Below are 115,343 nucleotides of genomic sequence, written 5' to 3'. Positions count from 1 at the left end.
TATTGCAGGCCGCGCCGCTCCTGGATGGCCAGCACCACCGACTCCAGCACCGTGAGCCCGGCAAAGAGCGTATTGATCTGGAAGGTGCGCGTCATGCCGCGCTTGACACGCTCATGCTGGGGCAGCGCGGTGATGTCCTCGCCGCCGAACCAGACCTTGCCGCTGCTGGGCGCAAAGCCGCCGGTCAACAGGTTGATGAAGGTGGTCTTGCCGGCGCCATTGGGGCCGATCAGTGCATGGCGTGCGCCGGGTGCAAAGCTGAGCGACACGTCGCTGTTGGCCACGAAGCTGCCCCAGCGCTTGCTCAGGCCCTCCGTGCGCAGGGTGGTATCGCCTGGATGCGAATGCGTGCTCATGCGCGGTCTCCCTTGAAGAACTTGTCGCGCAGCACGGCCAGGCCACCGAGCAGACCGCCGCGCGCAAACAGGACGATGACGATCAGCAGCAGGCCGATCCAGAATTGCCAGTAAGCCGGATTGAGCCCGGAGAGCGTGTCCTGCGCCAGCATGTAGACCAGCGCCCCGACCAGCCCGCCATACAGGCGGCCGGTACCGCCCAGCACCAGGATGATGAGCAGTTCCGCCGAGCGCGGGAAGCCCAGTACGTCCAGTCCGACGAACTGCGTGGTCTGGGCCAGCAGCGCACCGGCCACACCGGCTACGGCAGCGGCGATGGTGAAGATCACCACCAGGCGCCGGTTGACGTCCGCGCCGATGGCCGGCATGCGCCGCCCGCCCTCGCGGATGCCGCGCAGGCCCAGGCCGAAGGGCGAATTGACCAGGCGACGCAATACCACGAACAGCAGCAGCAGCACCGCAAAACTGTAGCCATAGGCCACGCGGCCATTGAGGTCGAATTCGAAGACCCCGAAGATCTTGCCCATCGCCATGCCCGACAAACCATCGACGCCGCCCGTGATGAAGGCTGCCTTGTTGGCCGCCTCGAACAGCATCAGGCCGATGCCCAGTGTGACCATCAGGCGCGTCAGGTCGGCGCCGCGCACCACCAGGAAGCTCACCAGGAATCCGGCGATGGCCGCCACCACGGCCGCCAGCATCAGGCCCGTGATGGGCTCGCCCCAGCCATGCACTGCCAGCAGGCCGGCGGTATAGGCACCCAGGCCGAAGAAGGCGGCATGGCCCAGCGAGACGATGCCGGCATAGCCGAGGATGAGATCGAGCGACAGCGCGAACAGGCCCACGATCATGATCTGGCTGATCAGCACCAGGTAATCGGGGAAGACGAAATAGGCCGCCACCGGCAACAGCCAGAAAACGATTTCCAGCGGTGTCCAGCGGTCGTTGGGCAAATGCAGGGCAGGCTTCATGGCGGGCTTTCCGGTGCGGGCTGCGGGTAAGGAAGTGGAGTTCACGATACTCATCCGCGCCTCCGCATCAGCCCGGCCGGGAACAGGATCAGCAGCACCACCATCAGCCCATAGATGACGAAGGCGCCGATCTCGGGCACGTAGTATTTGCCGGCCACGTCGAACACGCCCAGGATCACCGCCGCCAGCAGCGGCCCCTTGATGGTGCCGGCGCCGCCCACGGCCACCACCAGCAGGAAGTAGACCATGTACTTGACCGGGAAGGTCGGGTCCAGCCCCAGCACGTCGATGCCCAAGCCGCCGCCCAGACCCGCCAGCCCCGAGCCGAGCGCGAAGGTCAGACTGAAGACGCGGCTGACGTTGATGCCCAGCCCGGCAGCAGCGACCTGGTTATCCACCGAGGCCCGGATCTGCGCGCCGAAGCGGGTGCGTTCGATCAACAGGCCCAGCGCCACCGTGACCACGATCACCACACCGATCAGGAAGACGCGATAGGCCCCCACCTCCAGCCCCAGCAGCCAGACCTGGCCGCGCAGCCAGTCCGGCAGCACCACTGGCTGCTGGGTCGGCCCCCACTGCCAGGTGGCCGCAGCCACCGACATGAAGGTCAGGCCGATGGAAAACAGCACCTGGTCAAGATGGCTGGCCTTGTAGAGACGGCGATAGAGGGAGCGTTCGAGCACCAGCCCGACCAGCGCGGCGGCGATGAAGGCCAATGGCAGCGTCGCCAGGAAGGGAACACCGATACCGTTGAGCAGCGTCACGCAGACATAGCCGCCCAGCATGGCAAAGGCACCGTGTGCCAGGTTGATGAAGTTCATCATGCCCATGGTCACCGACAGGCCCACGCTGATGAGGAACAACAGGCTGCCGTAGGCAATGCCGTCGAAGAGCACACCGAGGAAGTTGCCTAGCATGGCGCACCTCCGCGGCGACAAGTGCTGGGCGCGGCCGCACGCGGCGCGCAGTCATGATGCGGATGCATGATGCGATGTGTCTCCTCTTCTGGCCTGCGGCTCTCTTTTTGGTGGCCGCTTGGTAATGGGATAAATTATTTTTCTATTGTGCTGCGCCTGCCTCAGTTCATGCTTGATCAATTTTCACGAAGACCGTGGCGATCTTCATGGATGGCGCAACGCCGTGTGCGCGTCACGCCATCCCGGTTGCATCACACGCGCTCGATCACCATCGCGATACCCTGCCCCACGCCGATGCACATGGTGCACAGCGCATAGCGGCCACCCGTGCGCTCCAGCTGGTAGGTAGCCGTGGTCACCAGACGGGCACCGCTCATGCCCAGCGGATGGCCCAGGGCAATGGCACCACCATTGGGGTTCACGCGTGCATCGTCATCGGCCACACCCAGTTCGCGCAGCACGGCCAGGCCTTGCGAGGCGAAGGCTTCGTTGAGTTCGATCACGTCCATCTGATCGATGCTCATGCCCAGTTGCGCCAGCACCTTCTTGCTGGCCGGGGCCGGGCCCATGCCCATGATGCGCGGGGCGACGCCGGCCGTGGCCATGCCCAGGATGCGGGCGCGCGGCTTGAGCTGGTACTTCTCGGCCGCTTCGGCACTGGCCAGCAGCAGCGCGCAGGCACCATCGTTGACGCCCGAGGCATTGCCGGCGGTAACGCTACCATCGGGCCTGACCACACCCTTCAGGCGGGCCAGCGCTTCCATGCTGGTAGCGCGCGGATGTTCATCCTGGCTCACGGTGACGGGATCGCCCTTCTTCTGCGGGATCACCACCGGCACGATTTCCTGCGCCAGGGTGCCATTGGCTTGCGCGGCGGCGGCCTTGGCCTGGCTGCGCACGGCGAACTGGTCCTGGTCTTCGCGGCTGACCTTGAAATCGACGGCGACGTTTTCGGCGGTCTCGGGCATGGCGTCCACGCCATACTTCTGCTTCATCAGGGCATTGACGAAACGCCAGCCGATGGTGGTGTCCTGGATCGCGGCCTGGCGCGAGAAGGCGCTGTCGGCCTTGCCCATCACGAAAGGCGCGCGGGTCATCGATTCGACGCCACCGGCAATCATCAACTGGGTCTCGCCGGACTTGATGGCGCGCGCGGCCGTGCCCAGCGCATCCATGCCGGAACCGCACAGGCGGTTGATGGTGCTGCCCGGCACTTCCTGCGGCAGGCCGGCCAGCAGCAGCGACATGCGTGCCACGTTGCGGTTGTCTTCACCGGCCTGGTTGGCGCAGCCGAAGATCACATCATCGACAGCCTTCCAGTCCACCTGCGGATTGCGCTCCATGAGCGCGCGCAGCGGCACGGCGCCCAGGTCGTCGGCGCGCACGTCCTTGAGCGCGCCGCTGTAGCGGCCGATGGGGGTGCGGATGGCGTCACAGATAAATACGTCTTTCATGCATTCCTCGCAGCGATAAGAGTGACGGATCAGGCGGCCGGGCGCAGCGGCGCGCCGGTCAGTTCCTGCAATTGCGCGAAGGACAGGCCTTCGACGATCTCACGTACCTGCAGGCCTTGCGGGGTCACGTCGATGACGGCCAGGTCGGTGTAGATGCGGTTGACGCAGCCGATGCCGGTCAGCGGATAGGAGCAGGCCTCCACCAGCTTGCTCTCGCCGGTCTTGGTCTGGTGATCCATCATCACGAACACCTGCTTGGCACCGATGGCCAGGTCCATCGCACCGCCCACGGCGGGGATGGCGTCGGGCGCACCGGTATGCCAGTTGGCCAGGTCGCCCTTGGCCGACACCTGGAAGGCGCCCAGCACGCAGATGTCGAGATGGCCGCCGCGCATCATGGCGAAGGAGTCGGCGTGGTGGAAGTAGGAGCCGCCGGTCAGCAGGGTGACCGGCTGCTTGCCGGCGTTGATGAGGTCTTCGTCTTCCTCGCCGGGGGCCGGGGCCGGGCCCATGCCGAGCACACCGTTTTCGCTGTGCAGGAAGATTTCCTTGTCGGCCGGCAGGTAGTTGGCGACCTTGGTGGGCAGGCCGATGCCCAGGTTCACGTAGGCGCCCTCGGGAATGTCCTGGGCCACGCGGGCGGCGATCTCTTCACGGGTAAAGCGCTTCATTGCTGTGCCTCCTTGGTTTGCACGATCCGCTGCACGAAGATGCCGGGCGTGATGATGTTTTCCGGATCGAGCTGGCCCAGCTCCACCACTTCGCTCACCTGGGCGATGGTGACCTTGGCGGCCATGGCCATGATGGGGCCGAAGTTGCGCGCGGTCTTGCGATATACCAGGTTGCCCCAGCGGTCGCCACGCAGCGCCTTGATGAGCGCGAAGTCGGCGTGGATGGGCGACTCCAGCACGTAGTGCTTGCCATCGATGAGCCGGGTTTCCTTGCCTTCGGCCAGCATGGTGCCGTAACCGGTCGGGCTGAAGAAACCGCCGATGCCGGCGCCGGCGGCGCGGATGCGCTCGGCCAGGTTGCCCTGCGGGGTCAGTTCCAGTTCGATCTCGCCGGCGCGGTAGAGCGCATCGAAGACGTGGGAATCGGTCTGGCGCGGGAAGGAACAGATGATCTTCCTGACGCGCTTGGTCTTGAGCAATGCGGCCAGGCCCGTATCGCCGTTGCCGGCATTGTTGTTGACGATGGTCAGGTCGCGTGCGCCCTGGGCGATCAGCGCATCGATCAGGGCCGAGGGCATGCCGGCATTGCCGAAGCCACCGATCATGATGGTGGCACCATCATGGATGTCGGCCACCGCCTGCTCCAGGGAGTCAGAAATTTTATTGATCACGTTGCTCTCACTTTAGATGCGGCGCCTGCAACTGCGCCTGCTGGATGCCTCGCTGCACTTCTCTTTGCCGTGCGGCCAGGCGGCTTGGGACTCGTCTCTGCCGGTGTGGACGGGCATGTCGGCGGTTTCAGGGGGCGTCAGCGGGGTGACGTTTTCCGCACCAACATGTTCGATCACCGAACTAATGTTTGATTTTCGCACAAAAAGAGTTTAGCGATCCGGCTTGACGGCCGTCAAGAAAAAACCGCAGGATGTGTTCGCTTGCCGCACAAAACGCTAAAATTCTGACGTCGCCTGACATTGCCCACGCCGACCTCCTCCATCAGATCAGAGAGCCCACCAGAGCCCATGCCCATCGCACCTGCTGCCAAAACCCGCAAGACTGCCGCCAAGAGCGCCACCGCTGCCAAGGAGGCCAAGCTGCCGAAGGCTGCAGCCACGGCCAGCCGCCGCCGCAAGGCCAAGGACGCCGACGAGGCGGGCAGCGCACCCCAGGCCGAACGCGAGCTGACCATTGCCGAAGAGATCGATGCCCTCACCGATCCCAGCTTCATGACCTCGCTGGCGCGCGGGCTGGCGGTGATCCGCGCCTTCAGCGATTCGCGCCGCAGCCTGACCATCGCCCAGATCAGCCAGAAGACGGGCATTCCGCGCGCAGCCGTACGGCGCTGCCTGCACACCTTGAAGCAACTGGGCTATGCCGATTCGGACGTCAACAATTTCTCGCTGCGCCCCAAGATCCTCACGCTGGGCTACTCCTATTTGTCGTCCACCCCGTTGACCGTTTCTGCACAGCCCTACCTGAACAACATCAGCCGCACCCTGGGCGAGTCCTGCTCGCTGGCGGTGCTGGATGACAATGAAGTGCTCTACGTTGCGCGCTCGGCCACTTCGCGCGTGATGTCGGTGGCGCTCAATACTGGCAGCCGCCTGCCGGCCTATTGCACCTCGCTGGGCCGGGCCATGCTGGCACATCTGCCGGACGACCAGCTGAAGGCCTACTTCGAGAAGGTCAAGCTGCGCGCACTGACCGACAAGACTGTGGTCTCGCAAAAACGCCTGCGCGACATCCTGGCTGGCGTGCGCGAGCAGGGTTACGCCGTCATCGATGAAGAACTCGAAGTGGGCCTGCGCTCCATCGCCGTCCCTGTGCGCGGCGCCTCCGGCAACGTGCTGGCGGCATTGAACGTGGGCGCACAGGCCGCACGCGTCTCGGTGGCACAGATGGAAGAAGAGATCCTGCCGGTGCTCTTGCGCGGCGCGCAGGAATTGTCGGTGCTGCTACCCTGAAAAAACAGGTCCGCGCTCCTCCTTCAGGACGAGCGCGGACCGAAGACAAAAACAGACCCTGTCTTTGCCGTGCTGCGGATGTCGGCGCACCCATCTGGTGTCCAGGTGCGCCATCCTCCTCAAGACTGCCAGTCGTTCATTACCCCGTCAGATCAGAAGGTGTGACGGATGCCCGACATCACGCCAAACTGGTTCTTGCCCGCACCCACGGTACCACCGGCATCGATGGCCACCGCCGAGGTGCCGCCATTCTTGATGTAGCCCACCGAGGTGTAGAGCGCCGTGCGCTTGGACAGGTTGTAGGTCAGGCGCGCCACCGACAGGGTGACGTCGTTGGGGCTGTTCTTCACATCCAAGCGCGAGACTTGCGCATCCAGTACCAGGGCGGTGGTCAGCGGATAGCTGAAGCCCAGGTAGTAGAGATCGGAATCGGTATTGGCAGTGGCCGCGCGGGTGCGGCGATCCACCACGCCGGCGCCGATCTTGACGTCACCGATCATGTAGTAGCCGTTGAGGGTGACGCGCTGGTCGCTGTTGTCGCTGCTGGTCAGGCCACCGGAAGCGCCGGTATTGCCATAGAGGATGTCATAGGACGAGGTGAACCCCCAGCCCTGGCCGTCATACCCCAGCAGCGCGGTGACCTGGCGGCAGGCCTTGCTGTTGCCCGCCACTTCGCCAGGACAGTTGGTCGCAGCAGGACCACCGGTGGAGGAGGCGTCGCGGCCAAAGCTGTAGGTGGCCCCCAGCGTGAAGCCGCTGAAGCTGCCAAGGTAGCCGATGGCGTTGTCGCTGCGGGCATTGGGCAGATACGTATCGATGCTGCCGATGGCGAAGATGTTGGGGCCCAGCACGTCCGTCTTGAGCTGCGAGATGTAGGTCATGTTGAGCTGGCGACCCAGCATGAGCTGGCCCCACCCGCCCTTCAATCCCACATACGACTGGCGGCCGAAGAGGCGGCCTCCCTGCCCCAGGGCGCCGGTGTCGGGCGCGAAGCCGTTTTCCAGCACGAACATCGCCTGCAGGCCGCCGCCCAGGTCTTCCGTGCCACGGAAGCCGATACGCGACGGGAACGTGCCCGTCAGCGATGGCATCTTGAAGACCGAATTGCCGGCCGCGTTGGCATTGGTGGTGTAGACCACGCCGGTATCGATGATCCCGTAGATGGTCACCGAACTCTGCGCCATGGCCGAACCGGCCATGCCTGTGTACATCGCACATGCGGCGGCGGCCAGGGCCACTGCGCGCAAGGTGTTTTTTGTTGTCATTGCCATCTCCTCCTGATTTCATTGAATGTGAATGGCCGGTTCACTGCCGGCGCTCGCCCTCCTCCAGGCGCACGCCAGCGATTCGCCGCTCTCCGGCCGGGAGACTTCCGGTGTGGCCAGTCCCCTCTGGGTGTACTGCGACTGCCTGTTGCGAATTCCTGCGGCCGCATGGCGGTTTCTCGAAGCGCGGGCGCAAAATGCCCCCTGCCCCATGGTCAGCGCCATCGGCATGCGTACTGCGGTGACACCTTCGGTGTCATCTTCAAAAAAGCGAGTTGGTCGGCGCCGCCAGGCGGGCACCGCAGAAAGAAGCGTCTCGTTGCTTATTATTTATAACTTTTATTAGCCGTTCGGCTACCGCACATCGGTTTGTTTACCGAACGGATGGTGCGATACTATTGTCCGCACCGAAGCTTTGTCAACAAGGCGAGCCAAGGAAGGGAATTCGATGCGTCGTCCGTCTGCAACAGTCGGACCGGCGATGAGACCATCAGGGCGGCGACAGAACCGCAGGCTCATCGCCGCTCACCCCAATCACAAAGGAGACAAGACAATGAGATTCAAGAAGATCGCAATGCTGGCCATCATGGCCGCCTCCGGCACCTTGCTGAGTGCGCTTGCGCACGGTCAGGAAACCATCAAGGTCGGCCTGATCGCCGCGTTCTCCGGCCCCTTCGCCGACTATGGCAAGCAGATGGAAGGCGGCATCAAGGCTTACATGGCGCAGCATGGCGACCAGGTTGCCGGCAAGAAGGTGCAGATCATCATCAAGGACACCACCGGCCCCGCGCCCGAGATCGCCAAGCGCCTGGCGCAGGAACTGGTGGTGCGCGACAAGGTGGATTTCCTGGCCGGCTTCGGCCTGACGCCCGAAGCGCTGGCCGTGGCCCCCATTGCGGAACAGGCCAAAAAGCCCATGATCATCATGAACGCCGCCAGCTCCGTCATCACCACCAAGTCCAGCTACATCGCACGCTTTTCGATGACGCTGCCGCAGGTCTCGGGCCCCATGGCAACCTGGGCGCTGAAGAACGGCATCAAGCGCGTAGTCACGCTGGTGGCCGATTACGGGCCGGGCATCGATGCCGAGACCGCGTTCAAGACCAACCTGCTGGGCGGTGGCGGCCAGGTGGTCGAATCGATCCGGGTGCCGCTGCGCAATCCTGAATTCGCCCCCTACATCCAGCGCATCAAGGATGCCAAACCGGAGGCGGTCTTCATCTTCGTGCCGGCCGGCGAGCAAAGCATTGCCTTCATGAAAGGCTACCGTGAACGCGGCCTGGCTGAGGCCGGCATCAAGGTCATCGCCACCGGCGACCTGACGGACGATCACGTGATGCCTGCCATGGGCGACTCCACGCTGGGCGTGATCACCACCTTCCACTATTCGGCCGCGCATGACTCGCCGGAGAACAAGGCCTTCCTGAAAAGCTTTGCGGCGGCCAATCCCGGTGCGGGCCGCCCCAATTTCATGGCCGTGGCCGCCTATGACGGCATGAACGCCATCTACGAAGTCAGCAGAAAACTCAACGGCAAGATCGATGGCGACCGCGCCATGGCCATCCTCAAGACCATGAAATTCGTCAGCCCGCGCGGCCCCATCGCCATCGACCCGGCCACGCGCGACATCGTGCAGACCGTGTACGTGCGCAAGGTCGAGAAGATCGGCAACGAAGCCTACAACGTCGAGTTCGACAAGTTCGAGAACATGAAGGACACCGGCAAGTAGTCCCCCCGCCGATACTCCACGGAAACGCCGGTGATGCAGTGCACACCGGCGTTTTTGTTTGCGCGGTCAACAGCCACGCAGGCTGGCGCGACGCTGGTCATCGCAGCGTCATCATTGCGACGCGGCGCAGCAATTTGAGCAGTGGCCGACGCCGCTATTTTTGTTCGTTAATCGCCCGCTTTTACGTTGTTCGCACAGAACGAAATGCCGATGGGGCTTGCGTTTACCTCGACTTTACTTATACTGAATAAACGTTATAACTTATAACTAATTCAAACGCCCAGCGCGACATACAGAGACATTCAGAGACAGCATGAACCAGCACAGCGACCTCCTCGATATCCAAGTTCACGGCGCCATCGCAGAGATCGCGCTCAACCGCGCCGCCAAACGCAACGCCCTCAATGATCCGCTGGTGCGGGCCATCCGCGACTGTTTCGAGGATCTCCCCGAGGGCGTGAAGGTGGCCATCATCCACGGCATCGGCGAACACTTCTGCGCCGGCCTGGACTTGTCCGAACTGCGCGAGCGCGACACCACCGAGTCCCTGCATCACTCGCGCATGTGGCATGCGGCCTTCGAGCAGATCGCCTTCGGCCGCGTGCCGGTGATTGCCGTGCTGCATGGCGCGGTGATCGGCGGTGGCCTGGAACTGGCCTCGGCCGCGCATATCCGGGTGGCCGAACCAAGCGCCTTCTATGGCTTGCCGGAAGGCCAGCGCGGGCTCTTCGTCGGCGGTGGCGGTTCGGTACGGATCTCGCGCCTGATCGGCGTGGCGCGCATGGCCGACATGATGCTGACCGGGCGCGTGTTGAATGCCGAAGAAGGCCACCAGGCCGGTATCTCGCAATACAGCGTGGCCGCCGGCGGCGGACTGGACAAGGCGCGCGAACTGGCCGAGCGCATCGCCCGCAATGCGCCCATGACCAACTACGGCATCATGCACGTGCTGCCGCGCATCCATGACCAGTCGATCCAGGACGGCCTGATGACCGAATCGCTCATGGCGGCCGTGGCCGGCAGCGATCCCGATACCAAGGGTCGCCTGGCGGCCTTCCTCGATCACAAGCAGAACAAGGTCAAGCCGACCTGAAGCAACATCAGCAGGCCAGCAAGTCAGTAATACAGAGAAGTACACAACAACACGCCAGCCCGGCTACGGCCGGACCGGCAACACAACAGAGACATGTATGAACACTCCACCTCGCTATCGCAGCGTCAGGTTCGGCATCGGCGGCGTCGACGTCGTGCCGGGCGCTGACGGCATCTCCATCGTCAAGACCCGCCAGCCGCTGGAAGCCTATCCGGCGCGCCTGACCGACAAGCTGATCCACTGGGCAACGGTCGATCCCGAGCGCACCTACATGGCGCGCCGGGACAAGGAAGGTCAGTGGCGCCGCATCAGCTATGGCCAGGCGCTGCAAAGCGCACGCCGCATCGGCCAGGCACTGTTGCAGCGCGGACTCTCGGCGGAGCGTCCGTTGTTGATCCTGTCCGAGAACGACCTCGAACACGCCATGCTGGTGCTGGGCTGCCACTATGCGGGCGTGCCCTACGCCCCCGTGTCGTCGGCCTATTCGCTGCTGTCCAAGGATTACGCCAAGCTGCGCCATGCGGTGCAGCTGCTCACGCCCGGACTGATCTTCGCCGCGCATGGCGAGAAGTTCGCGGCTGCCGTCAATGCGGTCGCGCCCGATATCGAATTCGTGGTCACCGAGGCACCGCCCGCCGGGCGCGAGTGTACGCTCTATGCCGAGCTGGAAGCCACCCGCGCCGGCGATGAAGTCGAACGCGCCTATGCCGCCACCGGTCCGGACACCATCGTCAAGTTCCTCTTCACCTCGGGCTCGACCAAGATGCCCAAGGCAGTCATCAATACCCAGCGCATGATGTGCAGCAATCTGCAGATGATCGTGCAGACCTTCCCCTTCCTGGGCGAAGAGCCGCCCATCCTGATCGACTGGCTGCCCTGGAACCACACCTTCGGCGCCAACCACAACGTGGGCATCGTGATCTACAACGGCGGCACCATGTACATCGACGAGGGCAAACCCACGCCGCAAGGACTGGCCACCACCCTGGCCAACCTGCATGAGATTGCGCCGACCGTATATTTCAACGTACCGGTAGGCTGGGAAGGCATCGCCCATGCGCTGGAGAAGGACCAGGCGCTGCGCGCGAAATTCTATAGCCGCCTGCGCATGCAGTTCTACGCCGGCGCCGCGCTGGCCCAGCCGGTCTGGGACAAGTTGCATGCCACCGCCGAGGCCACCTGTGGCGAACGCATCGTGATGTCCTGCGGACTGGGCATGACCGAGACCTCGCCTTCGGCGCTGTTCGTGGTGGACCACCAGGTGCAGGCCGGGCAGATCGGCATTCCCACGCCCGGCATGGAAATCAAGCTGGTACCCAATGGCGACAAGATCGAGATCCGCTATCGCGGCCCCAACGTCACGCCCGGCTACTGGCGTGCTCCGGAGCAGACCGCCGAGGCCTTCGATGAAGAAGGCTACTTCCGTTCCGGCGACGCCGTACGCTGGCTGGACCCGGCCCATCCGGATCGCGGCTTCATATTCGATGGCCGGGTGGCCGAGGATTTCAAACTCTATACCGGCACCTGGGTCAGCGTGGGCCCCTTGCGCGCCCTGATTGCGCACGAAGGCGCCCCCTATCTGCAGGATGCCGTCATCACCGGCCAGGACCGCAACGAAGTCGGCATGCTGATCGTTCCCAACATCGAGCGCTGCCGCCAGCTGGCACGCCTGCCCGCCGATGCCTCGCGCGCCGACGTGCTCAATGCAGCCCCGGTGCGGGACTTCTTCCAGGGTGTACTGGACCGCCTGCAAGCCCATGCCACCGGCAGTTCCAATCGCGTCACCCGGGCACTGGTGCTGATCGACCCGCCCTCCTTTGACCGCGGCGAAATCACCGACAAGGGTTCCATCAACCAGCGCTCCGTGCTGACACACCGCGCGGCCCTGGTGGAGATGCTTTACGCAGGCACCGATCCGGCCGTGCTGACCGCGCAGGCCGCGCTCTCTCCCGCTCACTGAGGAAGCAACAGACATGGCACACGCAGCGTTCTATTCCAGCTTCAAGGACATCTGGCTCGTCGGCGGCGTACGCACGCCCATGGTGGATTACTGCACCAGCTTCAGCCAGCTCTCGCCCACCGACATGGGCATCAAGGTGGCGCGCGAAGTGCTGGCGCGCACCGGCATTGCCGCCACCGACATCGGTTCAGTCGTCGCCGGCAACATGGCGCCCGGCGACGCCTACCAGTACATGCTGCCGCGTCACATCGGCCTGTATGCGGGGGTGCCGATCAGCACGCCGGCCATCATGGTCCAGCGCATCTGCGGCACCGGTTTCGAACTGATCCGCCAGGCCGGTGACCAGATCGAACGCGGCTATACCGAAACCGCGCTGATCGTCGGCAGCGAATCGATGACGCGCAATCCCATCGCCGCCTTCGGCCATCGCAGCGGGTTCAAGCTTGGCGCGCCGGTCGAATTCCAGGACTACATGTGGGAAGCGCTGGTCGATCCGGCCCCCGGCATCACCATGCCGCAGACGGCCGAGAACCTGGCGAAGAAATATGGCATCACCCGCGCCGAGGTCGACGAGTATGCGGCCTATTCCTTCGAGCGCGCCCTGAAGGCACAGGCGGCCGGTTTCCATGCTGGCGAGATCGTGCCGGTGGTCAACGAGACCTTCCAGCTGGATGGCTACAACGATCGCCACATCAAGCTGCAGGGCAAGATCAGCGAAGCCGCCGCCGATACCCATCCGCGTCCGTCGCCCGTAGAAGTGCTGGCCAGGCTGCGCGCGCTCTATCCGGATGGCGTACAGACCGGTGGCAACAGCTCGGCCCTGGTGGATGCGGCGGCGGCCACCATCGTGGCCTCGGGGGATTACGTGCGCCGCCATGACAGAGAGCCGCTGGCGCGCGTGGTCGCTGCCGCAGTCGCTGGCGTACCGCCCGAGATCATGGGCATCGGCCCGGTACCGGCCATCCGCACGCTGCTGGAACGCAATGGCCTCACGGTAGCCGACATCGGCTGCTTCGAAATCAACGAGGCGCAAGGCGCGCAGATCGTGGCCGTTGAACGTGAGCTGGGCATCGACCGCGAGCGCCTCAACGTCAACGGCGGCGCCATTGCCCTGGGCCACCCGCTGGCCGCGACCGGCGTGCGCCTGTCGATCACCGCCGCACGCGAGATGAACCGCCGCGGCGCGCGCTACTGCGTGGCCTCGGCCTGCATCGGCGGTGGTCAGGGCATTGCCCTGCTGCTGGAAAACCCCTCGGCCTCCCACTGAACCGTTCATTCGAGAAGGACATTCTTCATGCAACTGCAAGGACAAGCCGCCCTGGTGACGGGCGGCGCCTCCGGACTCGGTGCTGAGACCGTGCGCCAGCTGGTGCAGGCCGGCGCCCGCGTCTCCATCCTGGACGTCAACATGGAAGCGGCCCGGGCCTTGGCCGAAGAACTGCGCTGCCATGCCGTGCGCTGCGACATCACCGACAGCGCTTCGGTGCAGGCTGCCCTCGATGCCGCGCAAGAAGCCAACGGCGTGCCGCGCATCCTCATCAACTGCGCCGGCATCGGTGGCGCAAAACGCATGGTGGGCAAGGATGGCAGCCCGATGCCGCTGGAGGATTTCAGCCGCATCGTCAACGTCAACCTGATCGGCACCTTCAACGTGATCCGCCTGGCCGCTGCCCGCATGGCGGCCGCCGAAGCGCTGGCCGAGGGCGAGCGCGGCGTCATCGTTGCTACCGCCTCGGTAGCGGCCTTCGATGGCCAGGTCGGACAGGCCGGCTATGCTGCCTCCAAGGGCGGCATCACCGCCATGACCCTGCCGCTGGCGCGCGACCTGGCGCAATACGGCATCCGCGTGGTGACCATCGCGCCGGGCCTGTTCCTGACGCCCTTGCTCTACAAGCTGCCGGAAGAGGTGCAGCAATCGCTGGCCGCGTCCATCCCCTTCCCCAAGCGCCTGGGCAAAGCAGAGGAATATGCGCAGCTAGCCCTGCACATCGCCACCAACCTCTCGCTCAATGGCGAAGTGATCCGTCTCGATGGCGCATTGCGCCTGGCGCCACGTTAAGGATTGAGGAGCAGGCATGAGCAAGACCATCATTCATCCGGTGCGCGTGGAATTCGGCGATTGCGATCCGGCCGGCATCGTCTATTTCCCCAATTTCTTCCGCTGGTATGACGCGGCTTCGCGCAATTTCTTCCATGAATGCGGCGTGCCGCCCTGGCGCGAGACCGAAAAGACGCGCGGCATCATCGGCACGCCGGTGGTGGACATCAGTTCGCGCTTCGTGCGTCCCGCTACCTATGGCGACCGCATCGGAGTGCATTCCACCATCGTGGAATGGAATGACAAGACCTTCGTGATGAAACACGAGATCAAGCGCGATGGCGAACTGCTGTGCGAAGGGCGCGACGTGCGCGTCTTCGCCATCCGTCATCCGGATGATCCGAACCGCATCAAGGCGATCCCCATTCCGGCGGATATCAGGGAGATGTGCAGCTGAGGCCATCCGGCGCAGATCTGGCAGCAAACGAGAGGCGGCAGCAAGCCGCCTCCGCAATAAATCGATCAGTCGATCAATACAAAGGAGACGGAGATGAAAACGAAACTGGCAATCAAGGCAGGCGTGCTGGCAGCGATGCTGGCCTGTGCAGGCATGGCGCATGCCGAACTGACCATCGGTGTGGTGATGTCGCTGACCGGTCCCGGTTCGGGCCTGGGCATTCCGGCCAAGAACGGCTTTGCGCTGTGGCCCGAGACCATCGCCGGCGAGAAGGTCAAGATGATCATCCTCGACGACGCCACCGATCCCACCCAGGCCAGCAAGAATGCCCGCCGCCTGGTGGCCGAGGACAAGGTGGATCTGATCATCGGTTCGGCCGCCGTGCCGCCCACGCTGGCCGTGGCCGACGTGGCGCTGGAAGCGCAGACGGTGCAGCTGGCCATCTCGCCTATCGAGACTGCTGAAGGAAAAGACGCCTGGACCTTCCGTCTGCCGCAATCGACCGCCGTCATGGCCGGTGGCGTGGTGGACCAGATGAAGAAAATGGGCGTAAAAACCATCGGCTTCCTGGGCTACTCCGACTCCTATGGCGAGAACTGGCTCAAGGAAGTGCAACGCCTGGCCACCGCGGCCGGCATGAAGATGGGCACGGTGGAACGCTTCTCGCGCGCCGACACCAGCGTCACCGCGCAAGCCCTGCGCGTGGTCAGCTCCAATCCGGATGCGGTGCTGGTGGTGGCTTCCGGCAGCGGCGCGGCCATGCCGCACAAGGCCCTGATCGAACGCGGCTACAAGGGCAAGATCTTCCAGACCCACAGCGCCGCCTCGCGCGACCTGATCCGCCTGGGCGGCAAGGACGTGGAAGGTGCCTACGTCATCTCGGGACCGGCCGTGGTGCCGGAAGCCCTGCCGGACAGCAATCCTTCCAAGAAGCTGGCGATGGATTTCGTCACGCGCTACGAGAAGCAGTTTGGTGCGGGCACGCGCAACCTCTTCGCGGCTCACACCTACGATGCGCAACTGGTGCTGCAAAAAGTGGTGCCGATGGCGCTGAAGAAAGCCAAACCCGGCACGCCTGCCTTCCGTACGGCCTTGAAGGAAGCGCTGGAAACCGCCGGTCCGATCCAGATCTCGCAGGGCACGCTGAACTACTCGCCCAAGGATCACTTCGGCCTGGGTGACGATGCGCGCATCATGCTGACCATCCAGAACGGCAACTGGAAGGCCGTCAATCCGTAAGCGCTACCGTTCTTCCTGCGCGGCGGCGCAGGCACTCCACCCTGCGCCGCCGATTTCCTGCTTGATGTCTTTCGCTTCGTCGCCGATCCATGGACTCCTCCATCGCCGCCATCCTGACCCTGGATGGCCTGACCAACGGCATCGTCTATGGCCTGATCGCCATTGCACTGGTGCTGGTCTTTACGGTCACCCGCATCCTCTTCATTCCGCAGGGGGAATTCGTCGCCTATGGCGCGCTCACCCTGGCCATGCTGCAACAAGGCCAGCGTCCCGGCCCGCTGTGGCTGCTGCTGGTGCTGGCCGTGTGTGCGGCCGGCATGCAGGCCGCCTCGCTGCTGCGCGCCGGCCAGGCCGCGCTGTTGCCGCGTGCGCTGCTGGGTACGCTGGGCATACCCGTCGCCATTGCCGCACTGGTCTGGTGGGCCGCGCCCCAGCAGTTCGCATTGCCGGTGCAGGTGCTGCTGACGCTACTGCTCATTACCGCAATCGGGCCGCTGATGTATCAGGTGGTCTATGAATCGATGGCCGATGCCAGCGTGCTGCAACTGCTGATCGTCTCGGTCGGTATCCACCTGGCCATGACCGGACTGGGGCTGGTGTTCTTCGGCGCCGAGGGCTTCCGTACGCCAGCCTTCTGGGATGAGCGCTGGAGCCTGGCTTCATTGACGCTCAGTGCCCAGACCGTGGTGGTGGTGGTGGCCGCAGCCGCGCTGCTGGTGGCGCTGTGGCTGTTCTCCGGACGCACGCTGTATGGCAAGGCGCTGCGCGCTACGGCGGTGAACCGCCTGGGGGCGCGGCTGATGGGAATCTCCACGACGCTGGCTGGCAAATTGTCCTTTGCCGTCGCAGCGTTTATCGGTGCTCTGTCGGGCGTCTTGATCGGTCCGATGAGCACCATTTTTTATGACTCGGGTTTCCTGATCGGCCTGAAGGGTTTCGTCGCCGCCACCATCGGCGCGCTGGCAAGCTTCCCCGCAGCCGCAGGAGGCGCGCTGCTGGTGGGCCTGCTGGAATCCTTCAGTTCCTTCTGGGCCAGCGACTTCAAGGAGGTGATCGTATTTCTGGCGCTGCTGCCGATTCTGCTCTGGCGTTCGCTGGTCACACCGGCGCATGACGAGGACGAGGAATGACCATGAACAAACGACTTCCCCTCTGTGCCCTGCTGGTGGTGCTGGCCCTGTTCCCGGTGCTGCCCACGCCACAGTTCTGGGTGATCCAGGCCAACTACATCGGGCTGTATGCGCTGGTGGCCATCGGGCTGGTGCTGCTGACCGGCATCGGCGGCATGACCTCCTTCGGCCAGGCAGCCTTCGTCGGCATGGGTGCCTACACCACCTCCTATCTCACCACGGTGCATGGCGTGTCGCCCTGGCTGACGCTGCCGCTGGGCTTGCTCATCACGGGCGTGTCAGCCTATGTGCTGGGCCGCATCACGCTGCGCATGTCGGGCCACTACCTGCCGCTGGCCACCATCGCCTGGGGCATCAGCCTGTACTTCCTGTTCGGCAAGGTGGACTGGCTGGGCAAGTATGACGGCATCTCCGGCATTCCCGCGCTGCAGCTGGCGGGGGTGGACCTGGCCAAGGAGCGCCACCTGTATTACCTGATCTGGGCCATCGTACTGGCCGCTGCCTGGGTCTCGCTGAACCTGCTGGATTCACGCGCCGGCCGGGCCATCCGCGCCCTCAAGGGCGGCCGCTCGATGGCCGAGGCCATGGGGGTGGATACGGGGCGCTACAAGATTCTCATCTTCGTCTTTGCCGCGCTGCTGGCCTCGGTCTCGGGATGGCTGTTCGCGCACATGCAGCGCACCGTCAATCCTTCGCCCTTCAGCCTGTCCATGGGCATCGAGTATCTGTTCATCGTGGTGGTCGGCGGCATCGCCCATATCTGGGGTGCGCTGCTGGGTGCGGGCGTATTGAAACTGCTGTCGGACCAGTTGCAGGTACTGCTGCCGGCGCTGCTGGGCGATGGCGGCAGTTATGAAAGCATCGTCTTCGGCCTGATCCTGATCCTGCTGCTGAAATACGCACGCGGCGGACTGTGGCCGTGGGTACGCGCGCTGTGGCTGCGTGCCTTCCCGGCCGCCCTGGCACCGCTACGCGTGGCCGGCGCGGCAACGATGGACAAGCGCAATGGCCCGGCGCGCGGTGCGCCGCTGCTGCAGGTGGACCAGATCAACAAGCGCTTCGGCGGGCTGGTGGCGGTCAATGACGTGTCCTTCAACGTGAAGGCGGGCGAGATCGTCGGCCTGATTGGTCCCAATGGCGCGGGCAAGTCCACTACCTTCAACCTGGTCACCGGCCTGCTGCATGCCAGCGGCGGGCGTGTCAGTTTCAACGGCCGCGACGTCGCGGGGCTGCCGGCACGGGCCATCGCACGGCTCGGTATCGCCCGCACTTTCCAGCACGTGCGGCTGCTGCCGGGCATGACGGTACTGGAGAACGTGGCGCTGGGCGCGCACATGCGCAGCCAGCAAGGCTTCCTGCGCAATACGGTCAATGCCATGCTGCATCTGGAACGCGCCGAAGAGAAGGCGCTGCTGGACGAAGCGGCACGCGCCCTGCATCGTGTCGGCCTGCACCACCTGATGCACGAACAGGCCGGCAACCTGGCGCTGGGCCAGCAACGCATCCTGGAGATCGCCCGCGCGCTGTGTTGCGATCCGCTGCTGCTGTTGCTGGACGAGCCGGCCGCCGGTTTGCGCCATCTGGAAAAGCAGGCGCTCTCCAAGGTGCTGCAGGAACTGCGCGCCGATGGCATGAGCATCCTGCTGGTGGAACATGACATGGAATTCGTCATGGAACTGACCGACCACATCGTGGTGATGGAATTCGGCGCCAAGATCGCCGAAGGCACGCCACAAGAGATCTGCCGGCATCCTGCCGTGATCGAAGCCTACCTGGGTGGAATCGAATGAGCGAACTGGTCCTCGACGTCGCGCAGCTGCGCGCAAGCTATGGCAAGGTGCAGGCGCTGCACGACATCCATCTCAAGCTCGAACGCGGCAGCATCGCTACCGTGATCGGCCCCAATGGCGCGGGCAAGTCCACACTGCTCAATGCCATCATGGGCGTGCTGCCGGCACAGGGGTCGGTGCGCTACCAGGGGCAGCCGGTGGAACGCTGGAGCCTGGAACAGCGCGTGATGGCCGGTATCGCCCTGGTGCCGGAGCGGCGCGAACTGTTTTCCAGCATGAGCGTGGAAGACAACCTGCTGCTGGGCGGATTCCGCCGCCTGCGGCTGCGGCAGGCCCAGCCGCTGGACCAGCTGGCGACGGTATTCGACCTGTTCCCGCGCTTGAAGGAGCGCCGCACCCAGCAGGCCGGCACGCTCTCGGGCGGCGAGCGCCAGATGCTGGCCATCGGGCGTGCCATGATGGCCAAGCCGGAACTGCTGATGCTCGATGAACCCAGCCTCGGGCTGGCACCGCGCATCGTCAAGGAAATCCTGCACATCGTTTCCGAACTGCGCACGGCCGGCATCTCGGTACTGCTGGTGGAACAGAATGCGCGCGCGGCCTTGCAGACGGCCGACTATGGCTACGTGCTGGAACTGGGCAAGGTCACCATGCAAGGCGAGTCGGAGAAACTGGCGGGCGATCCGCAGGTGATCCAGGCCTATCTGGGATTCGGCAAGAAGGCGGAAGCCGAGGTGGTGGCGGTTTCCTGAGCCCTGACGTTTTCTGCACCACGGTATGACAAAAAAACATGACACGAGGAGACGACCATGAAAAAGCTGTTGCTGCTGCTGGCTGCACTGACCCTGAGCTTCCAGGCCCACGCGGCCAGTGATGCCGACAACACCACGCTGGTCCCCCCGCAACCCAAGCTGGCCTTCCTGGCGCGCTTCTCGGTGGACCTGGTGGCACCGGTCTGGGAACTGGGCAAGACCTCCGACCTGGGCCGCCGACGCATCATCCCCATCACCGGCGGCAGCTTCAAGGGACCGCTGATCAATGGCGAGATCCTCAACAACGGTGCCGACTGGCAGACCGTGACCGCCGACGGGCTGGCCATCATCGATACGCGCTACCTGCTCAAGCTCGACGATGGCGAGCTGGTCTACCTGCAAACCCGCGGCGTGCGCTACGGGCCGCCGGAGGTGATGGCCGAGGTGGCCAAGGGCAAGCCGGTCGATCCCTCGCGCTATACCTTCCGGCTGTTCATGAACTTCGAAACGGCCTCCAGGAAATATGACTGGCTCAACCGTGCCATGGGCGTAGGCTATGCCATGCGGCTGGGCAATGCGGTGGTGTATGACGCCTACCTGCTGAACTGAGACGCGGAGAATGACGATGCATTACGCCCCACCCCTGCGCGACTTCGGCTTCGTGCTCGATGAAGTGCTGCAGGCACCGCAGGTCTTGCGCGCCCTGCCGGCCCATGCCGAGCTCGATGGCGAACTGATGATGCAGGTGCTGGAAGAAGCCGGACGCTTCGCTGCCGATGTGGTGGCGCCATTGAACGGTATCGGCGATCAGGAGGGCTGCCGTTTCAATCATGGAACGGTCACCACGCCAACCGGATTTGCCCAGGCCTACCGGCAATACTGCGACGGCGGCTGGCCGGCACTGGCCTGTGCGCCCGAGCATGGCGGGCAGGGCTTGCCGCACGTGCTCGATTGTGCGCTCTATGAAATGCTGAGCGCAGCCAATCACGGCTGGACCATGTATCCCGGCCTGCTGCATGGCGCCTATGCCTGCCTGGCCGCACATGGCTCGCCCGAGCTGCATGCGCGCTATCTGGAGAAGATCGCCAGCGGCCAATGGCTGGCCACGATGTGCCTGACCGAAGCCCAGGCCGGTAGCGACCTGGGCCAGCTGCGTACGCGCGCCCTGCCGCAGGAGGATGGCAGCTATCGTCTCACCGGCGACAAGATCTTCATCTCCGGTGGCGAACACGACCTGACCGACAACATCGTGCACCTGGTGCTGGCGCGTCTTCCCGATGCGCTGCCGGGCAGCCGTGGCCTGTCGCTGTTCCTGGCGCCGCGCGTGATGGCCGATGGCGGCCGCAATGGCGTGCACTGCACCGGTATCGAACACAAGATGGGACTCCATGGCAGCGCCACCTGCAGCCTGCATTTCGAACAGGCGCAGGCGTGGATGGTGGGCGAACCGGGACGCGGACTGGCCGCCATGTTCGTGATGATGAATGCCGCGCGCCTGCACGTGGGCGCACAGGGACTGGGACTGGCCGAGGCCGCGTACCAGCGCGCCAGCGCCTATGCGCGGGAGCGCCGCCAGTCGCGTGCACCGGGCTCGTCGGCGACCGATCTGATCGTGCGCCATCCGGCGGTGCAGAAGCTGTTGATGGAGCAGCGCTGCCGCATCGAGGGAGCGCGCCTGCTGACCTGCTGGGCTGGCCTGCTGCTGGACCTGGCCGAGCATGATACGGAGGCGGCGATGCGCCGCCGCCATCATGAGCGATTGGAATTCATCACGCCGGTCATCAAGGCCTTCCTCACCGATCAGGGATTCCAGTGTGCCAGCCGCGCGCTGCAAGTCTTCGGGGGACACGGCTACGTGGTCGAGACGGGCATTGAACAATTCATGCGCGACGCTCGCATCACCATGATCTACGAGGGAACCAACGAGATCCAGGCGATCGACTTCCTGATGCGCAAGGTACTGGGCGATGAAGGGAAGAGGCTGGACGATTTCCTCGCGCTGGTGAGGGCAGATGCCGATGATGCGTCTTCGTTTGCGGATCAGGCCCGATTGCTGGCCAACGCTGTGGACAAATTAAGGGGATTTGCCGCTCGCCTCGCTGCGGCTGCGGTGCAGTCGCCCGCTCTGCCCTACTACGTGGCCGATGAGATGCTGCGCCTGACCGGCCATGTGGCCCTGGGCTGGATGTGGCTGCGCGCCGGACGGCGGGCGGTGTCGGCCATGGCCTCGGACCCCGCCTGGTATGGCGGCAAGCAGGATGCTGCGTGCTATTATTTCGCCTTTGTGTTTGCGGAAGTCCACCAGCTGTCCAGCGTGATCGAAGGCTGCCTGGCGACCGGGCTGCCGCCTCTTCCCACCGACCTGGACCACCATGCTGCCCAAGAAGCCGGCTGATTTCGATTCCGACGACGATGCTGCGCAAAGCGAGGCGCTGGACCAGCAACTGCTGTTGAGCCTGGTCGGCTACAACTGCCGCCGCGCCTACATCACCATCATGCCGCTGTTTGAAAAGCGCATGGCCAAGTTCGAACTGCGACCGGTGGACTTCACGGTGTTGAGCCTGTTGAAGGCCAATCCCTACATCAACCAGAAGCGCCTGTCCAAGGCCATCAACGTCTCCCCGCCCAACCTGGCCACCTTGCTGGACAAGCTGGAGCAGCGCGGCCTGGTCATGCGCCAGCGCAATCCCCAGGACCGCCGCTCACAGGTGCTGGCCCTGACCACGGCCGGCATGCGCATGTGTACCAAGGCCGAACAGACTGCCATCGAACTGGAACTCAAGGCCACCGAGATGCTGTCGGACGCCGAGCGCGCCCAGCTCATCGGCTTGTTGCAGAAGATGTTCCTGCCGCAGTAGCCGGTTCACTATCACAAACAATCAACGCAGGAAGACCAGCTCGGCGTAGCTGGGATTGGCGTGCGCGCGCTGGTATTGCTTGAGGTCTTCCAGGACCTGGGCGCGCGTGAGGCCGGTCTGGCCGGCCTGGGTGGCCGATGCGGTGCTGGTGGTAGCGGCGGACGCGGCCTTTGCCGTGGCCGTGCTGGCGCCGTCGTCGGCGTAGACGGCCTGCGCGGCCAGGCTGGTCAGCGACAGCGCGGCGATCAGGGCGAGTTGGTGGGTGAAAGTGGTGTTCATGTTCTGCTCCCTGGAATGCAAGCGGATGCAGCGTGATGCGTATCTCTTAACGATGCTTCATTCCCATGCAAGAATTTTATAGATCCTCGTTCATGAGAAAAACTTGGACTGCCGCAATGCTCTTTTTCACTGGGTGAAAGAATTCCGTCGCGAATCTTTCTTTTCGGCAATTAAGTGGTATGACAAATGATGAGTTGCACTGTTTTTCACCTCTTTCCTTGCGCTTTCGCATCGGCCGACTGCCTTCAAAATTGCTAAATCATATAAACAATAATGAAGGAACATGCATGAAAATCGGCACCCGCCTCGGCGGCTCCTTTCTGCTTGTCACGTTGCTGGCCTGCGTGCTCATTGCAGCTTCCCTCCTGACACTGACCCAGATCGGGCGCCATTGGACCGTCTTTTACGGCACGGTGCTGAGCAAACAGGCTTACGCCACCCAGGGCTATATCAAGCTGGGCGACGGTGTGCATGACTTCAAGGATTACGTGATACGCGGCAAGGACTATGACAAACGCTTCCTGGCCGATATGGATGAGATCGCGCGCCTGACGGCCGAGTACCGCAAGCTGGGCATTGAGCAGCCCAAGGAAGAAGAGCTTCTGGAGAAGATTCGCTCGGGCGAACGCCAATACCGTGAAGCGCTGGCCAAGGCCCAATCGATGAAAGCGGCTGGCGCGTCGGTGGCCGAGGTCGATGCTGCCATTGCCGGTGCTGACAAGGCGTTGGGCGCAGGCTTTGCGGGACTGCTGGAGATTGCCCATGAGAACGCCAATGGCACCGGCCAGGAAATCTCCAGTGCCATCCACAGCGGGCAGTCCGTCGAACTCGGCGTCGGTGCGGTCGTGGTGCTGCTCGCGACGGCATTGGCCGTGCTGGCCACCCGTTCCATCACCCGCCCCTTGCATGAAGCCGTCACCGTCGCCAAGACGGTGGCCACCGGCGACCTCAGCAGCCGTATCGTGGTCACGCGCAAGGACGAAGCCGGCGAGTTGCTGCAGGCCCTGAAGGAGATGAACACCAGTCTGCAGCGGGTAGTCGGTGGTGTGCGCACCGGCAGCGATACCATCGTCACCGCCTCGACCCAGATCGCCGGCGGCAACCTGGACCTGTCGGCGCGTACCGAACAGCAGGCCAGCTCGCTGGAAGAAACGGCTGCGGCGATGGAACAGATCACCTCCACCGTGCGCCGCAATGCCGACCATGCGCGCCAGGCCAACGCCATGGCGGGCTCGGCCTCGGAAGTCGCGTCGCGCAGCGGGCTGGTGGTCTCCGATGTGGTCAGCACCATGGACGAGATCCAAGCCGCTGCGCGCGAGATTGCCGACATCATCAGCGTGATCGACGGCATTGCCTTCCAGACCAACATCCTGGCCTTGAATGCGGCGGTGGAAGCCGCACGCGCGGGCGAACAGGGGCGCGGCTTTGCGGTAGTCGCCTCGGAAGTGCGCAGCCTGGCACAGCGCTCGGCGACGGCGGCCAAGGAGATCAAGGACCTGATCGGCAAATCGGTGGAGAAGGTGGAAGCCGGCAGCCAGCTGGTCAAGAATGCCGGGACGACCATCGAAGAGCTGGTGGTGAGCGTGCGCAACGTGACGCAGATCATGAGCGAGATCTCGGCCGCCAGCGGCGAACAGGAAGCCGGCATCGAGCAGGTCAACCAGGCGATTGCGCAGATGGATACGGTGACCCAGCAGAATGCGGCGCTGGTGGAAGAAGCGGCCGCCGCCACGGAAGCACTCAAGGAACAGGCACGCAGGCTGGCGGAGTCGGTGAGCGTGTTTCGGCTGGGGGTGGGGAGGATGGCGTGAGGGGGGACTGTCTCGCCGCCTTTGACGATATCTGGTCGTAATTCCAACGCAATCCATGCGCACTGTTTGAAAACCGGACCCGCGCAAACGTGATGCTTACCAGCGCATCCGGTCAGTTGGGTGCAACAAGAGCATCGGCCTGCAGCCGGCGGACCGCTGCGGCATTGATGTCGTCGCTCTTGCGAGTCTCTTCTTCTTTCTTGGCGTCGGTCTTGCCGAAAGTATCGACGGAGCGTGTCTGGAAATACAAAGTCGCCGACAGCACATGGTCGTGCCAGCTGGTAAGCATGGTGTCATGGACCAACAGGTCGAACAGGGCCATCACCTTGTCGGGTAGCGGGCTCTTGCCATTGGCGGCATTGATCCAGGCATCGGCCAGCGTGATCTGCTCGGGCGTCATGAGAGGACGTGCTGGTTGGTAGGTGGGCTTCTGGCCGGCGCGATCCATGAAAGCGGTCGGGTGCTCGTCAACGTACTTCTGCCACTTCATCTTCCGTTCCGGTTCGTCGTCCTGCTGTTTCTGATAGCGGGCCCGTTGCTGTACGACTTCCTGGGCCTCCTTGTCCAGGCGCTCCCAGACACTGACAAAGGGGCGATGCACTTCCAAAATGGTATTTGGCATGTTCCGGGTTTCATCATCCTGAGCCGCGAACAGCTCTGCCATGGCGCGGCCATAGCCTTCGCGGTCGGTCGAGGCCGTGCGGCGCGCCTCTGCGAACGCCTTCTCCGCACGTTCACGCCGTTGGCGCCGTTGATCCTGGGCAGCGCGCACTGCGTCTGCATGCGTAGTCACGGATTCGCGGAATTCCTTGGACTGGTAGCGCACCGCCAGCCAGGAAATGAAGACGCTCATGTGCTTGAGAAAATCCAGGCCTGGCGTGCGCGGAACGACGGCGCGATAGGCGTTGACCAGTTCCATCATGTGGTAGCTGGATTTGTCGTCGACGATGGGAGCAGCCAGTGAGAATTTTTGAAATGTCTGAGTCTTATAAATCGCAAGATCCTCCATGCGGTCCATCATGACGCCAGAAATCAGAGCCTCATGCAGCATGTCCCGGAGAGGAACTCGTTGCAATTCCCCACGAAAGTTAAGCGTTCCATCCGGGGAACCGCCTGTAACGTCTTCGCTGGTACCCGGATAAAGAAACTGTTCTCCGCGAGTTTTTTCCAAGCTATCGAGGCGCTGATAGAAACGTAATTCATGAGCCGCCGCGAAATGTACGCAACGCCGTACAGCAGGCGGTATATCCAAAGCACGATCGCCATAGTTTTGCTTGATCACACCGACCAATGGCAGAAAACCGATGAGTTTGTTTTCCTCCATGATCGAAGCGACGCTATCCAGCAATCCGACGAACTTGATTTCGATCAGGCTGCCTTCAATAGCCAAGTCCTGTTCGTTGGCGCGCTTGTAGATCCGAGCCAGTTCATTGACGAACGCACGAGCGATGACACATCCCCGGTCGGCACCAAAGACACTGACCTGCATACGCTGAACCTTGGAAATCTTGCCCTTGGCATCCGCGTAGGCGGCCTTGAACTGGTCCAAGGCGGCACCGAGCCTTACATCAACGCCTGTTCCAAAGAGACCGGCGCTGGCGGCACTGTCGCGCACCATGGGAATGGAATCGGCCACCACATCGGCCATCAACACCTTGGCGGCAGACCAACTGGCTTTAAGGGGATTTTTCTTGAGGTCGTACAGGAAGCCGCGCAATGATGCCTTGCCACGCATAACCCAACGATCACCGCTGGCCATGCTCAGCATTCGCCGCACATTACCGGGTAAAGCCTTGGTTTCCTTGATCACGTCCTTGTATGCCTTGACCACTGGACGAAAAGACATCTCAGTCAACGAGTCCTTCAATACCTTGCCGCCCAGCTTCATCGGATCAGTAACACCTGTTACTGTCTTTACCGACTTTTCCACGTGATCATAGCCGGTGATCTTGCTCGCCGCAGACAGGGCGACGCCACCCGCATTCTTCGCAATCTTGGTAACGGCGCGAACGAGATCACGGTTAGCTGCGTCCTTGTTGAGAGGTGTCCCCAATCCTGAGTAATAGAAACTGTACCAGAACTGATTGTCTGGCCGACGAGTATCTTCATTATCTCTGTGCGCTTCCCACAGGCGGCAGATATTCGAATAACGGGACGTCTGGGGATCATCCATATCTCGATTTCTGCCAAAGCCATCAAAAAAGAATCCGACGTGTATATCAGCTTGGCAAGTAAGTTTCTCTGCCTCTTTCTGCTCGACCCTCGCGCCTGCCATTTTTACAGCAAGGTTCGGCGGTGAACGGTCTTCCTGACTTATTTGGGAAGCATCTCTTTCTCCGGTAATGCTAGTCATGGGTGCTACTCCTTGCCATTGAAAGAAAAAATCCTAAAGTCATTTACAAGAGTCTCTGGAAGACTCTTCATCTCTTTGCCGAAATCCCCCGGTTTTCCCTGTGTCTCTTTTAGAATTTTCTGCACCTGCGGGAATCGATCAAAGTCGGGGTTAACCAATAAATAGAACCTAACAAACTGCACCAAATCCTCACTATCCGTAAGGCGATACTTTTTCCACGCTTCACTGGCAATACGTGCCGTCCGCCTGAACAATTCTGCTTCATTCAGTTTTCCGGCCGGATCAATTTTTTTTCCATACTGCTCCAGAAGAGTTCGATGAACGGTTCGGTAACTGATCCGAGAACCTCCCAAATCACTCCTGAATTCAGGCTCGACATGAGCATCTGGGTAAAAATGTAATCCTAATATTCTGGTGCCGGCGTCACTTTCCAACTTAGTCGGAGGAATATGAATATCTTCCTTGAAACTAATGTATTGAATTGGTTTGTAGAGATCCTTGGAGGCGACATCTGCGTCATACATCTTCCACTCAACGCTAAATTCTGTGCCTTGCAATTGATAGCAACAGCTAAGCCTGCCCGCACCAGACCCAGGCATCAAATCTCCGCCGCCGCTCGCCTGATTTCCATAATTGTCGGTAATAACAAATCTGGACAGGTTGTAAGGCGTGTAGTTGAACGCCTCCAGACTCAAGCCACTATAGGTCGGTTCGGAAGAAATCCCATCACATCCCCCCAACGCCAATATCATCGCAATTGCACTGAGCAAGGCGCCGCCATTTTTTTTCATCCGATCTCCTGTTATCTCAATTTCCTGTTCACGCCGTTTCAGCAGAAACTTTCATGATCTATCCGCCTCACCTCCCAGTTTCCGTTAGGGGATCTGGCGTATCTCGGCAATAGCCGAAGCGGGTAATTGTTTCATCGCCGTCGCAAAAGCGCCTGGCTTTCCCTGTGTCTCTTGCAAGATTTTCTTCACCTGCGGATATTCATCAAAATTATTTTTCACCAACAGAGTGAAATACACATACTGCTCCAAGTCTGCATCATCTATCAGACGATATTTAATCCAGCCCTGTCCCGCCAATCTTGCGGTCCGTCTAAATACTTCAGCGGAGTTAAGCTGTTCGCCCGGGTTAATCCGCTGTCCGTATTTGGTCACGATTTGATAGTTGATGGCGCCATAATTAAACCGAGACCCTCCGAGATCCGACCGAAACTCTGGCTCAATATGACCATCAGGATAAAAATGCAACCCCAGAATCCTGGTGCCTGAGCCCCCTTCTATCTTTGTCGGCGGAATATTTACCTTGGTAGTCGACCTAATTTTTTTGATCGGCGCATAAAGGTCACGCGAAGCGATGTCTGCATCATATGCCTTCCATTCCACTTCGAACTCAGTCCCCTTCAATCCATAGCAGCATGACAACCGCCCTTCACCGGAACCTGGAGGCAAATCCCCCCGCCCGAGGCTCGGTTCCCGTATTTGTCCTTAATCACAAAGCGGTCCAGGTTATAAGGCATGTAATTAAAGGCTTCCAGGCTCAAGCCACTATAGGTCGGTTCGGAAGAAAATCCATCACATCCCGCCAGCACTACCAGCATCGCACCAACAGCAAGTTTCGCTATTACTACGATCTTCTTCGCATCCATGGCACAGACCTTTGCCAGCCGCGGGCAGCACTGCAACGCGCCGCCACTCATGCCGCTGCATCCTGCCTGCCAGCAGCATCTTCCTTCTCCCACAAGGGAAGATCGGTCGCATAGATATCATCCGGCAGCCCCTGAATGGACGCAGCGAAGGCACTGAATCCGGCCGGCGGGTCTTGCAGCAAGGAGGCGAAGGCAGGATGCCGCCAGGCGGCACCCGCGGTGTACAAGGCGGGCAAGAGGCACTGGATCTGGCGCTCGGTATCGTCTATCCCCACAGCGCAGAGCTGGTCGACATGTGCCTGCATGAACGTTGCCAGCCGTCCGCGCGCCACGCGCGCGAGCTCGGGGGCAATCAGCAACTGCAGACGATTGATCAGGGTATCGACCTGCGAGGCATGCATCAGTTGCGCAAACTGATGGTCATCGAGTTGCACCAATGATCGGCCCAATGCAGGTTCGGACAGGGGCTCCATGCGGTCTACCAGGCGGTCCTGGATAAATGTCTGCACACGCGCCGTGCGGTCCAGGCAGGACAGGTTCGCCAGCGGGGCACAGAACTGCGTGTGTTGCTCTGGCGTGAGGCAGGCAAGCCATTGCGGAAGGATGCGGGTATCGTACCAGCGCAACAGCATGGTTTGGCCCTCGCTCAGATCCACGGTATGGAACAGCCGCAAATGAGCTGCCAGCGCATCAAGCGGCAAGGGTGATGCCACCCAGGACAGGCAGGGATGCTCAAGGCCCATTGACCAGAGCCATTCACACAGACGCTGCAACGCACCGTCCTGCACGGAGTCCAGATCGATCAGCAAGGGGGCGATTTCGGGAAGGATGGCTTCTCTCCGTCCTTCGAACAATGAAGCATGACGCACACCCTGCAGGGGACGCTGACGGAATGCGCCCTCCACCGGCGCGCTGTCAAGCAGGGCAAAACGGTGCAGTGGCGCTTGCGCGGGCGCATGAAGCCAGTCCAGCAGGGGTTGGCAGGCGTGATCGGTCATACCAGTACTCCCGGCGCACCCTGCTTCATCGCCGCGAGGATGCATTCCTTGCAAACGCTATTGGGCAACACCGGCATCGGCACCTGCTGCTGTACCGGTCCCTCAAACACCTTCTGCCCCGCATGAATGGTCAACTTCCCCGGACACTGCACGATGATATTGCCGCCATCGATGGTGATGTTGGCCCCACCCGCCGTCGACAGCGATATCTTCTTGGCCGCCGCCCAATCCACACTGGCATTGGTACTCACCACGCTCAACTGATCGCGCGCCTGCATGGCCAGCGTATCGCCTTGCGCCTGAACATCGATATTCTGCTGCGCGGCAATCATCTGCAAACCCTGTCCACCCTCGCCCGCCCCCACCGCGCCGGCCAGCACACCCAAGGCCTGCCCGCTGCGCACACGCAGCTGGTTGCCGCTGACGTGCTGGCTGTCATGACCCGACAGCAGACTCACCGTCTCGCCATTGGCCAGTTGCAGGTGCTGGCCAGCGACCACGCCCAGGCCTTCGCGCGCGGCGATGCCGATCAGGGCCGAGGTGCTCTGCGGTAGCTTGCCATCGCCCGGCTGCGTATTGGCGTCAGCCACATCGTCACCGCTTTTGTCGGGAACACTATCGACCATGCCGGCAGCCGCCGTGCGGATGGCCTGGAGCGGCGCGGCGCTGTCGTTGATGACGCTGGCATTGGCCTGCGCCGGGCCGACATGGCTGGCCATGGCGACCGTCTTGTGAGTGACGGCGGCCTGGTTGAAAGTCTCGCCCAGCAGCGCGGCCTGCTTCAGCAGCGCAAGGCCGCCGGCATTGTCACCGGCCGGGTCGCGGCTGGCGGCGCCATGTTGGATCTGATAGCTGGAGAACAAAATGCCGCTGCCCGCGCGAATCGCACCATAGGCATCGGTGCGCAGTTCCGCTCCCGTTCCGCGGAAGCTGCCCCGGTAGTTGTCGGCCGTGTGAATCAGGTGGCCGAGATTGAGTTCGGTGGCGGCCTGCGAAGTCTTGAGCTGGATGCGCCCCTGGGCATCGGTATCGTCAAAGAGCAGCTGGTTATAGCCGGTGCCGCCAAACTCCTTGGAGCGGATGCCCCATTGGGCAGCGGCGTTGCGGTGGCCGTCGCCATCCTGACTGCCGCCATGCCAGGTCGGTGCATTGCCACCGGCCAGATTGCCCTGTCCGCTGGCAGACAGGTCGGTGGCGCTGGTGAAGACCTTGCCGCGCTCCTGCTCGCTGCTCTGGGACGCCTCGCCACCGGGTGTGGGTGCAGATGCGCCTTCGCCCTGGCCGTTATAGAGCGCACCCAAGATGATGGGGCGATCGATGTCATCTTCCAGGAACTGCACCAGCACCTCCTGGCCAATACGCGGCAGGAACTGCATGCCATTGCCGCCACCAGCGGCGCGCTGGGCCACGCGCACCCAGCAGGTGGCGGCCGCGTCGTTGTTGCGGCCCTGCCAATGGAATCGGATGCGCACCCGGCCCAGGTGGTCGCAGTGGATTTCATCGGCGCCGTTGGCCGTGCTTTCGCCGTTGGGACCGACCACGATGGCGCTCTGGCTGCCCCTGGCGGTGGCGCCGGCGTGGCGGTAGAGGCCAGTACCGTCAGCCAGGATCGGGCGCCATACGACATCGGCACGAATCGCCTCGAACGTATTGGCGTAACCCAGCTTGCGCGCTTGCGCAATCACCGCATCCATACCGGCCGGATCGCTCGCCGGTAACGAATCCGGACGCAAGCTGCCTTGCGCGCCCTGCTGCTGCGCCTGGCATGCAGCAATACATTCTTCGAGTAGCGGCGGCAGCGGGCCAAACAGTTCTGCCAGGCCTTCCTGGGCATCCTTGGGCAGATTGTTCACCCCCACGCTCACCACCGACAGCACCGCATACTCCACCGGCTTGCCGGTGGCAGCGGACAGGCCCAGCGGGCCCTGGGTCAGTGTGAAGCGGGTGCCGGGACGCAGCGTGCGTACGGTGCTGCGCGCCTGCCACAGCTTGTTGCGCGCCTCGCTGGCCTCCAGATGCAAGCGCGCGTAGCGGTCGGCCTCGGCGGCATTGCGATAGGCGTAGAGACCGGGGCTGTCGTAGCTTTCCAGGCGGGGCGCATCCTCGTGGCCGAATTCGTGGCGGGTGGGCATGCTGGTGGCGACCGCCTGCTTGCTCTTGTAGTCGTAGGAAAGCAAGGTGAAGGAAGCAGGCTGCAAGCTGCGGCGCGCAGCCAGGGTCTGAATGCTGTCCTGCTGCTCGCGGGCGCCACCGGCATGAAAGCGGATGCCTTGCCCGCCCAGGCTAGCGGCACTGCTGGCATCCTCGGGGAAAGCGGTGGTCTGGGAAGAGTCCGCAAAGAGGACCAGGCGATGACCGGCAGCGGCCTCGCCGGACTCTTCCACGCGCCAGGACAAGCCCTCGGCAGCCAGCAGGCGGCTCACGAAATCGAGATCGCTTTCGCGGTACTGCACCGTGTAGCTGCGCGGCGCCAGATCCTGCAGGAAAGGCATCGCTTCGTCGGACCAGTGCCAGCCAGCATGCGGGGCATAGCCCGCGAAGACGTCCTCGATGATCTCGACGACGCTCTTGTCCTGCCACACGCGGCTGTTGCGGGATTGGCTCAGCAGCCAGATCCACGGCACCAGGCGCAGCCGATAACGCGCGAAGCCACCTTCACTGCCGAGCTTGGCGGCTTCGTTGACCAGTCCGGAAAAACTGGTGCTGCTGCCGTCGGCCAGGCTCACCTCCAAACTCGCCTTCTGGCCGATCAAGGCGTTCAGCGAGAGGCTTGCATTCAGGCTCAGGGCGATCACCTCGCGCACGCCGACCGCGTGCACGCCTTCGGAGGCGGCGAAGGCCTCCACCAGCAAATCGCCGGAAGCTACGCCCTCTCCCAGGGAAAGGCGATAGAGACGGGTCGCGCTGGTGAATTGCACCAGCTGGTTCAGCAGCTCAGACATCGGTCACCGGTTGTGCAGGATGAGGAACAGGTTTCAGATCATTGATCGCCATAAGGCGCCCGGGTGAAGCGGCTCGCTTCAGTTGTTCGCATCGGCGACCTTGCAGGCGGGATCGCTGTCCCAGCGGCCCGAGCAGATACGCCAGCGGCAGAATTCACCTTCGACGAAGCCCAGCGCATGGCAGCGTTGCAGCAGCGAGGCCGTGCTCTCGCCGTTGCGGCGTTCCACCACGTCGACGTTGCGGGCCTCTTTCTGTCTGGGGGCGCTGACCTGGGGTGGAACGGGCTTCTGCGGGGCGTCGCTGTTGCCACCATTGCCGCTCTTGGCGGGGGGCTTCTTGTCGGTCTCGCCAGAGCGGGCGACCAGGGCCTTGATCAGATCGACGTCGCTGTCATTGCGGTTGTCGGCCTTGGCGCTCTTCTTCTTTTTTTCATCGTGCTGGGCGCTCTGCCTGGAGGGCTTCTCGGATTTCTCGGGCTTGGCTTCCAACGCATTCCTCAGGGTGGCCGGTGGCGGCTTGACGCCCTCTTCCAGCGCCGAGGTCAGTTGATCTGGCCCGCGTGGTGCGGGGGCGGGCGCAACGTCGGGGGCCGGCGCATTGGTGTCGTTGATGACGGCAGCATCGGCGGGCGCTGCAGCGGGCTCGCTGACCGCACCAGGCGCCGGCGTGGCCGCAGGTGCCGCCGAAGCCAGCGGAGGCACGGGCGGCGCCGATGACGCTTGCACGGGGCCGCTTGCACCGTCATGACTGTTCATGCGCAGGGCCGCCAGCGTGACCCCGCCTGCCACCAGCAACAGCAGCAGGACGATGGCCAGCACGCGGCGTGGCTTGCGCGCTCCGGTGCGGGCACTGCTGCGGGCATTGTTCTTTCCATCCGAAATCGAATTGAGGATGCGAACTTCATCCGCAGACGAAGTGTCGGATGCAGGCATCAAGCTCGGTCTTCTGGACGCAGGTTTCTCTTGGTTCGGAGGCTGCAAGGCCGTACTCCTGTGTTATCCAACTTGAAACAAGTTGTTTGATTTTTATTGATTTTCCGTTTCCTGCCAGTCTCGCGCGATCACTCGCCAGTGAGCCGGCTCAATTCCAGAAACGTGTCGGCGTCCGCACTTCAAAGCCTCCCAGCGCCGGCCAGAATAAAAAGGGGATTCTTCGTGTTGTTCCTTCTCATTGCCGCCTATCTGCTGGTCACCGGTTTTGCCATGTGGCTGCTGCTGTTTCCATCCGGCAGAGTGCTGACGCTACGCTTCCTGCACGCCCGGCTTTCCGGTCTGCGGTCCTGGTGGGAACGCTGGAACAGAAGAGGCGATGAGGTGATTGCAGGGACCGCATCGAATGTCCGGAGTTCCCTGACAGCGGGTGTGAACTACGTGCGCGGTAATTACGTAATCGTGTCAACCATCGCTATCTTGTTGATCGGTCCCGCCGTCATTGCTTTTCTGTTAAGCGGGAAGTCCATGCTGCAGGGATTCGACGACACCCAGCGCGTGACCAATTCTCAAATCGCGGAACTTTTGAAAGGCGAGCAACTCGTACCACCGCCGCCCTTGCCGCCGGACATGTTTACGACGGCAGAAGTGGTCCAGGTCCGTCCGATGCTGGTCAATGCCAGCCGCAACTGGCAACTGCTCAATCCTGAATACGCCCAACGCCTGCTCCTGGTCTTCAAGATCATGAAGGAAAAGCATGGCTACGAGATGGCGCTCATCGAGGGTTATCGCAGTCCGGAGCGCCAGAACATGCTGGCCGGGATGGGTGGCAACGTCACCAACGCAGCAGCTTTCCAGAGCTACCACCAGTATGGCCTGGCTGGCGACTGTGCGTTTGTCCGCAACGGCAAGCTGGTGATCAGCGAAAAGGATCCGTGGGCCATGGAGGGTTATCGCCTCTATGGCGAAGTCGCCGAATCGGTAGGACTGACCTGGGGTGGCCGCTGGAAGCTGATGGATTTCGGCCACACCGAATATCGCATGCCGGGCGTGATGAAGAAGCAGTGAAGCTTTACGCGGAGACGTTCATCGCGATCCGAACAAAGAGAGACCGTAAAAATACAAGGGGAACCACCATGAGCAAACCGATCATCGTCCTGGGAGACAAGACCTCGCACGGCGGCAGCGTCATCGAAGGCTCCGGCCAGACCCTGGTCGGCAACAAACTGGTGGCGCGCATTGGCGACAAGGTGAGTTGCCCGCGCCATGGCACCACCAGCATCGTCAGCGGCGACCCCACCATGGTGGTGGATGGTTCGCCGGTGGCGCGTGATGGCGACAAGACCGCATGCGGCGCGGTGCTGATCGCCGGCCAGGCCACCACGACGCTCTGAGCAGAGCAGACCATCACGACAGGGGCAGGGCTCACACAACAATAAAAATCCGGAAAGCGAACGCTGATGAGCACATGGATAAAGCGCGGTCTGTTGACCGTCGCAGTTTTCTTGGTCACCTGGGTGATGTTCATCACCTATTGGTCCGGCGCCAACCACATGCCGGATGGCGGTGACGTCATCCTCTACCTGCTGGTGCTGCCGGCTGCATTTCTGCTGCTGGTCTGGGGCGTGGCCAAGGCCAGGACTACCCTGGCGGCCGCCGCAGCAGCCAAGGCAGCCGCAGCGGCGGCCGCCCCTGTCCCGGCCGCCGCTGCCGCCGAACCCGGACATCCCCCCGAACGCCGCTGGACGCTGGCCATCGTCGCCACCGCCTTGCGCTCGCCCTTCGGCGCTGACGCCAGCAGCCTGCTCGAACAACTCAAGGCGCAATCCCTGCGCTTGCCGCTGGATAGCGAATTGGTGAACGATCAGGACATGCCCATCCTCGCCGGGCGCATTGCCGATGTGCAGGGTGAAGAAACGCGCCAAATCTTCACGGCCTGGCAGGAGCAGCATTTCCCCGACCAGGGCGCGGCGTATCTTGACGATGCCCATTGGCGCAGCCTGGCCCTGGCCGCCGATATTGCCCGCGAACTGGGCGACCGCCTGCAATGGCATCCCTTGCTGGAGGAATATCGGGAGGCCCCACGCCACCAGCAGGACGCCGTGGGCTTGCCCCATCTGCATCTGCTGGTACTGCTGCCCTCCACCTGGGCCGGCGAGCAACGCCTTCAGGCCGCGCGCTGGCTGGGCGAACTGGTCTGCCGACAAGGCTGGCCTGCCGAAAAACTCAATGTGCTTCCCGCGGCCGGCGAAAACGTCCATCCCCTGCTGCACCTGGACCGGCTGATCGCCACCAGCCGCGATGCGCGCAGCCAGCAGCCGTCCCCTTATCTGGCCTCGTCCTATGTCGCCATGGTCATTGCGGCCCAGTCCAACCTGGATCCGCAGATCGTGCAGGCGTGGCAGCAGGGCAAGCAATTGCTGCAAGGCGCGCAGAGCATCGGCAAATCACCGGGCGAAGCCGCCGCCGGCCTGATCCTGGCCGATGCGACACAGGCACTGGCCATGGGTACCGCCGATCCGGTGCTGCTGCACCGGGCCAGCCTGGGCCGCCATGAGCAATCGGTCGACCAGGCACGCCGCCTTAACGGCGAACTGCTGATCCAGCTGGCGCAGGGAGCGTTGCGCGACGCCGCCATCGCCCCCGAACAGCTGAGCTTGCTGGTGAGCGATGGAGACTATCGCGCCAGCCGCACCGATGAAATCATGAAGCTGGGCTATGCCGTACTGCCCGAGCTGGACCTGGGCAGCCAGTGCGTGAAGCTGGGGGCGACTTGCGGTTCGGCCGGCCTGGCCACGGCGCTGTCGGCCCTGGTGCTGGCCCACGCGGCCACCAACGAGAGCGGCGAACCCAGCCTGTGCGTGTGCAACGAGGACGCCCACCAGCGCGCCGTTGTCGCCCTCAGCCGTGCCCCGGCGATCCCGGTGCCGGCTGCGTCTGCATCCGATCCTGCCACACCCCCGGCATCCCCGGCATCCCCGGCATCCCCGGCATCCCCGGCATCCCCGGCATCCCCGGCATCCCCGGCATCCCCGGCATCCCCGGCACCTCCGGTACCTGCTCCAGCGACCCCATAACAAGAACTCCACTCCAAAGCGCTCACATCATGCAACGACTCTGGCATATCCTCAGCGACACGCGCGTGCTCATCCTCCTGGGCTTCGCGGCCCTGGCCGCCTTCCTCTTCATCGGTGCCGACCAGCTGGAGGTGGCGCTGACCTGGGCCGCCGCCCTGTTCGGCCTGCTGTTGCTGGCCTGGCTGGCATTCTGGCTCTACAAGCGCTGGAAAGCCCGGCGCGCAGCGGGCAAGCTGGAAAACGTGCTGGAGCAGCAAGCCGCCCAGCCGGCTCCCGCCAGCAGCGACAGTGCGCGCCGAGACGACGTGGCGGCCTTGCGCCAGCGCATGCTGGAGGCCATCAACACCATCAAGACCTCCAAGCTGGGGCAGAAGTCGGGGGCCGCCGCCTTGTACGAACTGCCGTGGTACATGGTCATCGGCAATCCTGCGGCCGGCAAGAGTACCGCCATCGCCAACTCCGGCCTGCAGTTCCCCTTCGCCGACAAGGGCGGCAAGATCGTCCATGGGGTGGGGGGTACACGCAATTGTGACTGGTTCTTCACTACCGATGGCATCCTGCTCGATACCGCCGGGCGCTACTCGGTGTACGAAGAAGACCGAAATGAATGGTTCAGCTTCCTGGGCCTGCTCAAGCGCTATCGCAAACAGGCGCCGATCAACGGCATCATCATTGCGGTCAGCATCGCCGAGCTGACCGGCAACCGCCCCGAGTTCGCCATCAATCTGGCCAAGAACCTGCGGCAGCGCGTGCAGGAGCTGACCGAGAAGCTGGAAGTCTTCGCGCCGGTCTATGTGGTCTTCACCAAGGCCGACCTGATCACCGGCTTCAATGAATTCTTCCTCGATACCGAACGCGGCGAACGCGATCGTGTCTGGGGGGCCACGCTGGCCTATGACCGCAAGCGCAGCGGGCAGGAAGTCAGCAATTTCTTCGACGAGCGCTTCGATGAACTCTATGCCGGCCTCAAGGAGATGAGCCTGGCCAACATGTCGGTCAAGCGCGGCGAAAACCTGGCGCCGGGGGTGCTGACCTTCCCGCTGGAGTTCTCCTCCATCAAGGGCGTGCTGCGCTCCTTCGTGACTACGCTGTTCGAAGAGAATCCCTTCCAGTTCAAGCCGGTCTTCCGCGGCTTCTATTTCACCAGCGCCTTGCAGGAAGGCGCGACCGTCAGCGCCTCCTCGCAACGCATCGCCGACCGCTTCGGCCTGACGCTGGAACACAAGCCGCAGCGCGAGCTCTTCTCCCAGCACGGCTTCTTCCTGCACAACCTGTTCAAGCAGGTGATCTTCGCCGACAAGCAACTGGTGGCGCAGTACACCAGCCGCAACAAGATCCGCATGCGCTACGTCACCTTCTTCGCCGCCGTGACCGTGCTGGGCGCGCTGCTGGGCGGATGGAGCTGGTCCTACATGGGCAACCGCCAGTTGGTGGCCAATGTCCAGGCCGACATGGACAAGGCCGTCAAGCTGCAGGAAAAGCGCCTGGACCTGCAATCGCGCTTCGAGGCGCTGGAGATCCTGCAGGACCGCATCGAACAACTGGATCGCTATCGCTCGAGCCGCCCGATCTCGGTGGGTCTGGGCTTGTATCAGGGCGACCTGCTGGAACGCAAGCTGCGTGAGGAATACTTTGCCGGCATCAGGGAAATCATGTTGAAGCCGGTGGCCTCCAACATCGAAACCTACCTGATGGAAGTCAACGCCAATTCCGGCAAGCTGGAACCGATGTCCAAGCCGCCCCAATCCGGCAGCACCACGCCGGTGGCCGACAATGGCGCGCAGGCCGGCAATGCTCTGCGCACCTACAAGGACAGCTCGGCCACCAGCGTGGAAGATGCCTACAATGCCCTGAAGACATACCTGATGCTGGCCGACAAGTCGCGTGCCGAATCGAGCCACCTGAGCGACCAGATCACCCGCTTCTGGCGCGGCTGGCTGGAAACCAATCGCGGCACCATGCCGCGCGAGCAGATGATCCGCAGCGCCGAGCGTCTTATCAGCTTCTCGCTGGACCAGATCAATGATCCGTCCTGGCCGACCGTGGAAAACAAGCTGACCCTGGTCGACCAGACCCGCGACAACCTGCGCCGCGTGGTGCGTGGCATGCCGGCGCGTGAACGGGTGTATGCGGACGTCAAGGCGCGCGCCGCGACGCGCTTTGCCTCCATGACCGTAGCCCGCATCGTCGGCGACAAGGACAAGGAACTGGTGATGGGCAGCTACGCCATCCCCGGCACCTTCACCCGCGACGCCTGGGAAAAGTTCGTGCAGGATGCCTTCAAGGAAGCCGCCAACAAGGAACTGCAAAGCGCCGACTGGGTGCTCAAGACCTCCTCCAAGGATGACCTGACGCTGGAAGGCAGTCCGGAGCAGATCCAGAAAGCCCTGGTGTCGCAGTACAAGACCGAATATGCGCGCGAATGGCAGAAATTCCTGCAGGGCGTGAGCATTGTTGAACTGCGCAACCTGGACGATGCCACCAATGCGATGAACCGCCTGGGCGATCCGCTGACCTCGCCGCTCAACAAGGTGATCAACACGGTCTACGATGAGACCTCGTGGGATAACCCGTCGCTGGTCGACGCCGGTCTTGCCAATGCCAGCAAGGGTTTCATGGGCTGGTTCAAGGAGACCATCCTGCGCCGCTCCCCGGCACCCGTGCCGACCCAGTTGAATACCGATGGCAGCAGCGCCATCCCGATGGGACCGGTGGGCCGGGAATTCGCGGGCGTGGCACGGCTGGTGGTGAGCAAGGACAAGGGCAATTCGCTCATGCGCGGCTACATGGAGAATCTCTCCAAGCTGCGCACCCGCCTGAACACCATCAAGAACCAGGGCGACACCGGCCCGGGCGCCAAGCAGCTGATGCAGCAAACGCTGGAAGGCAACGGGTCGGAACTGTCGGATTCGCTCAAGTTCGTCGATGAGGAAATGCTGCCCGGCCTGAACGACCAGCAGAAGACTACCCTGCGGCCGCTGCTGGTGCGTCCGCTGGTGCAAGGCTTCAATGCACTGGTGCGTCCGACCGAAGGCGAAGTCAACAAGATCTGGCGTGCCCAGGTATACGAGCCCTTCCAGAACAATCTGGCCGCCAAGTATCCGTTCTCGCCCAATTCCAAGATCGAGGCCAACAGTGGCGAGATCGGCACCGTCTTTGGCGAGAATGGCGCGATCTCCAAGTTCGTGACCACGGCCATGGGACCGCTGGTGGTGCGCCGGGGTGACACGCTGTCACCGCGCAAGTGGGCCGACATGGGCATCACCCTGTCGCCGGCCATCACCACCAGTTTCGCCGACTGGATCAGCACTCCGGGCGGGGCTGGCGCAGGCGGTGGCGGCACTGCGGATGCACAGACCGTCTTCCAGATCCAGCCCCAGCCGGCACCGGGCGCGCTGGAATACACCATCGAGATCGATGGCCAGCAACTGCGCTACCGCAACACCCAGGCGCAATGGACCAACTTCGTCTGGCCCAATCCGCAGGGTTCACCGGGCGCAAGGGTGACTGCCGTGACCTATGACGGCAAAACCGTAGAAGTGGCCAACCAGCCCGGACGCTTCGGCCTGGAACGCCTGATCAACACCGCCCAGCGCAAGCGCAAGGACAACGGTGCCTTCGAACTGTCGTGGACCAATGAGGGCGTGACGGTGGTGGTGAACCTGAAGATCATCAGCAGCGCCGAGGTCTCCGGCAACAGCAATGGTGCTGCCCGCGGCACGGCCGCCCTGCGTGGCCTGAAGCTGCCCGAAACCATCGCAGGCGGTGCCCCGGAAGCACCGGTACCGGTAGCGGTTCCCGCGCCGGCCGGCGCACCGGCGCCGCAAGTACAAGCGCAAACTCAATCCATCACCACAGGGGCTAAGCAATGAGTGCACCCGGCACCCCCATCAAGATCGGCTATTTCGGCAAGATTCCGACCCGAGGGGATTTCATCAAGGCCACCGACAATGCCGCCCTGATCACGCTGCTGGACAACTGGCTGGCGCAGACCATGGAGCTGCTTTCGCGCGATGCGCGCTGGAAGATCATCTACGATGGTGTCAAGCCCCTGCACTTCGTGGTCATGGGCCCGCGCAGCCGACGCGCCGTGGCGGGCCACCTGCGTGCCAGCGGCGACCAGTCGCAGCGGCGCTTCCCGTTCATCGCGATGAGCGCCTTCGATATCGAGGACCCGGTCGCCTTCGTGAGCAACAGTCCGCTGATCCTCTCGCGTCTGTGGTCGCGCCTGGAGTCGCTCACCCAAGGCGTGCTGAACGCCCCCGATCCCGGCCAACCGCTGCAGACCCTGGCCTCGGCCACGCTGGAGCTCGATATCAACAGCGCCGGCTACCATGCCGCCTTTGCCGACTTCCTGGAACTGCAGACCACCGGATCGCTGCAACAGATGCTGGCCGAGGCCGGCTTCACCGGCAACCTGCGCCAGCTGCTGCTGGCCCTGGGCTTGCTGCTGCAACCGGTCATGGCCAGCACCTCCAGCCGCCTCGACAAGAACCTGATCCTGCCGCTGCCGCGCGACCCGATGTACCGCAGTCTGGTGGCGAGTTTCTGGATGCACCTGATCACGCCATTCCTTACGCGTGCCGATTTCGAGCTGGCGCTGTTTGTGACGCGGCTGGATGAGCGACCAGCGATGTTCCTCGGTTTTTCGGGCGCCTCGCCGCGCACGCTGCATTCGGTAATGGATACCCAGGCCGGTGCCGAGCACAACATCCCCTTCGAGGATGCCGACTGGGTGGAAGAGCATGTGGGTGGCGACTATGGCATCCAGAAACTCTCCAGCTACCTGGCCCACCCCGACCTCTCGCTGACCTCGGCCATTGCCTCGTTCCGCGAAGCTTTCATCGGAGCCTGAACCTTGAAGACGAACATTCTTTCCCCCTCCTGCAGGCTGGCTCTGTTGAGCGCAGCCTGGCTCGCCTGCGCCGCCAGCCAGGCACAGAACGTCGCACCGCCCGTCGCCACCCCGGCGCCGGGCCAGGTACTGGTCACCGGCACCGTGCCGGACGAAGCCAGCAAGGCAGCGGCCCTGGCGCGACTGCGTGAAGTCTACGGTGCCGATCGCGTGGTGGACCAGATCGCCGTTGGCCAGGTGGTCTTGCCGGCCAATTGGAACACGCATGTGCAGAAGCTGATCTCGCCCAACCTCAAGGCCGTCAGCCGTGGACAGCTGAAGATCGACGGCACCACCGTCAGCATTTCTGGCGAAGTGGCCAACGAAGCGCAGCGCCAGCAGATTGCCAGCGACATGGCCAGCAGTCTCAATTCTTCCTATACCGTCAACAATGGCTTGCGGGTTTCGACCTCGGAACAGGGCTTGCTGGACAACGCCCTGGCCAACCGCGTGGTGTCCTTCGAGAGCGGACAGGCTACGCTGACGCCGGAAGGCAAGCGCATCCTCGATGAAATCGCCGCGACCATGCTCAAGCTCAAGGGCCGGCATGTCGAGATCATCGGCAATACCGACAATGAAGGTCTGCGGGCGAGCAACATCTCGCTCTCCCTGGCGCGGGCCGATGCAGTCAAGGCTTACCTGAGCGCCAAGGGTGTGGATGAAAGCCTGCTGAGCACCTCCGGCCAGGGGCCGGACCGTCCGGTTGCCTCCAACAGCACGGCGGAAGGACGCGCCAAGAATCGCCGCATCGAATTCCGCATTGCCAAATAACGGCGAGCGGATTTCCTTCAAAAGAAAAAAGGAACCGTTTTTTAGCGGTTCCTTTTTTCGTTGGGGCTGAGGCCGATAAGGGCTCAATCCTGCGGAGGCGATTGCAATCCCAGCAGTTCCTCGACGTGGGACAGCGCGGCATTATCCTTGATGACGGTCTTGAGCCAGGCATGCAAGGGCATTTCGCCCCACTGCGCGGCCTTGTCCGCCAGGTGGGCGACCGGGCTGTGCGGCTCGGTACGTCGGAAGAATTCCGCCACCGCGCGCAATTGGGCGATGGCTTCGGCGCGGGTGCGAATCGGCCCTTGATGCTGGACTGACACTGCAACTGGGCTGCCGGGTTCGCTCAATTGCGCGGCGACGGCGGCGGTGTTCTCGTCGGCGACGGCGATCTCTGCGGGCGCCACTGAACGCAGGCCGGTGTCGGCAGCGAAACGGGCGATGGTGTCATGTACCAGCGTGATCGCCTCGCGTGCGGCAGAGAAGCCGGGGCCATCGACGCCCAGGCGCTGGTCCACGGACTTTTCGAATTGTTCCAGGCATTGCAGGCAGTATTGGGTATCGGCCAGCATGGCTTCGTAGAAGGCATGTGAACTGCGCTTGCGGGCCGATTCCATCACGGCCAGTTTGACGCCCTCCTCCGGCTGCCCGCCCTCGTTGGCGATACGCTCGGCATTGGCGGCGCGGGTGCGTGCACCATCGAAATCGAGCAGGGAGAAGGCACTGCCGCGTCCTTCGGTCAGCGGGATCTCGCGCGACATCTGCACCGAGCGCGACAGCAGCCAGGTGAGGTTGCCGACGCGGCGGTCATGGTCGCCCTCTTCCGACAGGGGGTAGAGGTGATCCCAGAACTGGTCGAACAGGCCGGCCACCAGCAGGAAGCCATCGCCCAGCCCGCGCAGGCCGCGTGTCTTGCAGGCGGCTTCGCTGTACCAGACGGCCAGGCGCAGATCCTTGCTGCGGGTTTCGATGAGCTGGGCGCAGCGCTGCTCGACGAAGATCCAGTCGGCTTCCTTGATGTCGGTGACCCATTCGCCCTGATCCAGGGTCGGATCGTCGAAGCGCCGGGCCTCGGCGATGGCGTCCAGATCGGCGGTGAAGGAGAGGTCTTCGCCGCCGGGATGATTGTCATTGATGGGCTTGAGCAGCGGGTCCACGGCGGAGGTGGGCGGCTTGACGCCGAGCAAGGATTTCAGGGTGGGCAGTTTCATGGTCGATGCGATCCCGATCGGTTATTTTCTTGTCATGATGATCCCCGCTGGTCCTGCATGTGCGTGCTGGAAGTGGCGGGCCTTGGAGCGGGTTGGACAAGGGTTGGGGGCGGGTGTTCGCGGCGACAGATGAATAAGCGGGAAATTATGAGCCGATTCTCGATCTCGCATGTAGCTCGTACTCCCCAAGCTGATCAGTGTGAGCGGGGCCGTGTGATATCTGCGCAGCGGCAATAATCGAGAATTTGCGAATGCTGCCGCCACGGGAGGCAGACTTCATATGATTGCGGTACTAATTTCAAGGACATGATCGCTGTGACGCTTGCCATCGACTTCAGTAAAGCTTCCTCTCACCGGAAGGGTGAACCTCGCTGTGATCTCAAACTCAGGCGTCACTCTCGGCTTTTCTGGATAACGTCATAGCCCGGTCGCTGGGTCGAAATCGATAATGTCGTCTCCGGTCACATGATCAAAGATCAGCATCTTCATTTCCTTCATCTGCTCATCTGGATTTACGGTGACCTTCACGGTTTTTGAGAGGGCGTATCTAGTTGGGGAAAGCGATCATTCCATCGACTCTTGATCTTCTGGAAATAGCTCATGTGGAATGATGTCTTCAGATAACCACTCCCAAGTCACTTCCCTATCGAATGAGCGTGGCATGGGAGACCCTGCTTCAACATATTCTTTATCGTCGGCCAAATCCGCGACTAACCAATAACCAGTTTGCGGACACGCCAATCCTGACTTGATGCGAATCCGACTGGTATCAACATCAGCTATTTTTTCTGCGGATATACACATTCCAGATATCTTCTCAATTCCGTTCTTCAGGCTGACAAAAAAATCCCACGAGGCTAGATTTCTATCGGTGAACGGAGTGAAGTCGGCGAGATAGAGTTGCAGATAATAATTTGAATTGTAAGTAATCGTATGAAGCAAGCCTCCATCCTCGTCTCGCAAAAACATGGTTGAGTATCCGGGCACAAGACTGCCGTCATTCTTTGCGCCGGGACCAGATCCAATTGCAGGCCGTCTCGCAAATCCTCAAACAGGGCTCCAGCCAGATGGCGGAAAAGTGCAAATTGCTTGTTGTCCGGCGTGACAAACATCAATACACGATCTGCTGTCCAATAGGCGTAGAAGCGCTTGCCTTCTACTACAATGTACGAACCCCTTATGGGTAGAGCGAAGTGAGCAATGAGATCTATGTCACTGCTTCTCCAAGGAGTATCAACGTACCGCTGACCTGAGACGAATTTTGTAGCCACCGGATAAGTGAGTTCTTTATGCTAACCCCAAGGAGAACTCAATGAAGAAGCGATTTACGGACGAACAGATCATCAGCATCTTGCGAGAAGCAGAGAGCAAGGAGATTGCGACGGTAGATCTGTGCAAGCGCCACAACATTACTGAGCAGACCTTTTACCGCTGGAGAAACAAGTTTGGCGGTATGGATGTCTCGGACGCGCGGCGGCTCAGAGAGCTTGAATCCGAGAACGACAAGCTCAAACGCATGGTGGCGGAGCAGCTGCTGGTGATTGATGGATTGAAGGAGTTAAGCCGAAAAAAATGATGACCTCCGCGGGCCGGCGCGAAGCGCTGGAAGTCCTTACTCGTCGGGGGCTGTCGCAACGCAAGGCATGTCGTTATCTGGAACTGAGCTGGCGGGTAGCGGGTTATCAGTTGCTACAACCTGAAAAGGATCGGAGCCTGACGCAGCAGCTCATCGCGGCATCGCAAGAGGTCCCTCGCTTCGGCTATCTGCGTATGTCTGCCTGGCTGGCCTTGGGCGAGTCCCGAGTGCGACGACTCTGGAGCTCGCTCAAACTGGGCATTCCACGAAAACGGCCTCGCAGGCGTCGATGCGGCAATGATATTCGGCTACCCGGAGCAACCAAGCCTAATTCGGTCTGGAGCTACGACTTTGTTCATGACCAGATGGTGGATGGACGCTCGTTGAAGATGCTGTGTGTGATCGACGAATACACCCGGGAATGCCTGGCCATCGAAGTTGCTGCCAGTTTGCGTTCCCAGGATGTCATCCTGACGCTCTCGCGATTGATGCGGTTACATGGAAAGCCGGCCTACGTTCGGTCGGACAATGGAGCCGAGTTCACAGCGGCCAAGGTCATGCGCTGGCTGCGGGATGCCTCCGTTGGCCCCGCCTTCATTGCGCCAGGCAGTCCATGGCAGAACGGATTCGTGGAAAGCTTCAATGGCAAGCTGCGTGACGAACTGCTTAACCGGGAGTGGTTCCGCAGCCGGGCGGAGGCAAAAGTGCTGATTGAAAGATGGCGTCAGTTCTACAACGAGCGCAGGCCGCATAGCGCACATCAGTACAAACCTCCAGCTACGGTCCGTCGAGCCTGGCTAGAATCGAATATGATCGACAACCGACTCACTGCCTGACTGGCTACAAATTACCGACGCAGGTCAATAGGAAGATCACGTGGAATTCGACAGTCCAGCCAGATCAGGAACAGGCTGTAGCCGGCCAGTGTGAGATTCTGAATCGTCAAGATCGTTATCACCAATACAGATCTGGGAGGCGTGAAGATAGACGTGAAGACATGTGGCGCGAACCAGAACAGTATCAGCAAGACCGCCATACCGATGAAAATGAAGCCACCACGCAAGATGGAAGATGCACGAGATATCTCAAGTTTACTTTGATCGACACCGATCACATCCTCTTGCAGAGCCATGACAGCAACTTCTTCCTCAGCCAGCGCCGCTCGGGCTGGGAGGTCCTCATACCAGCGGGAATTGGGTGGATTAAACCGCGACGTACTCATGAAAGAATTTTCTGTTTTCCGCGCCGACTCTCTTCATCCACTTCTGCAGGCCAACGCGGCTCTGGAGCACACTTCATTGCAACGTAATGGCAAAGCCCAAGAGGCAGCCAGATCCAGAAAAACCAGATAGTCAGGAAAATGACCGGATAATCCAGCCACCGCATCTTGCTACGGAAACGCCGGCCCTCCTCGGTTGGAGAAAGGTAGGGCATGAAATGAAACAGGCTCTTGACGAAGCCAACACTCTGCTCACGTGTCATCAGCGCTGGAATACGGGACGGGCCGCAGGCCATGAACCGGCGGACATAGGACCACAATTGATACAGGGTCTCGACCCCGACGTCATTGCCCTTGAGTGAAATGCGGTCAATGACCTCGTTGGTTGCTGGCTTACAGATCACCAGCACCAACTCATGCCGAACGGAGTAAGTTTTCCCGGTAAATACTGAAGACTTGGCAATCTCCGCCTCGATCTGATCCCAGTCATAGATCTTGATTTCCGTTCGCCAGCGCTTCAGGCGTTGCAATGACGCCGTATATTCGTAGACGTATATTTTTCTGGTGTTCCGATTGAACCGGATCGGCGTGTCTCTCGGAAGCCGACAGTCGTGCAGAGCGAATACGCTCGCTGCCACGATCCCGCCAACCAGCATGACGCAAAAAATAAGTCCAAGCACTGGAATGAGGTTGAAATAAACATCCCTCAACTTAATAAGAAGAGGGATAAATACGCCAATAACACTCAGAAGAAACAATCCTCCTACTAAGATACCTAGTCCCCTGATAACAGACGATGTACGTGAAATCTCCAGGTAATTCTCATCTACGTGATTCAGATCCTCCTCGAGGAGCGGGCTATCCAAGCGCTCATTAAAGTCAATTCCTGAATCGCGCTTAGGGAGGTCCTCATACCAAAGAGGATTTTTCGGATTAAATCGGCTTGTCTTAATTACAGTCACACATCCTCCATCACCAAGACCGGCGATTCACGAGATGGACTTCCTAAGGTCTTTGAAATTCTTCTTAAAAGCAAGGTATAGCGGCTTATCCAGCTTATCCAATTATTACCAGATTCCGGTACGCTCACCTTCCACGTTTTTTCTCTGAGTAAGAATCTTCTCTCCACGAACTGATCAGCTTGCATGCGAAGATTGGTGAGTACCTTGCTACTTGAAGGCTCTTGCATCTAGTTGACATGCGCCAGTAGATACGAATAATCGACTTCGCTCAGCGATCTCATGCAGATGGCAACGACACTCAGTCAATATCGAAAATAGAAGGTGCCGCACTCCCCGGGATCACCCTCTTTTTTCTTTTCTTTTGATGACCTCTTCAAGTCAATTTGTGATGGATTTCCCCACCCTAACGCTGCAAAAACGCGTTCTGCAACGCTCGCAAATGGCAATAATTTAAATCCCATGTTGATAGTGAATGCCGAAAAAACCAATATAAAACAGGCCAGAAATATGTAATTGTAAATATCTAGAAACAACTCCTTTGTAAATCCAAGCAACATACCAAGCCCGGAAAATATCACAAAAGAAATCAAACAAAATACCCATATAAACCATGCTTTTGAAACTACTCTCCAATGTGCAGAAACTCCACGACCACAATGCGGATAGAGGGCAATTAACCTATCTAAAGGTCGTGCTATGGCAGCCACTTCGTTAATGCTGCTCGTCATCCGATACACCACCTCTACGTCATCATCTTCAGAAAAGGGGCTCCTCCAGACGGGCGTGTCCGATTTTTTGTGTAAACGGGATTTCGTTTAATTCATAGAGATACGTTCACCGAACTGGATAGTAAACCGAGTCAGTGCAGCTTTCCAATCTCGGATGGGCAGCGTCCACTTTTTACTGATGTTGCGCAGGGCCAGGAAGAAGAGTTTAATCAGCGCCTCATCGCTGGGGAACGAGCCCCGGTTCTTAGTCAGCTTGCGCAAACTCATGTTGACCGACTCGATGGCATTGGTCGTATAGATGACCTTTCGAATCTCTGGTGGGAAGTCGAAGAACGGAATCAGACGGGGCCAGTTGCGCCGCCAGGATTGGCCGATAGGCAGATACTCTGCATCCCATTTCTCTTCGAATTCACCGAGTCGGAGTTCGGCTTCTTCGGCGGTTGCCGACTGGTAAATCAATCGTAGGTCAGCCGCCACCTCCGGACGTCGTTTCCATGAGACGTAATTCAAGCTGTGCCGGACCATGTGGACGATACACAGCTGCACCGTGGTCTTCGGGAACACAGCTTCGATGGCATCCGGGAAGCCCTTCAAGCCGTCAACGCAAGCGATGAAGATATCTTGCACGCCGCGATTACGCAGCTCAGTGACAACCTGCAGCCAGAACTTGGCGCCTTCCGTTTGCGCTAGCCACAGTCCCAACACCTCCTTCTCACCGTCCATGGTGATGCCGATGGCTAGGTAGACGGCTTTTACTCGCACCGTTCCTTCACGCACTTTGACATGGATACAGTCGAGATAAACGATGGGATAAATTGGATTCAATGGCCTAGCTTGCCAGGCTTTGACTTCATCGACAACGGCGTCAGTGACCGATGAAATCAGGCTGGGTGACACCTCGGTTCCATACATCTCTTCCAGGTGCGCCTGAATCTCTCTTACTGTCATGCCACGGGCATACAGCGAAATAATCTTGTCGTCGAAGCCGGCCCAGCGCGTCTGATGCTTGGTTACCAGCTTCGGTTCGAAGCTGCCATGACGGTCTCGAGGAACTTCAATTGGCAACTCGCCGAATTCGCCCTTTAGCGTCTTGCGACTCTTGCCGTTTCGGGTGTTGCCCGACTCATTGGCTACGCTCCCGTGCTTCTCATGGCCCAGGTGCTCGCTCAGCTCGGCTTCCAGGGCTCGTTCCACCACCAGCTTGGTGAGATGCTTCAACAGGCCTTCTTCACCTATTAAATCTTCGGGATTCTTGTAATTGGCTAGCAATCCAGCCAGTAATTCTTCGGGTACGTCGTGTTTCTTTTTACTCATTGTGGCTCCGGACAAGGCGACAGTTTCCTGCCAATAGTCCGTTTACACAAAATTATGTACAGGCCCCTCCAGACCCATCCTTGATATCGCTGATCGTTGATTTCAAAGGAGAGATAATCTGCCCACTCTTCAATATTGGATGCATTGCTCATCTGCGAAGTGGCTACTCCCCCCATACCAGCGAAGGCATTTGCAATTGCGGACATCTGCATAACGCGTTGGTCGTTTTTCGTTAGAACAAAGCTGGCTTCAGCGCGATTACACTCATAGCGCTTTATTACGCCTCGAGCCACTCGCAAATCGTCACCAACTTTTATTTTCAAAAATGAAGCCATCAAAGTACTCCAATCTCAATAAGCGATTTCTCGAGCTCTTTTCTCTGCAGGGAAATATCAGTGTATGCCGCAGATGAGTCTTTCTTGGTGCCGAACACGCATAGCGAGCACCAGCTCTCGAGCGCGTCGTCGGTAATTACCCAGATGATGATTTGTACTACGCAGGACAAGCCTTCACATAACCATGTGCGTGCTAAGACTAACGGGCCTCGCGGGGAGTTGGAGAAGGGTTGGTGGCGGATGTTCGCGCGGACGGAGCAATAAAACAAAATTTGGCGAGACGATGAATAGAGAGTCAACATCAAATTCCCCTACCCCCCCAATGCCAATCATTGCGGGTGGAGCCGCGTGAGATCCAAATGGCGACAAACACCTAGCATTTGCTAATACCGCCGCTAAGCGAGACAAAATAGCTCATGGGATTGCGTTACCAATTTCTGGGACAGTCCATTCATGGCATAAGGAATGAGCGTGGATTGAAACGCGACGTCCTCATGAAAGAATTTTCTGTTATCCACGCCGACTCTCTTCATCCACTTCTACAGGCCAGCGCGGCTCTGGAGCACACTTCATTGCAACGTAATGGCAAAGCCCAAGAGGCAGCCAGATCCAGAAAAACCAGATCGTCAGGAAAATGATCGGATAGTCCAGCCACCGCATCTTGCTACGGAAGCGCCGGCCCTCCTCGGTTGGGGAAAGGTAAGGCATGAAATGAAACAGGCTCTTGACGAAGCCGACACTCTGCTCCCGTGTCATCAGCACTGGAATACGGGACGGGCCGTAGGCCATGAACCGGCGGATATAGGACCATAGTTGATACAGGGTCTCCACACCGACGTCATTACCCTTGAGTGAAATACGGTCAATGACCTCGTTGGTTTCTGCTTTACAGATCACCAGCACCAGCTCATGCCGCACGGTGTAAGTTTTCCCGGTAAATACTGAGGACTTGGTAATTTCCGCCTCGATCTGATCCCAGTCATAGATCTTGATTTCCGTTCGCCAGCGCTTCAGACGTTGCAATGACGCCGTATATTCGTAGACGTATATTTTTCTAGTATTTCTATTGAACCGCACCGGCGTATCTCTCGGAAGAAGACAGTCATAAAGGGCGAACAATCCCACTGCCACGATTCCGCCCACCAGCATCACGCAATAAAAGACGCCAAGCAAAGGGGCGATACTGAAAAAGTCGCCCCACCGATAGATCAGAAAAGGAATAAAGAAACCGAAGGCAATTAAAAAAAATGATATACCGATCAGGATCCCGAGCCCCCTGATGACAGACGATGTGCGTGAAATCTCCAGGTAAGTTTCATCGACGTGATTCAGATCCTCATCAAGGAGCGGGCTATCCAAGCGCACATCAAGATCTATTCCCGACTCGCGCGCAGCAAGGTCCTCGTACCAAAGTGGATTTTTCGGAGTAAATCGGCTTGTATTACTTGTCGTCACACTTCCTCCGTTACTAACGTCCCTGCTAAACAATCTTCACTGTTGGCGGCATCAGGCCAAAAATTGACCACCACGGTCGTCTCTTCATATTTTTCCGGATCCAGTCCGGCATACACGTTCACAAGATGGGGAGAATTGTCCGGGCCAGGGTGCACTCTTGGCAAATCTCTACCTGATAAATCTACCAGAGGTATCAACGTCGATGCCGTCAACGGGCGAGGAACCTTGCCGAATCGGCCTCTTTTTAACTCAACATTTCCCTTCGACTTATGCCGGGCATACCATATCCATTCATAGGCGGAACTTACCGTACTGAACATGCCAAATGTTATTTTCAGTTGTACGTTGTCATCTTCAAACTGGATATCGCCAAACCAACGCGTTGAGAAGTTTCGGCCTCCCAGTTCGACTCTCAATCCCGCGACGATCGTATTGAGCTCTTGTATCTCTTGGTCCATCTGGGCGTCGGTCCACAATCCTTTACCGTTGAGGTTCCTTCCAAAATAGCAGCGGTCTGCCCACAACTCTGCGGAAGTCGACTCGGCATTCATTGCCATCCATGTGAAAAATATGCCAACACCGACGAGCAGAATAACCCAACCCACAGGCCCCAATCCAAGTAAGCCTCCAAAAATGGCTGGAGTCCCCATGGCAAAACCGGAAGCGGCAACACCGAGTGCAAACATCAATGCGGCGCCTCCGAAATACAATGATGCTTCTCTATCGCCTTTTTTGTAGGTTCTCACAGAAGCCGCGATAGCTTGCATGACATCGGTGGCGGCCGATAGCATGCCGATAATTCCAGCCCACCGAATAAGAATTTTTCCAAGTAACTTAGCGCTAAATAACTTGAAAACGCCACCTAGGGCCTCGGTGGACGCGGCGAACACACCGATACCCGCCGACAACAAAGACAATTGGGCTTCCGTCCCGTCGGCACCTAATTTTTCCTTGACCGATTTCATTGAATCTTTCCAGGCCCACAGCTGGAAATAAAGCGAGCCTGCGGCTAGCGCCGGCTCGCCAACCGCCCCGAGCTTAAGATTCCTCGCCATCAAATCGCGCGCCAACATCCTGGCTTGCTGCGTGCTGAGTTCTATCTTTCCGGCCAGCGAACGCAGATCCCTCATGACTTCGTCGCTGACCATCGCAGCGGATACGGAAAGCTTACTCAACACTGCCGTGCTTAATCCGACCGCCGACTTGGCTGCGTTGGCAATGGCCATTTTGACGGCCGATACCTTTTCGAGGGTCCAGATGGTAACGTCTACGACGCGATCACGAATCTTGGCATCGCCGATACCTGCGATGCTGAGAAAACCCGCAAACAGTAACGAATTGACTTGCTTGCGAGTACCGTTCCGTATTTTTACCCCTAGTTCATTGAGCAACTTGAGGTAGTCACCAACCGTCATCCTTACCCTGACGAAAGTCATGCTGATCCCGCTATATAAGTATTGGCTAGCTTGGATAGCACGATTGACTGTCAAAGATGCCACTGGACTTAGTTTGGCGTCTATCCGCGCAGAAATCGCGCCGATAGTGGTCATGAGGCTCGCTGCCCAGTTCTTGACCCGATCATCGATGAAGTGTTCCAACTTCTTGGGGCCCTCTACTTCCTCAGAGGCAGTGATCCCCTTGGCTGTCTCATACAGTTTATCGGTCTTGTTCATTTCGTTATCTTCCCGCCAGAGGGAAGGCCTCTCGGGAATTAGGAAGGCCAGCAGCTCCTTGCGCCCCCCAAACAAGCCCCGAAACACTGGATTGGTCACATCATCGGGCTTGGCTGAAAACCATTTCATCCATAGCGCCTGGGAATATTCATCTTCGCCCGTCCCACCCGCTAGGCATAATGCCGACATCTCGACCAAGTCCTTGTAGTCGGATATATAGTTCGTGACATAGTCTTGGAAATGCATGCGCCAGGCCTCGTGCCCCGCCCACAAAGCCCAGTCGTGCCCCTGATTCGCGATTCCCTCGGCGAAACGCTTCATCGTCTCTGTGTAGCGCTGGTCGAACGCCGCGCGAGCACCTTCATCGTAGCGTTTGGCGATCCGACTCCAAGCATCGTCTGCGTCCCGCTGGGCGCGCTCGGCGCGGGTCGTCGCCTTCATGCTGTAGACGGGAAGACCCGCTGAGCCCACCATTGGCATGGACTCTGTATCCCGCTCGTATTGCCTGTCTGGCTTGTTGTCCTTCTTCTCTTGGGCCTCGCGATTGGCGGCGGCAGCCTGCTCAAAGAATTTTTTTAGGCCAAGTATCGACTGGGAAATCATCAGCGGACGCATCACGGCCACTCCAAAGTCTTGACGTGCCTTGACCACATGGGCGACCGCGCCGTTCAGCTCTTGCAGTATTCCAACCGGATCACGTAGCACGAGCGCCGACATCTTTCGCCCGGTCTTTTTCTGGTAGGAAGCCGCGTGTTCTCCAAGGGAAGCCAAATGCCCGCTGCGAGGATAATTGCCATGCAGACTCTCCCACTGAAAATTCTTGGTGGTCACTTTTTCGGCGGATACCACAGGTGCCGGATACCTTAAACGTTTGGCATAGTCACCGGGATCCCGAGCATATTCCTCGACATAGGTGTGCAGACTCGTCCCATCGGAGGTAATCTCAAGCGCATTGGGCACCTGCGCAGGCGCGCTGGACAACTGACCTATGTCGACCTGTTGCATCCGCGCATCCGGCTTGACCTCAAAGGCAGCACGTACCTCCTTGCGCCACGGACGATCCGCGAAACCGATCCAAACCTTCTTGTACTTATCGGGAATATTGATAAAACTGGCCGGAATGTTGTGACCATCCCGTTTGCAAGACTCGGTCAAAGGACGATTACCCTTGGCATCTGGATCATCGGGGTTTTTCAGCAAGCGCAGGTAGCCATCATCGGTCACCGCGTAGGTCTGCCAGTGGCCTTTAACTCCAAGGTAGACGTGTACATAACCTTTGCGTAGCACACGCAGAGTATAGCGGTTGCCTTTGAGCGCCTGCGCAGAGAACTTCTCCATTTGCGGTAACGATTGCGGGCTAGTCCCTATCGCAGGGACATAAGACGGCTTGACGGCGTAACGTAGAGGCAGAATCGGATAGCCAGCGCGCTGACAGAAACTGCATTGACCATTGCTGCCGAGAGCACATTTCTGGGCGCTATCGGCATTGGCGCGCATCTTAGCTGCGCCGGTGGCTGATTTAACTTGAGTGACGTCAGTGTCCATCAGAATCTCCAAATAACGTTGGACCGGCCTCGCATGTGGCGGCGATCTCTTCCAGTGTGTCGTCAGTCAGCCTGCACATCAGTTCACTCAAGGTCTGCTCTCCTTGCAGCGCCTGCCTGATAGCATTCGCTGCAGCGGGATGGCTTGTCCAAGCGCGTGAAAATGAAAAATCATTGAGCGCGAAGAACACCAGATCTTCTGTGCGCTGCAATCCCAACGCAACGGCCCGCTGCAGGGATGCGTCGATGGTAGTTTCGGGGTAGACAGGCAACATGTGACCGGCATCCGCCATCGCCATGGCGACCACTCGTGCATTCGCTACCCTCTGCTGCGCCTGCCAGTGGCGCTGGCTGAGGTGACCCTTGCCTGGGACGCCATCGGCCAAATCACTGGCAGCGAGACTCCGGAGGTCTCCTTTCATATCGAGCCACATCCAGTGACTGATTGGCCCGATCCAGCGCCGCAGGAAACTTTCACGTCCCGCATCAGCAACCAGCGAAAGACGATGAGGCTCAAACAACGGCAGCACGCGACGGCATCCACGCGACACGTCGAATAACTCGCACGCGGGAGCCAGATGTTTGGCGACTTGATGAGCAGGACTTTCCGACACCAGCCATCCACAGACATAACTGCCGTTGATACTATCGCGCCGGTACCAAGCATGAGCGATGCTCAAATCCAGCAGCGCCTCGTCGGGGTACCCGCGATCACCAGGCGAATACAAGGTCACCAAGGCGGGGCAAATCGCTGGGTCGTGAGCAAAGTCGGCACGCGGCACCAAAACGGCCTCTGCCGGGATATCGCGTTTCTTCATCCGCGTGATATGCAATTCATCGTCGTCAGCGCAAGGGTGATTCCCATCAAGCAGCAAGTGGACATAGCTCCCCGGATTGACTTCGCGCAATTGAAACAAGACGGCACGCAGTTGTTCATTGATTTGTAATTGGCCCATGATGAGATTCTTCTTCCACCATTCATCGGATTCGAGCACCGTCAGACACCAGTCTTATACTCACAGTCTGCTAACGGTCCAGGTACCGGCAAACTAGCACTGGAGCCAGAGCTTGCCGGCCCCGTCAACTCCTTGGCACTGGCCTTGAACTCCATCGCCCCCGGCCCATGCACCTCGATGTTGCCGCCCTCCAGTTTCAGCCACGCACCCTGCGCACTGAACTGCACATGCTGCTTGCCCGTGATCTGCACATCCTGCCCCACGCTGGCCACCGTCACCTGCCCGGCCGCCGTCATGAGCGTCTTGCCGGCCTGGCTCTGCACGCTGACCTTGCCAGAAGCCGCATGCAGGGCCATGCCGGCATCCTGAACCGGTTTGCTGGCGTCGCTAACCTTCCCATAGGTGAAGAGACTGATGCCAGATTTGGCCAGATGATGCAGATTGCCCTGGGCGATCTGGTTGATGTCCTTGCCAGACGTGACGCTGCTGGTCACACCCGCAGCCATGATGGCGCTGGCCGGAGTGGCCGCAGCGATACCGGCCGGGCTGGAGAGTTGCAATTGTGGTGCGCTGAAAGCAGTCGCGGCACTTGAGCCTGCTTCACCGCCATCGTCACCGCCACTGTTGCCAGCCGAAGCCGTGGCGCTCGCCTTGAGCACCTCGATGGACTCCGCCAGGGACTCCACACCGGGCAACTTGCCCGCTTCAGCCTCACCGTCGAGTTTGGCATTGTGCTTCTGCGCCGTCTCGGCCAGTTGCTTCTGCTTCTCCACACTGTCGGCAAGCTGCGAGAGCGCGCCACGCACATCCAGTTGCGCGGCCGCACTCTTCTCCGTTGACAGCAGCAATCCCTGCCCGCCGCGCACGGCCGCACTGTAGCGCGTCTTCAGCTCGAAGCCTTGCCCGGTCGTGGCCAGGCGCTGGTTGTCCGTCTGCTGGCGCAACAGGCCCAGGTTCAGTTCGCTCGCACCATCATGACTGTCCGCATGCTGCTGCAGCGAAGCGCGCGACTGGCCAGGCGTGTCGTCGAACACCAGCTGGTTATAGGCCCCGCCACCGCTCTGGCTGGCACCCAGCGCCTGGGTCTTGATACCCGACAGTACCGCCGCATGCTGGTGCCCCTCACTGTCGCCGGGGAACCAGGCGGGCGCATTGCCCGTCGCCGAACCCGCCCCCTGTCCGGCCTGATTGCCCTGGGCATTGTCCTGGCCACGGCCGTTGTACAAGGTGCCGATGACCACCGGTCGGTCGATGTCGCCTTCGATGAAATCGATCAGGACTTCCTGCCCCACACGGGGCACCGCCTGGCCGCCCCAATTGGCGCCCGCGGTAGGCGCGATGCCGGCCAGCACGCGCACCCAGGTGCCGGATTGTTCATTGGCGGGCGCGCCCACGTGACCATCCGGCGTCGGCGAGCTCAGGCCGCTATGGCTGCGCTCGCCGCGCTGCCAGTGGAATTGCACGCGAATGCGGTTGTCGCGGTCGGTATGCACCGGTTGCCCCTGTGCGCCCACGACGACGGCGGTCTGTTGGCCGCTCGCGGCGGGCTTGGGAAGGAGTCGATTACCGTCGGCATCGGTCACCAGGGGACGATAAGGAACTTTGTTGCGAATAGCCTCGAAGCGGTTACGGTAGACTGGCCGCGCTTCTCCGCGAGCAGGCTGCAAGGCGGTATCGAGCAGGCTGGTGGTGCCGCCCTCCTCCTCCAGACTGGCTTCGCCCAGCAGCCGCAGGGCTTCAGCCTTGAGGTCGGCGTTGAGATTGTTATGCGCCTGGTGGACCACACGCAGCAGCACGAACTGGTCATCTGCACTGCCGAAATGGTCGTAATGCCCCGTCAGGGTAAAGGTCGTTCCGGGCCTGAGACTGCGCACGGTGCCCGTTCCGGTGAAGACTTCATTGCGCGCCTCGATGCCCTGCATCTGGTTGCGCGCCTGGCGCTCGGCCTGGGCACGGTTTTCGTTGGCGTACACGCCGGGTGCATCACGCAGGGACAATACCAGGCCCCCCGGCGTGGCATCGCCGCCGCCATCGCCGTTATCGCTGCCTACACTGCTCATGCTGCTCGCTTCCCGCACGGCCGCCTGGCGATAGTCCCAGGTCAGGATATCGACCGCATTGCTCTGCCAGCGACGAACGCTGCGCCAGCGGTCGATGCTGTCCTCCGGCATGACCGCGCCGGGCTGGCTGAAGGCGATCCGCTCGCGTGCATTGGGCTTGAAGCTGCCGTTGTGATCGGCAATGACCACCGTATGCATCCCCAGGCTGGCACTGCTCGCATCGCCAGTGTGCTCGATGTAGTAGAACAAGCCTTCCTCGGCCAGCAGGCGGTTGACGAAGGCCAGATCGGTTTCCTGATACTGGGTGGCCAGGCTGCGCCTGGCATAAACCGAGGCATCCTGCAGATCCAGCCGCCAGGCTGGCTGCAGCTTGCCTTCTCCCTGGTAGTCACGAAAGACCGATTCGATGATGTCCGGGACCGTCATGTCCTGGAACACTGCGCTGTCGCGGCGATGCCGCAGGAAAGCCAGCCACGGCTCGATGGTCAACACATAACGCGCCATGCCGCCGTTGGCCCCCTCCATCCGGCAATCGGTAACGTGGCCATGGAAGGCACGGGGAGCACCGTCCGTGTCCAGTTCGAGCAGCACCGCTTGTCCCAGCAACTTGCGCAGCGAAATAGTGGCGTTCAGGCTCAGGCAGGAGAGCTGCAGGCGATAGCCGGCGATGGCGGCATCAAGATGGTTGCCATCGATGCCCTCCTGAACCGGACTGATCGCTTCGACGGCCTGCAATTTTTCCGCCATCAGCGTATCCGCACCCAGGTCCGCGCCTGATGCCATGTACAGGCGCATCACCCGCGTGGACTGGTTCCATGCACCTGCCAGGGCGGCAATGGCAGAGGCAATCATGGCCGCACCGTTTCTGGTTGCATTGGATCAGTGGCGGCGCACGCCAGATAAAGGAAAGAGGAAGAACACGTCATGGTCTTGATCACTTCGTGAGGCTTACTGGATGGTGTACTTGAAATCGCCCTTCTTGCTGGCCGATACCTTGATGCGGCTGATGCCCTGTCCTTCGGCCATGCGCGCCAGGACGCTTTCGGCGATCTCCGGCAAGAGGCTGCCGTTAAGAATGTTGTCGACATTGCGTGCGCCTGAATCGACCTCGGTGCAGCGCGCCAGTACGGCCTCGACCAATGCCTTGTCATAGCTGAATTCGGCCTTGTGATTCTCGGCGATGCGCCTGGCGATGCGCACCAGCTTGAGCTTGATGATCTCGACCAGCACCTCGTCGGCAATCGGATAGTAGGGAATTACCTTCAACCGTCCCAGGAACGCCGGCTTGAAAGCCTTGACCAGCTGCGGGCGGATCAGGGCATCGAGTTCATCCGGTGTCGGCAATTCGTCCGGAGTCTTGTTGAGGCAGGCCTGCATCATCTGCGACGAGGCCACATTGCTGGTGAGGATGATGATGGTGTTCTTGAAGTCGATCTCGCGCCCCTCGCCATCGTCCATCACCCCCTTGTCGAAGACCTGGAAGAACAGCTCCAGGACGTCCGGGTGGGCTTTTTCCACCTCGTCGAGCAGCACCACGCTGTAGGGATTGCGCCGCACCGCCTCGGTCAGTACGCCGCCTTCACCATAACCGACGTAGCCCGGAGGAGAACCCTTGAGGCCCGAGACGGTGTGCGCTTCCTGGTATTCACTCATGTTGATGGTGATCAGTTTGCGTTCACCGCCATAGAGCACATCGGCCAGCGCCAGCGCAGTCTCGGTCTTGCCGACGCCGGACGGCCCCACGAACAGGAACACGCCCTTGGGCTTGCCGGGGTCATCCAGATTGGCCCGCGAGGTGCGCACGCGCTGGGCCACGGCGGAGGTGGCCTGTGGCTGCCCCAGCACACGCTCGCGCAGCAGGCCGTCCAGGCCCAGCACGGTCTTGATTTCATCTTTGACCATCTTGCCCAGCGGGATCCCGGTCCAGCCAGCCACGATCTCGGCGACCACGTGCCCATCCACCTGGACCGGGACCATTGGCGTCTCGCCCTGATGTTGCTTGAGTTCATCCAGCAATTGCTTCAGTTCAGCACGCGCGGCTTCAGCATCCGAGGCTGCGGCACCTTCCTTGTTGGCGTCTTCCAGAGCAGTACGGGCTTGCTGGATGCGTTCGTTGAGCCCTCGCTCCTGCTCCCAGCGCGTTTGCAGATCACGCTGTTCGGCCAGGGCGGTGGCCTGCTGTTCCTGCAGATCGGCCAATCGCACCTGGTGCGGCGAACCGCTGGCCGCCTCGCGCTGAAGGGCGGCGATCTCCGCATCCAGACGTTCAAGACGGCGCGTGACGCCTTCCAGCAGCGCGGGAGTGGCATTCTGTCCCAGCGCCACCTTGGCACAGGCAGTATCGAGCACGCTGATGGCCTTGTCGGGCAGTTGGCGGCCGCTGATGTAGCGGTGCGACAGACGGACGGCTTCGGTGATGGCTTCGTCATAGACGCGCACGCCAAAGTGCTTTTCCATGAGCGGGGCCATGGCGCGCAACATGGCGCAGGCCACCTCCTCGCTCGGTTCTTCGACCTTGATGACCTGGAAGCGCCGGGCCAGCGCGGCATCCTTTTCGAAATACTTCTTGTACTCGCTCCAGGTGGTGGCGGCGATGGTACGCAGCTCGCCACGCGCGAGGGCCGGCTTGAGCAGATTGGCCGCATCGTTCTGCCCGGCCTGGCCACCGGCGCCGATCATGGTGTGCGCCTCATCGATGAAGAGGATGATGGGATGCGGGCTCTTCTTGACTTCATCGATCACGTTCTTGAGGCGATTCTCGAACTCGCCCTTGACGCTGGCCCCGGCCTGCAGCAGCCCCATGTCCAGCGTATGGATCTCCACGCCCTGCAAGGGCTGCGGCACGTCGCCCTGGACGATGCGCAGGGCCAGCCCCTCGACCACGGCAGTCTTGCCCACGCCGGCTTCGCCGGTCAGGATGGGATTGTTCTGGCGGCGCCGCAGCAGGATGTCGACGGCCTGGCGGATCTCGGCATCGCGGCCAATGACCGGATCGATCTTGCCATCGCGGGCGCGCTGGGTCAGCTGGGTGGTGTACTGGTCCAGCGCAGGCGTCTTCGAGGCGGTACGCTGCTTGAGTTCCCCTACCGGATCGCTGCCATGCTCTGCGTCGGCATGTGCATCGGCATCCACCGTCGCGGGCGATTCCATGGATCCTTCCGCAAGCCTGTGCAGATCATGCTTGAGTTCATCCACCTTGAATTTGGCAAACAGCTTGGAGCCCCGATAGGCCAGCTGTGACAGCTCGCTCTGCGTCAGCAGTGCCAGCAGCAGGTGTCCGCTGCGGATGGAGGGATTGCCGCCCTCCAGCGATGCGATGAGCCAGCCATGCTCAAACAGCGTCTGCAGGTGCGGCGACAGGACGGGGGTGCGGGTATTGCCGTTCTTGAAGGTTGCGATCTCGCGCTCAAGATCGGCTTGCAGGCTGTCGGTACTGATGCCGCTGCGGCGTGCGATCAGGCTGAAGTCAGATTGCGGCTGTTCGAGCAGGGCCAGGAACAGATGCTCCAGGTCGACTTCATACTGGCCGCGCGACATGCACAGCGTGGCCGCACGCTCAGTGGCCAGGCGCGCAGTGTCGTTGAGTTTGCTGATGAGGGATTTGAGGTTGATGCCCATGCTGCTCTTCCTTCCTGCTGATGGTGGTGACGGCCGTGGCGGCCGTCCTGGTTTTTGTACTTTTCGTTCACGTCACTGCATGGCAATCTCGTAGCGGATATCGGCACGGTCCCGTGTCTCGGGCGCGGTGGCGATGAAGGTATCCCATCCCAAGCGTCCGCCTTCACGTGTGCCTGTCAGCGCCGTCCCGCGGACATCCTGGGCGCGCAGTACCAGCTGCACTTCATATTCAAGGGTAGAGCCGGTGAACATCCCCAACATGCGCGCCAGGGCCAGCGAGGCCCTTTTCCCGGGCAGGAACTGCTCGAAGTCCTTCATCGCCAGCGGCCCGATGCACAAACGCATGCGCAGGTCGCGCTGCCATACCCGCTCGCCCGCCATGGCGGTGCCCAGGGCGGAGTTGGTCGATCCCAGCATGGTCTGGTGTTCGCGCGGGACCTTGTACCAGTAGCCGACGAATTGCTCGATCTCCAGCGGCACCGAAAAGTATTCCCCCAACACCTTCTGCATATAGGGCGCAGAGGCAGGACGATGGCGGAAAGCGCCTGCAAAATGGGCCATAGATTCATCGCGTACACCATTGCCCTCCAGATCCTGCAGGCGCTCGCGTAGCGAACGGAAACCCAGCCCCGAGAGCGAGAGCAGCAACGGCAGGAAGGTGTCGCGGCGACCGGCTTCGTACTGAAAAGCCAGGCGATACTTGCTCCATGCCTGATAGAACAAGGCCAGCGAACGTGTTGAAAACACATCCAGAAAGGCGCGCGGCCCTTCATCTCTCTGCTCGATCTGGTGACGTGCAATGCGCTCGGTATAGTGCGCCGGCAACGAACCGCTGCCGCCCAGGAAGCCCATGAAGGTCGGCGTGAGCCGGACGTACTTCATCTGTCCGCTACGTAATGCCTGTTCCATTTGAGCGATCGAATTCGTTTCCTCGTCGCGCGGCGGGTAGGTATCGATCCCTTCGATCTCGCTGGCGGGAAAACCAAGCACGGTGCGATTGGCAAAGCGCAGGAAATCACTGACCGCACGTTCGTGTGGCACGCCATTGCGCTTGAACCAGAGCTCGATCATGCGCACGGCCTGGAAAAACTGGAAGCGATGGGGAGCGGCGAAGAGCCGCTCGATCACGCTAGGCTCAAATCTCCGCTGCGTGGCCTGCATTTCAAGAGTTCCTCCCCGGTTCTTTTGGATATCACGGTCAACTGCGAGAAGCTGTTGGCGTGCACGTACAAGCCCAGGAAGCGGTCGATCACGCCGGCAAAGGCATGCAGTCCGCTTCCCACGAAGCCCTCTTCGTCCACGGTCAGCTTGACTTCGATGCCACGGACCAGGCTGGCAAAGGGATTGCCGGGCAGCCACGCGGTCGTGGGCCTATGATCGATGGCAGCGATGGCGCTGATCTGGCGTTGCGAGATGGGCGAATTGGATTGGTCGTAGAGCGTCAGCATCTCCTGGAAGGCTTCCAGCCCCCCACGCATGAGGGAGAGATGATTCAGCGAGAGATGCGAGATCAGCCGCCATTGCGCACCGCGTCCGCGTTCGAAGCGCGAAGGCAGTGTCGGCTTGCGCAACAGGGCTGCGGTACGGATTACGCCACCGCCTTCCAGGCTCAGGTCGCCGCCGGGCAAGCCGTAGGTCAGCAAGGCGGGGAGATCGCGGTTGGTGCAGGTCAGCTCGATGCTCAGCGTGTCGGTCTCGACTTTGGCGGGATCGAAATCGATGTCGACGATGGAAATTTCGGTCTCATATCCGGGGCTCTTCAGCGCCACCAGTTCATCACGGCGCATGGCCCAGTAGTGACCATCTTGCTCGGGGGCCTGTCCGTGGCGCAGCGAATAGAAGGGGCGGAATTGCGTGATCGATTCGCCCTGCGGTGTCTGCCGCACCAGTTGGACCGAATCGATGGAATACACCTCAAAACCAAAAGCGCGCCGGCCGTCTGGCAAGACCGGATAGGTGGCACCGGCGTGTGTGAGCCGGATCGGGTCGCCGCGCTGGCTGAACAGGTTGATGACGGGGGTGCAACCCAACAGCAGATTGGCTGCGCTGACGCCGCCGAGCTGCCGGGCGATATGCGAATCGGCGCGCAGGCCGGACAGGCCCAGGTGCAAGGTGAAGCTTTTGGTATTGGCGGGCAGCACGGCGAGGATCGCCGACAAGTCGATATCGAAGAAATTGAATTTCTCGGGGAAGGCAAAATACTCGGTCAGCAGACGATAGGCCGGATGAGACTGCGAGGGGAAGTCGATCAGTGCATCCTTTTCGGCGAACCCGACCTCCGCCAGGGGCAGCTTGCGCAGGGCAGTCCAGCGCCCGCTACGCGGAAGCTCGACCCAGGCTGCAGTGCTGCGCATGAAGAGGCTGTCGCGCAGGGCTGCGCAGAATGAGGCCTCGCCATCGATGAACACGCGCAGGGATGCCAGTCCCAGCTTGGCCAGGGCGACCTGCTCCGTCGTGGTCTCGATGGTGATGGACAGAGAAGACGTCACCGAGGTGGGAAGGACCACCGCCTCCGGGGCATCGATGATGGGCGAGAAGACGGCACGGGACAGGCGAATCGGAGCGACAGGTACGTCATACGCGGTCTGGAACCTGCACACCACGCCCTTGACCGGCCGCGTGGACAGCGCCGTACCACGCGGGATGACGGTGGCATTGGTCAACTGCGCGGCCGATGCTGCGTAATCCATGCGCGCGATTGAGCAAGAGGGGAACGGACGAAGGTAATGCGGATAGAGAACCTCGAACAGGGCCTCGGTGAATTCGGGATAGTCGTCATCCAGCCGCTTGGACACGCGTGCGTTGAGCAGCGCATAGGACTGGATCATGCGCTCGATATGCGGGTCTTCGCAAATCTCGCCGGCCATCAGCAAGCTGCCGGCGATCTTGGGATAGCGCTCGGAGAACTCGCGGGAATACCGCCGCAGGAAGCTCAGCTCGCGCTCGTAATAAGGTAGCAGCTCTTGCACTTAAACTCCTATGCGGGTCGTTCGCGACTTGCTGATCGAATACTGCAAGGTCGAAGGCTGCAGCACGGCATCGAAATTGACGGTCTCGCGCGCAGCATTGACCACCAGCAAGGCACTGATGGCGAAGTTGAGGCGGTTGATCGAACCTTCCTGAATCTCCAGCGTTGCCTTCACATTGCGCAGCCGGGGCTCGTGCCGGGTGATGGCTTGCTCCAGGGACTGGCAGATCGCCGTGCGGTCATCCAGGCTGGCCAGGCTCATGCCAGCAAAATCATTGAGCCCATAGGCGATGATGGAATTGCTGCATTCCGGGTACTGCTGGAGCAGCTCCTCCGGAACGACCGAGCGCGTGTTGAGCATCGCCTCCAGGTCACGCGCCACGACATCCTTGAGTTCCTCTATCGACAGGCGGCTGACGACAGGACTGAAGGAAGAACGCGGTCCATCATTCATCAGCTTGTCAAACAGGCTGGGCGCGAAGCCTTTCATATGCTTTCCCGCGTTTATAGATCGGATGATCGGAGGTTGGTATCGCTTGGCGCTGAAAACGGAAGTCCGCCGGAAGACCGGCGGACGTCGTACAGCTTCATGAATGTCTGTTCTTTTGACGACAGCTCATCCGTTCAGTACAAGGTTCCCTTAGATGACTTTGTTGGTGGACAGATCCCAGCCGCCCGAGGTATTGCCGGCGGTACCGCCATCCTTCTTCTGCTGGGTGTACTTCCACTTCACGGTGGAGTACTTCAGGCCGACCGTTTCGTTCAGGATCTCGCCCGACTCGATGGACGGCTTGACACTGCTGATCATGACGTTGGTCAGTTCGATTTCGAAGTAGCGGACGCGCTCGCCCTTGCCATCGGCGCGCATGAATTCGAACTTGGCCTTGGGAATGGTCTTGCCCGAGGAGGAGTTTTGCAGCAGCAGGGGCGAAGCCAGGTCAGCCACCTTGGTAAACACGATGTCCTTGTGCTCGCAACGCTCAGCGGTGTGGCCACCACCGGTCGATGCGGTTGCCGATTTCGGCTGCAGGACTTCCCAGTCAACGGTCTTGCACTCGATCCAATCCTTGTGCAGGTCATCAGTGGATTCACCCTTGATGCCGTCGATTTGCAGATAGACGTCAATTGCCATAACTTATCCTGTAAACATGAGGGAGGAAAAATAGTTAGGATTTACCTGCCTGCGGCAACTCCGCAACCAGCCGAAGCGACACCGACAGTTCATCCAACTGAAAATGCGGACGCAAGAACGACACGGCGCGATAAACACCTGGCCGTCCCGGCACTTCCGACACCTGTACCGAAGCTTCACGCAGCGGGAATTGCGCTTTTGCCTCCTGCGTGGCGTTGTCATCCAACAGCACGTATTGCGCGATCCAGCGATTGAGGAAGTCTTCGACGTTCGAGGCGGCAGCAAAGCTGCCAATCTTGTCCCGCATCATCGACTTCATGTAGTGAGCGATGCGCGAGACGGCAAAGATGTATTGCAACTGCGAGGACAGGACCGCATTGGCGTTGGCGGCGTCCGTGTTGTACTTCTTGGGCTTCTGGGCAGACTGCGCGCCGAAGAAAGCAGCGTAGTCGGTGTTCTTGCAGTGGACCAGCGAAATGAAACCCAGATCCGACAGCTCCTTCTCGCGGCGATCGGTGATGGCAATCTCGGTGGGGCACTTCAGGGCCACCTCGCCTTCATCAGTCTTGAAAGTGTGGGTAGGCAAGTCCTCGACCAGGCCACCGCCTTCCACCCCGCGGATCGCTGCACACCAGCCGAAGTCCTCGAAGGCTTTAGTGAGCTTGCTGCCGAAGGCATAGGCGGCGTTGCACCACAGGTATTTGGAGTGGTCGGTCCCATCCACATCCTCGACGAAGTTGAAGCCTTCGACGGTCGTCCCATCCTTGGGATTGAAGGGGAGGCGACCGAGGAAGCGTGGCAGCGTCAGGCCGACATAGCGTGAATCCTCTGATTCGCGGAAGGACTTCCACTTGGCGTATTCAACGGTGTCGAAGACCTTGGACAGATCACGCGGCTTGCCCAGGTCGGAGAAGCTCTCCAGACCGAACAGTTCAGGCGAGGCCGCGGTGATGAAGGGGGCATGAGAAGCAGCGGCGATACGCGACATCTGCTCGATGAAGTACATATCTTCGGGTTGGCGCGTGATCTCGAAATCGCCGAGCAAGGCGCCGAAGGGCGCGCCGCCGAAGGTGCCGAATTCTTCTTCATACACCTTCTTGAACATGGCGCTCTGATCGAATTCCAGTGCCGAATTGAAGTCCTTGACCAGCTCCTTCTTGGTGGCATTGAGGATCTTGATCTTCTGGTTTTCGCCAACGGTGGTATTGCGGACCAGGTAGTTCAGACCGGTCCAGCTCCCTTCCAGCTTCTGGAACTCGGGTGCATGCATGATGGCGCTGACCTGGTTGGAGATCAGGTGGTCCAGTTCGGCGATGCGCGCATCCAAGGTCGCCGACAGATTCTCGGAGACGACTACGGTGCCTTCCATGACCTGGCTGACCAGTTCGGAAATGAGATCCTTGGCGCGGTCATGCTCGGAAGAAGACTTCGCGACCTTGCTTTGTTCGACGATATCGTCCAGAAGAGTGCTGCCGGCAGCGGCAGGCGCGGAACTTGCGGCTGCGTCGGTATGGGCTTGAGCGGACATGGGGATCTCTTTTATTTGTTGGTTTGCTTGCTGAGTTCGGCCAGCTTCTCGGTGCTGTTGAGCACGTCGCTGAGGATGTCTTCGAGCTTGTCGTTGCCGGCGATCTTGTTGCGCAGATCAGCCAGCTTGGTGCGTGCTTCCAGCAGCTTGCGCAGCGGTTCGACCTGCTGCACCACCGACTCTGGGCGGAAATCTTCCATCGACCGGAACTTCAGCTCCACGGCGAATTCCCCGCCCTTGTCGGAGAGTTCGTTGGGGACGCGGTAGACGGCCCGTGGTTCGATACCCTTCATTACTTCATCGAAGTTATCAGGATCGATATTGATGAATTTTCTATCCTTCAGACGCGGCTGCGGCACCTCGGAATTTCCGCCGAAATCCCCGACCACGCCGGTGACGAAGGCCAGCTCCTTCTTTTCGATGGCGTCACCGATCTCGACGTCATAAGTCATCTGCACGCGCGGGGGACGCACTTTTTGCAGTTTCTTCTGGATGCTTTCTCTCTTGGCCATGTTTGCTCCGCTGCTGTATTGAGTGACTCGCCCCATCACCTGAGGCGGCTTGAAAGGCGGGACCATAAAGAGAGATCCCGCCGGCACGCCTTACTTCAGGTTGCCAAACGGATTGGGGCCACTGCCGCTGCTGCCACCGTTACCTGCATCGGCATCCGCAGCCGGGGTCGGGGCCGCCTTGCGCGCCACCTTGCCGCGAGCACGAGGCGCTGCTGCCGCCTTGGCCGGCGGGGGGACCAGGGTGTTTTCGCCGAGGCTCTCGCGCAGAATCTTGGTCAGATCCTGGGCTTCGGTCTTGACCGAACCGTTCAGTGCATTCTGCGAACGCAGATCCCCCAGCGCCTTCGTTGCCAGACGCAGGCCCGAGACTGTCACGATACTGTTGGCCACCTTGTCGGCGGGGTCGCGCTTGAGCGCTTCCTGGGCGTTGACGATCGCATCGCTGTAGTCACCCGCATCGAAACGGATCTGGGCGATACGCACCCACGGCGTCTTGTCGGCGGGGAAGCGGCTCGCCACTACCTTCAGCACCGACACCGCCTCATCGCTCTTGCCTTCCGCCTGCGCGGTGTTGGCCTGCGCCACTCCGCTTTCCAGCGTGTTCTTGGCCTCGTCCTCGGGACTGGGCTTGGTCTGGGTATTGGCGCACCCCACCAACATCACTGCCAGCAACGCCGGAACGATCAGACCTGACTTCAATTTGCTCGCACGCATTGGAAACCACTCCTTATATTTATGACATTAAGAAAGCCTTGCACGAGATCGCACAAGCAAATTAGTCGGGCCCGAAAAATTCCGGAGATTCCTGATTTTTAGGTTGCGAATGAGATGCGACGACAGTTTTCGGGCGAAATTGATGCTTTTGGAAACCGCACTTTTTAACTACGCCACGTTCTAATTACGACTATCAGGTTGTTTCCCGACTTAATAGTTTTAAGTAATTTGAACTTAAGCTCGTCCAAATGTATCGCATAGACCTTCACGGGAAAACGCAGTTCCGCAATCTGTAGAGACTTCCTAAAATTTTTTCGGCACGCGAGAAATCGCTCATCAGAAATCAAATAGAACGTACGGGGCAGAGTTGAAAAAAAGATTGATTAACTACTTGGCAACGGGAGTTGCCATCTTTTCCCTATCCGGCTGTGCCGCCGTCGGCGCGGCCTCGGGGGTCGCACAGGCAGCCAAGTCCACCCTGGAGGCGCTGGGACTGAAAAAACCGGATACCCCGGAAGTCCCCGATGCCATGAAGCAGCCGCGCAACGTACCCATCAAGCTGCATGCGTCCAAGGCACTCAACCTGGATCCGCAGCAACGGCCGCTGGCGTTGGTCGTAAAAATTTATAAGCTCAAGCAGAACATTAGTTTCCAACAAGCGTCATACGACACGTTCCTGAGCGCGCAAAAAGAGAAGGAAGCCTTGGGAGCCGACCTTCTGGAGGTCAAGGAGGTCACGCTGGTACCGGGCCAGCGCTATGAAATTTCCGAGAAGGTCAGTTATGAAGCCGGCTACATCGGCATAGTGGCGCTGTTCGTCAATCCGGCGCAGCAGCGCTGGCGCGTGGTCTTCAAGGCTGACGAAGCAGAGAAAAGCGGCATCACCGTCGGCCTGCAATCCTGCTCGCTGACCGTGGGCGCGGGCGCGGTGGCCATCGATACGCAGGGCAAGCCGCTGGAAAAGAATCTGATGCTGGCACCGGTTCAGTGTCATTGAAATTCAAACAACAACTCGCAGGGCATCGCGACATGACTATCATCACAACGGGGCAATCCAGGTGAATCATTCCAACAAAGTCCTCTGGGGCGAAGGTCTTTTCCTCCGGCCGCAACACTTCCAGCGCCAGGACCATTATCACGAAACGCGTCTGCACCAGACCGCGCTGGCGCTCAATCCCTATTGCTGGGGCGTCTCTTCCCTTCAGGTGGATCGCGACGCCCTGAACAACAATACGCTGCGTATCATCGAACTGTCGGCCATCTTCCAGGATGGTGAAATCTACAAGGCCCCGGATGCCGACGACCTTCCCGATCCCATCGAGCTGACCGAGATCCCGCTGTCGCAGCAGTCCGTCACCTTCTATGCGGCCCTGCCGGCACTGAAGAGCTTCGGCAGCAATTTCGCTTCCGGCACCGGCAATCATCAGTCGAGCCGCTACGTTCAAGACAATATCGAAACGCCCGATCTCTTCACCGACGCCGCCAAGGCCGAAATGAGCTATCTGAAGAAAGCGGTCAGGCTGGTATCGGAGAACGAACCGCGCGATTCGCTGGTGTGCATCCCTATCGTGCGCTTGCGGCGCGCAAGCTCATCCGGGTTCGAGCTGGACCCGGATTTCGTTGCGCCCAGTCTGTCAGTGCAGGCGGCGCCCCTGCTGTTCCTGCGCCTGCGGCGTCTGCTCGATGCCCTGCAGGCCAAGGTGAGCGCACTATACGGCCATCATCGGGAACCGAGCAAAAGCGTGGTGGAATTCCGTTCCGGCGACATCACCTCGTTCTGGCTGCTGCATACGGCCAGCACCGCTTACGCCAGCCTCTCGCATTATCTGAACAACCCCCAGCTGCATCCCGAGCGCCTCTTTGAACAACTGCTGGCGCTGGCCGGCTCCCTGATGACGTTCTCGCGCAGCCTGGCGCTGGCGGACCTGCCGCCTTACGACCACCGCGATCCCGGCCCGCCGTTTGCACGGCTCGATGGCATCATCCGCGAGCTGCTCGATACCGTCATCTCCTCACGCTATTTCGCCATCGCCCTGCACGAGAACAAGCCCTCCTATCACATGGGCATGCTGGACTCGGGCAAGATCGACGAGAAGACCAGCTTCTATCTCGCCGTCAACGCCGACCTGCCGGCCATCGAGCTGGTCGAGGTGGTGCCGCTACGCTTCAAGATTGGCGCGCCCGACGACGTGGAGAAATTCGTACTGGCCGCACTGCCAGGCGTCAAGCTGGTGCACTCGCCCCAGGTGCCCGCTGCACTGCCTGTGCGGCCGGACACCTATTACTTCACGCTCGAAAGCAAGGGCGCCATGTACGAACGCATGCTGCAGGCGCAATCGATCTGCATCTATGTGCCCTCCGGTATCCGCGAACTCAAACTTGAACTCCTGGCGGTGACGCAATGAACATGACTTCAGCCCCTTCCCTGCTCGATTCCGACCCTCTGCCGCCGGCCCAGATGGCCAGCGCGCCGGTCAATGCGCGCTCGCTGCTGGATCTGATGTATGACGGTTTCTACGCGCTCTTCATGCTCAAGAATGGCAGCGCACCGGCTGATGAAGCGTCCTTCGCGGTCAAGATGCAGAAATTCCTCGGCGACGTGGAGCGCAATGCCAAGAAGCTCGATGTCTCCCCCGAAGACGTCTATGCCGCCAAATATGCCTTCTGCGCCTCGGTCGATGAAATCATCCTGCGCTCCAGCTTTGGCATCCGCGATGCCTGGGAGCGCCGTCCCTTGCAGCTGACCATGTTCGGCGATCAACTGGCAGGTGAAAATTTCTTCAAGCAGCTGGAAGACCTGCGCGTACGCGGCAATGCGCACATCCAGGCGCTGGAAGTCTTTCATATGTGCCTGCTGCTAGGGTTCCAAGGAAAGTACGCGCTGGAAGGTCCGGAAAAACTGAATTATCTGACCGCCCGGTTGGGTGACGAAATCGCCCATCTCAAGGGCAAGAGCGCCGGATTCGCACCGCATTGGGCGCGGCCCGATGCCATCGTCAACAAGCTGCGCAATGACGTACCGATGTGGGTGGTGGCCTCGCTGTTCGCGCTGATCGCCCTGTTCGCCTACCTGGGCTTGAACTGGATGCTTACCAGCGGAACCGAGAACGGACTGGCCGGCTATTCCGATATCGTCAAGCTGGCGCCGCGCACGGCCAACCTGACCATTACTCTGCCCTGAGCGCGATCTCCCTTGGATTTCATGGAAGGCCACTCGGATGAACCTGCCCTTTCCCGATACTCTCAACAGCGTCATCAACCAGTTGTTCGGTCCAGGCCTGTCGCAACATGCGCGCCTGATTACCCTGAGCAGCGCCCAGGCCGCCGATCTCCCTGAATCACTGGTGGTAGAGCGCTTCCACGGCCAGGAAAGCGTCAATGACAACTTCCAGTTCGATATCGATGCCCTGTCCGTTTCCACCGATCTCGACCTCAAGCAATTCATCGGCACCGAGCTGACCCTGCGCCTGCTGCAGGCTGATGGCAGCCGGCGCGCCTGGCACGGCTACTGCACCCAGGCTTCCTGGCTGGGCGCCGATGGCGGGCTGGCACGCTACCGGCTGCGGCTGGAATCCTTCCTGGCCTTCCTCGACCGGCGCCGTGACAGCTTCCTGTTCCAGGACATGAGCGTCATAGACATCGCCAGCGCAGTCCTGAAGGAATACCCGCAAGCCAATTTCTCGCTGGACGTGACACAGACGCTCGCCAGGCGCGATATCTGCACCCAATACCGCGAGAGCGATTTCGCCTTCCTGCGCCGCATCCTGGCCAGCGAAGGCCTCAATTTCCGTTTCGAACATCGGCAGGATGGCGACGAGGACCAGGCCTGCGGCCAGCAACAGGCACGGCACAAACTGGTCATCTTCGACCGTGATGCCAAGGCGCCGGACCTGCCGGGTGGTGATGCGCGCATTCGCTTTCACCGTGTCGCGGCCACCGAGTCCAGTGATGCCATCACCGACTTCAGCGCCGTGCGCAGCGTGCGTTCCAACGCGGTGGCCCTGGCCAGCTGGCATCCTGAGAAGATTTCTTCACCTTCGGCCGAAGAGCGCTCCAGCCTGGATGCCGGGGAGCTCCCTGACCTGCCGGTCTACGACGGCAGCGGCCAGCAGGACTTTGCCGACCAGCAGGCGGCATCGGATCATGCCCTGCTGATGCTGCAGGCCATGGAACTGCAGAACAAGCGCTTCGAAGGTGCGGGCGCTGTGCGCCAGCTCATTGCCGGCGCTCAGTTCGCCCTCACCCAGCATGAGCGTTATCCGGAAGGAGAGAACCGCTTCAAGCTGCTGTCGGTCAGCCATAGTGCTCGCAACAACTTCGACAGCAACATTGCCCAGATCCTTGATGAGGTATTGCCCGCGTTGCTCGGCCACGGCTTGACCGGCTCACCATCCCCGCGCGCCAGCTCAGACGACGATCTCAAAGCCGGCACCTACCGCAACAGCTTCGTGGCCGTGCGCGATGGGGTTCCCATCGTTCCTGCCGCGATCACGGAGCGTCTCAAGCCGACTGCACGCGGCACCCAGACGGCATTGGTCACCGGCCTGCCGGACGCTGCCGTCACCACGGACCGCAATCATCGCGTCAAGGTGCAGTTCCACTGGCAGCGCGGCCAGGCGCCGAACCCTGGCGGCCTGCGCGAGACCGGTAACCTCGCTGACAAAGACGGCAACGCGCCCGGCAACGACGCCTCCGGCACCTGGGTACGCGTGGCCGAAGCCCAGTCCGGCCCCAACTGGGGCAGCCAGTTCACCCCGCGCATTGGCAGCGAAGTGCTGATCGATTTCATCGAGGGCGATATCGACCGGCCTGTCGTAGTCGCGCAGCTCTACAACGGCAGCGACGTGCCGCCCTTCCCGGCTGGTGCCGACTCGGGAGCCAACCATGCCGGCACGATCTCGGGCTGGCACAGCACGGCGCATGATGGCAGCGGCTTCAATCAATGGGTGGTGGACGACACGCAGTCGCAACTGCGCATGCGGCTGGCCTCCAGCCAGGCCAGGTCCCAGCTCAATCTCGGCCATCTGATCGAACAGGCCGACACAGGCGCACAGCGCGGCAGCTATCGCGGTCAGGGTTTTGAATTGCGTAGTGACGCCTGGGGCGTGGTGCGCGGTGCAGAGGGCTTGCTGATTTCCTCGACGGCGCGCCCGGCTGCCGGGGCCAGCGTAACCAGCACGCAGATGGATGCCCGGGAAGCCGTCGCCCAACTGAAGGGGGCGCAGCAACTGGCCCAAACCATGGGGGATGCCGCCACGCAGCAACAGGTGCTGCATAGTGCAGATGCCTTGCAGTCCAAGAGGGATTTCATCTCCATCATCGACCCTGCGGATCAAGGCAAGCATCCGGGCAGCGTCAATGGCCAGGACACCTTCAAGAGCAAAGAGGGCTCCCGCGAGAGCGACAGTGCACAGCCGGTCGAGAAGTTCGCCAAGGCGGCGGTGCTGATGGAATCTCCGGCCAACATCAACTGGGCCAGCGCTGCTTCCACGGTGCTCTATGCCGGTGAGAACCTGCACTGGACCAGCCAGGGCGATACCCACTGGACTGCTGCCGACACCGCCAGCCTGGCCGCTGGCAAGGCAGCCACCCTGTTTGCGCATGAGGGCGGTATCCAGGCTTATGCGGGCAATGGACCGGTCTCGTTGCAGGCGCATACCGATGCGCTGGAGATCCTGGCCGACAAGGAGGTGAGCGTAATCAGCGTCAATGAGGGCATCGAGATCAAGGCGCGCCAGAAGATCGTGCTGCAGGCGGGACAGGCTTCGGTGACGTTGGAGGGTGGGAATATTACGTTTGCCTGTCCGGGGACGTTTTCGGTGAAGGGGGGGACGCATGCGTTTCCGGGCGGGGCCAGTGCAGGGGCGATGCTTCCGCCACTACCCGATGGAACGTCTGCCGAAAATAATTGGATTGCATTGCATTACATGGAGCCTGAAACCGGCTCGGGCATCAGTGGAGCAGACTATGAAATCCACTTCAAGGACGGCGCCAAACTCACAGGCAAGCTGGACGATCAAGGGAAAGCTCTGCATGAAAATATCGAACGCAAGCAAGTGACGAAGGTTGTCTACAAGCCTCGCAAACCTGAACGCGACAAGCCCGCCGCCCCGCTGGAAGACTTCAGCAACGGCTGAGCGGCTTATCGCTGCTCCATTTTCTCTAACTGCGCTCGACTGAAGCCTTGGGCTTCCCCTGCAATCCACCGTCGAAGGCAACGATCAACTACATAAAGCTCCAAGGAGTCGATATGAAGGAAAACGCATGGCTGATGTGAATTCGACCCAGCTGCGCGATGCACTTGCGTGGGTAACCGACGATCAGAAAAAGGCGCAAGAACCCAGCACCAATCCTTTCGTCTGGTTCTGGGAAGCCATGCAAGGGGACTTCAATGAAGAGCGCTCCACTGGCCAGTTGATGACCGATGCAGCCATCTCGATGATTCCCCTGGTCGATCAGGTGTGTGATGTCCGCGACCTGATCGCCAACTGCAACAAGCTTCGCAAGGACACGTCGGACACCTGGGCCTGGGTTGCCTTGGCACTGACATTGATCGGGCTGTTCCCGACACTGGGTTCGCTGGTCAAAGGGGTGCTGAAGATCTTCTTCCACTTTATCCGGCGCATGGGTGGCGACGCTACCATCAAGGCGATCGATGCGGCCATGACGATGGTCGTCGGCTTTCTGCGCAGGCGTGATGTGCAAAAATACCTGCGCCAGCTCAAAGTGGACGAAGTATTCGAGTGGTTGGCAAATGAAATCAAGACTGTTCGTGGCAAGGTCAATGTCAGCTCGCTGCTAAGAGCCTTTGACCGTGGCATCGGCGCACTTGAACAGTTGGCCGCCAAGGTCGCCTGGGTGCCCAATATAGGCGCCAAAGCAAAACATTATCTTGAAGAGGTGCACAATATCCGCCGGCTAGCGGACAAGCATCTCGGAGAAGCATTGCGCCCGGTCCAGAATGCCATGGATAGCATCATCATGCGGCTGGAGCGTGAGTCGTTGGAGCGGCAGCGCGGGATCATCAATCTCAATAACATACACTATCGTGGCGCGCTTCCAGAGGCGGAGGCGGTCAAGCTGATGCGGGAGACTGAGCCTCCGCCGTCTTGGCTCAGCAAGGGAAAAGATCAAGAATATCCGGGACTGGTTTCTTCTGACATGAAATTAGAAGTTGATAAGAAAGTTGCGAAGGGATGGCCACCGCTTTCCTCACGCAATATTGAATCGTTCAACACTTTGGTAGCAGATGAAATAAAAGGTCCTGCTCGGCTCTACAGAATCCTGTCTCCAAATAGCCGAGCCATGAGTGATTGCTGGGTTACTGAAGATGTTTTCAAACAATTACAGGCGGCAACCCATCCACGTGCCGCATGGCGCAAGCACCTGGCGGTATGGCCGGACTGGAACGTAAATGGTCAGTTTGTGATCTATGACATCAAGCCTGGTGAGAGCCTGAAAGTCTGGCGCGGGAAGGCATCCACCCAACTTAAGAAGAGCCTTCCAGACCGGCATCTTGAGGGAGGTTGGGAGCAAATCGTCTTTAACATATCTCGTAATGATGCACGCAACGACACGATGCTTTACTACCCTTGCCATGGCGCAGAGTCCAAAAAATTGCAGAATGCTCTGAGTGCCGCAGAATATGACAAGCTGGATGCAGCACAAAGAGAAAATTACGTCAGCCTGCGAGAATCAATCAATCACCCCAACATCAGCGGCCCCTTTGATACCGGATGGGGCTATTCAGATTTCGGAGGAGCAGGATTGGGAGAAAAGATCGGACTACCAAGTCTTCCGGGTCAAACCACAAAACTGAATCACTAAACAAAAATGTCTGATATTCCATTCCAACTTAGTTTGACGCAAAAGAAACACGTCTCTTTGCTGTATTACTTTGCGTCGCTGTCTTACCTACAAGGATTACAGGATCGCCTTCGATCGCTAATGCAGTTCGTCGAACCTACCCTGGATAAGGCAAAATTTCAAGGCCGCGACGCACTGCTGACCAATAGCCGCTGGGGAACACGTGACACCTCGGAGAACTGGGCCAATAATGGCTGGCCATTTCTTGCCGACTTCGAACTATCTGTCGCCACGCAGATTGCAGAGCGTGCATTCGAAGTCTATTCATTTACCGATGCGTACAATTGTGGTCGCGGTTTGTCAGAGTTTTCCCTGAACTGGATGACACCCCAAGAAGAAGACGAATTTCAATCCCGCTTTGATGATCTATACCTGTACGCGCACAATATCGATAGAACGCTAAAGAAATTCAACGTAGCTGGAGGGTGGAACGACTTTGGTTTGACACGATATCTGGCCGAACACCCCGAGGCCTTTAGAGACGCCACGGCATTAAGACTTCGCAGCGACATCGTCGCCCGTAGCGGAACAACACCGCCTCGCACCGGCGTTTATTTGCCGCTCGACGACCCTCATGGAACTCCTCAATTTTGCTGGATCGGAAAACCGCCTGGAGAACTAAAGGAGTGTAATACGTTTAACGATCTTGGACTGGGAGCGCTAGCAACCGTTGGTCGTCATGCTCTGTGGCTCGATGATTACCGCATGAATCAATTTGTGCAAAGTCACCTTCAAGATCCTCGCTTGATTGGAGATTCTTTCTACAAGGACGCTGTCAATGATCCTGAGCTCGCTGCAAGTTTAGTAGCTCGGCACGCTTTCACGTCACGTCCCTGCGATTGGATTTACGTAGAACAACTTCACGGACAGCCTATCGACTTCTCTGAAGATGTGCCCCTTGATCAGGCAGGAACGGCAGCTCGACTGGAAAGCGGTGCCATCTGTAATCGTTCAGGATATTACTTCACCCCGTCCAAGATCAATTCCCGCGGATATTTCAACAAAGGAGAAACCATGCCTGATCTCAATAGCGAATATGGCGCGACCATCTGGCAATGGGATGCAGATCAGGGTTGAAGGCAAGTTGCAAAGGAAAGCATCTTGACCAGGATTAAGATCGAATTCTCTGGCATATCAGCTCATCTTGCTTGCCTCAAGAAGCGAAAATATCCAGGACAAATAGAATGAACAGGTATCCCACTGAGCTCAGCCTGACCCAGAAAAAACACGTCTGCCTGCTTTACCATTTCGCCTCGCTCGAATATCTGAAAGGCCTTCAAGTACGCCTGCACGAGTTAATGCGATTCGTCGATCCGACGTTATCCGAAGCCAAGCTTCAAGGCCGCGACGCACTGCTGACCAATAGCCGCTGGGGAACACGTGACACCTCGCAGAACTGGGCCAATAATGGTTGGCCATTTCTTGCCGACTTCGAACTATCCGTCGCCAGGCAAATCGCACAGCGGGCATTCGAAGTCTATTCATTTACCGATGCGTACAATTGTGGGCGCGGCTTGTCAGAATACTCCCTGAACTGGATGACACCGGAGGAGGAAGATGAATTCCAGTCCCGCTTCGATGATCTATACCTGTACGCGCACAATATCGACAACACATTAACAAAATTCAATGTCGCTGGTGGATGGGACGATTTTAGTTTGACGCTATGTCTGGCCGACCACCCCGAGGCACTCGGAGACGCCACCGAATTAAGACTTCGAAGTGACATCGTCGCCCGTAGCGGGACAACACCTCCACGGACCGGCGTTTATTTGCCGCTCGACGACCCTCATGGCACTCCACAATTTTGCTGGACCGGAAACCCGTCTGGGGAACTCAAACAGTGCAGTACGTTTAACAATCTTGGACTGGAGGTGCTGGCAAGTGTCGGCCGTCAAGCTCTGTGGCTGGACGATTACAACATGTATCAATTCGTGCAACGTCACCTTCAAGATCCTCGTTTGACGGCAGATCCAGACTTCAAGGACTGTGCAAATAAGCCCAAGCTGGCTGCAAGTCTAACCGCCGAACACGCTTTCACATCACGTCCCTGCGATTGGATTTATGTAGAACAACTTCACGGACAGCCTATCGACTTCTCTGAAGATGCGCCCCTTGATCAGGCAGGAACGGCAGCTCGACTGGAAAGCGGTGCCATCTGTAACCGTTCAGGATATTACTTCACGCCGTCCAAGATCAATTCCCGCCGGTATGTCAACAAAGGAGAAACCATGCCTCATCTCAGTAGCGAATATGGCGCGACCATCTGGCAATGGGATTCAGATCAGGATTGAAGGCAAGATGCAAAGAAAAGCAGCTTGACCAGGATAAAGACCGAATTCTCTGGCATATCAGCTCATCTTGCTTGCCTCAAGAAGCGAAAAATCCAGGACAAATGAATGAGCAAGTACCCCATTGAACTCAGCCTGACCCAGAAAAAACACGTCTGCCTGCTTTACCATTTCGCCTCCCTCGAATATCTGAAAGGCCTTCAAGTACGCCTGCACGAGCTGATGCAATTCGTCGATCCAACGTTGGCCGAAGCCAAGCTTCAAGGCCGCGACGCACTGCTGACCAATAGCCGCTGGGGAACACGTGACACCTCGCAGAACTGGGCCAATAATGGCTGGCCATTTCTTGCCGACTTCGAACTCTCTGTCGCCAAGCAAATCGCACAGCGTGCATTCGAAGTCTATTCATTTACCGATGCGGATAATTGTGCTCGGGCCTTGGCCGAGTTCTCCCTGGCATGGATGACACCTGAAGAGGAAGATGACTTCCAATCCCGCTTCAATGACATCTATCTCTACGCGGACAAAATCGACAGAACATTAACAAAATTCAACGTTGCTGGAGGGTGGAATGATTTTGGTTTGACGCTTTGCCTGGCCGAACACCCCGAAGCACTTAGAGATGCCCCAGCATTAAGACTTCGCGGCGACATCATCGCCCGTAGCGGCGCAACGCCGCCACGTACCGGCGTTTATTTGCCGCTCGACGACCCTCATGGCACTCCCCAGTTTTGCTGGACCGGAAATCCTTCTGGAGAACTCAAAAAGTGCAGTACCTTTAACGATCTTGGACTGGACGCGCTAGCAAGCGTCGGTCGTCAAGCTCTGTGGCTAGATGATCACCGCATGAATCAGTTCGTGCAAAGCCACCTTCAAGATCCTCGGCTGATGGTAGATCCATACTTCAAGGAAAGTGTCAGTAAACCCAAGCTGGCTCCAAGTTTGGTAGCTCGACAAGCTTTCATGTCATGTCCCTGCGATTGGATTTACGTAGAACAACTTCACGGACAGCCTATCGACTTCTCTGAAGATGTGCCCCTTGATCAGGTAGGAACGGCAGCTCGACTGGAAAGCGGTGCCATCTGTAACCGTTCAGGATATTACTTCACGCCGTCCAAGATCAATTCCAGCAGGTATTTCAACAAAGGAGAAACCATGCCTGATCTCAGTAGCGAATATGGCGCGACCATCTGGCAATGGGATTCAGATCAGGGATAAACACGGCAAAGGCGGAATAGCGTGCATTTGATATTGCAGATTAGTTCTACTCACGTTGCACCGTTCTTCATTTCTACATCGTGTTCAACGAATGACTCGCAACGCGATTAAATGATTGATGAGGACTGTTCGGCCCCACAGAATATTCCTGTCTATAACGCTCTGTGAGTTCTCATTATTGCTATGTTGCCCTCTTTAACAGAATGGCTGTATAGAATATTGTGCGCCGCTTTGGCCTCCGCGAGGCTAAGTGGCTGTGGCAAAAAAGATGAAGGAACAGATCCCCCGGTGGATCAGAACATTCATATTCAACTTGGTCAGTCCGGTGACGATATCCTCAAAAGATATCCCGGGGGCTTTATATTGAGCGACCATCCTTCCGGCGCGAAATTCTATGCGGCAAAATGGACCAAGGATGCTCGCGGTACTATTGAAGTCGGGACGGCTGACACTCTATTCGTTGTCAATCACGCACTGAGCGTAACCGGCAATTACTCATCTTCTTTTCCCAGCGAAAACATCATCGAATGGAATATCAACGCTGGACTGGCGGGCAGCAGTCCAATCATGCACGACGACGCCAGGCAGCAATTCCTATCCATTCTTGAACGGCTACGCAAGGCGTCCTGGAGGCGCTATATCGACCTGGACGCCCCCCGCCTATCGGGAACGGAGGCAATCCGCTATGCGCAATCTACGTCTTCCATCTATGGACTGGATCCAGCCCACCCTCCTACACTGAATGAATGGATGCATCTGCCTGGGCGCACTCTTTGGAAGTTCTCGAGCAAGAGTGGCTACCTGACGATCACTTTGTCCCGCGACCTCTCAATTGGCGACGTACATCAGCCTGGCGCGTACTTCGTTGAATATAATCTCAGGACCGAAAACGAACAGCTCCGCCAACTGGTTGGGCCGGACAAGCGCACCATTTTTCAGCAAGCGCTTCCTGCGGAAATAAAGCTAATGAAAGAGGAGCGTCAGCAGGCTGAAAATGCCTTGCGCCAACAGGGAATAAGGATTGATGAATCCTATAAGGATCCGCCGATTCCTTGACTTCAGGTACTCGTTTTTGTGAGCACATAGCTCTTAAGGCTGCAAGGGGTCATCCCGGCTATTTTTGCCAGCTAATCTGCAACACTTTCTGAATGATGGCATCTCGCATAAAGCCATACAGATTGATACTTACGGATCAGGAAAATGAAAAGCAAGATACTTTTTTTCCTTGCCGGGACCATTACAGCGAGTTTGATTTTTTATGGCCATCTTGTCTGGAACCCCAACATGGAAAAAATCCACCACCTCACTACACCTTTGCAGCTGAGTACCGAACAAGCATCCAACGGCTTGCTACCAACCGGCACGACCCTCTATTACGACACATCTTTCCCAGAAGGATTTTCCCGCTACAAGATCTACGTCAACATTGATCGGATGCCCCGGGAACTAGAGACCCTTCAGGATCCCACCGTGATCGATCCGATAGACGCAACTGCTTTCAGCCAGGGGGCACTCCTCAAACTACTCAGAAATCATCCCCTTACCAAAGATGACATCCGCGCGATCATCAATTCCGGCTATCTGTCCAAGGATGAAATTAAGGAAATCCTGTCCGAATTCACGAGCGGGAAATGATACTGTCCTACTGGAAGGTCAGTTCTTGCTATTAAGTATGCCGGCCGTCACGTATCGGATCGCATGCCCGCAAACAAGCGAGCAAGGATAATGAACGAGGCTTAGTCCATCCTTGATCGAAACTCAAGGATATGAATATCCAAAACATCATGCTTCCATCGGAGAACGAGCGGCGGCAAATTTTCCATTATCTTAAGAAAATCAGCTTGGTGACTTTGATTGGCCTTCGCTTCGACAACAACCACTTTCGGTCTGCAATAAAAAATGGCTTGATCACCTACGCAACCAAGCCGTCATCATCAGCTCAAACGCAACTGCATCAAGCCGCTGAAACAGAAGCCGCGTGAGCTAACCTGGCGCGCGCCTTGTGCAGCTTGCGATAACTATCAAGCAGCCGCTGATGACGCTCCAAGCCTTCAAGCTTCATGCTGGTCGGCGTCAAGCCAAAGAAGCGCACGCTTCCCGTCACCGATCCGATGGCCGCGTCCATGCGCGCGTTGCCAAACATGCGGCGGAAGTTGGTCTCGTAGTCATCCAGTTCCAGCTCATCGTCCAGTTCCACTTCCAGCACGACGTTCAGGGCCTGGTAGAACAGACCGCGTTCGACCGAATTGTCGTTGTACTGCAGGAAGGCGCCGACCAGGTCATGTGCCTCCTCGAACTGCTGCAAGGCCAGGTTGATCAGCAGCTTCAGTTCGAGCACCGTCAGTTGGCCCCATTCGGTGTTCTCGTCGAAGTCGATACCGATCAGGGTGGCGATGTCCGAGTACTCATCCAGCTCGTTGTTCTCCAGACGGTCGAGCAAGGAGGCCAACGCCTTGTCATCCAGGCGATGCAGGTTCAGGATGTCCTCGCGGAACAGCAGCGCCTTGTTGGTGTTGTCCCAGATCAGGTCTTCCACCGGATACACCTCGGAGTAGCCCGGCACCAGAATACGGCAAGCCGTAGCACCCAGCTGGTCATACACCGCGACGTAGGCTTCCTTGCCCATCTGCTCCAGAATGCCAAACAAGGTAGCCGCCTCATCCGCATTGGAATCTTCACCCTGGCTGGAGAAATCCCATTCCACAAATTCGTAGTCCGCCTTGGCACTGAAGAAGCGCCACGACACAATGCCGGACGAATCAATGAAGTGCTCGACGAAATTGTTGGGCTCGGTCACTGCGTTGCTCTCGAAGGTCGGCTGCGGCAGATCATTGAGACCTTCAAAGCTGCGACCTTGCAGCAGTTCAGTCAGGCTGCGCTCCAGCGCCACTTCAAAGCTCGGGTGCGCCCCGAAGGAGGCAAAGACACCGCCGGTGCGCGGGTTCATCAAGGTCACGCACATCACCGGATAGACGCCCCCCAGCGAAGCATCCTTGACCAGTACAGTGAAGCCCTGCTCTTCCAATCCCTGGATGCCTGCCACGATTCCAGGGTATTTCGCCAGGACTTCCTGGGGCACATCCGGCAGGCAGATCTCGCCTTCCAGAATTTCACGCTTGACTGCGCGCTCGAATATCTCAGACAGACATTGCACCTGCGCTTCCGGCAGGGTATTGCCAGCACTCATGCCGTTGCTGACGAAGAGATTCTCGACCAGATTGGACGGGAAATACACCACTTCACCATCCGACTGTCGCACATAAGGCAGGGAGCAGATACCGCGCTGGACGTTGCCAGAATTGGTGTCGACCAGATGTGAAGCGCGCAGCTCGCCGTCGAGGTTGTAGATCTCCAGGCAATACGCGTCGAGGATTTCCTTGGGCAGCTTGTCCCCGCGCCCGGGCTTGAACCAGCGCTCGTTGGGATAATGCACGAACTCGGCATTGGCGATTTCCTCGCCCCAGTAGGAACCGGCGTAGAAGTGGTTATTGCTGATGCGTTCGATGTACTCGCCCAGGGCGGAGGCCAGCGCGCTTTCCTTGGTGGCGCCCTTGCCGTTGGTGAAGCACATCGGCGAATGCGCGTCGCGGATATGCAGCGACCACACATTGGGAATGATGTTGCGCCAGGAAGCAATCTCGATCTTGATGCCCAGTTCGGCAAGCAAGCCCGACATGTTGGCGATGGTCTGTTCCAGCGGCAAATCCTTGCCCAGGATGTGCGTACTGGCACCGGCCTCGGGCTTGAGAGTCAGCAAGGACTGCGCATCGGCATCCAGGTTCTCCACCTCCTCGATGACGAATTCCGGCCCTTCCTGTACCACCTTCTTGACGGTACAGCGTTCAATCGAGCGCAAGATGCCGCGGCGGTCCGCCTCTTCGATGTCGGCCGGCAGTTCTACCTGGATCTTGAAGGTCTGCTGGTAGCGGTTTTCCGGGTCGACGATATTGTTCTGGGACAGGCGGATGTTCTCGGTCGAAATATTGCGCGTGTTGCAGTAAAGCTTCACGAAGTACGCCGCGCACAGGGCCGATGACGCCAGGAAGTAATCGAAGGGGCCAGGTGCCGAGCCGTCTCCCTTGTAGCGGATGGGCTGATCGGCAATGACGGTGAAGTCGTCGAACTTGGCTTCAAGACGCAGCTTGTCGAGGAAGTTGACTTTGATTTCCATGGCGAGATTCCAAGAATGAACCGAAGAGATGGCGGTAAAGCGCGTGAGCTGCAGCGGTCCACAAGATTGTCGTGGCGACGGCGATGGCCGTGGGCGGACTATCGGCCGTCACGCAAAAGAGCTTCGATGATAGCCTGGTGCCGTTGCACCAGCGTTTTCTGCCCGTATTGAGCACTCGACTCATCTTGCGACGCATGTCGGGCAGTATGCCGACCGACAGTCCGAATTGCAGAGCAAAAGAAAAACGGCTCACATCGCTGTGAGCCGCTTCGGTATTGGTGCTGGCTGCAGGACTTGAACCCGCCACCCCCTGATTACAAGTCCGGCGCGATTTTCAATTATATCAAAGACTTAGCTCATTTTTTGCTTCGCAATTAAAAAATTTAGCACCCCGCAAGCCCTTATTGGCCCTCGGTCACTTGATAATTGCGAAGCGGAATTTTCATTGCCAGATGCGAATGTTTGCCACAGTTGCCGATGTCCGCAATCGACCAATAACGGACCTTGAGGGTATGTGACTACCCGAAAGATCGTCAGTATGTTTTGCGAGACAAAGATTTCCTTTGTCCCTGGTCGTTCACAGGTCTTGCAGGCGGTCGCCGATGGTTTTAAAAACAAACTTCCGTGACGCAGGGCGGAGGTGTCCAAGGTTCTGATCAATCGGCCTTTCAGAACTAAACGACTCAATTTTGGATGGCGGTTCTCGGCCAGAAGCGGACTTCTCGTTGCCGGAAAAAATCAACGCTCTCCACGCTCCGCGGAGAACGTACGCCCCAAGTATTCAGCAAACGCACGTGCCGCCGGCTTGGCGGCCTTCCCGGCTGGGAACACCGCGTGTAATTCAACACTCCCGCTATCCCAATCGGACAACACTCGCGTCAGTGAGCCGTTGGCGAGCTCGGAGCGACACCCCCAGTAACTGGTCTGGACGATGCCCAGGCTCGCCAGTGCCGACGCCATCGCCACTTCGTTGGTCGAGGCCTGCAAACGGCAATCTACTCTGACGGACACGCTGCGGCCGTTGCGCTGGAACTCCCAGGTACGTACGCCGGTGGGGCCAAGAATCATGTCGTGGCTGGAGAGATCTGCTGGAGCCTGCGGCACGCCGCGCCGTTCAAGATAGGCCGGCGCCGCCAACAACATGCGCGGTGAAATCGCCAAGCGCCGCGCGGTAGCACTGGAGTCGGGCAGCGTGCCGAAGCGCAGCGCCAGGTCGGCGCCATCTTGGACCAGGTCCTGCAATTGGTCGTTGAGCAGCAATTCCAACTTCAGGGCGGGATTTTTTCCCATGAACTCCGGCAGGATCGGCACCACTTCGCGCACGGCGATGCTGGACGTAATCGCCACGCGTAACTTGCCGCGCAGCTCGCCAGTGCCACGCACCGCGTGGTCGGCTTCTTCCAGCGCCGCGAGGATGGGCTCGATACGCGCCAGGTAATCGCTGCCGGCCTCGGTCAGCGTGACGGCGCGGGTGGTGCGGGTGAACAGCGCGGCGCCCACTTCCTTCTCCAGCTCGGCGGCGATACGCGAAACCGAAGGCTGCGATAGCCCCAGTTCGCGCCCGGCCTTGGAGAAACTGCCGCTGCGGGCGATGCGGACGAATACGCGCAAGGAGAACAGGCGGTCGCTCATGATGATCCATTCATTTGAAATATGAATAAATCATAGTTGTACAAGCCTGCTTCTCGCAAGAAGTCGAATGAAAGATAGTTCTCCTACGCCATGTGGCGCAAGCAAGCCAACCTAGGAGAAGCATCATGAAACTGCCCGAAAAACTCGCCGAATTCCGCCGCAACTTCGAAGCCGGCGGCCCGCCGTTCAACGCCCCCGCGTGGATCCATGAACCGATGCACCGCGCCACCGCCGAGCTGGTCGCCTCGCACGCCGCCGACCACGCCCTCAAGGCCGGCGACCGCGCCCCGCAGTTCGCGCTGCCCGATGCCGACGGCAAGCTGCACAGCTCGGAAGAATTGCTGGCCAACGGCCCGCTGGTGCTGACCTTCTATCGCGGCGTCTGGTGCCCCTACTGCAACATGGACCTGCAGGCCCTGCAAGAAACGCTGCCGCAACTGGAAGCGCTGGGCGCGCAACTGGTCGCAGTGTCGCCGCAGACCCCTGCCAACACGCGCCGCTCGGTGCGCGAGAACAAGATCGGCTTCCCCATCCTGTCCGACCTCGGTAATGAAGTCGCCGATCTCTTCGGCCTGCGCTTCACGCTGCCCGACTACCTGCAGGACTTGTACAAGAACGTGTTCAAGAACGACCTCGCGATCAACAACGGTGAACCCAGCTGGACGCTGCCCATGCCGGCGCGCTACGTGATCGGCCAGGATGGCGTGATCGCCTACGCGGAAGTCAACCCTGACTACTCCGAACGTCCTGATCCGGAAGAACTGCTGCCGGTGCTGCAGCAACTGCAAGCCGCCAAGGCGTAAGGAGCGGCGTGCCGGCCTCCGTCGGCACGCTCTCTCGCGTGGGCGCACGTGCAGCGATACCATCGCGGCATGTGCGCCTGATCGCATCCAGGGAAGATGCGATCAGGCGTTGGTACCGCCATCGTCCTGCAGCACGGCGCCGGTGGCAAAGCCGCAGAGTAATGATGAAGTCATTTTCGACGTCTGCTTCCGGCCAGAAGCGGACCTTCGTCAATTGCCTTGCTCTCGGGCAATAAGACTGTTTTCAGCTTATTCTGAAGGGTAGATAACGGACAAATCCCGCCCCCTCATCTCATCTACGTATCCGCACGATCGCACCGAGCAAAAATGATTCAAAAGGTAGTTTCATCTGATGCAATTCAACACCAAGATCGCCCCCTTGCGTTGTGGTTTAGATTCCCGCCTACCCCATAGGGAATAACACCAATATCGGCAGTAGAACCCTTAAACAATCAGGGGGACAATCCAATTTTCTACGCAGATTTTTCGATGTAGCCTTCTTGGTTTCGTTGGCGACGCTAGACCAACTATCATTCGGTACCAAATCCGGAGAAAAAAGCATGCCCGTTTTTACATGTATCGAAGACTTTCGCGTCCTGGCAAAGAAACGGGTGCCCAAAGCATTTTATGACTATGTCGACAGCGGGTCTTACAGCGAAAGTACCTACCGCGCGAACACCGATGACCTGAGTCGCCTGAATTTCCGGCAACGCGTCGCCGTCAATGTTGACGCACGTTCCACCCGAACCAGGATGATAGGCGAAGAGGTTTCCATGCCTGTCGCGATCGCACCAACCGGCCTGACGGGCATGCAATGGGCGAACGGTGAAATGCTAGGGGCAATTGCGGCTGAGAAGTTCGGCATCCCATTTACGCTCTCGACAATGAGCATCTGCTCAATCGAAGACGTCGCTAGCGTTACGACCAGACCATTTTGGTTTCAGTTATACGTCATGCGTGACCGTGGCTTTGTAAAATCGATTATCGAGCGCGCCAAGGCTGCCAGGTGCTCCGCCTTGGTGCTGACACTTGATCTGCAGATCAATGGTCAACGCCACAAAGATTTGAAGAATGGCCTCTCGATACCTCCCAAACTGACACTTGCAAACATACTGGATCTGGCGAGCAAGCCAGGTTGGGCACTAAGGGCCCTGGGCGGACGCAAGACTTTTGGTAACCTGGACGGCCATATCGAAGGGGGATCCGGAGGAATTCGTACTTTGAGTCAATGGACTGCCAGTCAGTTCGATCCCACCTTGAATTGGGATGATGTGGCATGGATCAAGGAGCAATGGGGCGGAAAGCTTATCCTGAAAGGCATTCTAGATAGCGAGGATGCGAAGCTTGCCGCGCAGTCTGGTGCAAATGCGATCGTGGTCAGCAACCACGGTGGACGCCAACTTGATGGCGCGATGTCAACGATCACGGCCTTGCCGAAAATCGTCGACGCCGTTGGCGATCAAACTGAAGTATGGCTCGATGGCGGCATCCGCAGCGGCCAAGATGTATTAAAAGCTATCGCGCTCGGCGCCAAAGGCACGATGATTGGCCGAGCCTTCCTTTACAGTCTTGGTGCGATGGGCGAGCAAGGTGTAACCAGGATGCTTCAAATCATGCAAAAAGAATTGGACGTCAGCATGGCATTGACAGGTACCCGAGACATCAACGGTGTTGGACCTCAGATATTGGCGGCGCGTTAAATCCGAAACATCCTGCGCACGCCACCTGTTCTCCAGAACAATCCGATGAAACCGTCGAGAATCAAGCCAACGATGCCATGTCGATGACATAGCGATAGCGTACTTTTTTCCCAATGACATCTTTCCAACGCGCCGATATTTCATCAGCCTTGATCAAAGTGATTTGAGGCTTGATCCCTTGCTGGGCGCAGAAGTCGATGACGTCCTGGGGTTCTTTTATCGCCCCAATGCGGCCATCGACGACCTGTTTGCCGCCGGCCAACCGCACACGCCGGCCCCGCAATGGCAGCCGACTTAAGGCTGCTGGGCGTTGGCAAGAGCGTTTCGGTCACCCTTGCACTACGCCATCTTCTGCCGGTTTCGCATGTTGGATTCACCTGCGGCTTCCTCCACAGCCATAATCACAGGCTCCGTTCTCAACTTCTTCCCATCCTGTTTGAATCTTATTCCCGAAGTCCGCAAGCGGCCAATAACGGACCTTCGACGCTTCATTCTATCCAGGTAACGGTCCTTCTCGATACGCTGCGCGCCAATATTGGCGTTCCCCCTAGCTGGGCATTGAGTGAAGGACAAGGGGCTCAATGAATCACGATATTCTGAAGTGTCGAGAAATTCGTCCATAGTCGATCCTTACAGTCGCAAGGAATGAAATTGTGACGGAAATTGCAAATGCATCCCCTCTATACTGCGGCGGCTTGTGGCGCTTCTAGTGCGGCCTCGGCAATGACGGCGACCTATGCAGAAGCCACAAATGCGCCGGATGAAACGACGACCACGCCCCTATGTAGAAATGCCGCCATTGTGCGTCAAAATGCGTCAGATTTGATATCACCTAGATCGGCCGTCGGGCCAGGTGAGACAGGCCTAAGCGGCTAACGCAAATTTGAATCAAAAACGACCTATTTAGCGGGCAGGCGCGGGGTGGGGGCAACTGCGCGCGCCGACTCCCATACGTTTTAAAGTTATTGTTTTAATAATTCTTCCCGCGTGTACGGACTGCGATGACCTGGTGAGCCACAGATCTGGCCTGGGCCAGCATCGACGAGTTTGTCGCATTTGAGAGGCTGGTCCGTTACTCGTCAGAGAAAAAATACATGGACACCCGAAGGCGGTGAAGAACAAGTCGAAGCCGCTTTCTGCTGGCTTTCATTGCCGGGTCAGTGGGACAAGCATACCTTCACAACGTAGCCACCAGCCGGTGCTCACCCGGTGTGACGGGCACTCGCAATGCGCCACCATCGCAGGTGAGTGGCATGCCGTCCAGTTCAGCTGCCGAGATACCGGCGCAGCGCATCCCCGGCGATTCGACCTGGATGATGTAGCGTGCCGCACCCAAGACGATTTTTGCCTCAAAGCCAGGCCATCCGGCTGGAATACACGGATCGAGGATTAACACCTCGCCTTCGCGGCGAATGCCTAGAATCCCCTCCATACCCGCACGGTGCATCCAGCCGGCGGCACCGGTGTACCAGGTCCAGCCGCCCCGGCCCTCGTGCGGCGATACCGAATACACATCCGCAGCCACCACGTACGGTTCCACGCGGTAGCGCGCCGTCTGAGCAGCTGTCCGAGCATGGTTGATAGGATTGACCAGAGCGAACAGGGCATGGGCGTGCTCGCCCGCCTGCGGGGCGCCGCGTAACTGCGTGAACGCTAGGATGGCCCACATGGCCGCGTGGCTGTATTGACCTCCATTCTCACGTAAGCCCGGCGGGTAACCCAAGATGTAGCCAGGGTCGCTCTGTGTGTGCTCAAAAGGTGGGGTAAAGAGCAACGCCAGCCCCGCCTCTGGCAGCACCAGGTGCGAGCGCAGCGAGTCCATCGCCATCTGTGCGTGGTCAGGTTCGGCGACTCCTGACAGTACCGCCCAGGATTGGGCGATCGAATCGATGCAGCATTCCTCGCTGTGGCGGCTGCCCAGCCACGTGCCATCGTCGAATATGGCGCGCCGATACCAGGCGCCGTCCCAGGTCTCGCGCTCCAGCGAGGCCGTCACAGACTGGAGATGGCCCCGCCAGCGCGCGGCGCGGGTGGGGTCGCGTGCCTCTGCAAGAGGAGCGAAGAGGATCAGTGTCCGTACCTGCAGCCAGCCGAGCCAAACGCTCTGACCCCGGCCTTCCTGGCCCACACGATTCATGCCATCGTTCCAATCTCCGGTCCCCATCAGCGGCAGCCCTAATTCGCCAGTGAGGTCAATACTCTGGTCTAATGCGCGCGCGCAGTGCTCAAACAGCGTTGTAGAGATGCCTGCAGGCATCGGCTGGAAAAAGGCATCATGTTCGCCTACCTGCAGCGCGGGGCCTTCCAGGAAGGCGATGGATTCGTCAAGTACCGCTGTATCGCCCGAGACGATCACATAGCTGGCCGCGGCGAAAGCCAGCCAGATGCGGTCGTCCGAGATTCGCGTGCGCACGCCTTGGCCCGAATGCGGCAGCCACCAATGTTGCACGTCACCTTCGAGGAACTGACGGCCTGCAGCGCGCAGCAAGTGTTGACGCGTTTCTTCAGGCCGCGCGAATGTGAGCGCCATGCCATCCTGCAGTTGGTCTCGAAAGCCGTAGGCACCGCTGGCCTGATAGAACGCCGAGCGGGCCCAGATGCGGCAGGCCAGCGTCTGGTAGAGAAGCCAACCGTTGAGCAGGATGTCCATCGCGCGGTCTGGCGTGCGCACTTGCACGGCACCGAGCAGCCCTTCCCAATGGTCACGCACCCGCTGCAGTTCGGCCTCCAGATCAGTCTCACGCCAGCGCGCCGCTAGTTCCAAACTTTCCTGCGCGCTGCCGCATTGCCCGAGTAGAGCGATGATGTCTACCGACTCGCCGGGCCGCAGCACTAGGCTGCACTGCAGCACAGCGCAGGGATCCAGGCCCGCACCCACCGTACCGGATAGGGACGCCTGGCTCTGCAATGCAGCGGGTGCCGCCAGACTGCCGCGATGGCCAAGGAATTCCGTACGGTCAGCGGTCCAAGCGGTCTGCCGGCCCCCGAGATCGGCGAAAGCGACTCTACCCGGAAAGGCTGTGCTCCAGGGATTGCGCGCCAGCAGCACGCCGCTGGCCGCATCGATCTCGGTAAGGATGAAGGGTGCGCAAGCCGCACGCGAGGGACCCAATACCCATTCTGCATAGGCCGTGATGGATAGACGCCGCGTCTGTGGGCTGAGATTATGTAAGGTGAGGCGCGACACCTTAATTGGGGCGTCCAGTGGCACGAACTGCAGCAGTTCAAGCGAGATACCGTGCGCCTGGTGCGTGAAGCGGCTATAGCCATGACCGTGGCGTGCAACGTAGGTGCCACCGTCGCGGATTGGCTGCGCAGTAGGGCTCCAGAGCTCGCCGCTCGACTCGTCTCGTACGAAGAACGCCTCGCCGGTCGGATCGGTCACTGGATCGTTAGACCATGGGGTAAGTTGATTCTCACGGCTGTTACCAGCCCAAGTACTTGCGCTGCCATCGGCCGAGACCTGGAAGCCGAAGACAGGGTTGGCGATGACGTTGATCCAGGGGGCGGGGGTGGTCTGTCCGTCGGTGAGTACGGTCACGTATTCGCGACCGCCCTGATCGAATCCACCGAGTCCGTTGAAGAACTCCAGCCGCCCCGTGTCTGTGCTCTGCCCCTGCCTCGTCAGATTGGAAGATTGGGTATAGGTAGCTAATTCGAGCGCCGCACTCGCGTAGTGCACCGTCTCCGGCAGGAGACCGATTTGCCGAGCGATGTCGCCCCGACGCGCTAGCAGCAGCACGCGAGCTGCTGAATGCAGTAAGGCCCGGGCTGACACATCCATCAGATCTGCGCGCAGTGTATGGACCACCCCCTGGGCTATCGTCTCGCCTTGTGGTCGAAGGGGCGACTGGCTCCGGCGCACGGCCGTTTCGATAGCGGACTGCAGATCCTGCACATAAGAGGAAGCTCGCTCATTAACGATCACCAGATCGACGCTCAGCCCCTTCATTCGCCAGTACTCGTGCGCACGAAGTAGTTGGCGCACCTGGGCAATATCCTCGATGTCATCGATTCGCAACACCACGATTGGCAAGTCGCCGGAGACCGAGTGCCGCCACAAGCCCGACTGCGGACCTGCGCCATGAGCGATCTCCTCGGCCGGTGCGCGGAAGCGCGCATCGGCATAGAGGATAGGTGCCGCCAGCCGCTGGAAGTCTGCGGCTTCGTCGGCTTCGACGCCGATGTGTCGCAACTGTACCTGGGCCTGGGTCCAGGCCAAGGTCCGAGCACGCTCGAAGGCGCTACGGTCATGGTGCTGGTCCACCAGTTCCAGTAGCGCTTCGCGAGTAGGCGCCACCAGCGTCCAGAAAGCCAGGCGCGCCATACGACCGGGTGCGACACGCACGCGGTGTCGCACCGAGAAAACCGGATCGAGTACCGTACCGACCGTACCAGACAGCATGGCTCCGTCCGCCATGGCTTGCGCCGTGGCGGATGTACGACCTCGGCCCAGGAACCGTGCCCGGTCGGATTCGTACTGCACGGGTGCCGTGACGATGCCTTCGACCACGGCGAAGTGTGCGGCCCAGATCCGCTGCTCGTGCGGCCCGCGAGGGCGTCGCGTAGCGATCAGGGCACCGAACTCTGGGAGATATTCAGTCTGCACGAACATCTTGGAGAAGGCCGGATGAGCATCATCACCCGCGGGCGACGCCAACACCACCTCAGAGTAGGAGGTGAGTTCGATTTCACGAGTCTTGCGGCCTGTATTGACGACTGTGACGCGGCGTACCTCGCCGTCAACTTCGGCGGACACCAGCACCTCCATTGTGGTCGTCAGGCTGCCGTCGTGCCGCGTAAAGGCGGCGTGGTCCTCGGCGAAGACTACCTCGTAGCTATCGGGTGACACGGCCAGCGGCTGCGCCGCAGCGGACCATATCTGACCGGTATCCGTGTCACGTAGATAGACGTAGGCTCCCCAGTCGTCGCGGGTCGCGTCTTCGCGCCAGCGCGTCACAGCCAACTCACGCCAGCGGCTGTAGCCGGCGCCCGCTGCGGTGAGCATGACGGCATAACGCCCGTTGGACAGCAGGTGCGTAGCAGGGGCCGCCGTAACAGACGGGTCTATGTGCCGTACCGCGTGTAAGTCACCATGTGGATTGGTTGCGCCAGACAGCACCTCTTCAGCGCGCGCACGCGCCACAGAGACGAGGCGCGGCATACGCTCGTGCAGCAGCAATTCGCAGGCCTGGATCATCGGTTCACGATGGAAGCGTTCCCGCATGCGAGCGCCCTGGAGCGTATTGGCGATTGCGACAAGTGTCATGCCCTGGTGATGCGCCATAAAGCTGCGTACGATGGCGACCTGCGACCCGCCGGGCAGGCGGGAACGGGTGAAGTCGAGCGCCTCGTAAAAGCCATAGCGCCCGAGCGCACCAAGCGTCTGCAGGTACTCAAAGTTGCGTTGTGCTAGCGGTGCATCGACCATGGTAGCGAGACCGGTCGCGTAAGGCGCGATCACCAGATCCTGAGCCAGCCCGCGTTTTAGGCCCAGGCCTGGCACGCCAAAGTTGGAGTACTGGTAAGTAAATTCCAGGTCGCGAGCGTTGTACGCCGACTCGGAGATGCCCCACGGCACGCTCATCCGCCGACCGTAGGCCATCTGGTGCTGCACGATCAGGCGATTGGTCTGCTCCAGTAGGCTACCTGCCGGTGCGCGCATCACCAGCGAGGGCATCAGATACTCGAACATCGACCCTGACCAAGATACCAGGGCCGATCCACGTCCTACGGGGATGGCTGTCCGATCCAAGCGGAACCAGTGGCGCGTGGATACGTCGCCCTTGGCGATTGAGAAGAGGCTGGCTAGTCGCGCCTCAGAGGCTAGTAGGTCGTAGCAGTTGGGATCGAGCAAGTTCTCCACTGCGGCATAACCTATGGAAAGCAGTTTGCGTTCAGGATCTAGCAAGAAGGCGAAGTCCATCCCTAGCGCTAGCGCACGCGCCTGTTGCGCCAACGCCTGCCAGCGGGCATCGATAGCATTCGCCGCGACGCCGAATGACTTGGCGTCGCGTGCCTGTTGCTCGATCCGCCCTTGCAGCGCATTGGTCCAGAATAGAAGGTCGTCACCTTCCGCTTGTATTGCTGGGACCAGCGCCTGCGCTTCTTCTGCCGCCTTATCGGCCAGGCGCTGAAATACCGGAAGTGACATGCTGGCAGGATCGTGGAACCCTGCCTCGATCTCGGCAAGGACGCTCAGCAGTCGCTGTCCCTGTGCCCCTTGGGTCGAAGGTTTAGCAGACGCCGACTCCCGGGCTAGCGCGAGTGCGTCGCTCGCACCTTCCGTCCAATCCGTCGACAGCGACGCACCCATCCATTCTTCGCAGGCATTAGCCAGTACGATCAAGTGGCCGGCGAGGTTACCGCTGTCCACAGACGACACATAGGCCGGTGCAAGCACCTGGGTCGTGCGCGTGTCATACCAGTTGTAGAAATGGCCTCGGAACCTTTCCAATGTCTGCAAGCTGACGAAAGCCGCTTCCAGGCGCTCGCAAGTCTGCAGGGCACCAGCCCAGCCAAAATCGCGGGCCGCCACCGTCGACAGCAAGTACAAGCCTATGTTGGTGGGCGAGGTGCGGTGAGCGATCACTGGCTTCGGATCTTCCTGAAAATTGTCCGGTGGAAGCATGTGCTCAGCCGGCGTCACGAAGGTTTCGAAAAAACGCCAAGTGCGACGTGCTGTAAGGCGCAGGGCCAAGGTATCTGTGAGTTCGGGCGCACCGGATGTCATGATCGGCGGGCGGCGGCTGACGCGCCAAGCCAAGACCGGCGCTGCGACCCAGAGCGCCGACAGCGGCAACACAATTGCGCATGCTGCAGGAAAGAACACGCTAACGCCCACGGCGAATGCTAGGGCTAACAGCACGCCACCGGCCATCTGGCCATAGAAGCCAGCTATACCGGGGCGCGGGCGAGCGGCGGACTGGGCTGCGGTTGTCCATTCCAGCAGATGCCGATGCGTCGCGTAGAGTCTGATCAGGGTACGCGTGATAGCATCCACCGTGCGCCAGGTCTGATCCGGAAGCAGAGCTAGCGTCCAGAGTGTCTGCATTACGGCTAACCGAAGGTCGCTGGCCAACCGGCGTAATTGGCTACCCAGCCCGATGCCCGCGCGCGTTGGCGCTAATCCGGAGATGTGGGGCAGAAAGAAGGGCACTGCCAGTGCCAGTACCAGCATCCCCATGGCTTGTAATGATTGAGGCCAGGGCAACCAAGCGCACAGCGCTAGAGCCAGTAGGCTCGTGGGCGCCAGCAGGGAGCGCCGCAAGTTGTCGATCATTTTCCAGCGGCTCACTGGCGGTAGGGCCGCACCTGAATGGCGTCGCCCGAGTATCCAGGGCAGGAGTTGCCAGTCGCCGCGCGTCCAGCGGTGTTGGCGCCTGGCAGCGACGTCGTAGCGGGCAGGGAATTCTTCGACCACTTCGACGTCCGAGGCAAGCCCCGCGCGAGCGAACACGCCTTCGAAAAGGTCGTGGCTAAGCATCGTGTTCTCAGGAATACGCCCAGCAAGCGCTGCCTCGAAGGCATCGACGTCGTAGATGCCTTTACCGGTGTAGGATCCCTCACCGAAAAGGTCCTGGTAAACGTCAGACACGGCGGACGCGTAGGGGTCCATGCCACCCGAACCGGCCGAAATGCACTGATAGAGCGATCCCTCGCGGCCCAATGGCAGTGTTGGTGTCACGCGTGGCTGCAAGATGGCGTAACCGCCCACTACACGCTGTTCGGCATTGTTCCAGCGCACACAGTTCAAGGGGTGAGCCATCTTGCCGATCAGGCGCAGCGCTGCGTCACGGGGCAGTCGGGTGTCGGCGTCCAACGTGATGACGTAGCGCACTCTGGCAAGGATCTCGGGTTGATGAGCTTTGTCGGCAGCACCACCCAGCGACATAAAACTGGTGTCAGTTGCGCCGCGCAATAATCGATTGAGTTCATGGAGCTTTCCACGCTTACGCTCCCATCCCATCCATCGGTTTTCGCTTGCGTTGAATCGGCGCTGCCGGTGCAACAGGTAAAAGCGCTTACCACCTGGGGCTGGTCCATACCGTTGGTTAAGTGCGTCGATGGCATCCTGCGCAATGCCGATCAGGTAGGCGTCGCCGTCTAGCACTTCCGAATCTGCATCAAGGCCGTCCGATAGCAGAGCAAAAGATAGGTCACCACCGGCACCAGACAGATGGTGAACTTCAAGGCTCTCGATATGCCGGCGCAGTTCCGCCTCGCCGGAGAGCAGCGTGGGCACGACAACTAGTGTGCGCAAATGGGTTGGAACCCCGTCGGCCAGCGCCAAAGCCGGGAGCGTCACTGCGCCAGCGCGGGACGCAATTGCGCGCTGGACCAGCGCTGTGGCTACCTCGGTCGCGGGAATGAATGCGGCCATCGCGAGCACCGCCAGCAGCCCTGTGGGAGCTATCGTCAAGCTGCCGATGCCAAACATGGACCAGAACGCGAGACCCAGCAGCATGGCCGCAAGCGCGAAGATGGCGGTCACGTATCCGCTAAGCCCGACGCGAACGCTAAAACGGTCGATGCGAAGAACCAGTGGCGGCCGGAATCCGATGGCATGCTCTAATTCGCTGCGTCCCTCGGCGATCAGGTAATGACCGGGATCTATCCTGCTGGAGTTCTGGACAAGAAGCTCAGGCGACTTCGGCGAAGCCGCCTGCGCCAACGCCAACGCTCGCTCAACAATAGCGAGTTCGGATAACGGTGATCCCCGAGCCAGTTGCTCGATCGCCGTACGGTAGCGATTGCGTGTGGGGAAATCCATCTCCGCGAAGGTGCTGCTAGCGCGCAGACGCGTGTCCACTAAGCTAGTGCTTTCGAACATATCTGCCCAGTCGATGTCAGACATCAGGCGCATGCTGGTGATGACGTTGCGCACCGAGACGTTGGAGGCACCCTGACGCTGCTGTGCATGCAGGATAGCCTGGTCAGCATCCGTACCCTGGTCACGCAGCCGCTCATCCAGCCACTGTAGGGCAGGCGTGACGCGCGGGTCCTGGTCGCGCAGACGCTTGGCGAGCTGTGCCGCGAAAAGTTCGGACACAGGGCTGCTCGCGCGCGTGGCGATATCCTGGTTCAACGCGGCATAGGCTGCGCCCGGTTCCAGCAAGCGGTCGGCGAGCCTTTGGGCATCGGCGCGCGCCGCGCGTCCGACAGTGATCTGATCGGCCAATCGGCGCAAGTTCTCCACCAGCACGATACGTAGGGTGATCGCCACAGCCCATAGTTCGCTGATGTCCAGTGGTTGGACCTCCTGGTAGGCTGCAATAAAGCGGCGGAGGACGGCAGGATCGAAGTGGCTGTCGGTGTGGGCGACGAATGCCCACGCGATTCCGAAGACGCGTGGATAGCCCGCCAACGGACCATCTGCCAGCTTGGGCAACTGCTTATAGTAGCCGGGCGGTAGGTCAGTGCGAATCTCGCGCACCTGCGATTCAACAACGTGATAGTTATCCAGCAGCCATTCAGCGGCCGGGACTACACGGCGTCCAGCAGCCACTTCTGCGGCACTTGCGCGATAGGCCAGCAGCAGATCAACGGCGTTTTCGCGCAACCGATTGTGCAACGACCGAACCCGAGGTGGATGGATGCCAACTAACTGAGCCGTCGCGAGGCTGCGCGCGTGCTGCTCTAGGCGCTCGATGCCGAACAGTTCCTCGCGCACAGGTGCGGTATCGGCCCACGGATCTGGGGCGGAGCGTTGGGAGGCAAATTGAAAAAATCGGCGCATGTTGGCCTTTCAGGGCACCGCGGGGAGAGACGCCCCGCGATAAACCCGCCGTGAAGAAGCTAGGCCGTATAGCCCCAGGGGCAAAGGCTAGGCGATGTGGCCCAGCGGTTGTCAGGATTTTTATGATTAAGAATCGTTTTCACTACAGTCCTTGATGAGCGCGCTGCACAGGGACTGCTGGTACTGGTTTTTTCTTAGATTTTTTCGGTTCTCGGTTGCCGCGCTTTTGCTCTTTTTCTGCCATGGGAAACTCCTACTATTGGGATATCGGCCCGCTATCACGGGCAAGGTGCACAACCATTCAACACAAATGGCTGGCGTGTGCATCAGGAAAGGGCCTGGATCAGCGATTCACTTACACATCGAGATGATCATCCAACGGGGTTATCGCAAACAATTGTCCTTTCCACGGTTCAATCGAATCATCGAAAATTGAAATCGACATTTCCTTTGAGCCAGTAGATTCACGAATAAATTGAGCTATTGCTTTTCGACAGACGATAATCTGACTTTCTAGATTGATAGGTGCGTTTCGAATTTGAAACTCTGTTCGTGTACGGCTGCTTCCTAAACCACTAGTTACTTCAATAACCTCGATCTTCCCTATCCGCAGCCATACGAAGCCAGCCTCATGGCCTCTATCTTCGAAATGAAATCGCATGTCAATCTCCTCATTTAAAAAGGCCGCAACTGCGGCCCCTTTAATAAATTGGACTGCCTGCCCACATACAACATTACCGCGAGCGATCAGCCTTCTCGGTCTCTCTCATGTAGTTCCTTCGATAGATGTCACCCCCTTCATAGCGGCGTGGGCCAGCGTCACTTTGCTGATCAGCTTGCTCTTGCTTTCTCTTCTCGCCATCGCGTGAAGAATAGCGACCATCGTTAGATCTCGACGTCTTCTCCTTGTTGGGATTAAATCCTTGCTGCTCCAGTCGATGAGAGCCTTGGGTCTTATTGAAGTTTGACACGATCATTCCTTCGTATCGCGGTCAGGTTAAGGATTCAATGGAACAGGCCGCGATGTCCGTTGTCGCGATATTTGATCGCGAAAATCATTCAATTAAAATGCTGTCCATCCACATTAATGAATGAAAAATGACGTGAAAGACAAGGGCAACAATTGAGGCTCTCTGTCCGACGGATAACGGACGAGATCTAGTCCTCTTGAATCGCTAGTCCTTCCGACTCAGCTGCTAATATTGCTTGTTGATCTCGAACAGCGTCCGCTCCGAAGATTTGGCTGGCAGCCAATTTCTCATCATTTCTCGTCGACAAGTCCGCCTCAATACCTTTTTCTGGTGAGGAAACAGTCTTTATGAAAGAAAACTCACGCCACCGGTTTACTTTGCTCATAACTTCTCCTACTCATAGGGATATCGCACTGGACTCAGGCAATACCATCAAAGTTTACAAAGGCGCGTACAACTACTATGCATGCAAAAGCGGCTTCAGATTAAAACGTGTAATTACCGCTTCGCACATGTTGACGCCCTGCTCAAGCAATACCGCTTCCGCGCGGTAAACTCCTGCGAGATTCTTCTTTGAAAAAATCTGATGATCGCGTCGTTGAATCGAAATACTATTCATTTGCCACCCATCTGAGTGGTGCGAATATCTGAGCTCGTAGGAAAAGTTTCCGGAGCTGTCTACATTTTGAAAAATGGACATAAGAATCCTGAGTTAGGGTGGCATTTCTGGCGACTTGGTCGGCTACCTGGGATAGTATTTTTATTCGAATTCGCCCTGGAAGTTCGCAAGCCGATATTCGGCGTCGATCAATTTTTCCCCATGCCTAACCTTTACTTAGTCCACGGATGCTTCACAGCCAGCCGTTGCAAGATCAGTCGCGGGAAACTGTTTTTTTCACCAATGTAAGGTGGTCTTTATTAGGCTTTTCATATAGCCCTTTAGCGGCTTCTTGCTGCTGAGATTGGGAGCCATTACGTTCGACATCGCTAGCCGGTTTACGAATGCGATCCTCGCCCCCCCCTGCTTGCTCTTGGTTCGGTTTATGCCCTTGATGCTGCTGCGGATGTCCGCGTGGCGACGAATGTTCTCGGCCTTCGTTTCTTTGATCCACAGGTAGTTTTGTATCTGACATATTCGTCCTTTGTGTATTGTCTATTTATAAGAGTTTCAGGTCTGGGAAGATCCTCCGCATGGGCTGCCCATCGGTTCGGCGGCACCCAAAAATAGGCGTCACAATCCGAGATTTCATTTTAATTTCTCAGCTATTTTTTAATCTTTACCGACGTGACCCGTCGAAAGCTGTTCGGACTCATCGGCCACCCTAACTTCTTTTCACGAAAGCTCTGCGCCTTTGCACTAAGAGTTGTGGAGTCTTTGATCTCGCTATTTTCAAAATAACAGTCGCCGTGTTCTCGTCGATGCTTATCTATTGCTTCCACAATTTCGTCGCTGTTAAAGCGGCCATTAGAGTAATTTCGCATTTCTGCCTCCAGGCAGGAACAGGTGAATGAAATAAGACGATCGATGCCTTCGCTCAACTTCAAGAAAGTTCTGGCGAGAGCCAAACTTCTGGCCCCAAGCGAGGTGGCGGCACCAAATTCGGAATACTAAAACCGGTTTGCGGACGATGTATGCGCACTTTCGCGCTCTAGTCCTCAGACGAAATGGGAGGCCTTGGGTTACAAAGGTCGTTTGTCTTTCCACGACTACGCGCGAGGTCCTCAAGAACTTGCTGAATGCATTCGATATCCGCAAGCTGCCCCGAATAGTCTACGTAGAGGGCACTTCCCGCAACCAGAAAATTTTGGTAATCGGGAACCGGCTCCGTCATTCGAAAGCGATTCATCTTGTTCATATGATTCTCCAATGGGAAAGATAGCAAAGCATCTCAACGGAGGGACTCAATGAACTGAAGAGGCGGCAGAGTCGGGATGGGGAAAACGAATCAAGCGAGTTGCTTTTTACCTGGCCTTGATTCGCAAAGGGATGCACAGACCTTACTCCCATTACTTCTCTAAAACGGAAATGCACCTCATTTATTTTTCTATCGGTGGAGTCATCGTGATAGCGTCGAGACATGCATCCTGTCCAATTATTTTTTCGACGCAGTAAAGGGCGCAGAAATCGTGTTCAAATGGCACCTCTCAATAGGAGATCTAATGAAGAAGCGATTTGACGAAAGCACTGCCAGCCTCAAAGAGCTAACAACAACTACGCCGATGAGCTCAACGGTTCACGCAGAAATTGTACGAAGGAGGGTTGTTATTAGACGGCTCGTCGAAGATGCAAGAGAAGAAACGAAGCTAAGACGAAGTGATCTAGCGTAATTTTTATGGCCGATCTTCAATTTTTTACGGTCGGGCCCATCGCGTGAAGCACCCGAGGACCTACGCAACGATAACAGAAACAAAAAGTGAGCTATATAGAATCCCTTCTACTGAACCGCTTTAACGGTCGAGACCACTTCATCGAAGAGACAGGGTTTTACAAGCAACGCGTCAAAAACCTCCAATGCTCTCCAAGAGTTTTTCAAAGGGGTTGCACTCAGGAGAACAATCGGAATGGAAGAAAATCGCGGGTTATTTTTGAGTAAGGTCGCCAACTCTAACCCATCCATGATCGGCATTCGCAAATCTGTCAAAACAACGTTCACAGAATCATCAGAACCCATAATTAGGTCATAGGCTTCTCGACCGTTTGTAGCTTCCAGAACGCGGTAACCCTCATTTTTAAATACCTCTGAAAAGATGGTCCGAACATCGACATTGTCCTCGACAAGTAATATTGTGCACCCTCGAAACAATCCGTCCATGCCCCCTCCCAAATAGTGGCCATGGGTCCAAAGTCGGATATCAGAGGGCTACAAATAGTATGAGAAAAATTCTGCCTTATGAACATCAGGCAATTCGCTAAAACGGAGAATCTATCTCCGACAGACACGTAGGATTAATGGATGAAGCTCTGTGGGGAGCGCATCAAATAGCAATAACCTAGAAATGATGTCCCGTTAAAGGCGTGCGCAGAAGTAGTTGCGCTTTCGCAAGTCCAGAGGATTATCAGTTGCTACAACCTGAAAAGGATCGGAGCCACACGTAGTAATTCATCGCGGCAGCGTAAGAGCTCCCGGGCTTCGGCTATCGGCGTATGTCCGACTCACTAGCCTGGGCGATTCTCGATTGCGACGGCTCAGACAGCTCATAACCGGCTGCGACTTTTCCCACAACATTAGCATCTGGTGACCGCGCTCAATTGCCCCTTGTTCGAGTGTTCTTCATTCTCGCCCGCTGCGTTTTCCTGGACGCGCTCCTTGGTCATGATCGTTATGTGCCATTTTTCTGCACTCATATGGCGGGTTGCGTCAGATGCTTTACTGTCTATGCGGCAAACATTTCCAACAAGAAAAATAGTCACGAATACACAGCCAATAACCGATAATGAGGAAAACATTAAGCAAACGATATCTACCTCCAGGCATCGTTTGGTAGTCAAAAGACGGCCAGTCAGCTAGAAAATAGGACATGGGGGGAATCCGCCTTAGATTACCCATAGCGGCTTGGCATGGGCGTGTCCGATTTTTTGTGTAAACGGGATTTCGTTTAATTCATAGAGATACGTTCACCGAACTGGATAGTAAACCGAGTCAGTGCAGCTTTCCAATCTCGGATGGGCAGCGTCCACTTTTTACTGATGTTGCGCAGGGCCAGGAAGAAGAGTTTAATCAGCGCCTCATCGCTGGGGAACGAGCCCCGGTTCTTAGTCAGCTTGCGCAAACTCATGTTGACCGACTCGATGGCATTGGTCGTATAGATGACCTTTCGAATCTCTGGTGGGAAGTCGAAGAACGGAATCAGACGGGGCCAGTTGCGCCGCCAGGATTGGCCGATAGGCAGATACTCTGCATCCCATTTCTCTTCGAATTCACCGAGTCGGAGTTCGGCTTCTTCGGCGGTTGCCGACTGGTAAATCAATCGTAGGTCAGCCGCCACCTCCGGACGTCGTTTCCATGAGACGTAATTCAAGCTGTGCCGGACCATGTGGACGATACACAGCTGCACCGTGGTCTTCGGGAACACAGCTTCGATGGCATCCGGGAAGCCCTTCAAGCCGTCAACGCAAGCGATGAAGATATCTTGCACGCCGCGATTACGCAGCTCAGTGACAACCTGCAGCCAGAACTTGGCGCCTTCCGTTTGCGCTAGCCACAGTCCCAACACCTCCTTCTCACCGTCCATGGTGATGCCGATGGCTAGGTAGACGGCTTTTACTCGCACCGTTCCTTCACGCACTTTGACATGGATACAGTCGAGATAAACGATGGGATAAATTGGATTCAATGGCCTAGCTTGCCAGGCTTTGACTTCATCGACAACGGCGTCAGTGACCGATGAAATCAGGCTGGGTGACACCTCGGTTCCATACATCTCTTCCAGGTGCGCCTGAATCTCTCTTACTGTCATGCCACGGGCATACAGCGAAATAATCTTGTCGTCGAAGCCGGCCCAGCGCGTCTGATGCTTGGTTACCAGCTTCGGTTCGAAGCTGCCATGACGGTCTCGAGGAACTTCAATTGGCAACTCGCCGAATTCGCCCTTTAGCGTCTTGCGACTCTTGCCGTTTCGGGTGTTGCCCGACCATTGGCTACGCTCCCGTGCTTCTCATGGCCCAGGTGCTCGCTCAGCTCGGCTTCCAGGGCTCGTTCCACCACCAGCTTGGTGAGATGCTTCAACAGGCCTTCTTCACCTATTAAATCTTCGGGATTCTTGTAATTGGCTAGCAATCCAGCCAGTAATTCTTCGGGTACGTCGTGTTTCTTTTTACTCATTGTGGCTCCGGACAAGGCGACAGTTTCCTGCCAATAGTCCGTTTACACAAAATTATGTACAGGCCCATTCTAGCAATCGACACGATGAGAGCTAGCATGGGCATGGAAATCACACATTTTGTGTGGGAACTGTTTAAAGTCGTCGTCGGCCCGTTCATAGGTGCTACTTTAGCTTTCAGCTATAACCGGCGAATGCAAGACGACCGCCGCCAAGAAGAAGAAGCCGCCGAAGTCTACGGCGCCGCCGCCTCGATACGAGCAATGTATATTGATTTTCTGCGTTATCGTCGAGCCATTCATGATGCCGCAGCATACAGAGAAGAGATTCATCGACAATTCGAAGGGGTGGCACCTATTTGGACATATGCATCACGCATGGTCTTCACCTTCAGTTCTGCCGGCGCGGCCGATCTCAAGGCCTTGCAATTCCTGAATGCAAACGCGGAGGGGCGCAATGCATTTGCAAGCTACCAAGACGTAATCAAAGTCTATAAGGAGTTAGAAACTGCCGACTCACTGCTGTCACCTGTAGTCGATGCAATTCAGGACAAACTTGAGAGGATCGAACAAGTCGATTGGGAAAGGGACAGTGAGGCTATCGGATCTCGACTCACGAACAACGTCAGCGATTTGTATCTGGCATTGTTAATCCGCTTGGATTACGAGCGCTTCTATGTCCAAGCATACAAAGACCTAGAAAGAGTGGCCTCGGAACATTATCCACATATGGAGCTAGAGCCAATTTTGGAACCACCCCAAGGATTCAGGCGGGTAGACCTGAAAGAGTTGCCTCAAATAGTCGCTAACGCACTGGCAGAGGCGCGGGAAACTCGGGGCGTCCCACTTCCCTAATCGGCGTGCTCCCAAATGCGATTGATTTTAAGCAATATTCGCTAAGTGCATAAATTGCGGAGCAAAAACATAATTGCGGAGCAAAATAAAAAGGCTCTCCAGTCGGAGAGCCTTTTAAATACTGGTGCTGGCTGCAGGACTTGAACCCGCCACCCCCTGATTACAAGTCAGGTGCTCTACCAGATGAGCTAAGCCAGCAAAAACTTCAGCCGGCGATTATAGCCTACTTGATGCGCGTGAGTACAGGACGCCCACCCTTTTTCGGAGGTTCCGGGTCGTCATCGCCTTTGTCACTACCTTCGGCAGGCTTCTTTTCGGGCTCCGAGACAGGAACTGACGACAGCACCGGCGCACCGCTTTCCTGCTCAGGCGCCTGTTGCGCCTCTTCGGCCGTGGCCGGCGCAGGCGCTTCGAATGCCATGCCCTGGCCGTTCTCGCGGGCGTAGATCGCGATCACGTTTTCCACCGGGATCAGAATATCGCGCGAAACGCCACCAAAACGGGCGCTGAAGTGAATGTTGTCGTTCTCCATCTTCAAGCCGCTGGTGGCCTCGAAGCTGATGTTGAGGACGATCTCGCCATTCTTGACGAATTGCATCGGCACCCGGGTGCGGCTGTCGACGACCACCGCAATGTGCGGCGTGTAGCCATTGTCGGTGCACCACTCGTAGATGGCGCGCAGCAAATAAGGCTTGGTGGAGACTTCTGGCATGACTGGTGTGATGTGCGATGCGCTCGTAAAACGCATCTGCCGGCAAGGCCGGGGTGGAACTGCAATCTGGACGACTTGCCGCTGCGCCGCCACCGAAGCGACAGCGCAGCGGGTACGGCTTAACGGCGCATGACCTTTTCGGACGGGGTCAGGGCTTCGATGTAGGCAGGACGCGAGAAGATGCGCTCGGCGTACTTCATCAGCGGCGCGGCCGTCTTGGACAGCTCGATGCCATAGTGATCCAGGCGCCACAGCAGCGGGGCCAGGGCCACGTCCAGCATGGAGAACTCGTCACCCAGCATGTACTTGTTCTTCAAGAACAGCGGTGCCAGCTGGGTCAGGCGGTCACGGATCTCGTGGCGGGCCTTTTCCTGGTTCTTCTCGGCAGCCTTGGACTTTTCATTTTCCAGGGTGTGCACGTGAACGAACAATTCCTTCTCGAAGTTGAACAGCATCAGGCGCGCACGGGCACGCATGAGCGGGTCAGCCGGCATCAACTGCGGGTGCGGGAAGCGCTCATCGATGTATTCGTTGATGATGTTCGATTCATACAGCACCAGGTCACGCTCAACCAGAATGGGCACCTGGCCATACGGGTTCATGACCGAGATATCTTCCGGCTTGTTGAACAGGTCAACGTCGCGGATCTCGAAATCCATCCCCTTCTCGAACAGGACGAGGCGGCAACGTTGCGAAAATGGGCAGGTCGTGCCCGAGTAGAGAACCATCATTTTTTCAGAGCCCTAAAAACAAAAGGGGGGCGAGACGCATAACGCTCACCCCGATACGCAATTCCGCAAAAACTGCGCGGATACGTGATTGTACGTTTTTACTTGATGTTCTTCCAATAGGACGCGTTCAAACGCCACGCCAATACCGAGAAGAGACCCAGGAACAACAGCACCCAGACACCCAGCCGCTTGCGCGTATTCTGCGCCGGCTCACCCATCCATTGCAAATAAGCAACGAGATCGGCGACATTGTTGTCATATTCCGCCGTGCTCATCTTGCCAGGCTTGACTTGTTCGAAGCCGGCAAACTTGTGGATGGTCTTGTTCGCGTCGTGAGGATCCTTCTCTTCCACGAACTTGGCCTTGCGGATACCTTGCAATTCCCACAACACATGCGGCATGCCAACGTTGGGGAACAGCATGTTGTTCCAGCCAGTGGGACGGCTGTCGTCCGTATAATAACTGCGCAGGTAGGTATAAATCCAGTCCGGACCGCTGCCCGCCTCCGATGCCCGCGCGCGGGCGATCACGGAGAGGTCGGGCGGCGTGGCACCGAACCAGGCCTTGGCGTCTTGCGGCGACATCGAAATCTTCATCAGATCGCCGACCTTTTCCCCACTGAACATGAGGTTGTCCTTGATCTGCTCTTCGGTCAGGCCGATGTCGCGCAGTCGGTTGTAGCGCATCGAGGAAGCCGCGTGGCAATTCAGGCAATAATTGACGAACAGCTTGGCACCATTTTGCAATGCAGCAACGTCCTTGGTACGGTCCGGGGCGCGGTCCAGCGGGTAACCCCCTTCGTTGGCGCAGGCCAGCGCCGGCAGCAGGGCCAGCGCGGCAATCACTTTCTTGAGCAATGTCATGTTCTTGTCCTTTGGCGGCTGGCTTAGTGCGGGTGGTAGACGACGCGCTCGGGGACCGGCTTGAAGGTGCCGGCAGCACTCCACCACGGCATCAGCAGGAAGAAGCCGAGGTAGATGAAGCTGCACACCTGCGAGACGGTGGTGCCGATGGCCGTCGGCGGTTGCACGCCGAGGTAGCCGAGGATGACGAAGGCAATGCCAAAGACCAGATACACGTATTTATGCCAGCTCGGGCGATAGCGGATGGACTTGACCTGCGAATGATCCAGCCACGGCAAGCCGCCCAGGATCACCACCGACAAGCCCATCAGGACCACGCCCCAGAACTTGGCATCGAAGACCAGCATGCCGGCGATGACGGCCAGGCCGATCACGATGGCCACCATCTTCAGCTTGGCCGTCAGGCGCGACTTGAACACCAGCAGCGCCACATAGGCCGCCACACCGGCGATGAGCCAGCCCATGAAGTCGGCCGTGGTGGCACGCAGGATCGAGTAGAACGGGGTGAAGTACCAGACCGGGGCGATGTGCAGCGGTGTCTTGAGCGAATCGGCCGGGATGAAGTTGTTGTACTCCAGAAAGTAGCCGCCCATTTCCGGGGCAAAGAAGATCACTGCCGAGAACACCAGCAGGAAGATCGAGACACCAAAGATGTCATGCACCGTGTAATACGGATGGAACGGCACGCCATCCAGCGGCACGCCGTTCTCATCGGTCTTTTCCTTGATTTCCACGCCGTCCGGGTTGTTCGAGCCCACTTCGTGCAGCGCGATGATGTGCGCCGCCACCAGGCCGATCAGCACCAGCGGAATGGCGATCACGTGGAAGGAGAAGAAGCGGTTCAGGGTAGCGTCGGAAACGACGTAATCGCCGCGGATGAGCAGCGACAGGTCAGGGCCGATGAAGGGAATGGCACCGAAAAGGTTCACGATCACCTGTGCACCCCAGTAGGACATCTGGCCCCAGGGCAGCAGGTAACCGAAGAAAGCTTCACCCATCAGGCACAGGAAGATACCCACGCCGAACAGCCACACCAGTTCGCGCGGCTTGCGGTAAGAGCCATACAGCAGGCCCCGCAGCATGTGCAGGTAGACCACGATGAAGAAGGCCGAGGCGCCGGTGGAGTGCATGTAACGCACCAGCCAGCCCCAGGGCACGTCGCGCATGATGTACTCGACCGAGGCAAAGGCCAGGTTGGCATCGGGCTTGTAGTGCATCACCAGGAAGATGCCGGTGACGATCTGGATCACCAGCACCAGCAAGGCCAGGGAGCCGAAGATGTACCAGAAGTTGAAGTTCTTCGGTGCGTAGTATTCGGAAAGATGGGCTTTCCAGGTGGCCGTCAGCGGAAAGCGCGCATCGACCCAGTTAAGCGCCTTGGCCGCGACGGGCGCGTCCTCAGGCAGCTTCTTTTCGTGAAATGCTCCCATGATCAGGCCTCCCCTTTCTCGTCCTTGCCGATAACGAGCTTGTTTTCTCCTTCAAACATGTAACGCGGGACTTGCAGGTTGTCCGGCGACGGTTTGTTCTTGTAGACGCGACCAGCGAGGTCGAAGGTGGAGCCGTGGCAGGGGCACAGGAAGCCGCCATGCCAGTCGTCCGGCAGCGAGGTCTGCGGGCCGCTCTGGAAACGGGAGCTGGGCGAGCAGCCGAGGTGCGGGCAGATGCCGACCACCACCAGGATGTCCTTGCGTACCGAACGCCACTCGTTGAGCGCGTAATCGGGCGTCTGGGAGAAATCGGTGCGCTTGGAATTGGGATCGGCCACTTCGCCATCGGTCTGCTTCAGGGAAGCGATCATCTCGGGAGTACGCTTGAGAATCCAGACCGGCTTGCCGCGCCACTCGACGGTGCGCATTTCACCGGGAGCCAGTGAAGAAATATCCACTTCCACCGGTGCGCCCGCTGCCTTGGCGCGTTCAGAAGGTTGCAGGGTGGAGACGAATGCTCCAGCGGTGGCCAAACCCGCTACACCTCCGGCCGCACAAGTCGCAACAAGCAAACCTCGTCGACTCGCGTCGACCTGATTCTCGTCAGTCATAAAGACCCCAATCTCCAAATGTAAGTTAGCGTGGACCTTCTAAGTGACCCTCATGCAACTTTTCGATTATATATAAGCTGAATAGGGTTTTGTAGCTAACGGCCGGTATGGTACAGGCTTGTGAAAATGAACATTTGACGCAGCGCAACCCCTTGTCAATCTGCTCTCGTTCTCGGTTTTTTTGCAGTGCGGCGTCAGTGCTTGTCCGATTTACTTTTCCTGACGGGCAGGATATAACGCGTTGTAAGCCCGCCTCATGTTTAAACAGCAACTTTCAAAGGAGAAACCAGGGATGAGCATGCTCAAGGACTTTCGCGCCTTCGCGATCAAGGGAAACGTGGTCGACCTGGCCGTCGGTGTCATCATCGGCGGAGCCTTCGGCAAGATCGTCAGCTCGCTGGTCGAGGATATCATCATGCCCATCGTCGGCAAGATCTTCGGTGGCCTGGACTTCGCCAACTATTATCTGCCCCTGAACGGACAAGCCTACGGCCTGCCGCTGGCCGAAGCCAAGAAGGCCGGTGCGGTGTTCGCTTACGGCAACTTCCTGACCATCTTCATCAACTTCCTGATCCTGGCCTTCATCATCTTCCAGATGGTGCGCGCCATCAACAAGGCGCGCGACCTGGCTTCCAAGCATGAGGAAGCCACCCCCGCCGCACCCGCGCCGACGCCGGAAGACGTGCTGCTGCTGCGCGAAATCCGCGATGCGCTCAAGAAGCAGGACTGACGGCTGCCCTGCCCGAGAATCCTTCACATAAGGTAATTCAGGTATGAAGCTTAAAGCGTTGCAGCCCGGCGTCATACCGGATTGTCGATGTCGATGAAGCGATGCTCGATACCGAAATGCGCAGCCACATGCTCACCCAGCGCCTGGATGCCGTAGCGCTCGGTGGCGTGGTGGCCGGCAGCCAGATAGACGGTGCCGGTCTCGCGCGCCAGATGCACGGTCGGCTCTGAAATCTCGCCGCTGATGTAAGCCGTGGCACCGGCCTCGATGGCATCCCCCAGCATGCCCTGCGCTGCGCCCGTGCACCAGGCGACCTGGCCGATGGGCTGATGCGGGTCGCCGATGAGCAGCGGCATGCGGCCCAGGCGCTTTTCGATCAACATCGCCAGGTCGGCAGCGGTCTTGACCGAAGGCGCATGGCAGCGACCGATCCAGCCGATGTCGTTTTCGCCGAAACGGCCGCTGGCGTCGAAGTCGAGCCGCTTGGCCAGCTGGGCATTGTTGCCCAGCTCGGGATGCGAATCCAGCGGCAGGTGATAGCCAAACAGATTGATGTCATGGCCGAGCAGTAACTTAAGTCGCCGCTGCTTCTGCCCGATCACGCGCATATCTTCACCGCGCCAGAAGTAGCCGTGATGCACCAAGATGGCATCGGCCTGCCACGCCACTGCCGCCTCGATCAGCGCCAGGCTCGCAGTCACGCCGCTGACCACGCGCCCAATGGTGGTGCGCCCTTCCACCTGCAAGCCGTTTGGGCAATAATCGCGATATTGCGCCGCGCTAAGCGTCTGCCCCAGATAGACTGCGAACTCGTTTCTGCTAATGTGGCGGGTCATCTCTTCCTCATCCGATTTCAAATCAAAACCAAGAATTCTTTATGCGACGTTTATGGCTGTTGTTTGCCCAGACCGTGACAGTGGGTCTGGCAGTGTGGTTCATTGTAGCGACCTTGAAGCCGGACTGGCTGTCCGGATCCTTCACTTCGCGCGCACGCCCTGCCCAGTCCACGATCCAGATGCAGGAAGCCACGCCCGCCGCGCCCGCCCTGGACTCTTACCGCCATGCGGCGCGCCAGGCCATGCCCTCGGTGGTCAATATCTTCACCACGACCGAAGCGCGCCCGCAGAAGAGCCCCTTCCAGAACGATCCCTTCTTCCGCAAGTTCTTCGGCGACCAGTTCGACGAGCAGCAGCAGGATGACAAGCAATCCAGCCTGGGTTCGGGCGTGATCGTCAGCCCGCAGGGCTACATCCTGACCAACAACCACGTGGTGGAAGCGGCCGACAAGATCGAAGTGGCCCTGGCCGACGGCCGCAAGGCCAGCGCCAAGGTGGTCGGCATCGATCCCGAGACCGACCTTGCCGTCATCAAGATCGACCTGCCAAACCTGCCCGCCATCACCCTGGGCCACCCCGAAAACAGTTCGGTGGGCGACGTCGTGCTGGCCATCGGCAACCCCTTCGGCGTGGGCCAGACGGTGACCATGGGCATCGTCTCTGCGCTGGGCCGCAATCACCTGGGCATCAACACCTTCGAAAACTTCATCCAGACGGATGCGGCCATCAATCCCGGCAATTCCGGTGGCGCGCTGGTCGATACCAACGGCAACCTGCTGGGTATCAACACGGCGATCTACTCGCGTACCGGCGGCAACCTCGGCATCGGCTTTGCGATCCCGATGTCCACCGCCAAGACCGTGATGGAAGCCATCATCAGCCACGGCCAGGTGGTGCGCGGCTGGATCGGCGTGGAGCCGCAGGACATCACGCCGGAACTGGCCGAGAGCTTCGGCCTGGGCAAGAAGACCGGTGCCATCATCGCCGGCGTGCTCAAGGGTGGCCCGGCCGACCGCGCAGGCATGCGTCCGGGCGACATCCTGGTCAGCATTGACGACAAGCCCGTGGCCGATACCACCGAGATGCTCAACGTCATCGCGCAACTCACGCCCGGCCAGCAGACCGCCATGACGGTGCTGCGCAAGTCGCAGGAGACCAAGCTGAACATCACCGTGGGCAAGCGTCCGCCGCCGCCCAAGAACGATGATGCCGACGAAGAATAAGCGAGGAGAGACCATCCATGCACGTGCGTGACCTGATCCAGTTCCTGGGGGAACTGTCCGAAAACAACAACCGCGCCTGGTTCGTCATGAACAAGCCGCGCTATGACATCCTGCGCGAGGAATTCCTGGCGCTGACCATCAAGCTCATCGCCGAGATCAGCAAGTTCGATCCGGCCATTGCGGGTTGCAATCCGAAGAAGGCGCTGTTTCGCATCAACCGCGACATGCGCTTCTCGCACGACAAGCGCCCCTACAAGACCCACTTCTCGGCCGCCATCACCGCCAGCGGCCTGAAAAAGCCCAGCCAGGGCGGCGGTCCGGCCTACTACTTCCACATCAACGAAGCCGGGCAGCTGCTCATCGCCGGTGGCGAATATCTGCCGCCGACGCCGCGCCTGCGTGCCATCCGCAATCGCGTGGTCGAGGATGCTGCAGGCTTCACCAAGATGCGCAAGAACAAGAAGCTTGTGGCGACTTATGGCGATCTGCAGGAAGAAGGCAAGCTGCAACGCCCGCCCAAGGGCTTCGATCCCGACACGCCCAATATCGAATACGTGAAGCTGAAGAGCTTCATCGTCTGGACCGAAGAGGATATCCGCAAGAAGATTCCCGCCGACCTCGGCAAGCAGGTGCTGGAAGGATTCAGGGATGCCTATCCGCTGGTGCAATGGCTACGCGAGATTCCGCTGGTGACCAGCGAGGAATGACCGGGCCGCCTGTTGCCTCCTCCAAAAACGACAAAGCCCGCTCATCATCGAGCGGGCTTTGTTTTTTGCCGGAAAGTTTGTTTATTCGGACGACACCGAACTGCTGGGCTCGGCATCCGGCGCACGCGTGGCACGCTCGAAGATCGGCGCCACCAGCAGGCCCACTTCATAGAGCAGCACCAGCGGCACGGCCAGCATCAGCTGGCTCATCACGTCCGGCGGGGTGACCACGGCCGCGACGATGAAGGCGGCGACGATCACGTAGGGACGGATCTGCTTGAGCTTGGACAGCGGCACCAGGCCCATGCGCACCAGCACGATCACGATCACCGGCACCTCGAAGGTCACACCGAAGGCCACGAACATGGTCAGCACGAAGTCGACGTAGCTGTCGATATCCGGCGCCACCGAGACCGACTTGGGCGCGAAGTTGTTGATGAACGGGAAGACCACGCCAAAGACGAAGAAGTAGCAGAACGCTACCCCGGTCACGAACAGCAGCGAGGACGAGATCACCAGCGGCGCGATCAGGCGCTTCTCGTGGGCATACAGGCCCGGCGCGACGAAGGCCCAGAGCTGGTACAGCACCCAGGGCAGCGAGATCAGCACCGCCACCAGCATGGTGACCTTGATGGGGATCAGGAAAGGCGTGATCACGCCCGTGGCGATCATCTTGCTGCCGGCAGGCAGCGCGTGGATCATCGGCGCGGCCAGCACGTCGAAGATGTGGGCCGCAAAGGGCATCAGGCACAGGAACACCACCAGCACCACCGCAGCCGCCTTGACGATACGGCTGCGCAATTCGATCAGGTGCGAGATGAAGGTGTCTTCGGCCTGGGTGTTTTCTTCAGCCATGGGGTCGGTGCATTCTGATGAAGTGAGACGCGCTGCGCCAGATTAGAAGAAACCGGCCGACTTGCCGGTGCCGACCGGACGGCGGTACTTGGCCACGCGGGCCGAGGCCGAGATCACACGGGTCTTGTGGCCGCTCTGGTTCTTGTACCAGGCCGGCACCCCGGTGGTGCGCGAGAGCTTCTTGCGACGGAAGGCCTTGGCCTTGATCGCCAGCAGGGAGGGATCGGGCGTGCGGGTCCAGCTGCCGCCCGCACTGGCGCTGTCGGAACTGGAAGAATCGTCGCCGCCGTTCCAGGCGTCATTGATCGATGCTTCCGTCTCGGACATGCTCTTGTGAATGCTGTTGCTGACGTCGCTGGCAGCATCCTGCACGTCCTTCTGCATCTTGCGCAGCTCGTCGAGTTCCATCTCGCGGCTGACTTCGGACTTGACGTCGTTGATGTAGCGCTGGGCGCGGCCGAACAGGGTGCCGGCCATGCGCGCCACCTTGGGCAGGCGCTCGGGGCCGATCACGACCAGCGCGACCACGCCAATCAAGGCCAGCTTGGTAAGGCCGATATCAATCATGAGTCTGTGTGGACATTAAGAGGACAACGAGGGCGCGCATGCGCTTGAAGACGGGAATGCCCGCAAGCAAACACGAAGCGGGCCATGCAAACCCGCCAGGCAGGACTGGCGGGCGGCCTGATCAGCTGCCGGACTTGTCCTTTTCCTTGGCCTGCACATCGATGGCCACATCCTTCTTCTCTTCCTCGGCGCCCTTGACGCCATCCTTGAAGCCCTTGACTGCCTTGCCCAGGTCGGAACCCATGTTGCCGAGCTTCTTGGTGCCGAAGACCAGCATCACGATCACCAGAACAATCAGCCAATGCCAAATACTGAACGAACCCATTCTCTTCTCCTAAGCGGACATCCCTGCCCTGTGTACAAGTGAAACCTGCCAGCCCCCGGGCCGGCGAATCCTTATTGTTGCACGAACCGTACCCGCCAGGGATGCGGACCGCCAATCACGTGCATGTGCAGATGGTACACCTCCTGGCCGCCATCCGGTCCGGTGTTGATCAGGGTCTTGAAACCGCCGGTGGGCTTGCCTTCGGCGTCCAGTCCATAGCCGCAGCCCTGCTCGGCCGCCAGGCGCGGCGCCAGGGCCAGCATCTTGCCCAGCAGGGCGGTATGTTCGGCGGTGCAATCGGCCAGCGTTGCCACATGCTTGCGCGGCACGATCAGGAAATGCACCGGCGCGGCCGGGTTGATGTCGCGGAAGGCGATCAGGTCCTCGTCCTCGTAGATCTTCTTCGAGGGAATCTGGCCTGCAGCGATCTTACAGAAAATGCAATTATCCAAAGCCGTACTCCTGGGAAACAAGGGGGAATGGAAAGACAGGCAGAAGGTCAGTCCTTGCGGGCCGCCTTTTCTTCCAGGCCGGAGAGACCTTCGCGGCGCGCCAGTTCATTGAGCACGTCCTGCGGGCTCAGGTCGAACTGCGCCAGCAGGACCATGGAATGGAACCACAGGTCAGCACACTCGTAGAGCACCTTGGACTTGTCACCCGAGACGCGGGCATCCTTGGCGGCCATCACGGTTTCGGTGGCTTCCTCGCCGATCTTCTTCAGGATGGCATCGTCGCCCTTGGAAAACAGCTTGGCGACGTAGGATTTCTCGGGATTGCCGCCATTGGCCAGCTTGCGCGACTCGATGACCTCGGCCAGGCGCTTCAGGGTTTCACTCATGATGGGGTCTTGTCACTGTCGACGGGCTTGGGGATGCTCTTGCGCACGCGCTTGGGCTTGGCGGCCGGTTCGGCCTGCGCGGCGGCCACGGGTCCGCCACCGGCACCGGGCTGCAGATCCTTCAGGACCGGCTCGACGGTCACCCATTCGCCGCTGTCGGCGCTGCCCTCGAACTTCTGGAAGAAACAGGAATGGCGGCCGGTATGGCAGGCGATGCCGGCGACCTGTTCGACCTTGAGCAGCACCACGTCTTCGTCGCAGTCCAGGCGGATTTCATGCACCTTCTGGAAATGACCAGATTCTTCACCTTTGTGCCAAAGTTTCTTGCGCGAGCGGCTCCAATAGACCGCCTGGCCGATCTCCACGGTGCGCGCCAGCGCCTCGCGGTTCATCCAGGCGAACATCAGCACGTCATTGCTGCCAACTTCCTGGGCGATCACCGGCACCAGGCCGACTTCATCCCATTTGACCTTGTTGAGCCATTTGGCGCTGATGCTCATGCCAGCCTCATGGAAATGTTCTGGTCGGCCATGAAGCGCTTGGCTTCCTGCACGGTGTGCTGGCCATAGTGGAAGATGCTGGCCGCCAGCACCGCATCGGCTTTGCCCTTGGTGATGCCGTCGGCCAGGTCCTGCAGGCCGCCCACGCCACCCGACGCAATCACGGGAATGCTGACCGCTTCCGAAACCGCACGGGTCAGATCGAGGTCGAAACCGCTCTTGGTGCCATCACGGTCCATGCTGGTCAGCAGGATTTCGCCCGCACCCAGCTGCGCCATCTTGCGCGCCCATTCGACGGCATCCAGGCCGGTGGCATTGCGGCCACCGTGGGTGTAGACCTCCCACTTGCCGTCACCGGCGCGCTTGGCGTCGATGGCCACCACGATACATTGGGAGCCGTACTTGTTGGCCGCATCGGCCACCAGCTGCGGATTGGTCACGGCCGAGGTATTGATGCCCACCTTGTCGGCACCGGCATTGAGCAGACGGCGCAC

Annotated in this window: 94 protein-coding genes, 1 tRNA gene and 2 pseudogenes (2 of these 97 only partly in view); 40 read left to right on the top strand and 57 right to left on the bottom strand. The window is 59.3% G+C overall.

The window, feature by feature from the left end:
- The 6 genes from ACVC5H_RS04960 to ACVC5H_RS04935 all read right to left on the bottom strand — a co-directional run.
- Positions 1-356, bottom strand: the beginning of a protein-coding gene (locus ACVC5H_RS04960) for an ABC transporter ATP-binding protein (RefSeq protein WP_489621276.1). Its footprint begins 418 nt before the window's first position; 356 of the gene's 774 nt are visible here — the first part of the coding sequence; it begins with the start codon at positions 354-356; the stop codon falls past the left edge of the window.
- Complete coding sequence (locus ACVC5H_RS04955; RefSeq protein WP_489621275.1) at positions 353-1,381, bottom strand: branched-chain amino acid ABC transporter permease; 1,029 nt, start codon at positions 1,379-1,381, stop codon at positions 353-355. The genes ACVC5H_RS04960 and ACVC5H_RS04955 overlap by 4 nt, the downstream gene beginning before the upstream one ends.
- Positions 1,378-2,244, bottom strand: a complete 867-nt coding sequence (locus tag ACVC5H_RS04950; RefSeq protein WP_489621274.1) for a branched-chain amino acid ABC transporter permease — start codon at positions 2,242-2,244, stop codon at positions 1,378-1,380. Before ACVC5H_RS04950 ends, ACVC5H_RS04955 begins: the two co-directional genes overlap by 4 nt.
- 251 nt (positions 2,245-2,495) lie before the next feature.
- Entirely contained in the window at positions 2,496-3,698 is a 1,203-nt protein-coding gene (pcaF, locus tag ACVC5H_RS04945; protein ID WP_489621273.1) for a 3-oxoadipyl-CoA thiolase, read from the bottom strand.
- A gap of 29 nt (positions 3,699-3,727) precedes the next feature.
- A complete protein-coding gene (locus tag ACVC5H_RS04940) occupies positions 3,728-4,369 on the bottom strand; it encodes a CoA transferase subunit B (RefSeq protein ID WP_329801859.1) in 642 nt (213 codons plus the stop codon).
- Entirely contained in the window at positions 4,366-5,040 is a 675-nt protein-coding gene (locus ACVC5H_RS04935) for a 3-oxoacid CoA-transferase subunit A (protein ID WP_489621272.1), read from the bottom strand. The genes ACVC5H_RS04940 and ACVC5H_RS04935 overlap by 4 nt, the downstream gene beginning before the upstream one ends.
- 348 nt (positions 5,041-5,388) lie before the next feature.
- Here ACVC5H_RS04935 and ACVC5H_RS04930 point away from each other — a divergent pair, with 348 nt between their 5' ends.
- The gene (locus ACVC5H_RS04930; RefSeq protein ID WP_489621271.1) at positions 5,389-6,330 is read left to right on the top strand and encodes an IclR family transcriptional regulator domain-containing protein; all 942 of its coding nucleotides are present in this window, start codon (positions 5,389-5,391) and stop codon (positions 6,328-6,330) included.
- A gap of 152 nt (positions 6,331-6,482) precedes the next feature.
- Here the strand turns inward: ACVC5H_RS04930 and ACVC5H_RS04925 are convergent, their stop codons facing one another.
- Positions 6,483-7,595: a porin gene (locus tag ACVC5H_RS04925; RefSeq protein WP_489621270.1), complete on the bottom strand. Its 1,113-nt coding sequence runs from the start codon at positions 7,593-7,595 to the stop codon at positions 6,483-6,485.
- 31 nt (positions 7,596-7,626) lie between these two features.
- Between ACVC5H_RS04925 and ACVC5H_RS04920 the strand changes: the two genes are divergently transcribed.
- The 14 genes from ACVC5H_RS04920 to ACVC5H_RS04855 all read left to right on the top strand — a co-directional run bounded on the left by ACVC5H_RS04920 (position 7,627) and on the right by ACVC5H_RS04855 (position 22,641).
- Complete coding sequence (locus tag ACVC5H_RS04920; RefSeq protein WP_489621269.1) at positions 7,627-7,941, top strand: hypothetical protein; 315 nt, start codon at positions 7,627-7,629, stop codon at positions 7,939-7,941.
- Positions 7,942-8,148: 207 nt separating this feature from the next.
- A complete protein-coding gene (locus ACVC5H_RS04915; RefSeq protein WP_489621268.1) occupies positions 8,149-9,324 on the top strand; it encodes an ABC transporter substrate-binding protein in 1,176 nt (391 codons plus the stop codon).
- 313 nt (positions 9,325-9,637) lie between these two features.
- Positions 9,638-10,417: a crotonase/enoyl-CoA hydratase family protein gene (locus ACVC5H_RS04910; protein ID WP_489621267.1), complete on the top strand. Its 780-nt coding sequence runs from the start codon at positions 9,638-9,640 to the stop codon at positions 10,415-10,417.
- 97 nt (positions 10,418-10,514) lie between these two features.
- Complete coding sequence (locus ACVC5H_RS04905) at positions 10,515-12,377, top strand: feruloyl-CoA synthase (RefSeq protein ID WP_489621266.1); 1,863 nt, start codon at positions 10,515-10,517, stop codon at positions 12,375-12,377.
- A 13-nt stretch (positions 12,378-12,390) separates the two neighbouring features.
- The gene (locus ACVC5H_RS04900; RefSeq protein ID WP_489621265.1) at positions 12,391-13,644 is read left to right on the top strand and encodes a thiolase family protein; all 1,254 of its coding nucleotides are present in this window, start codon (positions 12,391-12,393) and stop codon (positions 13,642-13,644) included.
- A 27-nt stretch (positions 13,645-13,671) separates the two neighbouring features.
- Entirely contained in the window at positions 13,672-14,436 is a 765-nt protein-coding gene (locus tag ACVC5H_RS04895) for an SDR family NAD(P)-dependent oxidoreductase (protein ID WP_489621264.1), read from the top strand.
- Between the two features lie 16 nt (positions 14,437-14,452).
- The gene (locus ACVC5H_RS04890) at positions 14,453-14,872 is read left to right on the top strand and encodes an acyl-CoA thioesterase (RefSeq protein ID WP_489621263.1); all 420 of its coding nucleotides are present in this window, start codon (positions 14,453-14,455) and stop codon (positions 14,870-14,872) included.
- Between the two features lie 93 nt (positions 14,873-14,965).
- Complete coding sequence (locus ACVC5H_RS04885; RefSeq protein ID WP_489621262.1) at positions 14,966-16,111, top strand: ABC transporter substrate-binding protein; 1,146 nt, start codon at positions 14,966-14,968, stop codon at positions 16,109-16,111.
- A gap of 89 nt (positions 16,112-16,200) precedes the next feature.
- Positions 16,201-17,241: a branched-chain amino acid ABC transporter permease gene (locus tag ACVC5H_RS04880; protein ID WP_489621261.1), complete on the top strand. Its 1,041-nt coding sequence runs from the start codon at positions 16,201-16,203 to the stop codon at positions 17,239-17,241.
- A complete protein-coding gene (locus ACVC5H_RS04875; protein ID WP_489621260.1) occupies positions 17,238-19,031 on the top strand; it encodes a branched-chain amino acid ABC transporter ATP-binding protein/permease in 1,794 nt (597 codons plus the stop codon). Before ACVC5H_RS04880 ends, ACVC5H_RS04875 begins: the two co-directional genes overlap by 4 nt.
- Complete coding sequence (locus ACVC5H_RS04870) at positions 19,028-19,783, top strand: ABC transporter ATP-binding protein (protein ID WP_489621259.1); 756 nt, start codon at positions 19,028-19,030, stop codon at positions 19,781-19,783. Before ACVC5H_RS04875 ends, ACVC5H_RS04870 begins: the two co-directional genes overlap by 4 nt.
- Before the next feature lie 57 nt (positions 19,784-19,840).
- Positions 19,841-20,392, top strand: coding sequence for a DUF3237 domain-containing protein (locus ACVC5H_RS04865; RefSeq protein ID WP_489621258.1), 552 nt, complete (start codon positions 19,841-19,843; stop codon positions 20,390-20,392).
- A 10-nt stretch (positions 20,393-20,402) separates the two neighbouring features.
- Positions 20,403-22,178: an acyl-CoA dehydrogenase gene (locus ACVC5H_RS04860; RefSeq protein WP_489621257.1), complete on the top strand. Its 1,776-nt coding sequence runs from the start codon at positions 20,403-20,405 to the stop codon at positions 22,176-22,178.
- The gene (locus tag ACVC5H_RS04855; protein WP_489621256.1) at positions 22,156-22,641 is read left to right on the top strand and encodes a MarR family winged helix-turn-helix transcriptional regulator; all 486 of its coding nucleotides are present in this window, start codon (positions 22,156-22,158) and stop codon (positions 22,639-22,641) included. Before ACVC5H_RS04860 ends, ACVC5H_RS04855 begins: the two co-directional genes overlap by 23 nt.
- A gap of 21 nt (positions 22,642-22,662) precedes the next feature.
- Here ACVC5H_RS04855 and ACVC5H_RS04850 read toward each other — a convergent pair whose 3' ends face one another.
- The gene (locus ACVC5H_RS04850; protein ID WP_489621255.1) at positions 22,663-22,920 is read right to left on the bottom strand and encodes a hypothetical protein; all 258 of its coding nucleotides are present in this window, start codon (positions 22,918-22,920) and stop codon (positions 22,663-22,665) included.
- 287 nt (positions 22,921-23,207) lie between these two features.
- Between ACVC5H_RS04850 and ACVC5H_RS04845 the strand changes: the two genes are divergently transcribed.
- Positions 23,208-24,731 (top strand): methyl-accepting chemotaxis protein, encoded by a 1,524-nt coding sequence (locus ACVC5H_RS04845; RefSeq protein ID WP_489621254.1) that lies wholly within the window; start codon positions 23,208-23,210, stop codon positions 24,729-24,731.
- 112 nt (positions 24,732-24,843) lie between these two features.
- Here ACVC5H_RS04845 and ACVC5H_RS04840 read toward each other — a convergent pair whose 3' ends face one another.
- From ACVC5H_RS04840 to ACVC5H_RS04810, 7 genes are all read right to left on the bottom strand, one after another.
- Positions 24,844-27,084 (bottom strand): T6SS phospholipase effector Tle1-like catalytic domain-containing protein, encoded by a 2,241-nt coding sequence (locus ACVC5H_RS04840; RefSeq protein ID WP_489621253.1) that lies wholly within the window; start codon positions 27,082-27,084, stop codon positions 24,844-24,846.
- A 5-nt stretch (positions 27,085-27,089) separates the two neighbouring features.
- Positions 27,090-27,875, bottom strand: coding sequence for a DUF3304 domain-containing protein (locus tag ACVC5H_RS04835; RefSeq protein WP_489621252.1), 786 nt, complete (start codon positions 27,873-27,875; stop codon positions 27,090-27,092).
- Positions 27,876-27,959: 84 nt separating this feature from the next.
- Positions 27,960-28,475 (bottom strand): hypothetical protein, encoded by a 516-nt coding sequence (locus ACVC5H_RS04830; protein ID WP_489621251.1) that lies wholly within the window; start codon positions 28,473-28,475, stop codon positions 27,960-27,962.
- A 17-nt stretch (positions 28,476-28,492) separates the two neighbouring features.
- A complete protein-coding gene (locus tag ACVC5H_RS04825; RefSeq protein WP_489621250.1) occupies positions 28,493-28,738 on the bottom strand; it encodes a hypothetical protein in 246 nt (81 codons plus the stop codon).
- A gap of 47 nt (positions 28,739-28,785) precedes the next feature.
- Entirely contained in the window at positions 28,786-29,736 is a 951-nt protein-coding gene (locus ACVC5H_RS04820; RefSeq protein ID WP_489621249.1) for a DUF4123 domain-containing protein, read from the bottom strand.
- Positions 29,733-32,678, bottom strand: coding sequence for a type VI secretion system Vgr family protein (locus ACVC5H_RS04815; RefSeq protein WP_489621248.1), 2,946 nt, complete (start codon positions 32,676-32,678; stop codon positions 29,733-29,735). The genes ACVC5H_RS04820 and ACVC5H_RS04815 overlap by 4 nt, the downstream gene beginning before the upstream one ends.
- A 78-nt stretch (positions 32,679-32,756) precedes the next feature.
- Positions 32,757-33,611 (bottom strand): hypothetical protein, encoded by an 855-nt coding sequence (locus ACVC5H_RS04810; protein WP_489621247.1) that lies wholly within the window; start codon positions 33,609-33,611, stop codon positions 32,757-32,759.
- A 222-nt stretch (positions 33,612-33,833) separates the two neighbouring features.
- Here ACVC5H_RS04810 and ACVC5H_RS04805 point away from each other — a divergent pair, with 222 nt between their 5' ends.
- The 6 genes from ACVC5H_RS04805 to ACVC5H_RS04780 all read left to right on the top strand — a co-directional run bounded on the left by ACVC5H_RS04805 (position 33,834) and on the right by ACVC5H_RS04780 (position 42,350).
- Positions 33,834-34,676 carry a M15 family metallopeptidase gene (locus ACVC5H_RS04805; RefSeq protein ID WP_489621246.1) on the top strand — a complete coding sequence of 281 codons (843 nt, stop codon included), beginning with the start codon at positions 33,834-33,836 and terminating at the stop codon, positions 34,674-34,676.
- 68 nt (positions 34,677-34,744) lie between these two features.
- The gene (locus ACVC5H_RS04800; RefSeq protein WP_338716528.1) at positions 34,745-35,002 is read left to right on the top strand and encodes a PAAR domain-containing protein; all 258 of its coding nucleotides are present in this window, start codon (positions 34,745-34,747) and stop codon (positions 35,000-35,002) included.
- Positions 35,003-35,068: 66 nt separating this feature from the next.
- Positions 35,069-36,685: a hypothetical protein gene (locus tag ACVC5H_RS04795; protein ID WP_489621245.1), complete on the top strand. Its 1,617-nt coding sequence runs from the start codon at positions 35,069-35,071 to the stop codon at positions 36,683-36,685.
- Positions 36,686-36,714: 29 nt separating this feature from the next.
- Positions 36,715-40,557, top strand: a complete 3,843-nt coding sequence (tssM, locus tag ACVC5H_RS04790) for a type VI secretion system membrane subunit TssM (RefSeq protein WP_489621244.1) — start codon at positions 36,715-36,717, stop codon at positions 40,555-40,557.
- Positions 40,554-41,540, top strand: coding sequence for a type VI secretion system-associated protein TagF (tagF, locus tag ACVC5H_RS04785; protein WP_489621243.1), 987 nt, complete (start codon positions 40,554-40,556; stop codon positions 41,538-41,540). The genes tssM and tagF overlap by 4 nt, the downstream gene beginning before the upstream one ends.
- Positions 41,541-41,585: 45 nt before the next feature.
- Entirely contained in the window at positions 41,586-42,350 is a 765-nt protein-coding gene (locus ACVC5H_RS04780; RefSeq protein WP_489621242.1) for an OmpA family protein, read from the top strand.
- Between the two features lie 83 nt (positions 42,351-42,433).
- Here ACVC5H_RS04780 and tssA read toward each other — a convergent pair whose 3' ends face one another.
- Together tssA and ACVC5H_RS04770 are read right to left on the bottom strand one after the other, a co-directional pair.
- Positions 42,434-43,561, bottom strand: a complete 1,128-nt coding sequence (gene tssA / locus ACVC5H_RS04775) for a type VI secretion system protein TssA (RefSeq protein ID WP_489621241.1) — start codon at positions 43,559-43,561, stop codon at positions 42,434-42,436.
- A 564-nt stretch (positions 43,562-44,125) separates the two neighbouring features.
- A complete protein-coding gene (locus ACVC5H_RS04770) occupies positions 44,126-44,530 on the bottom strand; it encodes a hypothetical protein (RefSeq protein WP_489621240.1) in 405 nt (134 codons plus the stop codon).
- A gap of 343 nt (positions 44,531-44,873) precedes the next feature.
- On the opposite strand from ACVC5H_RS04770, the gene ACVC5H_RS04765 reads away from it, so the two are divergent.
- A protein-coding gene (locus ACVC5H_RS04765) for an IS3 family transposase (protein WP_489621239.1) occupies positions 44,874-45,973 on the top strand; the annotation gives its coding sequence in 2 pieces (ribosomal slippage) (positions 44,874-45,126 and positions 45,126-45,973; 1,101 coding nt in all).
- Positions 45,974-45,984: 11 nt separating this feature from the next.
- On the opposite strand, the gene ACVC5H_RS04760 is transcribed toward ACVC5H_RS04765, so the two are convergent.
- The 17 genes from ACVC5H_RS04760 to ACVC5H_RS04680 form a co-directional block, all read right to left on the bottom strand.
- Entirely contained in the window at positions 45,985-46,359 is a 375-nt protein-coding gene (locus tag ACVC5H_RS04760) for a hypothetical protein (protein ID WP_489621238.1), read from the bottom strand.
- Positions 46,356-47,318, bottom strand: coding sequence for a DUF6708 domain-containing protein (locus tag ACVC5H_RS04755; RefSeq protein ID WP_489621237.1), 963 nt, complete (start codon positions 47,316-47,318; stop codon positions 46,356-46,358). The genes ACVC5H_RS04760 and ACVC5H_RS04755 overlap by 4 nt, the downstream gene beginning before the upstream one ends.
- A gap of 302 nt (positions 47,319-47,620) precedes the next feature.
- Positions 47,621-48,046, bottom strand: a complete 426-nt coding sequence (locus ACVC5H_RS04750; protein ID WP_489621236.1) for a putative type VI secretion system effector — start codon at positions 48,044-48,046, stop codon at positions 47,621-47,623.
- A gap of 87 nt (positions 48,047-48,133) precedes the next feature.
- On the bottom strand, positions 48,134-49,360 hold the full coding sequence (locus tag ACVC5H_RS04745) for an IS256 family transposase (RefSeq protein ID WP_209585377.1): 1,227 nt from the start codon (positions 49,358-49,360) through the stop codon (positions 48,134-48,136).
- Entirely contained in the window at positions 49,357-49,695 is a 339-nt protein-coding gene (locus ACVC5H_RS04740) for a hypothetical protein (RefSeq protein WP_489621235.1), read from the bottom strand. The genes ACVC5H_RS04745 and ACVC5H_RS04740 overlap by 4 nt, the downstream gene beginning before the upstream one ends.
- A gap of 510 nt (positions 49,696-50,205) precedes the next feature.
- Complete coding sequence (locus ACVC5H_RS04735; protein WP_489621234.1) at positions 50,206-51,150, bottom strand: DUF6708 domain-containing protein; 945 nt, start codon at positions 51,148-51,150, stop codon at positions 50,206-50,208.
- Complete coding sequence (locus tag ACVC5H_RS04730) at positions 51,147-54,368, bottom strand: T6SS effector BTH_I2691 family protein (RefSeq protein ID WP_489621233.1); 3,222 nt, start codon at positions 54,366-54,368, stop codon at positions 51,147-51,149. The genes ACVC5H_RS04735 and ACVC5H_RS04730 overlap by 4 nt, the downstream gene beginning before the upstream one ends.
- Positions 54,358-55,362, bottom strand: a complete 1,005-nt coding sequence (locus ACVC5H_RS04725; RefSeq protein WP_489621232.1) for a hypothetical protein — start codon at positions 55,360-55,362, stop codon at positions 54,358-54,360. The genes ACVC5H_RS04730 and ACVC5H_RS04725 overlap by 11 nt, the downstream gene beginning before the upstream one ends.
- Positions 55,363-55,364: 2 nt before the next feature.
- Positions 55,365-58,235, bottom strand: coding sequence for a type VI secretion system Vgr family protein (locus tag ACVC5H_RS04720; RefSeq protein ID WP_489621231.1), 2,871 nt, complete (start codon positions 58,233-58,235; stop codon positions 55,365-55,367).
- Between the two features lie 96 nt (positions 58,236-58,331).
- Positions 58,332-61,001 (bottom strand): type VI secretion system ATPase TssH, encoded by a 2,670-nt coding sequence (gene tssH / locus ACVC5H_RS04715; protein WP_489621230.1) that lies wholly within the window; start codon positions 60,999-61,001, stop codon positions 58,332-58,334.
- A gap of 72 nt (positions 61,002-61,073) precedes the next feature.
- Positions 61,074-62,162, bottom strand: coding sequence for a type VI secretion system baseplate subunit TssG (gene tssG / locus ACVC5H_RS04710; RefSeq protein ID WP_489621229.1), 1,089 nt, complete (start codon positions 62,160-62,162; stop codon positions 61,074-61,076).
- Positions 62,126-63,970 carry a type VI secretion system baseplate subunit TssF gene (gene tssF, locus ACVC5H_RS04705; protein ID WP_489621228.1) on the bottom strand — a complete coding sequence of 615 codons (1,845 nt, stop codon included), beginning with the start codon at positions 63,968-63,970 and terminating at the stop codon, positions 62,126-62,128. The genes tssG and tssF overlap by 37 nt, the downstream gene beginning before the upstream one ends.
- Positions 63,971-64,459 (bottom strand): type VI secretion system baseplate subunit TssE, encoded by a 489-nt coding sequence (tssE, locus tag ACVC5H_RS04700; RefSeq protein WP_338720376.1) that lies wholly within the window; start codon positions 64,457-64,459, stop codon positions 63,971-63,973.
- A gap of 150 nt (positions 64,460-64,609) precedes the next feature.
- Positions 64,610-65,101, bottom strand: coding sequence for an Hcp family type VI secretion system effector (locus ACVC5H_RS04695; protein ID WP_013232779.1), 492 nt, complete (start codon positions 65,099-65,101; stop codon positions 64,610-64,612).
- Between the two features lie 34 nt (positions 65,102-65,135).
- On the bottom strand, positions 65,136-66,629 hold the full coding sequence (gene tssC, locus ACVC5H_RS04690) for a type VI secretion system contractile sheath large subunit (RefSeq protein WP_489621227.1): 1,494 nt from the start codon (positions 66,627-66,629) through the stop codon (positions 65,136-65,138).
- A gap of 11 nt (positions 66,630-66,640) precedes the next feature.
- Entirely contained in the window at positions 66,641-67,141 is a 501-nt protein-coding gene (tssB, locus tag ACVC5H_RS04685) for a type VI secretion system contractile sheath small subunit (RefSeq protein ID WP_008332276.1), read from the bottom strand.
- Positions 67,142-67,231: 90 nt separating this feature from the next.
- Positions 67,232-67,855: an outer membrane protein assembly factor BamD gene (locus tag ACVC5H_RS04680; protein ID WP_489621226.1), complete on the bottom strand. Its 624-nt coding sequence runs from the start codon at positions 67,853-67,855 to the stop codon at positions 67,232-67,234.
- Between the two features lie 367 nt (positions 67,856-68,222).
- Here ACVC5H_RS04680 and tssJ point away from each other — a divergent pair, with 367 nt between their 5' ends.
- From tssJ to ACVC5H_RS04625, 11 genes are all read left to right on the top strand, one after another.
- Positions 68,223-68,852 (top strand): type VI secretion system lipoprotein TssJ, encoded by a 630-nt coding sequence (gene tssJ, locus ACVC5H_RS04675; protein ID WP_489621225.1) that lies wholly within the window; start codon positions 68,223-68,225, stop codon positions 68,850-68,852.
- A gap of 61 nt (positions 68,853-68,913) precedes the next feature.
- The gene (gene tssK, locus ACVC5H_RS04670; RefSeq protein ID WP_489621224.1) at positions 68,914-70,260 is read left to right on the top strand and encodes a type VI secretion system baseplate subunit TssK; all 1,347 of its coding nucleotides are present in this window, start codon (positions 68,914-68,916) and stop codon (positions 70,258-70,260) included.
- A gap of 2 nt (positions 70,261-70,262) precedes the next feature.
- Complete coding sequence (gene icmH / locus ACVC5H_RS04665) at positions 70,263-71,036, top strand: type IVB secretion system protein IcmH/DotU (RefSeq protein WP_489621223.1); 774 nt, start codon at positions 70,263-70,265, stop codon at positions 71,034-71,036.
- Between the two features lie 37 nt (positions 71,037-71,073).
- Positions 71,074-73,992, top strand: a complete 2,919-nt coding sequence (locus tag ACVC5H_RS04660) for a type VI secretion system Vgr family protein (protein ID WP_489621222.1) — start codon at positions 71,074-71,076, stop codon at positions 73,990-73,992.
- Positions 73,993-74,119: 127 nt separating this feature from the next.
- The gene (locus tag ACVC5H_RS04655; protein ID WP_489621221.1) at positions 74,120-75,682 is read left to right on the top strand and encodes a hypothetical protein; all 1,563 of its coding nucleotides are present in this window, start codon (positions 74,120-74,122) and stop codon (positions 75,680-75,682) included.
- A gap of 6 nt (positions 75,683-75,688) precedes the next feature.
- Positions 75,689-76,798, top strand: coding sequence for a hypothetical protein (locus ACVC5H_RS04650; protein WP_489621220.1), 1,110 nt, complete (start codon positions 75,689-75,691; stop codon positions 76,796-76,798).
- Positions 76,799-76,905: 107 nt separating this feature from the next.
- On the top strand, positions 76,906-78,015 hold the full coding sequence (locus ACVC5H_RS04645; protein ID WP_489621219.1) for a hypothetical protein: 1,110 nt from the start codon (positions 76,906-76,908) through the stop codon (positions 78,013-78,015).
- A 105-nt stretch (positions 78,016-78,120) separates the two neighbouring features.
- Positions 78,121-79,230, top strand: a complete 1,110-nt coding sequence (locus ACVC5H_RS04640; RefSeq protein ID WP_489621218.1) for a hypothetical protein — start codon at positions 78,121-78,123, stop codon at positions 79,228-79,230.
- A gap of 288 nt (positions 79,231-79,518) precedes the next feature.
- Positions 79,519-80,286: a hypothetical protein gene (locus tag ACVC5H_RS04635; RefSeq protein ID WP_489621217.1), complete on the top strand. Its 768-nt coding sequence runs from the start codon at positions 79,519-79,521 to the stop codon at positions 80,284-80,286.
- A gap of 144 nt (positions 80,287-80,430) precedes the next feature.
- On the top strand, positions 80,431-80,865 hold the full coding sequence (locus ACVC5H_RS04630) for a hypothetical protein (RefSeq protein WP_489621216.1): 435 nt from the start codon (positions 80,431-80,433) through the stop codon (positions 80,863-80,865).
- A gap of 131 nt (positions 80,866-80,996) precedes the next feature.
- Positions 80,997-81,212 carry a hypothetical protein gene (locus tag ACVC5H_RS04625; RefSeq protein ID WP_489621215.1) on the top strand — a complete coding sequence of 72 codons (216 nt, stop codon included), beginning with the start codon at positions 80,997-80,999 and terminating at the stop codon, positions 81,210-81,212.
- Here the strand turns inward: ACVC5H_RS04625 and ACVC5H_RS04620 are convergent.
- Both ACVC5H_RS04620 and ACVC5H_RS04615 read right to left on the bottom strand, forming a co-directional pair.
- Positions 81,185-83,401 (bottom strand): OsmC domain/YcaO domain-containing protein, encoded by a 2,217-nt coding sequence (locus ACVC5H_RS04620; protein ID WP_489621214.1) that lies wholly within the window; start codon positions 83,399-83,401, stop codon positions 81,185-81,187. The genes ACVC5H_RS04625 and ACVC5H_RS04620 overlap by 28 nt on opposite strands.
- 738 nt (positions 83,402-84,139) lie before the next feature.
- Positions 84,140-85,033, bottom strand: coding sequence for a LysR family transcriptional regulator (locus ACVC5H_RS04615; protein ID WP_489621213.1), 894 nt, complete (start codon positions 85,031-85,033; stop codon positions 84,140-84,142).
- A 125-nt stretch (positions 85,034-85,158) separates the two neighbouring features.
- Here ACVC5H_RS04615 and ACVC5H_RS04610 point away from each other — a divergent pair, with 125 nt between their 5' ends.
- On the top strand, positions 85,159-85,836 hold the full coding sequence (locus ACVC5H_RS04610) for a peroxiredoxin-like family protein (protein WP_489621212.1): 678 nt from the start codon (positions 85,159-85,161) through the stop codon (positions 85,834-85,836).
- A gap of 560 nt (positions 85,837-86,396) precedes the next feature.
- Positions 86,397-87,536 carry an alpha-hydroxy acid oxidase gene (locus ACVC5H_RS04605; RefSeq protein WP_489621211.1) on the top strand — a complete coding sequence of 380 codons (1,140 nt, stop codon included), beginning with the start codon at positions 86,397-86,399 and terminating at the stop codon, positions 87,534-87,536.
- Between the two features lie 61 nt (positions 87,537-87,597).
- Here the strand turns inward: ACVC5H_RS04605 and ACVC5H_RS04600 are convergent, their stop codons facing one another.
- The 7 genes and pseudogenes from ACVC5H_RS04600 to ACVC5H_RS04570 form a co-directional block, all read right to left on the bottom strand.
- Positions 87,598-87,798 carry a hypothetical protein gene (locus ACVC5H_RS04600; protein WP_489621210.1) on the bottom strand — a complete coding sequence of 67 codons (201 nt, stop codon included), beginning with the start codon at positions 87,796-87,798 and terminating at the stop codon, positions 87,598-87,600.
- Positions 87,799-88,713: 915 nt separating this feature from the next.
- Complete coding sequence (locus tag ACVC5H_RS04595; protein WP_489621209.1) at positions 88,714-97,275, bottom strand: glycoside hydrolase family 94 protein; 8,562 nt, start codon at positions 97,273-97,275, stop codon at positions 88,714-88,716.
- A gap of 355 nt (positions 97,276-97,630) precedes the next feature.
- On the bottom strand, positions 97,631-97,936 hold the full coding sequence (locus ACVC5H_RS04590; protein ID WP_489621208.1) for a hypothetical protein: 306 nt from the start codon (positions 97,934-97,936) through the stop codon (positions 97,631-97,633).
- Positions 97,937-98,433: 497 nt separating this feature from the next.
- The gene (locus ACVC5H_RS04585; RefSeq protein WP_077236027.1) at positions 98,434-98,631 is read right to left on the bottom strand and encodes a hypothetical protein; all 198 of its coding nucleotides are present in this window, start codon (positions 98,629-98,631) and stop codon (positions 98,434-98,436) included.
- A 487-nt stretch (positions 98,632-99,118) separates the two neighbouring features.
- Positions 99,119-99,379, bottom strand: a complete 261-nt coding sequence (locus ACVC5H_RS04580) for a hypothetical protein (RefSeq protein ID WP_489621207.1) — start codon at positions 99,377-99,379, stop codon at positions 99,119-99,121.
- Between the two features lie 1,302 nt (positions 99,380-100,681).
- The gene (locus ACVC5H_RS04575; protein WP_489621206.1) at positions 100,682-101,059 is read right to left on the bottom strand and encodes a response regulator; all 378 of its coding nucleotides are present in this window, start codon (positions 101,057-101,059) and stop codon (positions 100,682-100,684) included.
- A 784-nt stretch (positions 101,060-101,843) separates the two neighbouring features.
- Positions 101,844-103,069 (bottom strand): annotated as a pseudogene (locus ACVC5H_RS04570) (IS256 family transposase).
- 96 nt (positions 103,070-103,165) lie between these two features.
- Here ACVC5H_RS04570 and ACVC5H_RS04565 point away from each other — a divergent pair.
- Positions 103,166-103,921 (top strand): hypothetical protein, encoded by a 756-nt coding sequence (locus ACVC5H_RS04565; RefSeq protein WP_489621205.1) that lies wholly within the window; start codon positions 103,166-103,168, stop codon positions 103,919-103,921.
- Between the two features lie 122 nt (positions 103,922-104,043).
- Here the strand turns inward: ACVC5H_RS04565 and ACVC5H_RS04560 are convergent.
- From ACVC5H_RS04560 to petA, 6 genes are all read right to left on the bottom strand, one after another.
- Positions 104,044-104,119, bottom strand: a tRNA-Thr gene (locus tag ACVC5H_RS04560).
- Positions 104,120-104,144: 25 nt separating this feature from the next.
- Positions 104,145-104,633, bottom strand: a complete 489-nt coding sequence (locus ACVC5H_RS04555; RefSeq protein WP_489621204.1) for a ClpXP protease specificity-enhancing factor — start codon at positions 104,631-104,633, stop codon at positions 104,145-104,147.
- A gap of 119 nt (positions 104,634-104,752) precedes the next feature.
- Complete coding sequence (locus tag ACVC5H_RS04550) at positions 104,753-105,364, bottom strand: glutathione S-transferase N-terminal domain-containing protein (RefSeq protein WP_017453790.1); 612 nt, start codon at positions 105,362-105,364, stop codon at positions 104,753-104,755.
- A gap of 98 nt (positions 105,365-105,462) precedes the next feature.
- The gene (locus tag ACVC5H_RS04545; protein WP_338716615.1) at positions 105,463-106,227 is read right to left on the bottom strand and encodes a cytochrome c1; all 765 of its coding nucleotides are present in this window, start codon (positions 106,225-106,227) and stop codon (positions 105,463-105,465) included.
- Between the two features lie 23 nt (positions 106,228-106,250).
- A complete protein-coding gene (locus ACVC5H_RS04540) occupies positions 106,251-107,657 on the bottom strand; it encodes a cytochrome b N-terminal domain-containing protein (RefSeq protein WP_489621203.1) in 1,407 nt (468 codons plus the stop codon).
- A 2-nt stretch (positions 107,658-107,659) separates the two neighbouring features.
- Positions 107,660-108,268 carry a ubiquinol-cytochrome c reductase iron-sulfur subunit gene (petA, locus tag ACVC5H_RS04535; protein ID WP_338716617.1) on the bottom strand — a complete coding sequence of 203 codons (609 nt, stop codon included), beginning with the start codon at positions 108,266-108,268 and terminating at the stop codon, positions 107,660-107,662.
- 292 nt (positions 108,269-108,560) lie between these two features.
- Here petA and mscL point away from each other — a divergent pair, with 292 nt between their 5' ends.
- Positions 108,561-108,998: a large conductance mechanosensitive channel protein MscL gene (mscL, locus tag ACVC5H_RS04530; protein ID WP_338716618.1), complete on the top strand. Its 438-nt coding sequence runs from the start codon at positions 108,561-108,563 to the stop codon at positions 108,996-108,998.
- Between the two features lie 71 nt (positions 108,999-109,069).
- Here mscL and ACVC5H_RS04525 read toward each other — a convergent pair whose 3' ends face one another.
- The gene (locus tag ACVC5H_RS04525) at positions 109,070-109,834 is read right to left on the bottom strand and encodes a Nif3-like dinuclear metal center hexameric protein (protein WP_489621202.1); all 765 of its coding nucleotides are present in this window, start codon (positions 109,832-109,834) and stop codon (positions 109,070-109,072) included.
- Between the two features lie 41 nt (positions 109,835-109,875).
- Here ACVC5H_RS04525 and ACVC5H_RS04520 point away from each other — a divergent pair, with 41 nt between their 5' ends.
- Positions 109,876-111,057 (top strand): Do family serine endopeptidase, encoded by a 1,182-nt coding sequence (locus ACVC5H_RS04520; RefSeq protein ID WP_489621201.1) that lies wholly within the window; start codon positions 109,876-109,878, stop codon positions 111,055-111,057.
- Positions 111,058-111,074: 17 nt separating this feature from the next.
- Positions 111,075-111,764, top strand: a complete 690-nt coding sequence (locus tag ACVC5H_RS04515) for a DUF2461 domain-containing protein (RefSeq protein WP_489621200.1) — start codon at positions 111,075-111,077, stop codon at positions 111,762-111,764.
- Positions 111,765-111,845: 81 nt separating this feature from the next.
- On the opposite strand, the gene tatC is transcribed toward ACVC5H_RS04515, so the two are convergent.
- The 7 genes and pseudogenes from tatC to hisF form a co-directional block, all read right to left on the bottom strand.
- Positions 111,846-112,619 (bottom strand): twin-arginine translocase subunit TatC, encoded by a 774-nt coding sequence (gene tatC, locus ACVC5H_RS04510; protein ID WP_489621199.1) that lies wholly within the window; start codon positions 112,617-112,619, stop codon positions 111,846-111,848.
- Between the two features lie 42 nt (positions 112,620-112,661).
- Complete coding sequence (tatB, locus tag ACVC5H_RS04505; RefSeq protein ID WP_489621198.1) at positions 112,662-113,186, bottom strand: Sec-independent protein translocase protein TatB; 525 nt, start codon at positions 113,184-113,186, stop codon at positions 112,662-112,664.
- Between the two features lie 121 nt (positions 113,187-113,307).
- Positions 113,308-113,511 carry a Sec-independent protein translocase subunit TatA gene (gene tatA / locus ACVC5H_RS04500; protein WP_338716625.1) on the bottom strand — a complete coding sequence of 68 codons (204 nt, stop codon included), beginning with the start codon at positions 113,509-113,511 and terminating at the stop codon, positions 113,308-113,310.
- Between the two features lie 71 nt (positions 113,512-113,582).
- Positions 113,583-113,963 (bottom strand): histidine triad nucleotide-binding protein, encoded by a 381-nt coding sequence (locus ACVC5H_RS04495; protein ID WP_489621197.1) that lies wholly within the window; start codon positions 113,961-113,963, stop codon positions 113,583-113,585.
- A gap of 47 nt (positions 113,964-114,010) precedes the next feature.
- On the bottom strand, positions 114,011-114,349 hold the full coding sequence (locus ACVC5H_RS04490) for a phosphoribosyl-ATP diphosphatase (RefSeq protein ID WP_069374928.1): 339 nt from the start codon (positions 114,347-114,349) through the stop codon (positions 114,011-114,013).
- A 116-nt stretch (positions 114,350-114,465) separates the two neighbouring features.
- A pseudogene (hisI, locus tag ACVC5H_RS04485) lies at positions 114,466-114,849 on the bottom strand (phosphoribosyl-AMP cyclohydrolase); the annotation flags it as partial.
- Positions 114,846-115,343, bottom strand: partial view of an imidazole glycerol phosphate synthase subunit HisF gene (hisF, locus tag ACVC5H_RS04480; protein ID WP_017453776.1) — the 3' portion only. Its footprint extends 267 nt past the window's final position; only the last 498 of its 765 coding nucleotides appear in the window; its start codon lies off the right edge, out of view — the gene reads right to left on this strand; the stop codon is at positions 114,846-114,848. The gene hisF and the pseudogene hisI, both read right to left, overlap by 4 nt.

Source organism: Herbaspirillum sp. Her3, from assembly GCF_057961275.1.
Note: the sequence above shows the minus strand (reverse complement) of the source record. Positions and strands in the feature narration are given on the sequence as shown.

Bases quoted from the DNA above. Each gene is read 5' to 3' on its own strand.
- ACVC5H_RS04955 (WP_489621275.1), bottom strand. From the start codon at position 1,381: ATGAGTATCGTGAACTCCACTTCCTTACCCGCAGCCCGCACCGGAAAG.
- ACVC5H_RS04950 (WP_489621274.1), bottom strand. From the start codon at position 2,244: ATGCTAGGCAACTTCCTCGGTGTGCTCTTCGACGGCATTGCCTACGGC.
- pcaF (WP_489621273.1), bottom strand. From the start codon at position 3,698: ATGAAAGACGTATTTATCTGTGACGCCATCCGCACCCCCATCGGCCGC.
- ACVC5H_RS04940 (WP_329801859.1), bottom strand. From the start codon at position 4,369: ATGAAGCGCTTTACCCGTGAAGAGATCGCCGCCCGCGTGGCCCAGGAC.
- ACVC5H_RS04930 (WP_489621271.1), top strand. From the start codon at position 5,389: ATGCCCATCGCACCTGCTGCCAAAACCCGCAAGACTGCCGCCAAGAGC.
- ACVC5H_RS04925 (WP_489621270.1), bottom strand. From the start codon at position 7,595: ATGACAACAAAAAACACCTTGCGCGCAGTGGCCCTGGCCGCCGCCGCA.
- ACVC5H_RS04920 (WP_489621269.1), top strand. From the start codon at position 7,627: ATGGCCGGTTCACTGCCGGCGCTCGCCCTCCTCCAGGCGCACGCCAGC.
- ACVC5H_RS04915 (WP_489621268.1), top strand. From the start codon at position 8,149: ATGAGATTCAAGAAGATCGCAATGCTGGCCATCATGGCCGCCTCCGGC.
- ACVC5H_RS04910 (WP_489621267.1), top strand. From the start codon at position 9,638: ATGAACCAGCACAGCGACCTCCTCGATATCCAAGTTCACGGCGCCATC.
- ACVC5H_RS04905 (WP_489621266.1), top strand. From the start codon at position 10,515: ATGAACACTCCACCTCGCTATCGCAGCGTCAGGTTCGGCATCGGCGGC.
- ACVC5H_RS04900 (WP_489621265.1), top strand. From the start codon at position 12,391: ATGGCACACGCAGCGTTCTATTCCAGCTTCAAGGACATCTGGCTCGTC.
- ACVC5H_RS04895 (WP_489621264.1), top strand. From the start codon at position 13,672: ATGCAACTGCAAGGACAAGCCGCCCTGGTGACGGGCGGCGCCTCCGGA.
- ACVC5H_RS04890 (WP_489621263.1), top strand. From the start codon at position 14,453: ATGAGCAAGACCATCATTCATCCGGTGCGCGTGGAATTCGGCGATTGC.
- ACVC5H_RS04885 (WP_489621262.1), top strand. From the start codon at position 14,966: ATGAAAACGAAACTGGCAATCAAGGCAGGCGTGCTGGCAGCGATGCTG.
- ACVC5H_RS04880 (WP_489621261.1), top strand. From the start codon at position 16,201: ATGGACTCCTCCATCGCCGCCATCCTGACCCTGGATGGCCTGACCAAC.
- ACVC5H_RS04875 (WP_489621260.1), top strand. From the start codon at position 17,238: ATGACCATGAACAAACGACTTCCCCTCTGTGCCCTGCTGGTGGTGCTG.
- ACVC5H_RS04870 (WP_489621259.1), top strand. From the start codon at position 19,028: ATGAGCGAACTGGTCCTCGACGTCGCGCAGCTGCGCGCAAGCTATGGC.
- ACVC5H_RS04865 (WP_489621258.1), top strand. From the start codon at position 19,841: ATGAAAAAGCTGTTGCTGCTGCTGGCTGCACTGACCCTGAGCTTCCAG.
- ACVC5H_RS04860 (WP_489621257.1), top strand. From the start codon at position 20,403: ATGACGATGCATTACGCCCCACCCCTGCGCGACTTCGGCTTCGTGCTC.
- ACVC5H_RS04855 (WP_489621256.1), top strand. From the start codon at position 22,156: ATGCTGCCCAAGAAGCCGGCTGATTTCGATTCCGACGACGATGCTGCG.
- ACVC5H_RS04850 (WP_489621255.1), bottom strand. From the start codon at position 22,920: ATGAACACCACTTTCACCCACCAACTCGCCCTGATCGCCGCGCTGTCG.
- ACVC5H_RS04845 (WP_489621254.1), top strand. From the start codon at position 23,208: ATGAAAATCGGCACCCGCCTCGGCGGCTCCTTTCTGCTTGTCACGTTG.
- ACVC5H_RS04840 (WP_489621253.1), bottom strand. From the start codon at position 27,084: ATGACTAGCATTACCGGAGAAAGAGATGCTTCCCAAATAAGTCAGGAA.
- ACVC5H_RS04835 (WP_489621252.1), bottom strand. From the start codon at position 27,875: ATGAAAAAAAATGGCGGCGCCTTGCTCAGTGCAATTGCGATGATATTG.
- ACVC5H_RS04825 (WP_489621250.1), bottom strand. From the start codon at position 28,738: ATGGATGCGAAGAAGATCGTAGTAATAGCGAAACTTGCTGTTGGTGCG.
- ACVC5H_RS04820 (WP_489621249.1), bottom strand. From the start codon at position 29,736: ATGACCGATCACGCCTGCCAACCCCTGCTGGACTGGCTTCATGCGCCC.
- ACVC5H_RS04815 (WP_489621248.1), bottom strand. From the start codon at position 32,678: ATGTCTGAGCTGCTGAACCAGCTGGTGCAATTCACCAGCGCGACCCGT.
- ACVC5H_RS04810 (WP_489621247.1), bottom strand. From the start codon at position 33,611: ATGCCTGCATCCGACACTTCGTCTGCGGATGAAGTTCGCATCCTCAAT.
- ACVC5H_RS04800 (WP_338716528.1), top strand. From the start codon at position 34,745: ATGAGCAAACCGATCATCGTCCTGGGAGACAAGACCTCGCACGGCGGC.
- ACVC5H_RS04795 (WP_489621245.1), top strand. From the start codon at position 35,069: ATGAGCACATGGATAAAGCGCGGTCTGTTGACCGTCGCAGTTTTCTTG.
- tssM (WP_489621244.1), top strand. From the start codon at position 36,715: ATGCAACGACTCTGGCATATCCTCAGCGACACGCGCGTGCTCATCCTC.
- tagF (WP_489621243.1), top strand. From the start codon at position 40,554: ATGAGTGCACCCGGCACCCCCATCAAGATCGGCTATTTCGGCAAGATT.
- tssA (WP_489621241.1), bottom strand. From the start codon at position 43,561: ATGAAACTGCCCACCCTGAAATCCTTGCTCGGCGTCAAGCCGCCCACC.
- ACVC5H_RS04770 (WP_489621240.1), bottom strand. From the start codon at position 44,530: ATGTTTTTGCGAGACGAGGATGGAGGCTTGCTTCATACGATTACTTAC.
- ACVC5H_RS04760 (WP_489621238.1), bottom strand. From the start codon at position 46,359: ATGAGTACGTCGCGGTTTAATCCACCCAATTCCCGCTGGTATGAGGAC.
- ACVC5H_RS04750 (WP_489621236.1), bottom strand. From the start codon at position 48,046: ATGACGAGCAGCATTAACGAAGTGGCTGCCATAGCACGACCTTTAGAT.
- ACVC5H_RS04745 (WP_209585377.1), bottom strand. From the start codon at position 49,360: ATGAGTAAAAAGAAACACGACGTACCCGAAGAATTACTGGCTGGATTG.
- ACVC5H_RS04740 (WP_489621235.1), bottom strand. From the start codon at position 49,695: ATGGCTTCATTTTTGAAAATAAAAGTTGGTGACGATTTGCGAGTGGCT.
- ACVC5H_RS04730 (WP_489621233.1), bottom strand. From the start codon at position 54,368: ATGGACACTGACGTCACTCAAGTTAAATCAGCCACCGGCGCAGCTAAG.
- ACVC5H_RS04720 (WP_489621231.1), bottom strand. From the start codon at position 58,235: ATGATTGCCTCTGCCATTGCCGCCCTGGCAGGTGCATGGAACCAGTCC.
- tssH (WP_489621230.1), bottom strand. From the start codon at position 61,001: ATGGGCATCAACCTCAAATCCCTCATCAGCAAACTCAACGACACTGCG.
- tssG (WP_489621229.1), bottom strand. From the start codon at position 62,162: ATGCAGGCCACGCAGCGGAGATTTGAGCCTAGCGTGATCGAGCGGCTC.
- tssE (WP_338720376.1), bottom strand. From the start codon at position 64,459: ATGAAAGGCTTCGCGCCCAGCCTGTTTGACAAGCTGATGAATGATGGA.
- ACVC5H_RS04695 (WP_013232779.1), bottom strand. From the start codon at position 65,101: ATGGCAATTGACGTCTATCTGCAAATCGACGGCATCAAGGGTGAATCC.
- tssC (WP_489621227.1), bottom strand. From the start codon at position 66,629: ATGTCCGCTCAAGCCCATACCGACGCAGCCGCAAGTTCCGCGCCTGCC.
- tssB (WP_008332276.1), bottom strand. From the start codon at position 67,141: ATGGCCAAGAGAGAAAGCATCCAGAAGAAACTGCAAAAAGTGCGTCCC.
- ACVC5H_RS04680 (WP_489621226.1), bottom strand. From the start codon at position 67,855: ATGCGTGCGAGCAAATTGAAGTCAGGTCTGATCGTTCCGGCGTTGCTG.
- icmH (WP_489621223.1), top strand. From the start codon at position 70,263: ATGACTTCAGCCCCTTCCCTGCTCGATTCCGACCCTCTGCCGCCGGCC.
- ACVC5H_RS04660 (WP_489621222.1), top strand. From the start codon at position 71,074: ATGAACCTGCCCTTTCCCGATACTCTCAACAGCGTCATCAACCAGTTG.
- ACVC5H_RS04655 (WP_489621221.1), top strand. From the start codon at position 74,120: ATGGCTGATGTGAATTCGACCCAGCTGCGCGATGCACTTGCGTGGGTA.
- ACVC5H_RS04650 (WP_489621220.1), top strand. From the start codon at position 75,689: ATGTCTGATATTCCATTCCAACTTAGTTTGACGCAAAAGAAACACGTC.
- ACVC5H_RS04645 (WP_489621219.1), top strand. From the start codon at position 76,906: ATGAACAGGTATCCCACTGAGCTCAGCCTGACCCAGAAAAAACACGTC.
- ACVC5H_RS04640 (WP_489621218.1), top strand. From the start codon at position 78,121: ATGAGCAAGTACCCCATTGAACTCAGCCTGACCCAGAAAAAACACGTC.
- ACVC5H_RS04630 (WP_489621216.1), top strand. From the start codon at position 80,431: ATGAAAAGCAAGATACTTTTTTTCCTTGCCGGGACCATTACAGCGAGT.
- ACVC5H_RS04625 (WP_489621215.1), top strand. From the start codon at position 80,997: ATGAATATCCAAAACATCATGCTTCCATCGGAGAACGAGCGGCGGCAA.
- ACVC5H_RS04620 (WP_489621214.1), bottom strand. From the start codon at position 83,401: ATGGAAATCAAAGTCAACTTCCTCGACAAGCTGCGTCTTGAAGCCAAG.
- ACVC5H_RS04615 (WP_489621213.1), bottom strand. From the start codon at position 85,033: ATGAGCGACCGCCTGTTCTCCTTGCGCGTATTCGTCCGCATCGCCCGC.
- ACVC5H_RS04610 (WP_489621212.1), top strand. From the start codon at position 85,159: ATGAAACTGCCCGAAAAACTCGCCGAATTCCGCCGCAACTTCGAAGCC.
- ACVC5H_RS04605 (WP_489621211.1), top strand. From the start codon at position 86,397: ATGCCCGTTTTTACATGTATCGAAGACTTTCGCGTCCTGGCAAAGAAA.
- ACVC5H_RS04595 (WP_489621209.1), bottom strand. From the start codon at position 97,275: ATGCGCCGATTTTTTCAATTTGCCTCCCAACGCTCCGCCCCAGATCCG.
- ACVC5H_RS04590 (WP_489621208.1), bottom strand. From the start codon at position 97,936: ATGCGATTTCATTTCGAAGATAGAGGCCATGAGGCTGGCTTCGTATGG.
- ACVC5H_RS04585 (WP_077236027.1), bottom strand. From the start codon at position 98,631: ATGAGCAAAGTAAACCGGTGGCGTGAGTTTTCTTTCATAAAGACTGTT.
- ACVC5H_RS04580 (WP_489621207.1), bottom strand. From the start codon at position 99,379: ATGTCAGATACAAAACTACCTGTGGATCAAAGAAACGAAGGCCGAGAA.
- ACVC5H_RS04575 (WP_489621206.1), bottom strand. From the start codon at position 101,059: ATGGACGGATTGTTTCGAGGGTGCACAATATTACTTGTCGAGGACAAT.
- ACVC5H_RS04565 (WP_489621205.1), top strand. From the start codon at position 103,166: ATGGGCATGGAAATCACACATTTTGTGTGGGAACTGTTTAAAGTCGTC.
- ACVC5H_RS04555 (WP_489621204.1), bottom strand. From the start codon at position 104,633: ATGCCAGAAGTCTCCACCAAGCCTTATTTGCTGCGCGCCATCTACGAG.
- ACVC5H_RS04550 (WP_017453790.1), bottom strand. From the start codon at position 105,364: ATGATGGTTCTCTACTCGGGCACGACCTGCCCATTTTCGCAACGTTGC.
- ACVC5H_RS04545 (WP_338716615.1), bottom strand. From the start codon at position 106,227: ATGACATTGCTCAAGAAAGTGATTGCCGCGCTGGCCCTGCTGCCGGCG.
- ACVC5H_RS04540 (WP_489621203.1), bottom strand. From the start codon at position 107,657: ATGGGAGCATTTCACGAAAAGAAGCTGCCTGAGGACGCGCCCGTCGCG.
- petA (WP_338716617.1), bottom strand. From the start codon at position 108,268: ATGACTGACGAGAATCAGGTCGACGCGAGTCGACGAGGTTTGCTTGTT.
- mscL (WP_338716618.1), top strand. From the start codon at position 108,561: ATGAGCATGCTCAAGGACTTTCGCGCCTTCGCGATCAAGGGAAACGTG.
- ACVC5H_RS04525 (WP_489621202.1), bottom strand. From the start codon at position 109,834: ATGACCCGCCACATTAGCAGAAACGAGTTCGCAGTCTATCTGGGGCAG.
- ACVC5H_RS04520 (WP_489621201.1), top strand. From the start codon at position 109,876: ATGCGACGTTTATGGCTGTTGTTTGCCCAGACCGTGACAGTGGGTCTG.
- ACVC5H_RS04515 (WP_489621200.1), top strand. From the start codon at position 111,075: ATGCACGTGCGTGACCTGATCCAGTTCCTGGGGGAACTGTCCGAAAAC.
- tatC (WP_489621199.1), bottom strand. From the start codon at position 112,619: ATGGCTGAAGAAAACACCCAGGCCGAAGACACCTTCATCTCGCACCTG.
- tatB (WP_489621198.1), bottom strand. From the start codon at position 113,186: ATGATTGATATCGGCCTTACCAAGCTGGCCTTGATTGGCGTGGTCGCG.
- tatA (WP_338716625.1), bottom strand. From the start codon at position 113,511: ATGGGTTCGTTCAGTATTTGGCATTGGCTGATTGTTCTGGTGATCGTG.
- ACVC5H_RS04490 (WP_069374928.1), bottom strand. From the start codon at position 114,349: ATGAGTGAAACCCTGAAGCGCCTGGCCGAGGTCATCGAGTCGCGCAAG.